The 113157-nt window shown below is 60.9% G+C and carries 112 protein-coding genes, 1 tRNA gene and 1 other RNA gene (1 of these 114 only partly in view); 57 read left to right on the forward strand and 57 right to left on the reverse strand.

Annotation, left to right across the window (positions count from 1 at the left end; genetic code table 11):
* Positions 1-590: 590 nt before the first annotated feature.
* Genes IEX57_RS19070 through IEX57_RS19080 form a run of 3 tightly spaced genes read right to left on the reverse strand, consistent with a single transcriptional unit; the run spans position 591 to position 3930 of the window.
* Positions 591-1469 carry a plasmid partitioning protein RepB C-terminal domain-containing protein gene (locus IEX57_RS19070; protein WP_188706568.1) on the reverse strand — a complete coding sequence of 293 codons (879 nt, stop codon included), beginning with the start codon at positions 1467-1469 and terminating at the stop codon, positions 591-593.
* Complete coding sequence (locus IEX57_RS19075) at positions 1466-2368, reverse strand: plasmid partitioning protein RepB C-terminal domain-containing protein (protein WP_188706571.1); 903 nt, start codon at positions 2366-2368, stop codon at positions 1466-1468. The genes IEX57_RS19070 and IEX57_RS19075 overlap by 4 nt, the downstream gene beginning before the upstream one ends.
* Complete coding sequence (locus tag IEX57_RS19080) at positions 2365-3930, reverse strand: recombinase family protein (protein ID WP_229709122.1); 1566 nt, start codon at positions 3928-3930, stop codon at positions 2365-2367. The genes IEX57_RS19075 and IEX57_RS19080 overlap by 4 nt, the downstream gene beginning before the upstream one ends.
* A 281-nt stretch (positions 3931-4211) precedes the next feature.
* Between IEX57_RS19080 and IEX57_RS19085 the strand changes: the two genes are divergently transcribed.
* Positions 4212-5315 (forward strand): hypothetical protein, encoded by a 1104-nt coding sequence (locus tag IEX57_RS19085; RefSeq protein ID WP_188706573.1) that lies wholly within the window; start codon positions 4212-4214, stop codon positions 5313-5315.
* Positions 5316-5724: 409 nt separating this feature from the next.
* On the opposite strand, the gene IEX57_RS19090 is transcribed toward IEX57_RS19085, so the two are convergent.
* Positions 5725-6291: an XRE family transcriptional regulator gene (locus IEX57_RS19090; protein WP_188706574.1), complete on the reverse strand. Its 567-nt coding sequence runs from the start codon at positions 6289-6291 to the stop codon at positions 5725-5727.
* Positions 6292-6362: 71 nt separating this feature from the next.
* Between IEX57_RS19090 and IEX57_RS19095 the strand changes: the two genes are divergently transcribed.
* From IEX57_RS19095 to IEX57_RS19115, 5 genes are all read left to right on the forward strand, one after another.
* Positions 6363-6884 (forward strand): GNAT family N-acetyltransferase, encoded by a 522-nt coding sequence (locus IEX57_RS19095; RefSeq protein WP_188706577.1) that lies wholly within the window; start codon positions 6363-6365, stop codon positions 6882-6884.
* Positions 6885-7142: 258 nt separating this feature from the next.
* The gene (locus tag IEX57_RS19100) at positions 7143-7907 is read left to right on the forward strand and encodes a hypothetical protein (protein WP_188706579.1); all 765 of its coding nucleotides are present in this window, start codon (positions 7143-7145) and stop codon (positions 7905-7907) included.
* 199 nt (positions 7908-8106) lie between these two features.
* On the forward strand, positions 8107-8916 hold the full coding sequence (locus IEX57_RS19105) for a hypothetical protein (protein ID WP_188706581.1): 810 nt from the start codon (positions 8107-8109) through the stop codon (positions 8914-8916).
* Positions 8917-8979: 63 nt separating this feature from the next.
* On the forward strand, positions 8980-9921 hold the full coding sequence (locus IEX57_RS19110; RefSeq protein ID WP_188706583.1) for a GGDEF domain-containing protein: 942 nt from the start codon (positions 8980-8982) through the stop codon (positions 9919-9921).
* 291 nt (positions 9922-10212) lie between these two features.
* Positions 10213-11751, forward strand: coding sequence for a carbohydrate-binding protein (locus tag IEX57_RS19115; RefSeq protein ID WP_188706585.1), 1539 nt, complete (start codon positions 10213-10215; stop codon positions 11749-11751).
* Positions 11752-11818: 67 nt separating this feature from the next.
* Here the strand turns inward: IEX57_RS19115 and IEX57_RS19120 are convergent, their stop codons facing one another.
* Both IEX57_RS19120 and IEX57_RS19125 read right to left on the reverse strand, forming a co-directional pair.
* Positions 11819-12466: a Vgb family protein gene (locus IEX57_RS19120; RefSeq protein ID WP_188706587.1), complete on the reverse strand. Its 648-nt coding sequence runs from the start codon at positions 12464-12466 to the stop codon at positions 11819-11821.
* A gap of 31 nt (positions 12467-12497) precedes the next feature.
* Positions 12498-13724, reverse strand: coding sequence for a helix-turn-helix domain-containing protein (locus IEX57_RS19125; RefSeq protein WP_188706589.1), 1227 nt, complete (start codon positions 13722-13724; stop codon positions 12498-12500).
* Positions 13725-13931: 207 nt separating this feature from the next.
* On the opposite strand from IEX57_RS19125, the gene IEX57_RS19130 reads away from it, so the two are divergent.
* The 4 genes from IEX57_RS19130 to prfH all read left to right on the forward strand — a co-directional run bounded on the left by IEX57_RS19130 (position 13932) and on the right by prfH (position 17181).
* The gene (locus tag IEX57_RS19130; RefSeq protein ID WP_188706592.1) at positions 13932-14729 is read left to right on the forward strand and encodes a DUF899 domain-containing protein; all 798 of its coding nucleotides are present in this window, start codon (positions 13932-13934) and stop codon (positions 14727-14729) included.
* Positions 14707-15618: a DUF2182 domain-containing protein gene (locus tag IEX57_RS19135; protein ID WP_188706594.1), complete on the forward strand. Its 912-nt coding sequence runs from the start codon at positions 14707-14709 to the stop codon at positions 15616-15618. The genes IEX57_RS19130 and IEX57_RS19135 overlap by 23 nt, the downstream gene beginning before the upstream one ends.
* The gene (locus tag IEX57_RS19140; RefSeq protein WP_229709124.1) at positions 15615-16304 is read left to right on the forward strand and encodes a phytanoyl-CoA dioxygenase family protein; all 690 of its coding nucleotides are present in this window, start codon (positions 15615-15617) and stop codon (positions 16302-16304) included. Before IEX57_RS19135 ends, IEX57_RS19140 begins: the two co-directional genes overlap by 4 nt.
* A 184-nt stretch (positions 16305-16488) precedes the next feature.
* On the forward strand, positions 16489-17181 hold the full coding sequence (gene prfH, locus IEX57_RS19145) for a peptide chain release factor H (RefSeq protein WP_188706598.1): 693 nt from the start codon (positions 16489-16491) through the stop codon (positions 17179-17181).
* Here the strand turns inward: prfH and IEX57_RS19150 are convergent.
* Together IEX57_RS19150 and IEX57_RS19155 are read right to left on the reverse strand one after the other, a co-directional pair.
* The gene (locus IEX57_RS19150) at positions 17122-18729 is read right to left on the reverse strand and encodes an FAD-dependent oxidoreductase (protein ID WP_188706600.1); all 1608 of its coding nucleotides are present in this window, start codon (positions 18727-18729) and stop codon (positions 17122-17124) included. The two genes, prfH and IEX57_RS19150, sit on opposite strands and share 60 nt — an antisense overlap.
* Positions 18726-20261, reverse strand: a complete 1536-nt coding sequence (locus tag IEX57_RS19155; RefSeq protein WP_229709126.1) for a polyamine aminopropyltransferase — start codon at positions 20259-20261, stop codon at positions 18726-18728. The genes IEX57_RS19150 and IEX57_RS19155 overlap by 4 nt, the downstream gene beginning before the upstream one ends.
* Before the next feature lie 141 nt (positions 20262-20402).
* On the opposite strand from IEX57_RS19155, the gene IEX57_RS19160 reads away from it, so the two are divergent.
* The 6 genes from IEX57_RS19160 to IEX57_RS19185 all read left to right on the forward strand — a co-directional run bounded on the left by IEX57_RS19160 (position 20403) and on the right by IEX57_RS19185 (position 24328).
* Positions 20403-20732 carry a DUF350 domain-containing protein gene (locus tag IEX57_RS19160; RefSeq protein WP_229709127.1) on the forward strand — a complete coding sequence of 110 codons (330 nt, stop codon included), beginning with the start codon at positions 20403-20405 and terminating at the stop codon, positions 20730-20732.
* An 83-nt stretch (positions 20733-20815) separates the two neighbouring features.
* A complete protein-coding gene (locus tag IEX57_RS19165; RefSeq protein WP_188706602.1) occupies positions 20816-21856 on the forward strand; it encodes an SPFH domain-containing protein in 1041 nt (346 codons plus the stop codon).
* Between the two features lie 16 nt (positions 21857-21872).
* Entirely contained in the window at positions 21873-23339 is a 1467-nt protein-coding gene (locus tag IEX57_RS19170) for a DUF4178 domain-containing protein (RefSeq protein ID WP_188706604.1), read from the forward strand.
* Between the two features lie 18 nt (positions 23340-23357).
* On the forward strand, positions 23358-23519 hold the full coding sequence (locus IEX57_RS19175) for a hypothetical protein (RefSeq protein ID WP_188706606.1): 162 nt from the start codon (positions 23358-23360) through the stop codon (positions 23517-23519).
* Entirely contained in the window at positions 23516-23872 is a 357-nt protein-coding gene (speD, locus tag IEX57_RS19180) for an adenosylmethionine decarboxylase (protein ID WP_188706607.1), read from the forward strand. Before IEX57_RS19175 ends, speD begins: the two co-directional genes overlap by 4 nt.
* Positions 23873-24124: 252 nt before the next feature.
* Positions 24125-24328 carry a hypothetical protein gene (locus IEX57_RS19185; RefSeq protein ID WP_184101945.1) on the forward strand — a complete coding sequence of 68 codons (204 nt, stop codon included), beginning with the start codon at positions 24125-24127 and terminating at the stop codon, positions 24326-24328.
* A gap of 136 nt (positions 24329-24464) precedes the next feature.
* Here IEX57_RS19185 and IEX57_RS19190 read toward each other — a convergent pair.
* From IEX57_RS19190 to IEX57_RS19220, 7 genes are all read right to left on the reverse strand, one after another.
* Positions 24465-24540 (reverse strand) — tRNA-Met (locus IEX57_RS19190).
* Between the two features lie 75 nt (positions 24541-24615).
* Positions 24616-25650 carry a peptide ABC transporter ATP-binding protein gene (locus IEX57_RS19195; RefSeq protein WP_188706609.1) on the reverse strand — a complete coding sequence of 345 codons (1035 nt, stop codon included), beginning with the start codon at positions 25648-25650 and terminating at the stop codon, positions 24616-24618.
* A complete protein-coding gene (locus IEX57_RS19200; protein WP_188706612.1) occupies positions 25643-26626 on the reverse strand; it encodes an ABC transporter ATP-binding protein in 984 nt (327 codons plus the stop codon). The genes IEX57_RS19195 and IEX57_RS19200 overlap by 8 nt, the downstream gene beginning before the upstream one ends.
* The gene (locus tag IEX57_RS19205; RefSeq protein WP_188706614.1) at positions 26626-27543 is read right to left on the reverse strand and encodes an ABC transporter permease subunit; all 918 of its coding nucleotides are present in this window, start codon (positions 27541-27543) and stop codon (positions 26626-26628) included. Before IEX57_RS19205 ends, IEX57_RS19200 begins: the two co-directional genes overlap by 1 nt.
* Before the next feature lie 6 nt (positions 27544-27549).
* The gene (locus tag IEX57_RS19210; protein ID WP_188706616.1) at positions 27550-28560 is read right to left on the reverse strand and encodes an ABC transporter permease subunit; all 1011 of its coding nucleotides are present in this window, start codon (positions 28558-28560) and stop codon (positions 27550-27552) included.
* Positions 28561-28764: 204 nt separating this feature from the next.
* On the reverse strand, positions 28765-30363 hold the full coding sequence (locus tag IEX57_RS19215) for an ABC transporter substrate-binding protein (protein ID WP_188706618.1): 1599 nt from the start codon (positions 30361-30363) through the stop codon (positions 28765-28767).
* Between the two features lie 267 nt (positions 30364-30630).
* Complete coding sequence (locus IEX57_RS19220; protein ID WP_188706620.1) at positions 30631-31398, reverse strand: DUF2189 domain-containing protein; 768 nt, start codon at positions 31396-31398, stop codon at positions 30631-30633.
* Between the two features lie 384 nt (positions 31399-31782).
* On the opposite strand from IEX57_RS19220, the gene coxB reads away from it, so the two are divergent.
* The 6 genes from coxB (at position 31783) to IEX57_RS19245 (ending at position 36374) form a co-directional block, all read left to right on the forward strand.
* Entirely contained in the window at positions 31783-32886 is a 1104-nt protein-coding gene (coxB, locus tag IEX57_RS19225) for a cytochrome c oxidase subunit II (RefSeq protein WP_188706622.1), read from the forward strand.
* A 28-nt stretch (positions 32887-32914) separates the two neighbouring features.
* A complete protein-coding gene (gene ctaD, locus IEX57_RS19230) occupies positions 32915-34576 on the forward strand; it encodes a cytochrome c oxidase subunit I (protein ID WP_188706624.1) in 1662 nt (553 codons plus the stop codon).
* 1 nt (position 34577) lies between these two features.
* A complete protein-coding gene (locus IEX57_RS21250; protein ID WP_229709128.1) occupies positions 34578-34706 on the forward strand; it encodes a cytochrome oxidase small assembly protein in 129 nt (42 codons plus the stop codon).
* A 21-nt stretch (positions 34707-34727) separates the two neighbouring features.
* Entirely contained in the window at positions 34728-35267 is a 540-nt protein-coding gene (locus tag IEX57_RS19235; protein ID WP_188706626.1) for a cytochrome c oxidase assembly protein, read from the forward strand.
* On the forward strand, positions 35264-35440 hold the full coding sequence (locus IEX57_RS19240) for a DUF2970 domain-containing protein (protein WP_188706628.1): 177 nt from the start codon (positions 35264-35266) through the stop codon (positions 35438-35440). The genes IEX57_RS19235 and IEX57_RS19240 overlap by 4 nt, the downstream gene beginning before the upstream one ends.
* Before the next feature lie 67 nt (positions 35441-35507).
* Complete coding sequence (locus tag IEX57_RS19245; protein WP_188706630.1) at positions 35508-36374, forward strand: cytochrome c oxidase subunit 3; 867 nt, start codon at positions 35508-35510, stop codon at positions 36372-36374.
* 391 nt (positions 36375-36765) lie between these two features.
* Here IEX57_RS19245 and IEX57_RS19250 read toward each other — a convergent pair whose 3' ends face one another.
* Complete coding sequence (locus IEX57_RS19250; RefSeq protein ID WP_188691066.1) at positions 36766-36969, reverse strand: DUF2909 domain-containing protein; 204 nt, start codon at positions 36967-36969, stop codon at positions 36766-36768.
* Between the two features lie 40 nt (positions 36970-37009).
* Between IEX57_RS19250 and IEX57_RS19255 the strand changes: the two genes are divergently transcribed.
* The 5 genes from IEX57_RS19255 (at position 37010) to IEX57_RS19275 (ending at position 41584) form a co-directional block, all read left to right on the forward strand.
* Positions 37010-37756, forward strand: a complete 747-nt coding sequence (locus IEX57_RS19255) for an SURF1 family protein (RefSeq protein WP_188706632.1) — start codon at positions 37010-37012, stop codon at positions 37754-37756.
* Complete coding sequence (locus IEX57_RS19260; RefSeq protein ID WP_188706634.1) at positions 37753-38238, forward strand: redox-active disulfide-containing membrane protein; 486 nt, start codon at positions 37753-37755, stop codon at positions 38236-38238. The genes IEX57_RS19255 and IEX57_RS19260 overlap by 4 nt, the downstream gene beginning before the upstream one ends.
* Before the next feature lie 96 nt (positions 38239-38334).
* Positions 38335-39351 (forward strand): COX15/CtaA family protein, encoded by a 1017-nt coding sequence (locus tag IEX57_RS19265; protein ID WP_188706635.1) that lies wholly within the window; start codon positions 38335-38337, stop codon positions 39349-39351.
* Entirely contained in the window at positions 39311-40213 is a 903-nt protein-coding gene (cyoE, locus tag IEX57_RS19270) for a heme o synthase (RefSeq protein ID WP_188706637.1), read from the forward strand. The genes IEX57_RS19265 and cyoE overlap by 41 nt, the downstream gene beginning before the upstream one ends.
* 162 nt (positions 40214-40375) lie before the next feature.
* Positions 40376-41584: an MFS transporter gene (locus IEX57_RS19275; RefSeq protein ID WP_188706639.1), complete on the forward strand. Its 1209-nt coding sequence runs from the start codon at positions 40376-40378 to the stop codon at positions 41582-41584.
* 228 nt (positions 41585-41812) lie between these two features.
* Here IEX57_RS19275 and IEX57_RS19280 read toward each other — a convergent pair whose 3' ends face one another.
* The 3 genes from IEX57_RS19280 to IEX57_RS19290 all read right to left on the reverse strand — a co-directional run bounded on the left by IEX57_RS19280 (position 41813) and on the right by IEX57_RS19290 (position 44262).
* Positions 41813-42250, reverse strand: coding sequence for a hypothetical protein (locus tag IEX57_RS19280; RefSeq protein WP_188706641.1), 438 nt, complete (start codon positions 42248-42250; stop codon positions 41813-41815).
* Positions 42251-42566: 316 nt separating this feature from the next.
* Positions 42567-43079, reverse strand: coding sequence for a DUF1993 domain-containing protein (locus IEX57_RS19285; RefSeq protein WP_188706643.1), 513 nt, complete (start codon positions 43077-43079; stop codon positions 42567-42569).
* A gap of 157 nt (positions 43080-43236) precedes the next feature.
* A complete protein-coding gene (locus tag IEX57_RS19290) occupies positions 43237-44262 on the reverse strand; it encodes a cupin-like domain-containing protein (RefSeq protein ID WP_188706645.1) in 1026 nt (341 codons plus the stop codon).
* Between the two features lie 367 nt (positions 44263-44629).
* Here IEX57_RS19290 and IEX57_RS19295 point away from each other — a divergent pair, with 367 nt between their 5' ends.
* The 4 genes from IEX57_RS19295 (at position 44630) to IEX57_RS19310 (ending at position 50416) form a co-directional block, all read left to right on the forward strand.
* On the forward strand, positions 44630-45499 hold the full coding sequence (locus IEX57_RS19295) for a trypsin-like peptidase domain-containing protein (RefSeq protein WP_188706647.1): 870 nt from the start codon (positions 44630-44632) through the stop codon (positions 45497-45499).
* Between the two features lie 183 nt (positions 45500-45682).
* The gene (locus tag IEX57_RS19300; RefSeq protein WP_229709130.1) at positions 45683-46633 is read left to right on the forward strand and encodes a glycoside hydrolase family protein; all 951 of its coding nucleotides are present in this window, start codon (positions 45683-45685) and stop codon (positions 46631-46633) included.
* Between the two features lie 223 nt (positions 46634-46856).
* Entirely contained in the window at positions 46857-47828 is a 972-nt protein-coding gene (locus IEX57_RS19305) for a glycosyl hydrolase (protein WP_188706649.1), read from the forward strand.
* 326 nt (positions 47829-48154) lie between these two features.
* Positions 48155-50416 (forward strand): phosphocholine-specific phospholipase C, encoded by a 2262-nt coding sequence (locus tag IEX57_RS19310; RefSeq protein ID WP_188706651.1) that lies wholly within the window; start codon positions 48155-48157, stop codon positions 50414-50416.
* A gap of 71 nt (positions 50417-50487) precedes the next feature.
* Here IEX57_RS19310 and IEX57_RS19315 read toward each other — a convergent pair whose 3' ends face one another.
* Positions 50488-50811, reverse strand: coding sequence for a low molecular weight protein tyrosine phosphatase family protein (locus tag IEX57_RS19315; protein ID WP_188706653.1), 324 nt, complete (start codon positions 50809-50811; stop codon positions 50488-50490).
* 98 nt (positions 50812-50909) lie between these two features.
* On the opposite strand from IEX57_RS19315, the gene IEX57_RS19320 reads away from it, so the two are divergent.
* Positions 50910-51209, forward strand: coding sequence for a Dabb family protein (locus tag IEX57_RS19320; protein ID WP_188706655.1), 300 nt, complete (start codon positions 50910-50912; stop codon positions 51207-51209).
* Positions 51210-51215: 6 nt separating this feature from the next.
* On the opposite strand, the gene IEX57_RS19325 is transcribed toward IEX57_RS19320, so the two are convergent.
* On the reverse strand, positions 51216-52238 hold the full coding sequence (locus IEX57_RS19325) for an alpha/beta fold hydrolase (protein WP_188706657.1): 1023 nt from the start codon (positions 52236-52238) through the stop codon (positions 51216-51218).
* 111 nt (positions 52239-52349) lie between these two features.
* Entirely contained in the window at positions 52350-53033 is a 684-nt protein-coding gene (locus IEX57_RS19330) for a YoaK family protein (RefSeq protein ID WP_188706659.1), read from the reverse strand.
* Between the two features lie 159 nt (positions 53034-53192).
* On the opposite strand from IEX57_RS19330, the gene IEX57_RS19335 reads away from it, so the two are divergent.
* Positions 53193-53606 (forward strand): YrdB family protein, encoded by a 414-nt coding sequence (locus IEX57_RS19335; RefSeq protein ID WP_188706662.1) that lies wholly within the window; start codon positions 53193-53195, stop codon positions 53604-53606.
* Positions 53607-53626: 20 nt separating this feature from the next.
* Here IEX57_RS19335 and IEX57_RS19340 read toward each other — a convergent pair whose 3' ends face one another.
* Positions 53627-53818, reverse strand: a complete 192-nt coding sequence (locus tag IEX57_RS19340; RefSeq protein WP_188706664.1) for a hypothetical protein — start codon at positions 53816-53818, stop codon at positions 53627-53629.
* Between the two features lie 224 nt (positions 53819-54042).
* Here IEX57_RS19340 and IEX57_RS19345 point away from each other — a divergent pair, with 224 nt between their 5' ends.
* From IEX57_RS19345 to fba, 6 genes are all read left to right on the forward strand, one after another.
* On the forward strand, positions 54043-56019 hold the full coding sequence (locus IEX57_RS19345) for a helicase-related protein (protein WP_188706666.1): 1977 nt from the start codon (positions 54043-54045) through the stop codon (positions 56017-56019).
* A gap of 96 nt (positions 56020-56115) precedes the next feature.
* Positions 56116-57612, forward strand: coding sequence for a glycerol kinase GlpK (gene glpK, locus IEX57_RS19350; RefSeq protein WP_188706668.1), 1497 nt, complete (start codon positions 56116-56118; stop codon positions 57610-57612).
* 1111 nt (positions 57613-58723) lie between these two features.
* Complete coding sequence (gene glpD / locus IEX57_RS19355; protein WP_229709131.1) at positions 58724-60268, forward strand: glycerol-3-phosphate dehydrogenase; 1545 nt, start codon at positions 58724-58726, stop codon at positions 60266-60268.
* Entirely contained in the window at positions 60265-61131 is an 867-nt protein-coding gene (tpiA, locus tag IEX57_RS19360; protein ID WP_188706673.1) for a triose-phosphate isomerase, read from the forward strand. Before glpD ends, tpiA begins: the two co-directional genes overlap by 4 nt.
* A gap of 85 nt (positions 61132-61216) precedes the next feature.
* Positions 61217-62230 (forward strand): class 1 fructose-bisphosphatase, encoded by a 1014-nt coding sequence (locus IEX57_RS19365; protein ID WP_188706895.1) that lies wholly within the window; start codon positions 61217-61219, stop codon positions 62228-62230.
* Positions 62231-62242: 12 nt separating this feature from the next.
* On the forward strand, positions 62243-63310 hold the full coding sequence (gene fba, locus IEX57_RS19370) for a class II fructose-bisphosphate aldolase (protein WP_188706675.1): 1068 nt from the start codon (positions 62243-62245) through the stop codon (positions 63308-63310).
* A 63-nt stretch (positions 63311-63373) separates the two neighbouring features.
* Here the strand turns inward: fba and IEX57_RS19375 are convergent, their stop codons facing one another.
* The 18 genes from IEX57_RS19375 to mraZ all read right to left on the reverse strand — a co-directional run bounded on the left by IEX57_RS19375 (position 63374) and on the right by mraZ (position 82237).
* Positions 63374-63721 carry a RidA family protein gene (locus IEX57_RS19375; protein ID WP_188706677.1) on the reverse strand — a complete coding sequence of 116 codons (348 nt, stop codon included), beginning with the start codon at positions 63719-63721 and terminating at the stop codon, positions 63374-63376.
* 101 nt (positions 63722-63822) lie between these two features.
* Complete coding sequence (locus IEX57_RS19380) at positions 63823-64008, reverse strand: hypothetical protein (RefSeq protein ID WP_188706679.1); 186 nt, start codon at positions 64006-64008, stop codon at positions 63823-63825.
* Positions 64009-64020: 12 nt separating this feature from the next.
* Positions 64021-64935, reverse strand: coding sequence for a UDP-3-O-acyl-N-acetylglucosamine deacetylase (gene lpxC / locus IEX57_RS19385; protein ID WP_188706682.1), 915 nt, complete (start codon positions 64933-64935; stop codon positions 64021-64023).
* Between the two features lie 373 nt (positions 64936-65308).
* On the reverse strand, positions 65309-66499 hold the full coding sequence (gene ftsZ, locus IEX57_RS19390) for a cell division protein FtsZ (RefSeq protein ID WP_188706684.1): 1191 nt from the start codon (positions 66497-66499) through the stop codon (positions 65309-65311).
* A 175-nt stretch (positions 66500-66674) separates the two neighbouring features.
* The gene (gene ftsA / locus IEX57_RS19395) at positions 66675-67907 is read right to left on the reverse strand and encodes a cell division protein FtsA (RefSeq protein ID WP_229678814.1); all 1233 of its coding nucleotides are present in this window, start codon (positions 67905-67907) and stop codon (positions 66675-66677) included.
* Positions 67908-68003: 96 nt separating this feature from the next.
* A complete protein-coding gene (locus IEX57_RS19400; protein WP_188706687.1) occupies positions 68004-68753 on the reverse strand; it encodes a cell division protein FtsQ/DivIB in 750 nt (249 codons plus the stop codon).
* Between the two features lie 7 nt (positions 68754-68760).
* Positions 68761-69678, reverse strand: coding sequence for a D-alanine--D-alanine ligase (locus tag IEX57_RS19405; RefSeq protein ID WP_188706689.1), 918 nt, complete (start codon positions 69676-69678; stop codon positions 68761-68763).
* Positions 69679-69689: 11 nt separating this feature from the next.
* Positions 69690-71096 (reverse strand): UDP-N-acetylmuramate--L-alanine ligase, encoded by a 1407-nt coding sequence (gene murC, locus IEX57_RS19410; protein WP_188706691.1) that lies wholly within the window; start codon positions 71094-71096, stop codon positions 69690-69692.
* Positions 71093-72166 carry an undecaprenyldiphospho-muramoylpentapeptide beta-N-acetylglucosaminyltransferase gene (gene murG, locus IEX57_RS19415; protein WP_229709133.1) on the reverse strand — a complete coding sequence of 358 codons (1074 nt, stop codon included), beginning with the start codon at positions 72164-72166 and terminating at the stop codon, positions 71093-71095. Before murG ends, murC begins: the two co-directional genes overlap by 4 nt.
* Entirely contained in the window at positions 72159-73349 is a 1191-nt protein-coding gene (gene ftsW, locus IEX57_RS19420) for a putative lipid II flippase FtsW (RefSeq protein ID WP_229709135.1), read from the reverse strand. Before ftsW ends, murG begins: the two co-directional genes overlap by 8 nt.
* Positions 73346-74770, reverse strand: a complete 1425-nt coding sequence (gene murD, locus IEX57_RS19425) for a UDP-N-acetylmuramoyl-L-alanine--D-glutamate ligase (RefSeq protein ID WP_188706693.1) — start codon at positions 74768-74770, stop codon at positions 73346-73348. The genes ftsW and murD overlap by 4 nt, the downstream gene beginning before the upstream one ends.
* A gap of 18 nt (positions 74771-74788) precedes the next feature.
* On the reverse strand, positions 74789-75874 hold the full coding sequence (gene mraY / locus IEX57_RS19430; protein WP_188706695.1) for a phospho-N-acetylmuramoyl-pentapeptide-transferase: 1086 nt from the start codon (positions 75872-75874) through the stop codon (positions 74789-74791).
* A 3-nt stretch (positions 75875-75877) separates the two neighbouring features.
* Positions 75878-77248 (reverse strand): UDP-N-acetylmuramoyl-tripeptide--D-alanyl-D-alanine ligase, encoded by a 1371-nt coding sequence (locus IEX57_RS19435; RefSeq protein ID WP_188706697.1) that lies wholly within the window; start codon positions 77246-77248, stop codon positions 75878-75880.
* Positions 77248-78729, reverse strand: coding sequence for a UDP-N-acetylmuramoyl-L-alanyl-D-glutamate--2,6-diaminopimelate ligase (locus IEX57_RS19440; RefSeq protein WP_188706699.1), 1482 nt, complete (start codon positions 78727-78729; stop codon positions 77248-77250). Before IEX57_RS19440 ends, IEX57_RS19435 begins: the two co-directional genes overlap by 1 nt.
* A 1-nt stretch (position 78730) precedes the next feature.
* Entirely contained in the window at positions 78731-80572 is a 1842-nt protein-coding gene (locus tag IEX57_RS19445) for a peptidoglycan D,D-transpeptidase FtsI family protein (RefSeq protein ID WP_188706701.1), read from the reverse strand.
* Positions 80569-80877, reverse strand: a complete 309-nt coding sequence (gene ftsL, locus IEX57_RS19450) for a cell division protein FtsL (RefSeq protein ID WP_188706704.1) — start codon at positions 80875-80877, stop codon at positions 80569-80571. The genes IEX57_RS19445 and ftsL overlap by 4 nt, the downstream gene beginning before the upstream one ends.
* Positions 80874-81803: a 16S rRNA (cytosine(1402)-N(4))-methyltransferase RsmH gene (rsmH, locus tag IEX57_RS19455; RefSeq protein ID WP_188706706.1), complete on the reverse strand. Its 930-nt coding sequence runs from the start codon at positions 81801-81803 to the stop codon at positions 80874-80876. Before rsmH ends, ftsL begins: the two co-directional genes overlap by 4 nt.
* Positions 81800-82237, reverse strand: coding sequence for a division/cell wall cluster transcriptional repressor MraZ (gene mraZ / locus IEX57_RS19460; protein WP_188706708.1), 438 nt, complete (start codon positions 82235-82237; stop codon positions 81800-81802). Before mraZ ends, rsmH begins: the two co-directional genes overlap by 4 nt.
* Positions 82238-82525: 288 nt before the next feature.
* On the opposite strand from mraZ, the gene IEX57_RS19465 reads away from it, so the two are divergent.
* The 7 genes from IEX57_RS19465 (at position 82526) to udp (ending at position 89070) form a co-directional block, all read left to right on the forward strand.
* The gene (locus IEX57_RS19465) at positions 82526-82705 is read left to right on the forward strand and encodes a protein MIGRI (RefSeq protein WP_188706710.1); all 180 of its coding nucleotides are present in this window, start codon (positions 82526-82528) and stop codon (positions 82703-82705) included.
* 117 nt (positions 82706-82822) lie between these two features.
* A complete protein-coding gene (gene msrP / locus IEX57_RS19470; protein WP_188706712.1) occupies positions 82823-83767 on the forward strand; it encodes a protein-methionine-sulfoxide reductase catalytic subunit MsrP in 945 nt (314 codons plus the stop codon).
* Between the two features lie 608 nt (positions 83768-84375).
* Entirely contained in the window at positions 84376-85647 is a 1272-nt protein-coding gene (locus IEX57_RS19475) for a NupC/NupG family nucleoside CNT transporter (RefSeq protein ID WP_188706714.1), read from the forward strand.
* Positions 85648-85689: 42 nt separating this feature from the next.
* Positions 85690-86472 carry a deoxyribose-phosphate aldolase gene (deoC, locus tag IEX57_RS19480; RefSeq protein WP_229709137.1) on the forward strand — a complete coding sequence of 261 codons (783 nt, stop codon included), beginning with the start codon at positions 85690-85692 and terminating at the stop codon, positions 86470-86472.
* Between the two features lie 50 nt (positions 86473-86522).
* A complete protein-coding gene (gene deoA / locus IEX57_RS19485) occupies positions 86523-87842 on the forward strand; it encodes a thymidine phosphorylase (protein ID WP_188706716.1) in 1320 nt (439 codons plus the stop codon).
* A gap of 26 nt (positions 87843-87868) precedes the next feature.
* A complete protein-coding gene (locus IEX57_RS19490) occupies positions 87869-88270 on the forward strand; it encodes a cytidine deaminase (protein WP_188706718.1) in 402 nt (133 codons plus the stop codon).
* 26 nt (positions 88271-88296) lie between these two features.
* Positions 88297-89070, forward strand: coding sequence for a uridine phosphorylase (udp, locus tag IEX57_RS19495; RefSeq protein WP_188706720.1), 774 nt, complete (start codon positions 88297-88299; stop codon positions 89068-89070).
* A 147-nt stretch (positions 89071-89217) separates the two neighbouring features.
* Here udp and IEX57_RS19500 read toward each other — a convergent pair whose 3' ends face one another.
* Both IEX57_RS19500 and glnK read right to left on the reverse strand, forming a co-directional pair.
* Complete coding sequence (locus IEX57_RS19500; protein WP_188706722.1) at positions 89218-90678, reverse strand: ammonium transporter; 1461 nt, start codon at positions 90676-90678, stop codon at positions 89218-89220.
* A 35-nt stretch (positions 90679-90713) separates the two neighbouring features.
* Complete coding sequence (glnK, locus tag IEX57_RS19505; protein WP_188691227.1) at positions 90714-91052, reverse strand: P-II family nitrogen regulator; 339 nt, start codon at positions 91050-91052, stop codon at positions 90714-90716.
* Positions 91053-91334: 282 nt separating this feature from the next.
* Between glnK and IEX57_RS19510 the strand changes: the two genes are divergently transcribed.
* Positions 91335-91595, forward strand: coding sequence for an accessory factor UbiK family protein (locus IEX57_RS19510; protein ID WP_188706724.1), 261 nt, complete (start codon positions 91335-91337; stop codon positions 91593-91595).
* 69 nt (positions 91596-91664) lie between these two features.
* Here the strand turns inward: IEX57_RS19510 and rnpB are convergent.
* The 4 genes from rnpB to IEX57_RS19530 form a co-directional block, all read right to left on the reverse strand.
* Positions 91665-92035, reverse strand: an RNA gene (gene rnpB / locus IEX57_RS19515) — RNase P RNA component class A.
* Positions 92036-92110: 75 nt separating this feature from the next.
* A complete protein-coding gene (locus IEX57_RS19520; protein WP_188706726.1) occupies positions 92111-92605 on the reverse strand; it encodes a hypothetical protein in 495 nt (164 codons plus the stop codon).
* The gene (gene pyrC, locus IEX57_RS19525) at positions 92587-93624 is read right to left on the reverse strand and encodes a dihydroorotase (RefSeq protein ID WP_188706728.1); all 1038 of its coding nucleotides are present in this window, start codon (positions 93622-93624) and stop codon (positions 92587-92589) included. Before pyrC ends, IEX57_RS19520 begins: the two co-directional genes overlap by 19 nt.
* Before the next feature lie 25 nt (positions 93625-93649).
* Entirely contained in the window at positions 93650-93880 is a 231-nt protein-coding gene (locus IEX57_RS19530; protein WP_188706730.1) for a sulfurtransferase TusA family protein, read from the reverse strand.
* 207 nt (positions 93881-94087) lie between these two features.
* On the opposite strand from IEX57_RS19530, the gene IEX57_RS19535 reads away from it, so the two are divergent.
* The gene (locus IEX57_RS19535; protein ID WP_188706732.1) at positions 94088-94729 is read left to right on the forward strand and encodes a CNP1-like family protein; all 642 of its coding nucleotides are present in this window, start codon (positions 94088-94090) and stop codon (positions 94727-94729) included.
* 306 nt (positions 94730-95035) lie between these two features.
* Complete coding sequence (locus tag IEX57_RS19540; RefSeq protein ID WP_188706734.1) at positions 95036-95608, forward strand: hypothetical protein; 573 nt, start codon at positions 95036-95038, stop codon at positions 95606-95608.
* 71 nt (positions 95609-95679) lie between these two features.
* Here the strand turns inward: IEX57_RS19540 and proB are convergent, their stop codons facing one another.
* The gene (gene proB, locus IEX57_RS19545; protein ID WP_373285225.1) at positions 95680-96801 is read right to left on the reverse strand and encodes a glutamate 5-kinase; all 1122 of its coding nucleotides are present in this window, start codon (positions 96799-96801) and stop codon (positions 95680-95682) included.
* Between the two features lie 111 nt (positions 96802-96912).
* Between proB and msrQ the strand changes: the two genes are divergently transcribed.
* Both msrQ and IEX57_RS19555 read left to right on the forward strand, forming a co-directional pair.
* Complete coding sequence (gene msrQ / locus IEX57_RS19550; RefSeq protein ID WP_188706738.1) at positions 96913-97518, forward strand: protein-methionine-sulfoxide reductase heme-binding subunit MsrQ; 606 nt, start codon at positions 96913-96915, stop codon at positions 97516-97518.
* 142 nt (positions 97519-97660) lie between these two features.
* Positions 97661-98680, forward strand: coding sequence for an aldose epimerase family protein (locus tag IEX57_RS19555; protein ID WP_188706740.1), 1020 nt, complete (start codon positions 97661-97663; stop codon positions 98678-98680).
* 86 nt (positions 98681-98766) lie between these two features.
* Here the strand turns inward: IEX57_RS19555 and yidC are convergent, their stop codons facing one another.
* The 4 genes from yidC to rpmH all read right to left on the reverse strand — a co-directional run bounded on the left by yidC (position 98767) and on the right by rpmH (position 101272).
* Entirely contained in the window at positions 98767-100425 is a 1659-nt protein-coding gene (yidC, locus tag IEX57_RS19560; protein WP_188706743.1) for a membrane protein insertase YidC, read from the reverse strand.
* A gap of 128 nt (positions 100426-100553) precedes the next feature.
* The gene (gene yidD / locus IEX57_RS19565; protein ID WP_188706745.1) at positions 100554-100763 is read right to left on the reverse strand and encodes a membrane protein insertion efficiency factor YidD; all 210 of its coding nucleotides are present in this window, start codon (positions 100761-100763) and stop codon (positions 100554-100556) included.
* Positions 100751-101116, reverse strand: coding sequence for a ribonuclease P protein component (rnpA, locus tag IEX57_RS19570; RefSeq protein WP_188706747.1), 366 nt, complete (start codon positions 101114-101116; stop codon positions 100751-100753). Before rnpA ends, yidD begins: the two co-directional genes overlap by 13 nt.
* A gap of 21 nt (positions 101117-101137) precedes the next feature.
* Positions 101138-101272, reverse strand: a complete 135-nt coding sequence (gene rpmH / locus IEX57_RS19575; protein WP_184101372.1) for a 50S ribosomal protein L34 — start codon at positions 101270-101272, stop codon at positions 101138-101140.
* 261 nt (positions 101273-101533) lie between these two features.
* On the opposite strand from rpmH, the gene dnaA reads away from it, so the two are divergent.
* Positions 101534-102955 carry a chromosomal replication initiator protein DnaA gene (dnaA, locus tag IEX57_RS19580; RefSeq protein ID WP_188706748.1) on the forward strand — a complete coding sequence of 474 codons (1422 nt, stop codon included), beginning with the start codon at positions 101534-101536 and terminating at the stop codon, positions 102953-102955.
* 66 nt (positions 102956-103021) lie between these two features.
* Here dnaA and IEX57_RS19585 read toward each other — a convergent pair whose 3' ends face one another.
* From IEX57_RS19585 to IEX57_RS19595, 3 genes are read right to left on the reverse strand one after another with little or no spacing between them, the layout of a single operon-like run.
* On the reverse strand, positions 103022-103963 hold the full coding sequence (locus IEX57_RS19585) for a Dyp-type peroxidase (protein ID WP_188706750.1): 942 nt from the start codon (positions 103961-103963) through the stop codon (positions 103022-103024).
* A 2-nt stretch (positions 103964-103965) separates the two neighbouring features.
* Positions 103966-104541: a YqiA/YcfP family alpha/beta fold hydrolase gene (locus IEX57_RS19590; protein ID WP_188706752.1), complete on the reverse strand. Its 576-nt coding sequence runs from the start codon at positions 104539-104541 to the stop codon at positions 103966-103968.
* A gap of 30 nt (positions 104542-104571) precedes the next feature.
* Positions 104572-105549 (reverse strand): quinone oxidoreductase family protein, encoded by a 978-nt coding sequence (locus IEX57_RS19595; RefSeq protein WP_188706754.1) that lies wholly within the window; start codon positions 105547-105549, stop codon positions 104572-104574.
* A 401-nt stretch (positions 105550-105950) separates the two neighbouring features.
* On the opposite strand from IEX57_RS19595, the gene metH reads away from it, so the two are divergent.
* From metH to IEX57_RS19620, 5 genes are all read left to right on the forward strand, one after another.
* Positions 105951-109667: a methionine synthase gene (gene metH / locus IEX57_RS19600; RefSeq protein WP_188706756.1), complete on the forward strand. Its 3717-nt coding sequence runs from the start codon at positions 105951-105953 to the stop codon at positions 109665-109667.
* A 73-nt stretch (positions 109668-109740) separates the two neighbouring features.
* On the forward strand, positions 109741-110127 hold the full coding sequence (locus tag IEX57_RS19605; RefSeq protein WP_188706759.1) for a DUF1801 domain-containing protein: 387 nt from the start codon (positions 109741-109743) through the stop codon (positions 110125-110127).
* A gap of 51 nt (positions 110128-110178) precedes the next feature.
* Positions 110179-110352, forward strand: coding sequence for a YhfG family protein (locus IEX57_RS19610; protein WP_268238366.1), 174 nt, complete (start codon positions 110179-110181; stop codon positions 110350-110352).
* Positions 110352-110945, forward strand: coding sequence for a putative adenosine monophosphate-protein transferase Fic (locus tag IEX57_RS19615; RefSeq protein ID WP_188706763.1), 594 nt, complete (start codon positions 110352-110354; stop codon positions 110943-110945). Before IEX57_RS19610 ends, IEX57_RS19615 begins: the two co-directional genes overlap by 1 nt.
* 3 nt (positions 110946-110948) lie before the next feature.
* Positions 110949-111947, forward strand: coding sequence for an FUSC family protein (locus tag IEX57_RS19620; RefSeq protein WP_188706765.1), 999 nt, complete (start codon positions 110949-110951; stop codon positions 111945-111947).
* 9 nt (positions 111948-111956) lie between these two features.
* Here the strand turns inward: IEX57_RS19620 and IEX57_RS19625 are convergent, their stop codons facing one another.
* Together IEX57_RS19625 and IEX57_RS19630 are read right to left on the reverse strand one after the other, a co-directional pair.
* A complete protein-coding gene (locus IEX57_RS19625; protein WP_188706767.1) occupies positions 111957-112736 on the reverse strand; it encodes a DUF1223 domain-containing protein in 780 nt (259 codons plus the stop codon).
* Positions 112737-112819: 83 nt separating this feature from the next.
* Positions 112820-113157 carry the 3' portion of a YccF domain-containing protein gene (locus IEX57_RS19630; RefSeq protein WP_188706769.1) on the reverse strand. It continues 85 nt past the right edge of the window, so the window shows 338 of its 423 coding nt (coding positions 86-423); its start codon lies beyond the right edge, outside the window — the gene reads right to left on this strand; it ends in the stop codon at positions 112820-112822.

Consider the following 113157-nt stretch of genomic DNA (forward strand, 5'->3'; position numbering starts at 1 on the left):
AGCACGTTTCCACCGGAAAAGGAGAAAAAAGCCCCCAGGCAGCCCCAACCCACCCCCTGAAAAGGGTCCATCAGGTGGGTCAGAATTCGATGCAAAAGGTGGGTCAGGATTCAGTGCAAATCAACAGTCCGTGCTCATGCCGTAATCACTGGAGAGCCACCAGGGCACTCGCAATCGACAATCAAATGGCTCCCATGCCCTGTTATCTGCAGCAACGTGATTGAAGTGCACGTCCACAAACACCCTGTCGCAACATTTTGCGCTACGCGAGACGTTCGTACGGGTCCTCAAGATCGCTCCGCCATGGGTCGATACTGACCTAGTTCACAAGAGCTGCGATCCACGTGCCATGCCGGTTGAACCATTTATCGAAGAGACGATGAAACTCCTCGAGGGAGCAACTACCGAGGTCGTGATGGAAGCTGCTCAGGCTGCTTTTTTTTTGTTCGGACTGACTACAGCCGCCAGCGTCACCGGAACCGATGCTGTAAAGACACCAGTAATGTCCGGAATCAGTCAACAGGTCCACCGGAATCTGCACCCATCCGCGCCGTCCAGTATTTTCCATTTTGTTAAAGAGCAAAGGCGACTTACTGTTCAAGTGATGTGACATCGACCAGGTGTTGCAGTGGTTCAGCGAGCTCGGGCTTTTGTAAGCGGATAAAGCGCGCCACAGCCTCATTTTCCAGCAACTTGGCCACATAACCGCGCGCCAACACCAGATTGAGTACATCCTCCGCATAGCCCTGCTCAATCAGCTTGTACTGCCCCTGCAGATTGGCCATCTCGCGCTCCATTTTCTGAATTTCCCCAGCCGTCAGTCCGGCCAGCTTTTTGGGTTTTTGGCCATCAACGAGTTGACCAACCGGTGTCGCCGCCAGCAACGCTTCCGCATAGGTGACCTTGAGGCTGTTGGCCGACACCATGAGTTCGACGCATTCAACCTGGCGAGTCTCTTTCATTTTGCGCAATACGCGTACTATCTCTGCAGAGAATTGCCGCTCATTCAGCAACTCAGCCGCTTCGGGACAAATGCCATGGAGCAGCCGGACCTTTTTCTCGATTTGTGTGATGTCAACATTCAGGGCCCTGGCCAGCCTTTCTTCAGACACGCCCTGCTGCACCGCATGGAGCAACATCTTGTGTTCCGCTATCGTCGGCAAGCGGTTGATTTTGGTGTTGCAGGTGTAGCTCTCATCATCCGTCGAGACCAGGCATAGTACCTCCGCGTGACCAAGTTCCCGCAATGCTGCCAGTCTGACATGCCCATCAAGTACGACATGCCTGCCATCCGGCTGCGCCGCCGAAATCGACAGGGGCTCAATCAGCCCGACTTCCACTATCGAGCTTCGGATTTGCAGATACTTCACTGAGGTCAACAAGCCTGCCGGCACCGCCTTCGATGGGAGCAAATCATCCAGGCGAACGATATAGGGCTTCGGAATGAACGCCAGCAACGTGCCACTCACGCGGCGCTCCCGGCCGGCCAGACGCGGTCGGCCAGATAGGAAGGCAAGGTGTCCAGGTGCTCCGCCCGCAGCAGGTTGATAAAATTCTCGTCGGCAAACAACTGACGCAACGCACTCACCACGAACAGGAGGCGCTGCTGGGTAAGCTCTGCCTTTCGGACGACCAGCTTCTGCCGAGCCACTTCGCGCTCGTAGGTACGAACAAGACCCGATGCCGATACATCCGTCTTTTTGCGCTGGGTGTTCTTGCCCATGCAGCGCCCCAAAGACTGTCTGCGCTGAATGACCTTGCGGGTTTCCGTCAGTTGCTTGCCCCGCAGCCGACCTGACTCGTAGGCCTCCTGCATCGCGGCCTGCAAGGCGGTGTCATCATCGCCGGCTCCCACGATTTCCAGCGCGGTGTTCAAGGGCACCTTGCCTGTTTCCACGGCGATAAGCAGGCGCTCCTCACCCTGGGTCAGCAAATTCAGAATGCCACCCACGTAAGTTGGGTTCAGTCCGGTCTTGGTGGCGATGTCGTTCGCGCTATAACCCAGTGTATTCAAGCGTTTGATGCCAGACAGAACCTCCAGCGGACGATATTGCCGGCGGGCAATGTTCTCAGCCAGGCTGATGATGAAGGCATCCTCGTTATCCACCTCCACCACCAGGGCGGGTATCTCGGTTTCACCCAATGAGCGGAATGCTTTCAATCGCCCTTCACCGCACAGCAGCAGGTAGCGCTCGCTCCCATCCTCGCCACGTCGAGGTGCCACCGTGACCGGCTTTTTGAGGCCCACCTTCTGGAAATTGCCGACGATGTCGGCGAATACACGCTTGTTGCGGTCCCGTGTGTTGAGCACGTCGATGAGGTCGAGCGGGATATTCCGCAATGTACGCTGTTGCAGTTTGTCCATCATGCAGCCCTCCGCAAGCGTTGCCGTGCTGCCATCCCGTAAAGGTAATCAAGCGTGTCAAACCGATAGCAGTCGAGCTCAGCAGCGTTCAGCTCAGCCAGGCTGAACTTGCTCTCCCCAAAATCGAGTCGGGGTAACAGAAAATAGTCGAGCGCCGATTCGTTGCTGCTTGCCAGCCGGACCGCAACCGTGATGTCGGGGCACAGGCTGGTATCCAGTCTGACTTTCCAGCGGCGAGCACCGGACTCCATAACCAGGCAGCGGCTGAGCACAAGAGACGCCGTGAATTCACCATTCACTTCCAGCAGGTCTGTCGCCGGGTCTCGATACACGGAACCGCCTATGGCACGGATGGCGGCTTCGGTCTCCGCCACGATGGCGGGGTGCATCATCCGCAGGAGGCGGTTGACCTCCAGGAAGCGATAGTCGCGGTCCGGTGTAAATCCCACCTTTTGATAGGCGCGAATCAGGCTACCGAAGCGATGGGCATAAGCCGCCGCCGACGGCATGCCTTCAGTCTCATCAATTATCAAACCGGAAAGTAAACCGCGGCTCTGATACAACTGGCGCAATCGCTCCAGCAGGTCCTCGTCGCTATAGCGCCGCAATCTCGCGCGCATGATGCCCTGGGCGGTGAAAAACAATTCCGGCGATACAACCGGCTCGAAAGCACCCTCTTTGCGCACCCACAATTCGGCCGGATTGATAACACGGGTTTTCTTCAGCTTAAAGGACACGCGGTTGTACACATTATTGCCAATGTACTTTTCGTTGGTCAGCACCTCATTCACGGTTGAGCGCGACCATTCCCGCCCCAGGTCTGTGCCAATACCTTCGGCGTTCAGCCGGCCGGCAATCTGCAACTCGGACAGGTTGTCGTCAATGAACCAATGGTAAATGCGCAAAACGGTCGCCACTTCAGCTTCCGGCCCTGGAACCAGAATGACACGGTCGGTCTGCAGACTTTTGTGTTCGCCACGAGCCAGCATACCTTTCATGAGGCCACGCTGGTCGATGAGGGCACGGCGCAGACCAAAACCCGCCGGACCACCCTGGCGATAACCCAGTTCAATCAGGCGACACTGACCAGCAAATACCTTGGCCGACAGCTCACGGCTGTATTCACCAGCCATCGCTCGCTTGACGCCCTTAACGATAGTGGAGACTGGGGAGCCGTCGTTCTCAAACTGTTCGGCCACGTAGACAACGAGAATGCCTTGGCGGCGACAGATGTACTCGTAGTAGGCGCTCTCATCGGAATCCTGGAAGCGCCCCCAGCGGCTGACGTCGTACACCAGAATCATCTGGAAATCCGCTGTACCCGCCTCCACGTCCCGAATCAATCGCTGTAAGGCTTCCCGCCCGGCAATACGCAGACCACTTTTGCCCTCGTCGGCATAGGTCCGAACAATATGGATGTGATTGCGAAGGGCGTACTCCCGAATCCGGTCGGCCTGATTTTCAGTGGAATACTGCTGGTGCTCAGTCGACATGCGCACATATTCAGCCGCTCGCAGCTGTGGCACTTCGTCTGATTCACCATCGGGTTGTGCTGGGACACGCATGCAAAGCCCCTCCTTACCCTGCAGGCGCCAACCTGAACTCCCTACAGGGCAGCCTGCTAACCGTTTGTCATTCGCGGAACGTTAGCAAGTAACCACGCATCCGAAAATCACGGCTTCATTTTGCAATTCGTCATAAGAAAGCCCTCCGGACCAGACAGGACGCGAATTTCGACTATCCACGCGGCTTCTTTTGCAATTACCCCGCCGTCGACGGGAATCAGCCGGTAGAGCCCACTGGGCAAGGCATTCAGCAAGCACGAGGTATCCTTTGCAATACGCGCATGATTGCGCTCTCGCTGCTGGTGCCGGTTCCGTTCTGTATATTCGAGATGGGCGGCGCGGTACTGTTTCCAGTAGCCAGGGTGCTTGGCAGACCAGTCTTTGAAATACTGCGCATCGACTGTTCGGCTGAGACTGCTGGCAGCGCGCCGAGCCGCCTGAGCGTGGCGGCGGCGTGCACGCTGACACGCTGGGTCCGAGCAATATTGCTGCTGGTTTTTGGATTGTGGACAAGGGGTAAAGGGCTGTCCGCAGGCCCTACAATGCTTTGCCATCATCACGAGCTCCGCAGGAAGGAGCTGGCCATTAAATTCGCATCGAAGATGGCGGTACAATGTGAACTGTCGGAAGAAGAAGGTGGCATGCTGTCAATGAAGGAAATCGCCTCGCTCGAACAGCAGTACGCCGTGCAACGCAAGCTCGGCCGGTGCCTGCTTCGACTTCAGCAATATGAAATGCTCCTGAAGGTGCTGGTTACGCATAGCGAAATTGAAGGGCCCAATGCCCAACTGGAAGCGCTTCGCGACAAGAAAGCGTTCAGCGTCCAGAAAATGACCATGGGTGCCTTGGTGGGCATGCTGACCGAAAGCTATCTGTCCCCCGAACAGGAAACAGAAGGACCCGATAAACCGGTGCCTGGTAGTGGTGGACCTTGGACAAAAATGCGTTTTCAAGCAGGGCTAAGCCCCGAGCAGTCCGAGTCCGCAGGGGAAGCACTCGACGAGTTGGTTAAGCTGCGCAATGAACTGGTCCATCACTTTCTCCAGCTTTTCGACGTATGGAAAGCCGATGGTTGTGTTGCTGCAGAGGCATACCTGGATAACAGCTACGAAACCATTGATGGCCATTTCATCACGCTGCGCGGGTGGGCCCAGTCCATGGAGCAAACTCGGGCCATGCTGGCATCATTCACGGCGACAAGCGCATTCGAAAACATCCTGGTACATGGAATCATGCCGGATGGGTCAGTGATTTGGCCAATGAGTGGCGCCGTGTCGTGTCTGCGTGAAGCAGAAAGCAAATTCGCCATAGACGGCTGGGTCAAACTCAATACCGCCACAGCGTGGATACGCGACGAGTATGCCGAGCAGCAGCCACAAAGATAAGCGAACAGCGTTGACCTCCGCTTCCCCCGTTTCCAGGCGAGGTGGCGGAACCGGACAGGGCTGGAAAAACCGGGCTTAGGAACCGGCAGACCCGAAGGTCTCCCTGCCCGGCCCACCGTAGATACAGGTATGCCGAGCGACCGATGAACACAGAAAAGCCACATCAGCTGTGATTGCGAACCATCGGCCTAAGCGTCGGGGTTTCCAGACCCGATCACGCTCTATCCAGAACGCGACGCCGCCATACTGCCTGGCGCCTTGGTCAGGCCCCATCGGGCACTTCTGATTCAGGGCTTTGTTTGACGCAAACACAGGCGGGTATTGGATCACAGCCGGGCGGGCTTACCCAAAGTAAATATGACGGCCGATTTCAGCGCAGCGGTGCCGGCCCCGCTGACCTGGCGAGCGGCTACCCCTGCTGCTTGTGCAGCACGTTCAACAGATAGCGGCAGCGCCCGATCGGGTTGGCCAGGTAGCTCACTGGTTTATCCAGCGCAAAATCCAGCTGGTCGCCCACCGTGAGTTCAAAGCGTTCTTCGCCGTAGATGACGTCCAGATTGCCTTCCAGCATCCACAGTCTTTGGCGGTGGGGTTTGGTGTGCCAGTGCGGGTAGTCGATGCGGGTGCCGGCGGGCAGGTCGATCTCTACCAGTTCTGTGCCGCTGGCTTCGTCCAGTTGGGCCACCTGGCGGCGCAGGTAGCCGGTGGAGGGGTCTTGCCAGATTTCTTGTTCGTCGCGGCGGCGCAGGGGCGAGCGGTGGTGTGGTTCGTCTTCAGCCAGCAGGCGGGTGAGCGGCACGCCAAGGCCCGACGCCAGCCGCCCCAGTACGGCGGCGGTGGGGCTGCTCTCCATGCGTTCTATTTTAGAGATCATGGCCTTGCTGACGTCTGAACGCTCTGCCAGTTGCGAGAGGCTGAGTTGCTGCGCGGTGCGCAATGAGGCGATGCGTTCAGCGATAAGGCGATCAATGCTCATGAGAAGGCCGCTCTTGCAATATCCACTATATTAGACGTATCGTATCTCATATTGAACGAACGGGAATAGTCATGCAGATAGTAGATTGCACAGAAGAACGCCACGCCGGCGCGATTCTGGATATTTTCAACGAGGCCATCGCCAATTCGACCGCGCTGTATGACTACAAACCGCGTGAGTTGTCGTCGATGGTGACCTGGTTTGAAACCAAGCGCCGCAATGGTTTTCCGGTGATCGGGGTTGAGGACGAGCACGGCACGCTGCTGGGTTTTGCCAGTTACGGCACTTTCCGCGCGTGGGCGGCGTTCAAGTACAGCGTGGAGCACTCGATCTACATTCACCATGAACATCGCGGCAAGGGCCTGGGCGAATTGCTGCTGACCCGCTTGATTGAAGAGGCCACCCGGCGCGATGTGCATATCCTGGTGGGCGGTATTGACCTGAGCAATACCGGCAGCATTGCCCTGCATGAAAAACTGGGTTTCGAGGCATCTGGCGTGATCAAACAGGCCGGATACAAGTTCGGGCGCTGGCTGGATCTGGCGTTCTACCAGAAGATTCTGGTGACGCCGCTGGAGCCGAACGAGGACTGAACGCGCTTGCGGCCGCATGCTCCACCAGCATGGGCCCATTAGCGCGTCATGTTGCGGCCCTGGACCCGGCCGCAATCTAGCCCCTGTCTGTTTTTCTGCAGCGCCCTGGCCAGACCGGGGCCGCTTGCTGCCCCGCCGCCCTTCATAACCTCTTGAAAATCAAATGACTTCTATTTTAATGATAGAGGTCGTCCTGCACCTGGCGCCTTGCGCTCTCTCCTGACGGTCACCCAATGCTTCAGAAGGGGTATGGCAATCATGGAATATCAAAGTGATGAAAATGCGTCGCCCGGTGAGTTGGAAAGACTGGCCAGAGAAGAAAAGCGGCACGAGGAACTTGTTTTCTACAAGCGAAGGTTTTACTTCAGGGTCATCAATTTATTAAGGATGCTTTTTGTTGCCGGTTTTATATTGGCATTGATCCATGAGGGCCTTTATTTCTTTCTGGAAAACAAAAAGATTGAAGTAAACCAATCTTTGGCCGCAAAAGATCAAACTGATGGGCGTCCTCCCGTGGTGATCACCCCTTGGGCACCACCCACCGGGCCGGTTACATCCCAATCACAAGGTTCTGATTTTTCGGGCCCCGACCCGGGGCCTGGGCCAGGTCCGGAACCGGGACGGATCGATTTCGCGGCGTTCTCCGGCATTGTTTCTACCTTGCTCGACACCCTGAAAGTGCCCAAAGAAGAAGCAACCAAGACCATTGATGAACTAAGAAAAGAAGCAATTTCCGGCGGAAGGGAAATTACGGTAGAGGCGGCCAAAAAGATTCTGGACAAGATTTTTGACGACAAGAAAGAAACCCCAGACAAACCAGGCACTGTGCCCGTCTGGTCGGCCGGCAGTACTTCTTTTCAGATTATCCAGAATTGCAGCAAAGCAGACGCATTACCGCCGGTTATTTATCCGCCCAAAACACCAGTCCCCCATCAACACAAGCGCACCTGCACCTGCCAGGTGAACAGCCAGACGGCGCCCCCGAAACCCGTGGCGATACCAGCTTCGCCAGTGGCGCAGTGAACGCTGGCACCTGCACCCGGTGAAACCAGGTCTGAGGGGCGTTTTCCGGGTGTCCAGAGCCTGAGGATGGCCGGTTCTGGATCAGGGCTGTCGCTTTCTACCCACATGCCATCTTGCTTTGCTGCATTCGTAATGATCCTGGCATGCGCTGGGGCTAGAATATCAGTCCATTATCAAATACTTACGATCAGCCCAAGCCATGTCTGAACCCGTGTTCAACACGCCTGTTTTTATCCAGGAAATGAATGAAACGAGCGTGGATATTGTTGATGCGCCGTTCTTTTACAACAACGCCGGCCAGCCTGCGTACATGCGGCGGGATCAGTTGCCGTCCAGCGCGACAATCCTGACCGCGGCCGGGTCTGACCCGGCGTTGGCGCTGGGCAATGAGTATGCGGTGCCTGAGATCATCGGGGTGAAGCAGACGCCGCCGTGGGGGGTGGAGACGCAACTGGGGCTGGCGGGGCAAGAGATTGAGTACCCGCCCATGTGGGCCACGCGTGAGGTTGCGGCGGCGTTTGGCATTACGCTGGTCGAGCCTGGGCAAGCGGTAGAGATCACCAGCCCGGTGAAAATCCTGCAGCAGATCGAGTATGAATACGGCGTGTTTGCCGGGCACTGGTCGCCATACCAGAACACGGGCATGAATCTGTTGAGCGTGGTGTGTACTGATCTGGAACACCATGATTTCCCGCATGTATTTGCCAGTACAGACCCGCAGTTTCCTCTGGTGATCTCGGTGGGGCGTTACTGGCCGGCGCAGAAAAAAATCCGCGTGGCCGATCTGTGGGTGCCGCGCGGCAGTGCGTTGTATATCCCGCCGATGCCGGCACTGCCGGGCGCCGAATGTATTGATCTGCACAACAACCGCAATTCCGCCCGCGCCTGTTGGGGTGATATCCACCAGAACACGCTGGTGACCCACACGCTGTTGCAGAACAAGGGTGGCTTTTTTTACTGGTTCTGGAACGCCAAACCCACCGTGCACAGCCATCTGTCTCACCGTTGATCGCGCTCATTGACCACACCACAAGAACGGCCCAAGCCGCTTATTGCTCAGGGAAAACACCATATGTCAGACCTTCATGATCTTCAAAGCGACAGCGCGGTTTACAAGACCTTGCTGGAATCCACCCAGGCCATCCCCTGGAAAATTGACTGGGCGAGCATGAAGTTTGCCTATATCGGTCCGCAGATCGAGCCCTTGCTGGGCTGGAGCCAGGAAAGCTGGGTATCGGCCGAGGACTGGGCCATGCGCATTCACCCGGATGACCGTGATTACGTGGTCAACTTTTGTATCTCGCAATCCAAGCTGGGGGTCGATCACGAGGCCGACTACCGCGCGCTGACCAAAGACAACGGTTATGTGTGGATTCGCGATGTGGTGCATGTGGTGCGCGGTGAAAACGGCGAGGCAGAGTCTTTGATCGGTTTCATGTTCGATATCAGCGAGCGCAAGAAAACCGAAGAAAAACTGATCAGCCTGCAGCGCGAACTGGAAGCGCTGTCGTTCAAGGATGGCCTGACCGGCATTGCCAACCGCCGCCGGTTTGATGCCAGCCTGGAAGTGGAATGGGGCAATGCCCAGCGCGGCAACCAGCCGCTAAGCCTGATCGTGCTTGATATCGACTTCTTCAAGCAGTTCAACGATGTATACGGCCATATTGTCGGGGATAAATGCCTGACCAACGTGGCGCAAACCCTGGCGCTGGCCATTGCCGGCCCGCGGGACATAGCGGCGCGGTTTGGTGGCGAGGAGTTTGTGATTCTGCTGCCTGAAACCGACGCCCATGGCGCGCGTGAAGTGGCCGAACGTTGTGAGCGGCTGATCGAGAAACTGAAGATCGTGCATGAGAAATCCGGCGGCAGCGGTTTTGTGACGGTCAGCATGGGCGTGGGCACGATCACCCCGGCAGAAGGTCAGTCTGCAACAGACTTTGTGCAGGCCGTCGACAAGCTGCTGTACGCGGCCAAGCAAAACGGCCGTAACCGGATTGAGGCAGCCAGCCTGTAACCCGCCAGCGCGCGCAAGGCGTGGCAGGTGCGTTGCTGGTACCTGCCACGCGTTGACATTGGCATAGTCCGCCATCAGGATATGAAAACGTTTGCATGATCAAGGCCCTGTGTCTGTTCGAGCGGGCCTGAATCAGCGGCAATACACACTGGTTTTTGCCTGGTATTACACATAACAGCGCCAGGCAAATGCGGGGCACAGCAAGATCGGTCGGGTCACGATCAGGCGGGTTTCGCGCGGTGAGGTTGTCGCGCAGACGGTTGAATATTCTTCCAAGGATGGAGACTTGTCATGAGAAACACCCTGTTTCCGCGCCGGCTTGCTGCCAGCGCGGCGCTTGCGCTATTGCCTGCAGCCGTGTTCGCTGCATACCCGGCCTGGCAAGCCGATACGTACTACGCCGCCGGCACGGTGGTGCTGTACAACGGGCATGATTACAAAGCCGTAGTCAGCCAGACCGATTACAGCGGCACCGGCTGGAACCCGACGGTGGCCTCGTTGTGGACCGATCTGGGCGCGGATACCGGCGGCACGCCAACCCCTGCGCCGACACCGGCACCAACGCCGGCACCCACACCGGTACCAACGCCAGCCCCGACGCCCGCACCGACACCTGCACCTACCCCCGCTCCCACACCTGCGCCGACACCGGCCCCGACGCCGTCGTCGGGGTGTTATGCCGCGTGGAGCAGCAGCACGGCGTACTCGACCGGGGCACAGGTCAGCTACAACGGCGTGAACTATCAGGCCGCGTACTGGACGCAGGGCAATAACCCGTCGACCACCAGCGGCGCGGCCGGCAGCGGCCAGCCGTGGATTGTTGTGGGCAATTGCGGTGGCAGCACGCCAACGCCAACGCCAACCCCCACGCCGACACCTACTCCAACGCCGACCCCGACGCCCACGCCCGCCCCCACCCCGTCATCCGGCGGTTATCGCTTTGCACCGTATGTCGATGTCAGCGGCAGTTTTGATCCGATTGGCTGGTCACAAGCCACCAGCCAGAAATACCTGACGCTGGCGTTCTTCAATTCCAGCGGCGGTTGCGCGGGTCAATGGCCGATCGACAGCGCGACGATCCTGTCCAAAACCCAGGGTCTGCAAGCGTTGGGCGGTAATGTGATCCTGTCGTCCGGTGGCTGGAATGCGCTGGATATCGCCCGTCAGTGCAGCACTGCGCAGGCCGTGGCCACGGTCTATCAGACTGAACTGGACCGGCTGGGCACCACGCACCTGGATCTGGATGCAGAAGCGGGCGATCAGCAGAACAATCTGGACACCACGGTGGTGGATCGTCGCAGCGCGGCGGTGAAGATTCTGCAAGACACCTACGCTGCCCGCGGCCAGACGCTGACGGTGTCGTTCACGCTGGCGGTCAACCCGGTCAACGGCATTCCGTCCGACAGTTTCTATGTGCTGCAATCAGCCAGGAACGCGGGCGCGCGCATTGATCTGGTCAACCTGATGATCATGGATTACTACGATGGCGGCGCGTCGTCCGGCCAGATGGGCGCGCGTTCAGACCAGGCGCTGCAACTGGCGTTCAACCAGATCAAATCCCTGCTGCCGGGCAAGACCGACGCGCAGTACTGGGCCATGATCGGCGCCACGGCCATGATTGGTCAGAATGACGACTCGACAGAGGTCTTTACCTTGACCGATGCCCAGACCGTGCGCAACTTTGCCACGCAAAACGGCATGGGCCGGCTGGCGTTCTGGTCGCTGGGCCGCGACAACGGCAACTGCGCCGGTAGCACCACCGCCAACTGGCAATGCAGCGGTATCTCGCAAAGCTTGTGGAGCTTCACCAACATCTTTGGCGGGTTCTGATCACGTCTGAGTGACCAGCAAAAAGGGGCACCGTTGAGGTGCCCCTTTTTTTGCGCCTGCCGCCTGGTCAGGCTGGCGTTTTGGCGGCGGGGTGCTTTACCACGCGGATTTTGCCGCTGGTGCCGCCACCGCAAAAGAACCGGTCAGCGCCGTTGGATTCCAGCCCGGATACGCCAGTACCCGCCGGCATTTCCAGCACTTCCAGCACTTTGCCGGTGTGCGCGTCGATATGGTTCAGCCCGCTCTCCTCGCCCTCCCACGTGCCGTGCCACAACTCGCCCCCCACCCAGGTCACCCCGGTGACAAAGCGGTTGGTTTCCAGCGTCTTCAATATCTTGCCGGTGTCCGGATCAACCTGGTGAATCTTGCGATCCCGATACACGCCCACCCACAAAGAGCCCTCGGCCCACGCCATGCCGGAATCCCCGCCATCACCCGGCGCCGGAATGGTATTGAGTACCTGGCCGGTTTGCGGGTCGATCTTGTGGATGTGCTTTTCTGCAATCTGATAAAGGTGCTGGCCATCAAACGCGGTGCCGGCATCAGCCGGTGTCGGCACCGCCCGCACGGTTTTGCCACTGACCAGATCGAGTGCGTTCACCTGGTTGCCGCTGGCAAACCACACTTGTTCGCCATCCCAGGTGACACCGTGAATGGCCGGGTTGCCCTCAAACGGGCCGTATTCCTGAATGATTTCTGCCTTGGCGTGTTTCATGCGCGCTGCTCCTTGTACTGGATTGACGCCTTCATCCTGGCATGTCGGCAAACGGGGCCGGGAGTAACAAGGTCGTCGCGAATCCGGGCATCGGCGGGTTCAACCAGCGGCGCGCCCGGCCTTGTCCGAAATACTGCACCTTGCCTGCGGCATTGAGCGAATCCAGCGCGCGTTGCACGGTGCGCTGGCTGGTACCCAGCGCCAAGGCCAGGGCAGAACTGGACCAGGACTCGCCATCGGTCAGCAGCGCCAGCACGGCGGCGTTGGCGTCTTCAACCGTGGGGGCCAGCACGGCGACCTCCCGGGTGTAGCGCGGCACCAGCACAAAACCCTGCCGGGTGGCCTGGATATCCGCCGCAGGGTGCAGCAATTTGCGCAGGCGCCCTACTTCAACCCGCAAGCGCGCGCGGTGGGTGTCATCCGGATGGCGAATGCGGAACGCGCCGGCAATCAGCGCATCACGCGGGGCATCGGCCGGCCAGGCTTCGCCCAGCATGCGCGCCAGCACAAACAAAATAGGGCGCGTTGCCAGGTTGATGGTCTGCGTGGCATCGCGCACGCAGTTGCGACATGCGTCGACCAGCAAGACCGGCGTTTTTTGCAGGGCTTCGATCTCATCAAGCCGCAAGGTTTGCATGCGGCCCTGGGTGATCAGACGCGCGGCCGGGGCGTCCAGCAAACGCGCGGCGGCGGCGATTTCTGCCATCAGCGCACCAATGCGCGCATCGGCCGCAGCTTGCGCGGCGTTGGCCAGCGCCACCCGGGCCGCGCTGCTGTGCAAGCGGCGCATGGCAATGCCAGCCTCAATCAACCCGTGCACGGCACGCAGCGCGGGCGGCAGGGTTTGGGCCGCTACCGTCTGCAGGGCGTGTTCGGCTTCTGGCAGGCGGCCCAGCAACAACAAGCGGCGCAAGATGACAAACTGCGCGTGCGCGGCGTTAAAGCGGTCGCCATGCGTGGTCAGGGTGGCCTGCGCCACTTCCAGCGCTTTGGTCGGCCAGGTGAGATCACGCGCGGCTAGGGCGATTTCGGCCTCTGCCACCACACAGCGCGCCCGCGCTACGGCTTCTTTGGGGCCGAAGCCTTGTGCCGCGCGCCGCAATAATTGCCGGGCGCGGGGCAAGTCGCCCAGTTGCGCCATGGCAATGCCGCGCAGCGCCAGCGCCGGCGGGTCTTCCCGCAACGCCACGCGGTTGAGCGCGCCCAGCGCATCGCCCGTGGCCAGCGCCCGCGCCGCCGCAGTGATCAGCGAATCCATGGCTTCAATCCGAATCCCGCCACACTTGTCACTCCTGGCTCCTGGGTGTCTGCGCCTAGTCTAGGGCCTGTTCATCCGCTTTTCATCATCGCCGGCATTGCGGGGCGGAGAAAAGCAGCTGGGCAGGCTCTCAAGCAATACGGCGTTTGCGGCAAACCCGCCGCAACACGGATCGCGTACGGAAGACACACCCAAGGAGAAACGATCATGACCACGCATCACACTGGCACCCGGGAAGAATGGCTGGCGGCACGATTGAAACTGCTGGCGGCAGAGAAAGAACACACCCATCGCAGCGACGAACTGGCGCAGCAACGCCAGGCCCTGCCCTGGGTACGGGTCGACAAAGACTACCGCTTTGCCACCGAAAAAGGCGAAGCCACCTTGTCTGACCTGTTCGACGGCCGCACGCAACTGATGGTGTACCACTTCATGTACGGCCCGGATTACACCGCCGGCTGCCCGTCGTGCTCATCCATTGCCGATGGCTTTAACGGCATTGCCGTGCATCTGGCCAATCACGACATCACCCTGACGGCGATCTCCCGCGCGCCGCTGCTCAAGCTTCTGGCGTATCGCAAGCGCATGGGCTGGACTTTCCCCTGGGCATCGGCCTACGGCGGCGAGTTCAACTATGACTACAACGCGGCGTTTACCGAAGAACAGCAACAACACAAGGGCATCGAGTACAACTATCAGAAAGAAGAACCCACCGGCCAGCCGAAGCTGTCCAGATCCATGCCGAGCTGGGACCAGCCCGACGGCATGAGCCCGGTTGCACAGATTGCCGCCGGCGTGGGCACTGATGTCCCCACCTTCACACGGGAACGCCCGGGCGTGAGTACATTCATCAAGGAAAACGGCGTGATCTATCACACCTATTCCGCCTACGCCCGCGGTCTGGATGGCCTGTGGGGCATGTACCAGTGGCTGGACCGTGCACCGCTGGGCCGCAATGAAAACAGCGTGTGGTGGCGCCGTCATGACGAGTACGCAGCAGCCTGAGCGTGCTGTCACCGCGACGGGCGGGGCCGACCATGCCCTGCCCGCCGACGGCCCGACAGCCCGCATCGCCTTCTATGGCACGATGGCCCTGCTTTGCCTGCTTGCCTGGCTGGCAACGGCCCGCCTTTACACCCCCATGGCGGCCATGAGCGGCATGCCCATGCCCGGCGGCTGGACCATGTCGATGATGTGGATGCGCATGCCCGGCCAGAGCTGGATCAGCGCCGCAGCCGGATTCATGGCCATGTGGCTGTGGATGATGGCGGGCATGATGCTGCCAGTGCTGGCGCCGGCCTTATGGCAACAACGCTGCACACTGGCCAGCCACAGCAGCCTGCGCAAGGCGTGGCTCAACCTTGTCACCGCCTGCGGCTACTTTCTGGTCTGGGCGCTTGCCGGGCTGATCATCTGGCTGGCCGGGCTGTGGCTGGCCGACCAGACCATGCGCTACCCGGCCCTGGCCCGCTGCGTCCCGCTGCTCAACGGCCTGGTGGTTGTGATGGCGGGTCTGGCCCAGTTCACTCGCCACAAAGCCCGGCTGCTACAACGCTGCCACGACGCGCCCTGTCACCCCCACGCCAGCACCACGCGCGCTGCAGTATGGCAAGGCATCCGGCACGGCTGGCACTGCAATCTGTGCTGCGCCAATCTGACGCTGGTGCTGCTGGTCTGCGGCATGATGGATTGGGCCGTCATGCTGGCAGTGACGGCAGCCATTGTGCTGGAGCGCTGGCACAAGCGGCCCTGGGCAGCCAGCGCCATCGGCATCGTGTTGCTGGGCATCGGGCTGTGGTTAACGCTGCAGGCGGGCAGTCAGGCGGCATTGCCAGGCAGCGCGCATTACAGCAGGATGTGGGCGGTTTTATGCTCCAAGGATTGTTTCGTTTGACCGACCACCACCTGTTAGCCGCCATCCAGGTCGCCCAATTCAAGGCAGATGGCTTTGTATGCATGGAAAACGTACTGTCCAGCGCCCAATGCGAGGCGCTGGCCCAGCTGGCCGGCCCGTTGTCTGGCGCGGGTGAGCGCAGCCTGCTGCAAGCCCCCTGGTGCGCCGATGTGGCCCGCTTGCTGCGGGAACACCTGCCGGAATTCATCCCCGCGGATCACGTCGCGGTGCAATGCACCCTCTATGAAAAAACCGGGCAGAAGAACGCGCTGGTCGCCGTACACCAGGACCTGAGCATTCCGGTCGCCAAGCGGTTTGATCACCCCTGGCTGGGCGGCTGGTCTGAAAAAGAAGGCACGATCTTCGTGCAACCACCCACCTCGGTACTGCGGCAGATGGTCGCGGTGCGGCTGCATCTGGACGATTGCCTGGAAACCGACGGCCCCTTGCGCCTCGTGCCCGGCACGCACCTGCTCGGGCGCATTGAACAACCCACCGCCGTGGAACTGCGCCGCTCCCTGGGCGAAACCATCTGCGTCGCCCGCGCCGGCGACGTCCTCATCATGCGGCCACTGGCGCTGCATTCATCGTCCCGCAGCAGCGGCACCAGCCGCCGCCGCGTACTGCATTTCGTCTTCGGACCACCCAAACTCCCGTTCGGGCTGGCCTGGCATGAGGCGGTGTAAAACGTTTCATTAACAATCGTGGCTATGGCCGGAATCGTGGCTGTGCTCATAACCACACTCCCGCTGCGCATAGCTATGCCACGGCCACCAGTGTGGTCGACGATCTGGAAGCAGCCGGTCTTTTGCGAAAACTGGCGCGTCTGGCCCCGGTTCTGACCTACAAAACCCGCGGGGAGTGCTGCTGATGGTGTTACTTCAACTTTCTGCAGGCCAAGGCCCGGCCGAGTGCTGTCGCGCGGTAGCCGGTATTTTGAACCGTTTGCTGGCAGAGGCCACCGCTCACGCGATCCCCGCCGCGGTACTGGAAACCGAGGCCGGCCCACTGGCCAGTACCTTGCGTAGTGCGCTGATTAGTCTGGATGGCCCTGATGCACAGGCTTTCGCACAGGGCTGGGCCGGTTCGGCGCAATGGATCTGCGCCAGCCCGTATCGGCCTCGGCACGCACGCAAAAACTGGTTTATCGGCATTGCGATATGTGAAACACCGGCATCACTGCCCGATACCGGTATCCGTTTCGAAGCGTGTCGCGCATCGGGCCCTGGTGGTCAGCATGTAAACAAAACGGAATCCGCCATTCGCGCCACGCATATTGCCTCCGGCATCAGCGTGCGGGTTGAGACTGAGCGCAGTCAGCATGCCAACAAGCGGCTGGCCATGGCACTCCTCGCGCACAAGCTGGCTGAACATGCCGAACGCGTTCAGGCGGAGCAACGTGCGGCCCGGCGCCAGTTGCATCATGACGTTGCGCGCGGCAACCCGGTGCGGGTGTTTGCCGGCCTGCAATTTGCGCCAATCGAGGGAGGGCGGGCGGACGGATCAACCCAGGATTTTTTCCGCCGCCCGCACGCCCCACCAGGAGGCTTCTTCAAACACTGAAAAGCCGGAGAGGTCGCTATGGGCGAAGAGGATTTTGCCGTCGTGCCCACGAAGGGCTTTGAGGCCGGCGTTGTGCATGAAGCCGGGGGCGGGGCTGGCCATGGCGTGGCCGCGCACGGTGATATCAAGGCCGATGGCGCATTGGCGCAGGCGGCGGCCGTAGACCACGCGAAGATCGCAGGCGGCTTCTTCATACAGTTCTGCCGGTGTGGCGTGTTCCAGCCATTGGCGGGCTTGTTGCGGGGTGCGGTCGCTATAGACCTGATACGCGGTGAAGACGGTCTGGGGTGGCGGTGCCCACGTGATGTCCTGGTGGGTGGAGACCACGTAGCCCAGGCCACGGCCGCCATGGATGACGTTATCCCAGGCCAGCGCGGCGCCCGGTTCTTCTGCCGGAAAACCGTCCAGCAAGAAGCTGGAGATCACCCAGGCGGCGTGTGGCGGCATATGGCTGGCGGCGTCAAAACCGTAGCTGTTGATCTGCGGCACCACGTATTTCGCCACATGCAGGGGCATGGCGCAGATGGCGCGGTCGGCCTCGATGGTAAAGGTGCGCCAACCTTGCGCAGTTTGTTCCGCGCAGAGCACCTGCACGCCGCTGCGGGTTTCATCAACCCGTACTGCCATGCCCTCGCGCCATTGCGCCCGGCTGGACTGCGCCAGATGCCGCGCCAGCGGGTTCAGGCCGCCCGGCCAGGTCAGTACCGCGCCTTCGCTGGCATTGGCGGCCTGGCCTGCACGCGCGGCAAAGTAATGCAGGCCGGCCCAGGCTGAAATCTGACTGGCCACGGCGCCGAAGTCATCGCGGCAACAGTAGTCCAGATAGGTACGCAAGCCGGGCGCGGTGTAGCCAGACTGATCCAGCCAGTGGGCAAAGGTTTGTTGATCCAGCGCCAGCCAGTGTGGGTCGGCCGACGAGAGTTCAACCGGGATACAGAACACGCGTTTGCCGTCGGCGCCGGTGGCTTGTTTGAGTTGGTCGGTGTATCTGAAAAAGCGCGCTTGTTGTTCCCGTTCGCTGGCGGGTTGCCCTTGCAGCGGCAACAGGCCGTCTTCCCAGCGGCCGTTTACAAACACACGCTCGTCCGGCGCGTGCACCAGTACCCGTTCATCAAACCGGGGTTTGAGGGCGTAGGGGTCGGCTTCGATCACGCCGGCGTCAAACAGCATGTCGCGCACGTGGCGCGATTCCATGGAGGGCAAGGGCAGATAATGCGCGCCTTTGGGGTACTGCAACGCGCCAAACGCGCCCCCTGCCGCATTGCCGTAGTGCTCCGGCCCGGCCAGCAGCATGAAGTCTTTGTAACCACCGCGAGCCAGCCGCCAGCCCGCCGCCAGGCCCGCCACGCCGCTGCCCAGAATCACCGTACCGGTTTTGTAACTGGCCGATGGTGCCGGCAGATTGCGATGGTCGCGCAAGGCGTGGCCCATGCTCATGCCGGGCGTGTTGACCACCGGCGTGACCTCGCCCCAGCCCAGGCGGGAGCATCCTGCCAGGCCCAGGGCGGCGCTGCCCAGCAAAAACTGGCGACGCGAAACGCCGCTCACCGGATCACCTGATCCCAGTCTTGTTCGAAGTACCGCACCAGCGACTGGTTGTTCAAGTGGTTGGGCTCAACCGGAATGCGTTTCATGTCGGGCGGGAAGGTAAACATTTCCTGCGTTGTCGCCGCGTTCAGGTACTGCATGGGCAGGCGGTAACTGGTTGGCGGGGTGAAGTCCCGCCGCTTGCTGGCCAGCACAAAACCCCATTCGCCAAACGAGGGCACATACAGGTGATAAGGCCAGGTATTGAAGCCGGCCTCACGCAGGGTGGCGTCAATGCACCAGTAGGCATGCGGTGCAAAGTAAGGCGAGGTCGACTGGATCACCGCGTAGCCGTTCTCTGCCAGGTGATGGGCCAGCAGGCGGTACACCGGCACACTGTACAGCTTGCCAAGGCCAAAGCTGGATGGGTCCGGGAAATCAACAATCACGGCATCGAACACCCCGGTCGATTGCTCCAGCCAGCGGCCGGCATCGGCGTTGATGATGGTCACGCGCGGATCATGAAACGAATTGTGATTGAGCGCGCGCAGGGTGTCCGAGGTGGAGAACAAGTCGGTCATGGCGTGATCCAGATCAACCAGCGTGACGTGCTTGATATTGGGGTAACGCAGCACCTCTCGCAGCGCCAGACCATCGCCCCCGCCCAGGATCAGCACGGATTGCGCCCAGGGCGAGGCCTGCATCAGCGGGTGCACCAGCCCTTCGTGATAACGGTATTCATCGCGCGAGGAAAACTGCAGGTTGCCGTTGATGTACAGGCGCAGATCGTCTTTCCAGCGCGTGACCACCAGCCGCTGGTACGGCGTGGTTCTGGCGTAAATGATCTCATCGCCATACAGGCCTTTTTCGGCGATGTAGGTCAGTTTCTCGCCCACGGCAAAGCCGCCGGCCAGCAGGCACAGCAACATGCTAGCCGCCAGCACGCGCTGCCGGGCGTTTTTGACTTCGTGCCGGAAAATCCAGGTGGTCCAGATCGCCACCGCCAGGTTGGACATGCCAAACAGAAAACCGGTACGGGACAAACCCAGGCGCGGGGCAAGCACCAGCGGGAACAGCAGCGAAACCACCAGCGCGCCCAGATAGTCAAACGTCAGTACGCGGCTCACCAGTTCTTTGAACTCGGTCTGGCGCGCGTTGAATATGCGCATGACCAGCGGGATTTCCATGCCGACAAGAATGCCCAGCACCAGCACAAGGGCATACAGCACGGTGCGGAACGGGGCAGAAAGCCAGGCAAACACCAGGAACAGCGCGGCGGCAGAAACGCCACCGATCACGCCGACCAGCATTTCGATATCGACAAAGCGCGTCAGCGTGTCTTCATCACGCACATAGCGCGACAAATGCGAGCCGATCCCCATGGCAAACAGATAACAGCCGATGATGGAAGAGAACTGGAGGATGGAATCACCCAGCAGATAGCTGGAGAGCGCGCCGGCGATCAACTCGTACGCCAGGCCGCAGGAGGCCACCACAAACACCGACAGGACCAGTGCGCGATCTGGCAAAACTGCGGCCGAAGCTGAACGCATTAACAGGAATTCCTTAAGACTGATTGTCGCTACATACCGACAAAGAGTGGCTACAATTGCACTCTCATGAAAGGAGCGCCGCGCAATGGTACAGCTTTACGCCTACCTGCTTCATCTGATGACCGCTTTTGTGCTGCTGTTGTGTTCACGTTTGTGTACGTGAAGATCACCCCGATTGATGAATTTGCGCTGATCCGCCGCGGCGTCGTGGCTGCCGCGCTGTCGCTGGGTGGCGCGCTGGTGGGCTTCGGGCTGACGCTGGCGTCGGCCATTACCCGCTATGACCAGTACACCGTGGTGTTCGCCTGGGCGATCAGCGCCATGGTGATCCAGTTGCTGACTTACGCGGTGGTTACCCGTTTGCTGCCGCAAATGAATGAAGCGTTGCAAAACAACAACGTCGCCATGGGCGCGCTGATGGGATCCACCTCGCTGACCGTGGGGATTCTCAACGCCGCCTGCCTGAGCTAGGCCGGACCTTTTATACGGCTTTACATGCCAGTGCCCCCACCGGGCACACCCCGCATCCAGGAATCTTCACCGGAGTACACACCATGAGCCTTGGTTCTTTTATCAAGAAGCAGTTCATCGACATCCTGCAATGGAACGAGGAAGGCGATGGCACGCTGGCCTGGCGCTATCCCATGCAGGATTTTGAAATCCAGTACGGTGGCAGCCTGACGGTGCGTGAATCGCAAATGGCCGTGTTTGTGAACGAAGGCAAGATTGCCGATGTGTTCGGGCCAGGCATGTACAAGCTCACCACACAGACCTTGCCGGTGCTGACCTACCTGAAAAACTGGGACAAGCTGTTTGAATCCCCTTTCAAGTCAGACGTGTATTTCTTCAGCACCCGCCTGCAACTGGGCCGCAAGTGGGGCACGCCGCAGCCGGTGACGCTGCGCGACAAAGACTTTGACATGGTGCGGCTGCGCGCCTTTGGCATGTATGCCTACAAGGTGGCCGATCCCAAGACCTTCTTCACCGAAGTCAGCGGCACGCGTGAGCGTTACACCGTGGATGACATGGAGCAGCAACTCAGAAATCTGATTGTGGCCGGCATGGCCCCGGCGCTGGGTAATGCCGGCGTGCCGTTCCTGGATATGGCGGCCAACCAGAGCCTGATGGGCGACAAGCTGCGCGAGGGGCTGACACCGCTGTTTGAGCGCTATGGCCTGGCGCTCGATACCTTTGCGGTCGAGAGCATTTCCTTGCCGGAAGACCTGCAAAAAGCCATCGACACCCGCATCAGCATGGGCATGGTCGGGGATATGGGCCGCTTTACGCAGTACCAGACCGCGCAAGCCATTCCGCTGGCAGCGCAGAATGAGGGCGGCCTGGCCGGCACGGGCGCCAGCCTGGCAGCGGGCGTGGCATTTGGCCAGGTCATGGCCAACAGCATGGGCGCCGCCGTGACCGGCGCCGGCGCGGCACCCGCCGTTGCGGTGGGCGCCCCGATCGCCGCCGCCGCACCGGCCGCCGATGGCCCCGAAGCACGCCTTGCCCAGCTCAAGGGTTTGCTGGACAAAGGGCTGATCTCGGCCGCGGATTATGACTCGGCCAAGGCGGAAATCCTCAAAAAGCTGATCGGCTAAGGTTTTCCAGAGGCTCATGGCGGAACCCATCTACAAAACAGCCTGTCCGGCGTGCGGTGCGCCGGTCAGTTTCCGGTCCAGCGCGTCGGTCATGGCGGTGTGCAGCTATTGCCAGAGCACCCTGCTGCGCGACGCGGACAGCGTGCGCGACATCGGCAAGATGTCCGAAGTGCTGGCCGACTACTCGCCCATCCAGCTGGGCACCTCCGGCCTGTATCAGGGCCAGACCTTCACGGTGGTCGGGCGTATCCAGTTGCAGTACGAAGACGGCTACTGGAACGAGTGGTACTGCAGCTTTGATGATGGCAGCGCCGGCTGGCTGGCCGACGCCTCTGGCCAGTATGTGTTTACCGTGGACGCGCCTGTACCGGCCAACGCCCCCTTGTTTGAAAGCCTGCGACCCGGCATGGGCTTTGCCCATCTGGATACGCTGTGGAACATGGCCGACGCGCGCACTGCCCGCTGTGTGGCAGGGCAAGGCGAACTGCCGTTTGCAGTGGGTGCGGGTTATGAAGTCAAAGCGGCAGATTTCCGCAGCCGCGACCGGTTCTTGACGCTGGACTGGTCCGAGCCGCAACTGCGATGTTATGTCGGCAAATCCGTCACCCTGGATGGCATGAAATGCCAGCTGCTGCGCGAAGGCAGCGCCATTGCCGATACCGCCGGCCGCCTGCGCGGCAAGATCAGCGCCGTGAACTGCCCGCAATGTGGCTCGCCCATTGCTTATGCGCCCGGGCTGACCCGCTTCATGATCTGCCCGGCCTGCCACGCCGAAAGCGCCAACACGCCAGAGCGGCAAGAAGTGCTGGCGACAGAGCAACAGCTGCAATCCGTGCGCACCACGCTCAAGCCCGGCGACAGCGGCAACATTGATGGCGTGTTGTGGGATGTGCTGGGCGTGATGGTGCGCCGGGAAGTAGGCGAGAACGACAAGTGGACTGAATATCTGCTCTTCAATGTCATGAAGGGCTTTTTGTGGCTGGTGGAAACCAGCGACGGCTGGCAACGCGTCAACGTCATGGACATCTGGCCCGTGCCGGTGGGCGACAAGATCAGCTTTGAATCGGCCAGTTTTGATCACCTTTACCAGTACACCGGCGAGGTGACCTGGGCTGCCGGCTCATTCAACTGGCGCGTCAAGGTGGGTGATCGCACCGTCATCAACGACTACCGCCGGGCCAGCATCACGCTCACCAGCGAGGCCACCCCGCAGGAAATGACGTGGTCACGCGCCCAGGCCGTCACCCCGGACGAGCTGGCCAAATGGTTCCCCAACATCAAGACGGTGGCCAAGGGCAACACCAGCGCGGCCCGCAGCGCAACCAAAGAGCTGGAGACCATCGCCAAAATCTTTTCCTGGCTGATGGTGATCATCAACGTGCCGCTTCTGTTCAGCGATGACGACTCCATCATGCCCATCATGATTTGCGCTTTTGCCCTGTTGTTCCTGTGGGTCCCCATCTGGGCGACGCGCGAAACCTGACCGGACCAGCACGCCACAATGCCCAAACATCTTTTCTACCTGCTCTACGCCATCGCCATTGTCGGTGGCGGCACCCTGCTGGATTACAACGTCAGCCGCGCCGGCAGCCGCAGCAGTGGCGGCTATTACGGTGGCTCGCCGGGCGCCGGCGGCTGGGTTTCGGGGGGACACCATAAATGAACGATGCATATACGCCCGGCATGCACGTACTGGCTGACTTTCATGGCGTTGATCCGGCCTTGCTCAGCGATGTCATTCCCTTGCAAACCGCCCTGAAAGACGCCGCCGCTGCGGCCGAGGCATCGGTCATCGCCTCGCACTTTCATCACTTCGGCCCGCAAATGGGGGTGACGGGGGTGCTGCTGTTGCGTGAGTCTCATATCAGCATCCACACCTGGCCCGAAACAGGTCTGGCGGTGATCGACATCTTCATGTGTGGCCACGCCCAGCCCAAACGCGCTCTTGCCGCACTGCAACACAGTTTGCGGCCAACGCGCGTCGTCAGTCAGAGCATCCGCCGCGGCGCACCATAAAAGAGCCGTCCGGCGCGGCTGATATACCACTCATCCGCTTGCGGTTTGACTATTGACAAATTTTGCTCTGCAGCAGAGCATATGCCCACGGGTTATCGCCCTTCCCTGCCGTCTCCTTGGTAAACCATGCCAGGACTTTCTCCAGATCCATATGGTTGCCGGGTAGACGCGTCCTGTTTTTTTATTCCGTGTCTTGTTCCCGGCCTGTGTTTGTGGCGCCTTGCGGCGCATTGAGGATGCTAATGGTCGGTCATGAACGAGAGTCTGTACGTCTTGCAATACAGTCCTGAAACCAGGAATTTCCACGTCGAAAAACTGCATGTGATGCTGGACAAGAACCAGCAAGCCTTCCAGAGCGGAAAGCCCGTTGATTATGTGCCATTGGGTATGTATGAACGGCTCGATGAGCTACTGGAAGAAAAAGCCCGCTTGATCAAAGCACGGGCGCGGCGCTGATGGCCAGATAAGCCATCGCGGTGGAGATAGACAGATCAGCCGGCCAATGCCGGCTTTTTTGTTGGCTGCAAGATGTGCAGCCAGAGGCGGAAAAACAAAAAGCCCAATCTTTCGACTGGGCTTTTTGCTTGAATGCTGGTTGCGGGAACAGGACTCGAACCTGTGACCTTCGGGTTATGAGCCCGACGAGCTGCCAACTGCTCCATCCCGCGACAGAGAAGAAGAGTATGTCATGCAACCCGAGACCTGTCAACACCAATTGCCATTTAATTGAAATATATCGCCGCTCACAGGTTGGGGCTGGCCGTACCGGCGGCGATTTCCTCTACCCGGTGGCAGGCAATCATGCGGCCTGCAACCGGCCGTAGCTGCGGCACTTCGGCCTTGCAGTGCGGCTGGGCGTACGGGCAACGGGTATGAAAACTGCAGCCGGACGGCGGGTTCATGGGAGATGGCAACTCGCCCTGCAATTTCACCCGTGCCTTGCGATCCTCTGCCCGGATGGCCGGCGTGGCCTGCATCAGGGCGCGGGTATACGGGTGCAGCGGGTTGGTCATGATGGCGTCGTTGGGCCCGTATTCCACGGTCGAACCGAAGTACATCACCATGACGTCATCGGCCATATGCTCGACCACAGAGAGGTTGTGGCTAACGAACACATAGGCGGTGCCGAATTCTTCCTGCAGATCCATGAAGAGATTGAGAATCTGCGCCTGGATGGAGACATCCAGTGCGGAGGTCGGCTCGTCGGCCACCAGAATCTGCGGGTTCAGCATCATGGCGCGGGCAACGGCAATACGCTGACGCTGACCGCCAGAGAACATATGCGGGTAGCGATGGTAATGCTCTGGCCGCAGGCCGACGCGCTGCATCATGTCGCGCACCCGGGCTTCACGCTCGGCCGGGCTCAGTTGCGTGTTCAGCAGCAGCGGTTCCGCCAGCTGGGTGCCCACTTTCTTGCGCGGGTTGAGCGAGGCGTACGGGTTCTGGAACACCATCTGTACGCGCGGGCGCAGTTCACGCAGCGCCGTCTTGCTGGCACTGGCGACTTCGATCCCGGCAATACTGAGCGAGCCGGATGTCGGTGTCTCGACCATGGTCAGCTGGCGGGCCAGCGTGGACTTGCCACAGCCAGACTCGCCCACCACCGCCAGCGTGCGGTGCGGCGCGAGTTCAAAACTGACGCTGTTCAATGCTTTGACGGTGGCCTGGCCACGCAGGAAACCGCGCGATACGTGATAGTGGCGCGACAATTCACGCGCAACCAGTACCGGCGCGGTGGCGTCTGCGGCCTCTTGCGGATGGAGGTTCTGATTAACCATAAACGGGTTTTCCTGCGTCATCGAGCGCGAAGAAACAGCGGGCGAGCGCGTCATGCGCGCTTGTCAGCGGCGGGTGTTCCGCGCGGCAACGGTCTTGCACGTACGGGCAGCGGGGCGAGAGCAGACACCCGGTGGGGCGATCAAACTGGCCGGGCACAACGCCTGGCAAGGTATTGAGCCGCGCGGCGCCCTTGCTGTGTTCGGGAATGGAGGACAACAGCGCCTGGGTATACGGGTGGCGCGGTGTCTCAAAAATGGTGGGGATCGGGCTTTGCTCGACCACTTCACCGGCGTACATCACCACCACGCGTTGCGCCACTTCAGAGACCACGGCCAGATCGTGCGTGATCAGCACCAGACCCATGCCCTGGCTCTTTTGCAGGCTGACCAGCAACTCCATGATCTGCGCCTGCACGGTGACATCCAGCGCGGTGGTGGGCTCGTCGGCAATCAGAAAGCGCGGATTACAGGCGATGGCCATGGCGATCATCACACGCTGGCTCATGCCGCCAGACAACTGATGCGGGTAAGCCGCAAGCCGGGATCTGGCATCGGGGATTTCAACCAGTTCCAGCAGTTCCAGCGCGCGCTTTTTCAGCGCATCGCCGCGCAGGCTGGTGTGCTGTTTGAGCGTTTCTGCCAGCTGGAAACCCACGGTATACGCCGGGTTCAGGCTGGTCAGCGCGTCCTGGAAAATCATGCTGATATCGCGCCCGACAATCTTGCGTTTGTCGCGCGCTTTCATGTTCAGCAGGTCTTTGCCGTCAAAGGTCAGCGCATCGGCGGTGACCCGGCCCGGCGCATCAATCAGGCCCATCAGCGCCAGCATGGTCACGCTTTTGCCAGAGCCAGACTCGCCCACAATGCCGACGATCTCGCCGGCATCCACCGTCAGGCTGACATTGGACACCGCGCGGAACGGGTGGGCGCTGCTGCCGAATTCAACCGAGAGGTTTTTGATTTCAAGTAGCGCCATTACGCGAGCCTCTTCAGTTTCGGGTCCAGCGCGTCGCGCAGGCCGTCGCCCATCAGGTTGAGCGCCAGCACGGTAATCAGGATGGTCACACCCGGCATGGTCACCACCCACCAGGCGCGCTCGATATAGTCACGCGCGGCGGCCAGCATGGTGCCCCACTCCGGCAGCGGCGGCTGCACGCCCAGGCCCAGAAAGCCCAGCGCGGCGGTATCCAGAATGGCGGACGAAAAACCCAGCGTGGCCTGCACGATCAGCGGGGCCATGCAGTTGGGCAACACGGTGTTGAACATCAGGCGCAGCTTGCCGGCGCCAGAAAGCTTTGCCGCGATCACGTAGTCTTTGGACAACTCGGCCATGGCCGAGGCGCGCGTTAAACGCACGTAAGACGGCAGCGTCACAATCGACAGCGCCAGCATGGTGTTCACAAGGCCTGGCCCCAGCACCGCCACAATGGCAATGGCCAGCAGCAAAGAAGGCAGCGCCAGCATGATGTCCATCAGGCGCATGATGGCCGTACCCAGCCAGCCCGGGTAAAACGCCGCCAGCAAGCCAAGCACGATGCCCGGAATCAGCGACACCACGACCGACACAATGCCGATCATGAGCGAGAGCCGTGCGCCGTGCATCAGGCGGCTGAGAATGTCGCGGCCCAGTTCATCCGTGCCCAGCAAAAAGCGGGCGTGGCCGTCATGCATCCAGGACGGCGGCGTCAGCATGAAGTCGCGGAACTGTTCAGACGGGCTGTGCGGCGCAATCAGCGGCGCCAGCAAAGCGGCCAGCACCAGGACGACCAGATACGCCAGCGCAATCAGCGCGCCCTTGTTGGCGCGGTAGGCCAGCCAGAATTCGCGCAGCGGTGTCGGGTGCGACAGCACCTCGGCCGAGGCCGGAGCGGTGGTTTGAGCGGTTTGTGCCATGCCGGCTTACCTCGCGTGGCGGATACGCGGGTTGATGATGCCGTAGAGCACATCAACCAGCAGGTTAACGAAAATGATCAGCGTGGCGATCAGCAAGATACCGCCCTGCACCACGGGGTAATCGCGCGCGCCAATGGCGTTGATCAGCCAGGAGCCCACGCCAGGCCAGGAGAAAATGGTCTCGGTCAGCACCGCGCCGGCCAGCAATGTGCCGACCTGCAGGCCAATCACCGTGACGACCGGCATCAGCGCATTGCGCAGGCCATGGACCAGCACGATGCGGGTCATCGACAAACCCTTTGCTCGCGCGGTGCGGATGTAATCCTCACGCAGGACTTCCAGCATGGATGACCGCGTCATGCGGGCAATCACCGCCATCGGGATCGTGCCCAGCACAATGGACGGCAAGATCAGGTGTTCCAGCGCCGACTTGAAGGCGTCGATGTCATGCGCCAGCAGGGTGTCGATCAGCATCAGGCCGGTGACGGGCGTGACGTCGTACAAGAGGTCGATGCGGCCGGACACCGGTGTGATGCCCAGTTGCACCGAGAACACCATGATCAGGATCAGGCCCCACCAGAAAATCGGCATGGAGTAACCCGCCAGCGCCACGCCCATGACGCCGTGATCTGCCACCGAGCCGCGTTTGACGGCGGCGATGATACCGGCAGCCAGGCCCACAATCGTCGCAAAAATCATGGCGCAGATCGACAGTTCGATCGTCGCCGGAAACAGCGTCAGAAACTCTTGCATGACCGGCACTTGCGAGCGCACGGACACGCCCAGATCACCATGCAACGCATGGGTGAGGTAATGCCAGTACTGCAGGTAGAGCGGCTGGTCCAGCCCCAGTTTCTGCATGGACAGCTTGTAGAATTCGGGGTCGATATGGCGCTCGCCCATCATCACCAGGATCGGATCTCCCGGGATCAGATGGATCAGCGAAAACGCCAGCAGGGTGATGCCCAGAAAAGTCGGGATCACCACGCCAATGCGACGCAGCAAAAAACGGATCATGTATGCGTACTCGCGTCAGGGTAAAGAACACGCCGGCAACGGCGCGTTGGCCGGGTCTTGCGGCAGGTGCATCGTGCCAGAAGTGTCAGGCAGCGGCGCAATGCCGGTCCATTCCCGGTTATAGCTGGTACTTTTTGGTTACACCGAAGGACGAAAAAGCCGGCCTGCAGGGCAGACCGGCTTGTCCTTGCCATTGAGTCGGGCTTATTTCAGGCCTACACCGTAGAACGAATTCAGACCAAACGGGCTGATCTTGAAGCCGTCGACCTCTTTGCGCATCGGCTGGTAGACCGTGGAATGCGCCACCGGCGTGAACGGCACGTCACGCTTGAAGATCACCTGGGCTTGTTCATACAGCTTGGTGCGTTCGGCCTGGTTGGGCAGGCTGCGGGCCTTCACGATCAGATCGTTGAAGTCTTTCTGGCACCACTTGGCGTAGTTGTTGCCATCCACGGCTTCGCAACCCAGCAGTGTACCCAGCCAGTTGTCCGGATCGCCATTGTCGCCGTTCCAGCCGATCAGCATGGCGTCGTCTTCACCGGCGCGGGCGCGCTTGAGGTACTCGCCCCATTCGTAAGTGACGATCTTGGCTTTGACGCCGATTTTGGCCCAGTCATTCTGGATCATCTCGGCCATCAGCTTGGCGTTGGGGTTGTACGGGCGCTGTACCGGCATGGCCCACAGAGTGATTTCAAAGCCGTTGGGCAAACCGGCTTTGGCCAGCAGCGCCTTGGCCTTGGCGGCATCGTTCGGTGCGTCTTTCAGGGTCTTGTTGTAGGACCATTGTGTCGGCGGCATCGGGTTGGTGGCCAGCTGGCCGGCGCCCTGGTATACGGCGTCGATAATGGCTTTCTTGTTGATGGCCATATCCAGCGCCTGGCGCACTTCTACCTTGTCCAGCGGCTTGTGGGTTACGTTATAGCTGACATAACCCAGGTTGAAACCGGCCTGGCTGGGCACCTTGAGTGCCGGGTTGGACTGCATGGCCTTCAGATCGGCCGGGCGCGGGTACGACATGATCTGGCACTCGCCCTTTTGCAGCTTCTGGTAGCGCACGGACGGGTCCGTGGTGATCGCAAAAATCAGCTTGTCCAGACGCACATCGCCCTTGCGCCAGTATTCGGTGTTGCCGTTGTAACGGATCACGCTGTCTTTCTGGTAGGCCTGGAAAATGAACGGGCCGGTGCCGATCGGTTGCGTGTTGATCTGGTCGGCCTTGCCGGCCTTGAGCAACTGGTCGGCATATTCAGCCGACATGACCGAGGCAAACGACATGGCAATGTTCTGCAAGAACGCGGCATCGACCTTGTTCAGGCTGACCTTGACCGTGTACGGATCAATTTTCTCGACCTTGGCGATATTGCTGTCCATGCCCATGTCAGAGGCATAGGGATAGGTGGCGTTGGTGGCCTTGTTGAACGGCAGGTTCTTGTCGGTCAGGCGGGCGAAGGTAAAGATCACGTCGTCCGCGTTGAAATCACGGGTGGGCTTGAAATACGGGGTGGTATGAAACTTCACGCCCTTGTGCAGATAGAAGGTGTAGGTGCGGCCATCGGCGCTGACATCCCATTTATCTGCCAGGCCCGGGCGGATCTGGGTAGAGCCGGGGACGAACTCGACGAGGCGGTTGTAAACCGTTTCGGCAGAGGCATCAAAGTCTGTCCCTGCGGTGTAGCGGGCCGGATCAAAGCCGGCCGGGCTGCCTTCAGAGCAATAAATCAGGGTCTTGCCCGCAGCCAGGCTGGCGCCAGTGGCGAATGCGAGAACTGATGCAAGTGCAATGCCTGCCTTCATCTGCTTCATGGTTGCTCCGTTTCCTTTATAAAAAGTTATAAAAAGAAAGCCTCGCCGGGCGAGGTCATAGCTGCGCATGCTAAGGGCGCTGCTTGTTGCGACCATTCGGAATAACCCGTACGTGGCCGCCCAATGTTGATGTCAGACAAAACCAATTCAAAATAGCCGATAAAAAGCAAAAACCGTGACAGCCTCGTCAGCAGGTCACGGTTTGTCGTGTTACGTGGCCACGCAGCGGGCCATCAGCCCGCTCGCAGCCGTTTGTCTTGCACCAGTTCAGTGCACCAGATCGCGGTAAGCACACCAGGTAGCATGCCCCAGAAGCGGGAAAATGATCACAAGGCCCACAAGATAAGTGGCAAAACCGATGGCGGTCAGCACCACAATGATGGTGGCCCAGACCAGCATGGCCGGAATGTTCTCTGCCACCACGCGCACACTGGTGACCAGCGCGGTAATGGTATCGACGTCGCGGTGCGCCAGCATGGGAATCGACACCGCAGAGATCGCGAACACCACACAGGCCAGCACCAGCCCGGCCAGCGACCAGGCAATGGTAAAGCCAATGTATTCAGAGGTCAGCGCATGGGTGAAGAACTGCATGCCCACGGCCTCGCCGCCATAGAACAGCGCAAACAGGATGGCCGAAATGCGCTCCCAGCTCATGGCGATGAACCCCAGGATCACGCCCATGAAGGCGATCTGCGAGAGGTTGTGCACCACGTCACGCAAGGATTGCATGAAGGACGTCTCGCGCCCTTCTTCGCGCTCATGCGTCAGTTCATAAATGCCCGAAGCACCCAGCGGCGCCAGCAACAGAAACCCGGTAATGGCGGTGGATGACAGATAGGTGTAGCTGGAGGCGATTTTCAGCACCGCAAACCCCAAAAGCGCAGTGATGATGCCGTAACAAAGACTGGGTAACGGGTGCCGCGTGAAGTCGGTCCAGCCCATTTTCAGCCAGTAAAACGGCCGCATGGCGTTCACCTTGCCGGTTTCTGGCATGGAGAAGTGGTCATCGAGGCCGTGCAGGTGCAAGTCCATGATTTTATGTCTCCTCTTATGAGCATACTCAGCGGGTAGTTCTTCCCACGCTTATTGCAATCATTACGTCAACCCCGCACAAAAAGAGACACCGGCCTGATGAGCGGTGCAGCAAAAAGGTGCGTTTTGCATCAATGGTTTGCGTCACATTAAAAGTTTGCTACCTTTTGTAAACAAAACCCGGGAAAGCTGGCTGAAAACAAAGCCAGTACCTACAAGAGCCTGTCCGCAGTGAAAAGCAAGCACGAAACTGGTAGTAGTGCTCGTTTTACAGTCTGGTAACAGTGCAATCTGGGCTGTTGCTGTACTGAGACACTCGCCGTCTCCATGTGCTTTGCCATTCATCTGTCCATCAGGTGAGTAACACGCCACTGGAGGTTATCGATGCTGCTCAGGCGACTTTGCGCCGCGCTGTCCTGTATGCCAGCGTTTGCTTTTGCCGATAGTTTGTATACGTTCCAGACCCCGCAATCTTCCATCGCCAACCGCATCAACGATCTGCACACGTGGATCATGCTGATCATCGTGGTGATCTTTGTGGTGGTGTTCGGCTTGATGTTCTACTCGATCTTCAAGCACAGAAAATCCCAGGGTCACGCCGCCCGCAATTTCCATGAAAACACCGTTGTGGAAGTGGCGTGGACCATCATCCCCGCGCTCATCCTGGCCGTCATGGCCTGGCCGGCGGCGCATCTGGTACTCGACCAGAAAGACACGCGTGATCCGGATGTCACCATCAAGGCCACCGGCTACCAGTGGCAATGGGGCTACGAGTATCTGGATTACGGCTTTGGCTACCGCAGCCACCTGGCCACGCCGCGCGCGCAGATCGAGAACTACAAGGGCGACGTCGCCAAAGACAGCCAGTACCTGCTGGAAGTAGATGAACCCGTGGTGGTGCCGGTGGGCAAGCGCGTACGCGTGATGACTACGGCCAACGACGTGATCCACAGCTGGTACATCCCCGCGCTGGGCGTCAAGCAAGACGCCATTCCCGGCTTTATCAGGGATACCTGGTTTACCGCTGATCATGTTGGAACCTATCGCGGCCAGTGCACGGAGCTGTGCGGGCGCGATCATGGCTATATGCCGATCGTGGTGAAAGTGGTGTCCGATGCGGACTTCAAGACCTGGGTGGCCGAGCAGCAGAAGAAAGCCAAGGCCGCGCAGGACGACCCGAACAAGAAGTGGACCAAGGATGAGCTGATCGCCCGCGGCAAGACGGTGTTTGAAGCCAACTGCGCGGCGTGCCACAAGAGTGATGGCAAGGGTGGCGGGCCGTTCCCGGCGCTGGCAGGCAGCAAGATCGCCACCGGGCCCAAGGATGGTCACATTCATATCGTGCTGACCGGCAAGAACGCGATGCCGTCGTGGGCGGGGTTGTCCGACACCGAGATCGCCGCCGTCATCAGCTACGAACGCAACAGCTTTGGCAATCATGACGGCGACTTTGTGCTGCCGGCTGAAGTCAAAGCGGCCCGCAAGTAAACGGCATATCAGGGATACGGAACTCACCATGACCACTGCCACCGAAACACTGCACCCGCACGACGCGGCCCATGACGAACATGCCGGCCACGGCGGCGGCCACCACGGCGCCGCGCATTCTGGCTGGCGCCGCTGGGTGTACGCCACCAATCACAAGGACATCGGCACGATGTACCTGTGGTTTGCGTTCTCCATGTTCTTGCTGGGCGGCACCTTTGCCTTGTGTATCCGCGCCGAACTGTTCCAGCCCGGCCTGCAGTTCTGGCAACCGGAGTTCTTCAACCAGCTGACCACGCTGCACGGCGTGATCATGGTGTTTGGCGCGATCATGCCGGCCTTTACCGGGCTGATGAACTGGCAATTGCCGCTCATGATTGGCGCGCCGGACATGGCTTTTGCGCGCATGAACAACTGGAGCTTCTGGCTGCTGCCGCCCGCCGCGCTCTTGCTGATCATCAGCCTGTTCATGCCTGGCGGCGGCCCGGGTGCAGGCTGGACGTTCTACCCGCCGCTGTCCGTCCAGCTCGGGCCAGGCATGGATTTCGGGATTTTCGCCATCCACCTGATGGGTCTGTCCTCGATCATGGGCTCGATCAATATCGTGACCACCATCCTGAACATGCGCGCACCGGGCATGACGCTCCTGAAAATGCCGCTGTTCGCCTGGACCAGCCTGGTTACGGCCTACCTGCTGATCGCCGTGGCCCCGGTGCTGGCCGGCGCGGTGACCATGCTGCTGACCGATCGCCACTTTGGTACGCACTTTTTCAACGCCGCTGGCGGCGGTGATCCAATCCTGTTCCAGCACGTGTTCTGGTTCTTCGGCCACCCGGAGGTCTACATCATGGCCTTGCCGGCATTTGGCGTGGTCAGCCAGATCCTGCCGACCTTCAGCCGCAAGCCGCTGTTTGGTTATGTGTCCATGGTCTACGCCGTGTGCGCCATCGCCATCCTCAGCTTCATGGTGTGGGGCCATCACATGTTCGCGGTGGGCTTCCCGGCCACGGCGCAGTTGTTCTACATGTTCATGACCATGCTGATTGCGGTGCCGACCGGCGTGAAGGTGTTCAACTGGATCGCCACCATGTGGCAAGGCTCGATGACATTCGAGACGCCCATGCTGTTTGCCATCGGCTTTTTGTGCCTGTTCACGATTGGCGGGTTCTCTGGCCTGGTATTGTCACTGGCACCGGTGGATATCGCATTGCACGGCACGTACTACGTGGTGGCGCATTTCCATTACGTGCTGGTGGCCGGCGCGCTGTTCAGCCTGTTTGGCGCAGCCTATTACTGGCTGCCCAAGTGGACCGGCCATATGTACAGCGAAAAGATGGGCAAGCTGCATTTCTGGTGGTCAATGATCTCGTTCAACGTGACCTTCTTCCCCATGCACTTTCTGGGTCTGGCCGGCATGCCACGGCGGATTCCGGACTACGCCCTGCAGTTCACCACCTTTAACGAGATCGCCTCGATCGGCGCGTTCTTCTTCGGTTTTGCGCAGATCCTGTTCCTTTACAACGTGATCCATACCATTCGTGGCGGCGTCGGCCCGGCCCCGGCCAAACCGTGGGATGGCGCGCATACGCTGGAATGGGAAGTCGATTCGCCCGCCCCGCATCACACCTGGGAAACCCCGCCAGACGAGGCACTGGTACGCCGTGGCCTGATCGCCCAGGGGCTGGAGCACTGACATGGAGAACCTGATGCGTGATGAGCAGCAAGAGCGCCGCCGCAATCTGCGTACCGGTCTGATTCTGGCTGGCGTTGCCGCGGTGTTCTTTGTCGGCATCATGGCGCGGCACTGGCTGTTTGGGCAGTAACAGCAGCGTCAGGACACGGTCATGAACACCACCACCCTTCCCCGCCAGCAAGGCAACCGCAAAACCGCGGTGAAACTGCTTGTGGTGGTACTGGCGATGTTCGGCTTCTGTTTTGCCATGGTGCCCATGTACGACGTGTTCTGCCGCGCGGTGGGTATCCAGCAGGATCGCGTGGTCAATGACACCGATGCGGTGCCGGCGTGGTCGCAACGGCTTGATCTGGACGCCAACACCGCGCCCGGTGTCGCCGGCACGCTGACCGCGCTGGATCACACCGTCAGCGGCAAGGCCGGGCAACTGGTCAAGGCGCGGTTCCGCCTGGCCAACCCGACCGACCAGACGCTGCAGCTGCGGGCCATTCCCAGTTACGCACCGTCCAACGCAGTCCGGTTTGTCGAGAAATTGCAGTGTTTTTGTTTTAACGAAATCACCCTGGCCCCGCATGAAACCCGCGACGCCACGGTGGTGATCGTGCTCAAGAAAGACCTGCCGCAAGACCTGGGCCCGATCACGCTGTCGTACACGCTGTTCAACGCAACCGACGCCAAAGGTGGCTCATGATCGACGCCATCAAGACCGTACTGGCGGCATTTTTTGGCGTACGCGGGCGCAAGGGCGCGGAAGCGTCGCAAAAGGTCAAACCGCAGCAGATTGTCATCACGGCCGTGGTACTGGCGCTGATTCTGGCGCTGCTGGTATTTGGCCTGGTGCGTTTGCTGGTGGCAGAACATTAACGACAAGGGCGGAACCACCGCCGCATGAACGACCTGCAGGCCACCCGGTGGCCGACTGGAGAGAAGCATGAACGTAGAGAACGGCATTCACGACGCGCACTACTTTGTGCCGCAGCCTTCCCGCTGGCCGATCACGGGCTCCATTGCGCTGTTTTGCATGACCTGTGGCACGGCGCTGTGGATCAACAACATGCAGGCCGGCATGTGGATCTTGCTGGCGGGCTTTGTGATCCTGATCCACATGCTCATTGGCTGGTTCCGGGATGTGATCACCGAATCGCAACACGGTGATTACGGCCAGCAGGTGGATCACTCGTTTCGCTGGGGCATGAGCTGGTTCATTTTTTCCGAGGTCATGTTCTTTGCCGCCTTCTTTGGCGCGCTGTTCTACACCCGCACGATCTCCGTGCCGGAGCTAGGCTGGTTCTCTGACACGCACGACGTACTCTGGCCCACCTTCAAGGCCACCTGGCCCGGGGTAAGCGGCCCCAAGGTTGCGCCCTACGCGCCCATGGAGGCCTTCGGCATCCCGGCCATCAACACCGCGTTACTGCTCAGTTCAGGTATTACCGTCACCTGGGCGCACTGGGGTTTTGTGAAGAACAACCGCACGCAAATGGCGCTGGGTCTGGCGCTGACGGTGGGTCTGGGCGCGGTCTTCCTTGTGCTGCAGGCGTTTGAGTATCACCACGCCTACACCGCCATGCATCTGACGCTGGCCTCCGGCGCGTATGGCATGACCTTCTTCATGCTCACCGGTTTTCACGGTATGCACGTGCTGGTGGGCGCGATCATGCTTTCAGTCATGCTGGGCCGCGTACTCAAGGGCCATTTCACGCCGGAACACCACTTTGGCTTCGAGGCCGCCGCCTGGTACTGGCACTTTGTGGACGTGGTCTGGCTGGGGCTGTTCGTGTTTGTGTATTGCTTGTGAGTGGATGCGGGCGGGGTGTGCGTGCTGCTTCAGTTTGCACGCTTCCAATTTGGTCATTCCTGCGCAGGCAGGAATCCAGCAGCACGACTCGCAAGAACATCATGGTCAGCACCGGCGGTGCCGATGTTTTGAACTGGATTCCGGCTCAAGGCCGCAATGACGAGGCAGTGATAGTCGAGAGCAGTAGCCCCGGTTAACACCGCCGCAGGCAAGCACGCGAACGCAGCCAGTACACGTTGTACGGCAAGCGGGCGTCACGATGCATGCGGGGGTTAACCGGCGCCAGCAAGTTGTCGAGGGCGGGAAGTTGCAGGGGCGCATCGGCAAGGGCTGGGGAAAGGCGGTAACGCCTTTCCCCGATACGCCCTGACCGCCACGAAAAACAACAGATTCAGGGCGTCGGCCCATGGGGTTGCAGCAGACCAAAGTACCAGGCCAGCAGCAACAAGATGAACAAGGCAACGGATACCGCAATGCGCAGCGTGAGCGAACGGGCCAGTTTTTCAGAGCGGGACGGCCCGCGAACCAGTTGCAGCAAGGCGCGCCCCAGCGCAAACAGAATGACCAGCAAGAACAGTACGATGACAACTCTCATGGCGTCTCCTCCCGATACCGGAAACGGTAGCACAAGTGTCATGAAACTGCCGGCCGCGCGGCAGCGTCGGGGTGCGCTGGTGGGCCTGGCTGCGCTGGTGTTGCTGACCGTGGCACTGGGCATCTGGCAAGCCGCACGCGCGGTGTACAAACAGCGGCTGGCGGACCACTACGCCGCCAGCATTGCCCTGCCGCCGCTCACCTGGGCCAGCCATGACATGCCGCCCCTGTTCCGGCGTTTGTCCTTGCAGGGGTACTGGCTGTCCGCCCAGACGCTTTATCTGGATCACCGCGATTACAACGGCGAAGTCGGCGTCGAGGTCGTCACGCCGTTCCGGCTGTCTGATGGCAGCATCGTGCTGATCAACCGGGGCTGGCGTGCTGCCGGTGCGGTCGAAAGCGCCGCCATTCCCGCCACGCCGCAAGTGGAAGTCCTGGCCTGGCCCCGTTTTTTTGAACTGGCCCATACCCCGCCGCAAGGCCGCCTGTTCCAGAACATCACCGCTGCGCGTTTTGCCGAGTGGTCGCATCTGCCGCAACCCATGTGGTACGGCCGCTTGCGCTCAGAGGCCAACGACGGCTTGCAGCACGACAGCGCCGTCCCCGATTTCAACCCCGCCCGCCATATCGGCTACATGCTGACCTGGTGGGGCATGAGCATTGCCGGGCTGTTTTTGTGGCGTCATTTCCGGCGCAGCACACGTGCCGCGCCGGCAGAACCGCTTACCGAAGCCCGGATCACCACCACAACAAAACCAGCCACCGCACCTGAAGGAGACAACGCATGAGTCTGAATCGCGGGCAAAAGACCCTGCTTTTGATGTTTGGCATCACCCTTGCCCCCATTCTGGCCGCCCAGGCGTTCTTTCATTTCTGGCGCCCGGCAGAAATCAAAAGTTATGGCGAACTGATCGCCACCCCGGATGCTGCCCCTGCCAACGGTTACTGGCGCCTGGTCGCGGCGGACCCGCAAGGGTGTACCGACAACCAGAAAGCGCTGCTGTTTGCCACACGGCAAATGCGGCTGGCGCAGGGCCAGGAAAGCCACCGTATCCAGCGTGGCTCTACCGTGGCTTGCCCGGCGCTGGATCACGATGTCGCCGTGCTGAACAACGCCAGCGGCCTGCACGCTGGCGGGCTGTATCTGATCGACCCGCACGGCAACCTGGTGATGCGCTACCGGCCCGAGCAGATTGGCGACAACGAGGGCCGGAAAAAGGCCATGGCCGAGATCGGCCGGATTCTGAAAAACAACGAAGCCCTGGGCTGACCCCGGGCGGCGTGGCGGTGGCAGTGCACGACCTGTGACGAAATGCCGCTTTCAGACAAGCTCTGGCAGCGGATTTGATGCGAGGGGAGACATACAGTGCGGCAATCCCGTTTGCGTTATCTGGCCTGGCTGGCAGTGATCTGGACTTTTGGTCTGGTGATGCTGGGCTCGTTTGTGCGTTTGTCTGATGCCGGGCTGGGCTGCCCGGACTGGCCCGGTTGTTATGGCCACCTGACCGTACCGCAGGCCGCGCATGAGATCGCCCATGCCGCCGCCACCTTTGGCGCCAAAGTCGAGCCCGACAAAGGCTGGAAAGAGATGATCCACCGCTATGTCGCCGGCGGGCTGGTGTTGATTGTGCTGGCACTGACCGCCGCACTTTACCGCCAGCGCCAGCGCTTTGAGCTACCGGCATCGCTGGTGTTCGCGCCGCTGCTGGTGATTGTGCTGCAGGCGCTGCTGGGGATGTGGACGGTGACGCTCAAGCTGATGCCCGCTGTGGTCACCGCGCATTTGCTGGGCGGCATGACCATGCTGGCATTGTTGTCGGCCATTGCCCTGCGCGGCACGCTGCCCAGACTGCATGTTGATCACGCCAACCGCACGCTGGCCTGGGTGGTGCTCTGCGCGGTGCTCTGCCAGTTGATCCTGGGCGGGCTGGTGTCCAGCAATTACGCCGGGCTGGCCTGCGATGGCTTCCCCGCCTGCCGCGGCAGTTTTGCCGCGCCTGACGGCCTGATGGATATGTTGCGGGTCGACCGCCAACTGGGCCTGACCAGCGATGGCATGCCGTTGCCGATCAGCCATCTGGCAGCGATTCACTGGCTGCACCGGCTGGGCGCGCTGGTGGTCACGCTCACCACCCTGTGGCTGGTCTTGCGCCTGTGGCCGGCCAACCGCAACAGCGCGCTGTTGCTGCTGGCGGCGCTGGCCGTGCAAGTGGGTCTGGGGATCGCCAACGTGTTGCTCTCTTTGCCCCTGCCGCTGGCCGTGCTGCACAACGGCGGCGCGGCCTTTTTGCTGTTTTGTCTGACGTCCGTGCTGGCCCGCAGCCGCGCACCGAGAACCTTCCATGTCTACACAAACACTCACCACGTCTTCACGGGTCGTTGAGCTTTGGCGGCTGGGCAAGCCCAAAGTCGTCAGCCTGATTGTGTTCTGCGCGACAGCGGGCGCCTTGATGGCCACCCCGCAGTGGTCAGCGTTGCCCCGCGTCTTGTGCTCCTTGCTGGGGATTGCGCTGGTCGCCATGGGTGCGGCAGCGGTCAACTGTCTGGTCGAGCGCGACCGTGACGCGGTCATGCGGCGCACCGAGCGCCGACCGCTGGTCAAAGGCACGCTGACCCCGCTGGAAGCCGGGCTGTACGCCGCGATCATGACGCTGGGCGGTCTGGCGCTGTTGCAAAGTTTCGCCAACCCGCTGGCCATGTGGCTGACGCTGGGCACCTTCTTTGGCTATGCCGTGGTCTACACGCGCTGGCTGAAACCGGCCACGCCGCAAAACATCGTGATTGGCGGCGCCGCCGGGGCCATGCCGCCGGTGCTGGGCTGGGCGGCCGTCACTGGCAGCGTTCCGGCGGAAGCCGCCGTGCTGTTCTTGCTGATCTACACCTGGACGCCGCCGCACTTCTGGGCGCTGGCGCTGTACCGGCAACTGGACTACCAGAAAGCCGGCCTGCCCATGTTGCCCGTCACCCACGGCCCGGCGTTCACCCGCCAGACCATCGTGCTGTACGCCGTCATGCTGTACGCCGTGGCCTTGCTGCCCTTTGTGATCGGGATGAGCGGCTGGGTCTATCTGGCGATTGCCGTGTGGTTCAACAGCGGCTTTTTGTGGCGTTCAATCAAGCTTTACCGCAGCGCCGACGACACCGTCGCCCGTGGCCTGTTCCTGTATTCCATCCGCTATCTGGCCTGGGTGTTTGGCGCACTGTTGCTCGATCGCGTCTGGACCATGCTGATCAACCCATTCTGAGCGCTCCCCCACAAGGCCACCAGACCGGACCACGGCGGGTGGCTTTTTCATATGCGTCGCCCCCGTAGCCAGGCCATTCATCTAATGACATTTGATTAGGAAATGACCATTCCCTATTATCATGCCATCGATGTCCCACTCTGGCAGCGCTCAGGATTTCGCATGAACCAACCCCAAACCACCACCCCGCAACAGGCCGATCATGCCGGCATTTCCAGCGGCCTGATCACCCTGCTGGCCGTGTCCTGCGGCTTGATCGTGGCCAATATTTATTACGCGCAACCGCTCATTGGCCCGATCAGCGCCGCCCTGGGCCTGCCCGTCAGCGCCGCCGGTTTGATCGTCACCATGACGCAGATCGGCTACGGCGCAGGCTTGATCCTGGTGGTGCCATTGGGCGATTTGTTTGAAAACCAGCGGCTCACGCTGGTGATGGTCGGCCTGGCCGCAGTGTCTTTGCTGGCCGCCGCATTCGCGCCCGCACCGCTGCCTTTCCTCACCGCCGCACTGTTTATCGGGATTGGTTCAGTCGCCGTACAGATCCTCGTGCCCTACGCCGCCCACCTCGCCCCGGAAGCCAGCCGCGGTCGTGTCGTCGGCAACGTCATGAGCGGCCTGATGCTGGGTGTCATGCTGGCGCGCCCGGTCTCCAGCTTCATTACCGCCCTGAGTTCATGGCACGTGGTCTTCGTCCTGTCCGCGCTGGCCATGGTGATGCTGGGACTTGTACTTCGCAGCAAACTGCCGCAGCGCCAGCCCGCCCACGCGCTCTCGTACGCCGAATTATTGTCGTCAATGGCCCACCTGGCGCTGAACACCCCCATCCTGCGCCGCCGCGCCCTGTACCAGGCCTGCATGTTCGGCACCTTCAGCGTGTTCTGGACCACCTCGCCCTTGTTGCTGGCGGGCCCTTACCAGCTGACCCAGCGCGGCATTGCCCTGTTTGCCCTGGCCGGCGTCGCCGGCGCCATTGCCGCGCCCATTGCCGGTCGCGTTGCCGACCAAGGCTGGAGCCGCCCCGCCACCGCCATCGCCATGATCCTTGCCGCTGTGGCATGGCTGCTGACCCACCTGGCGCCCCAAGGCTCAGCGCTGGCGCTGGGTTTGCTGGTGGTCGCAGCGATCATGATCGACTTCGGCGTCCAGGCGAACGTCGTGCTGGGCCAGCGCGCCATCTTCGCCCTCGGCGCCCACGCCCGCAGCCGCTTGAACGGCCTGTATATGGCCACCTTCTTCGCCGCAGGCGCCATCACCTCCGCCCTGGGCGGCTGGGCATACGCCCACGGCGGCTGGATCTGGGCCAGCGCACTGGGCCTGGCCCTGCCGGTCGTCGCGCTGGTTTATTTTGCGACGGAGAAAGGCGGGGAATGAGGTAACGACAGGTGTGGTGTTGCAGTGGCGTTGGCAATTCCAGCACGCACCCCACTGACTCGCCATTCCGGCCTTAAGCCGGAATCCAGCTGCAATGCATGAAAGTGCCATGGAATCAGCACAAAACGGCAGTGATATGCCACCGAAGACAGCCAGTTAGGCTGCGGACTGGATTCCGGCAAAGGGGGCCGCCGAGGTCCGGAATGACGAAGTGGTAGGGCGAGTCAATCATTCTTGCAAACCGTCGCGTAGGGTGGATTCGCGAAGCAATCCACCGTTGCTGTGGTGGATTGTCGCTTCGCTCCGAATCCACCCTACAAAACCTGCACCCAGATGACCTGGTTTGGGTTTGGGTTTGGGTTTGGGTTTGGGTTTGGGTTTGGGTTTGGGTTTGGGTTTGGGTTTGGGTTGCAGTTGCAGTTGCAGTTGCAGTTGCAGTTGCAGTTGCAGTTGCAGTTGCAGTTGATTTTCGGGGTTGGGGTTGCTTTTGACGTTGGGCCCCTTTGACCGCGCCGAGCATCGCAGCAAGGCGCGGCGACAAAGGCGAAGCGGTAGGCCGCAGGCCGAACTCGCGAGCCAGCCGCGACTTGCGAGAAGCACAGGGAACCCGAAGGGCGCAGTCGCAGGGGTCGCCTTTTCTTTGGGTACTTTCTTTTGGCGATCCAAAAGAAAGTGCCTTGCCGTCGGGCAACCCCCGACACCCCAAACAACCGCGCCGCAAGGCGCTAACAGCAGTTCAAGACTTTAAAGACAGCAGCAGGCGGATTGTCGCTACCGCTCCGAATCCCCCTACATCATGGCAAGCGCAGACTTTGTTGCTCTAGCCAACAAAGCCCACCTGCGGCGGCCCGACTGGATTCCGGCCAAGGCGGCCGCCGAGGCCCGGAATGACGAAACAGTGATCCAGCGAGCAAAACTTCACTGCCATTGCAGCCACTCGCCTCCAGCGAAATGACAACGCCGGGCAGCAAACAACCTCCCCTCACTCCCCATAAGGCCCCAGATAATCCAGCTTCCCCACATCCAGCCCATGCTGACGCAAAATCGCATGCGCCGTCGCAATGTGGAAATAGAAATTCGGCAGCACAAACGTCATCAAATACTCATCGCCAGTAAACGTGGTTTTGATGGTGGAAAAATCCAGCGTCACTTCACGGGTATGCGTGCCATCCAGCTGCTCTGGCGTGATCGTCGCAAAAAACGCCTGCGTTTTCAGGATCCGGGTTTTCAGCTCACCAAACGTGGTCTCGCAATCCGGGAAACTGGGCACGTCAATGCCCACCAGACGGCCAATGGCGTTTTTGGACGTGTCAGAAGCGCGTTGTATCTGCCCGGCCAGCGGCAGCATGTCGGTGGCAATGCGGGCGTGGACCAGCACTTCGGGCGGCACGCCGGCGGCTTTGGCATGGGCTTCGGCTTTATCCACGTAGCTGGCCAGCACTTGCAGGCCACGCTGGAATACCGGAATGGAAAGGCGATACATCGATACAGCCATGACAGCGTCACTCCTGGGAAGGTGCTGGTACGGTGGCGGCGAGCGGCTGAAAATTCAAGCCATTGTCATCAGTATCGACGATCTGCATCAATCATGAGGCGGATTTTGCGCCCGGGCAGCTCTCGCCCGCACGGGCGCAGCCACGCCGGGCGGCACATCAGAATGCGCGCTCGGCCGGGTAGGAACTGGTGAAGTCGTTCTGCCAGCGGAAATTGATGAACGACATGGTGACCGAGACCTCAAGCCCTTCCACAAAATGCCAGCAACCCACCGGCAAGAACAGGATTTCGCCCGGATTAAGCGTGCATTCCAGCGGGCGCACGCGCCGCATTTCAGGAAAGCGCTGGAAGTCGACATTGCGGGCATCGACATAGGTAAAGCAGTGCTCGTGGTTGTACATGCTGGCGATTTCCGTTGCCGGTACCAGCACAACGCGCTTGCGGCCGATGATCTGCGCCATGAAATTATTGGTCAGATCATGGTGGAACGGGGTGATGGTGCCGGCCGGGCCAAACCACAAAAAGCCGCTATCAACAGACGACGGGTCCAGGTATTCCGGCAGCGGCGGTACGTCGTTCCACAGGTCGGCCAGCGCCGCGCGATTGCGCGAGTCGTTGTAGGCCGTCATGTAAAAGTCGTTGGTCGGGCTTTGCGCGCGCACCAGGTTCACGTACTCGGCAAAGCGCATGGTTTTTTCATGGCGCTTTTTGTCCAGTTCGTAATGCTGGTTGCTGTTGCGGCCAAACTGGACCTGAACCTCGGCATTGCCGCAACGGCTGGCAAAGTAATCAAGGCTCCATTTGTTCATGGCAGGCCAGTGATCCATCATGCCGGTGATGATGACGGGGCGGCCGGCGGTATAGAACTCGTCAAAGAATTCGCGGGTGCTCAGGCGGTGCCGCCGCGGGATTTCCGCCGCGCGCAGGTGCTCCAGCCGGCGCAGGTTGTCCAGCACCCAGTCACGCTTGGCCAGCCGGTTTTTCAGGCGCTGCGCACCGGCCAGATACGGGCTTTGGCGGGCCGCGTTGAGTTCTGCCAGCGCCATGTCCGGCGCAATGCCGCCAGCGACCATCACCTGCAACAGATCATCCGGATTGCTGCCCAGCAGCAGGTTCTCGGCAATCCAGCGCCGCCATTCATTGTCGACCACGACCGTGGCCACGGTCTGATGTCGTGTATCCATCCATCCTCCTCGTCCGGTCGTTGCCGGTTTTACCCAACGCTTCAAGTGCTTGGGCGATGTTGTCATGACACGTTCAAGCGTACTTGCTGCACCCGGGCATGGGTAGCCCTGGCCCGCCGGACGTTTGTTAAACGAGACATTCGGCAGGCCGGTGCGGATGGCCGGGACAAGTCGGCGCCAACCCTGGTCACCAGAACCCTTCGTACCCGAGGACACAGGCAGTTACGCCCGTCGCGGCGGTCAAATCAGTCTGGCCTGACCATTGATGTATCAGCGTGTATGGAAAACAACGCCGCAACCGGCCAAAATTGACGCAAAACTTACCGCTTGCGAAGATGCCGCAGCCATGACTTGCCCAACAAAAAAAATGATCCTGCGCGCATCCGCACTTGCCTTTCTGCTCTGTTTTGCCACGCCCGCACAGGCAGAGATTTATAAAACCAAAGATGCCAATGGCAATGTCACATTTACGGATGTGGATCCAAACGCGCCCAATCAGGTTTCGGAGAGCAAAGGCGCGCAAAGCACGACTGTAAGGACTACGCGCCCCGTCACCACTTTCAGCCGCTATGGCACCTGGCGAACTTTCCAGTCCAGCACCGTGACCATCCAGACCCGCGCTCCGGCTTCTGCCTCAGGCAGCGGCTTTCGGGTGGCCTCAAACATCATCGTGACCAGCAAGCATCTGGTGCACGATTGCAACCGGATCATGATCGACAATGTCCGCATGGCGCAGCAGGTAGCCCTGAGTGGCGAGAGCGATCTGGCGCTGGTCAGGGACTATGGCAGCAGTGGTTCCATGATCAAGTTTCGCGAAGATGAAGTCCGCCAGGGTGAAAGCGTGCTTGTGGGCGGCTTCCTTTCCCCGACGCAGCAGGGCGAGCGGGCGGTGCTCAACACTGGCAAGGCGCAGATTAAAAGTGGCAGTACGGAACCGCACATTTTCAGCGTCGCCGGGAATATCCTGGCGGGTGCCAAAGGCGGGCCGATCCTGGATCAGGCCGGCCATCTCGTCGGGCTGGTTTCGTTCAATACCAATATGGAGACGGCCTCGCACGTGATCGAGGTGACGCCCAATGCGCAAAGCAGCCCGGCCATCAAGGGTTCAGAAATCGCCCACTTTCTCAAGGCCTATAGCGTTGAGCCCATGATTGCCCAATCCAGTCAGGCGGTCGAGCAAACGGTCATTGCCAACAATCTTGAGCATGCCATGGTGACCATTACCTGTTACCGCTAAGCATACGGCCTTGTATGTTTTTGTAGCAGCACAGTCCTGAACGACCGCCTGTCATGCAAGACCCGCAGCACGTTGGCTGAGGGTTGCGACTGGCCAGGCTGCGCCTTTAGCATCCCCGCAGTTTGCAAACGTTTTCAAAAACGCCAGCAATGGCACAAACGCTTGAATGCGCGGGGATTTGTCATGATGCTTTTGCCTCACCGTCCGGCCCGGTCTTTTTTGCGGCTTGCTGTGTTGTGTGCCGGTTTGACGCTGGCGGCCTGCGGCGGTGGCGGTGGCGGCGGTAGCGACAATCAGGTCAGCGCGCCGTCTGCGACCACATCAACCACCGCAACCCCCACCCCCACGCCTGCTGCAGCAAGCAAAAGCTTCAAGCGTGGCATTGCTTATGACGTTGCCAACAGCCAGGATCTGGCCGCGCTCTCGCCGGGGGTCAGCTGGTGGTACAACTGGAGTCTCAAGCCCAACACGGGTTTGCCAGCCAATGCGCAGACCACGGCGAACATGGATTTCGTCCCCATGCTGTGGAACGACAATTTTGTCGATGCAGATGTCATCACCTATCTGAAAGCCAACCCGGCCATCAAATATCTGCTGGTGCTCAACGAGCCCAATCTTGTCGATCAGGCCGACATGACGCCAGCGCAGGCGGCGACGCTGTGGCCACGTTATGAGGCGATCTCTGCCGCCACCGGCGTAAAACTGGTGGGGCCAGCCATGAACTGGGGCACGTTGCCCGGATACAGCGACCCGGTGGTCTGGCTGGATGCCTTCTATGCCGCCTATCACGCCGCCAACAACAACCGTGATCCGCAGATCGATTACCTGGTGTTCCACTGGTATGACTATGGTTTGTCTGGCCAGCTTGATCGCCTGACCAAGTACGGCAAGCCGTTCTGGGTGACCGAGTTTGCCAACTGGCACACGTCCAGCGATGCCGCGCAGATCGACACCCTGGCCAAGCAAGAAGCCCAGATGGCCGATATGGTCAAAACCTGCGAAACCCGCAGCGATGTATTCCGCTACGCCTGGTTCACCGGTCGTATCAACCCTGACCCGCACTTTGACAGCTTGCTGGCCGGCACTGGCGTGCTCACCACGCTGGGCAGCCAGTACCTGGCCCAGCCCTGGTAGCTCTGACAGGCGCAAAAACATGGCGCTGCACCACCCCGGTGCCACACTGACGTCTGTCACCAGGAATGGACCTGCGGCGGGAACTCGCAGAACGCGTGTTCCCGCGGGCTGGTCTATTTTTGTGGCGCCTTGAGAAAGGCTCAGCCCACTCTGCACTGGCCCCTGGTCTGCCCTGTGTTCTGTCACATCCTGCCCGCCGGGTCAGTGCATTACAGGAGAACCCATGATGCACCGTCTCCCACCGTTAGAAGACCCCCACCGATTACGCTGGCTGATACTTTTGATCGTCACCACTGGCCTTTATGCCTGCGGCGGTGACGACAACAGCAGTACCCCTTCCTCCTCCAGCATGTCCAGTAGTCTCACCGCCTCCTCCAAAGCCACCTCCAGCGTCACTCCCGTTCCCACCGGCACCAGCAAAAGCACCAAACGCGGCATTGCCGGCAATCTGGGTATCTACCCGGCTGATCTGACCGTGGTCTCCAGCGGGGTCAGCTGGTGGTACAACTGGACGCTTAAACCCAGCAGCAATGTGCCCGCTGATTACCTCTCGGCGTACCAGATGGAATTCATCCCGATGATCAGGACCGGCGATTTCGTCGATCAGGATGTGATCAACTGGTTGCTGGCCAACCCGAGCGTGAAGTATCTGCTGGTGCTCAATGAGCCCAACAAGACCAAACAGGCCAACATGAACCCATGGTCGGCGGTCGTGGTCTGGCCGCGCTTTGAAGCCATTGCCCGGCAAACCGGAGTCAAGCTGGTCGGGCCAGCCATGACCATGGGCGACATGCTGCATTACAACGATCCGGTCGCCTGGCTCGATAGCTTTATCGCGGATTACAACGCGGTGTATCACCGCGACCCGCAAATGGATTTCCTGGCGTTTCACTGGTACGACTACGGCCTGGCAGCGGCGCTTGATCGGCTGGACAAATACGGCAAGCAAATCTGGGTGACCGAGTTCGACAACTTCCACTACACCGTCGACGGCACACAGATCGATACCGAAGCCAAGCAACTGGCGCAGCAGGCCGATATGGTCAAGACACTGGAAACCCGCAGCGATGTGTTCCGCTATGCCTGGTATACCGACCGGGTCAGCGGCAACCCGCACTTTATCAACCTGCTGGCCGATCCAGGACAGCTGACCAATGTGGGCAGCCAGTACGTGAGCCTGCCCTGGGTGTATTAAGGGTTCATCGCCGATCCTTAGCCAGAAACGGCAGGTTCACTGCCGTTTCTGTTTGCGCTGACCCGCCATACCTGAGGCTGCCTTCCAGCGCCCCGCGCCACCATCTGTCGACGACAATCGGCCAGACCAGGCGGCTTGTCATTCATCTATACGTCTAGCAAAAAATGGCGTCAGTCCGCTTGCCCGGGGCAAGTGGTCCGTATTGGCAACGGGCGCTATGTGTCGGTTTTCAAGGGGTTTTCCAGTCACAAAACTGCAAATCAGTCTCCATACCGTGGCGGCACGCCGCGTGCCGGCCACTCAAAAAACAGTATGGAGACGAGACAATGGATCAGCAATTTGACGGGTTTAATCGCCGCCGCTTCATGAAAGGTGCCGCCGCCGCGCTGGCCGGCACCGTGTTGCCGGGCGGGTTGCAACGGGTGCTGGCCGCCCCGGCCGCTACCGGGACCCTGGGTTCGATCGCGCATGTGGTGATTTTCTCGCAGGAAAACCGTTCGTTTGACCACTATTTTGGCTCGCTCAACGGCGTATCCGGTTTTGGTGACAACCACCCGCTGCTGCAAAACGCCGCCAATGGTGTGGCCAATGTGTTCTATCAGAAAAACGGCAGCGTCATTCAGTGCCCGTTTCATCACAACCTGAAAACCACCGCGGCTGAATGCGCGGCGGATGTGGCCCATGATTGGTCCAGCGGCCACACCGGCTGGGACAACGGCAAGCTGGACAAGTGGTATGCCGCCAAAGGCGGCTTGTCGATGGGGTATTTCAACCGCCAGGATATCCCATGGCATTACGCGCTGGCCGACAACTTCACGGTCTGTGACCATTACTTTCACTCGGTCATGGGCCCGACCAACCCGAACCGGCTGTATCTGATGTCGGGCATGATTGATCCGCAAGGCAAGAACGGCGGCCCGGTGACCGACAACAGCGAAAAAGGCTACACCTGGACCACCTATGCCGAGCGCCTGCAAGCGGCCGGCATCAGCTGGCGCGTCTACCAGGAACAGGACAATTTCGACGATAACGCGCTGGCCTGGTTCAACAATTTCAAGAACGCCGGGACCACCTCGCCGCTGTATATCAACGGCATGCAGCGCCGCACGCCGGCCCAGTTTGCGGCAGATGTCGCCAACGACCAGTTGCCCGCCGTGTCATGGGTGATCGCCCCGGCCTCTTTGTCTGAACACCCGGATTACGGCCCCAACCCGGGCGCCAACTATGTGAACCAGTACCTGACCGCGCTGGTGAGCAACCCGGCGGTGTGGCAAAAGACCGTGTTCTTCCTGGTGTATGACGAAAACGGCGGCTTCTTTGATCATGCCATCGCCCCGGTTGCGCCTGCCGGCACGACCGACGAGTTTGTCTCCGGCGTGCCGATTGGTCTGGGCGGGCGGATTCCGGCGCTGGTTATCTCGCCGTGGTCCAAGGGCGGTTATGTGGCCAGCGAGGTGTTCGACCATACTTCCACCCTGCGCTTTCTGGAAGCATGGACCGGCGTGCAGGAGCCCAATATCAGCGCATGGCGGCGCAAGATTTGTGGCGACCTGACCAGTGCGTTCAACTTCACCGCCAGCGATTACGCCTTCCCTACCTTGCCCGATACCGCCGCGCTGGCCGCCAATGCCGCCACCGAGTGCAAGAACCTGCCGGCCGCGACCCCCATCGCCACCACCACGCCGCCCACGCAAGAAACCGGCCCCCGTTCGGCCCGCGTACAGCCGTACCAGCTCAATGCCTGGGGCGGCGCCGACCGTAGCGCCGGCCGGTACTGGATCTACATGACCAACCAGGGCCCGCAGGATGTGATGATGTCGGCCTACGTCAACGCGTACCGTACTGACGGCCCGTGGCGTTACCAGGTGGCGGGCACCGGCGTGCAGTCGTCCGATTACTTCAGCGTGAATACCTATGGCGGCGGCAAGTACGACATCAGCGTCTACGGCCCCAACCGCTTCTACCGTCGCTTTGCCGGCAATATCGCCGCCACCGCGTGGCAAAACCAGCCGGAGCCGGAAGTCACCATCACCACCGGTTCCGCCGGCACGCCGATCACGCTGACGTTCAGCAACACCGCCAACATTGCCGCAACGTTCACCGTGACCCGCCGCAACGCGCCTGTGGGTGGCGCAGGTGGCCAGGTCTGGACAGTCACCGTGCCCGCCGGCAAAACCAGTGGCCAGAGCTTTCCGACCCATACGGACTGGTATGACTACCTGGTCACCTTGAGTGGCGACACGCTGTTTGCGCGCGAATTTGCCGGCCATATCGAAGGCGCAAGCGGGACGACCGAGCAGCCATTTACCGCCATCGTGGCGACACCCACGCCCACGCCAACGCCAACGCCGACACCCGCCCCGACGCCCTCGCCGGCCGCGGCCCAGGCATCCACACCCACGCCCGCACCGGCTCCGTCTGCCGGCGTTTGCGCCACACCGTGGAACAGCAGCACGGTGTACGCCAATGCGGGCCAGACCGTCAGCTACCAGGGCCACAACTACCAGAACAAATGGTGGACGCAGGGCGACAACCCCAGCCTGAGCGGCCAGTCCGGGCCGTGGCAGGATCTGGGTGCATGCAGCTAGATTGCGGGATGCCACAACAAAAAAGCCACCATCACGGTGGCTTTTTTTACGGGCGGTTATCTGCGGTGGCGTCAGGGCAACCAGGGCGTCACTGCGCTGTGCAGGATATCGACCAGTTCAGGGTCCATATAGCGATACTCATCCGGGATATCGAGCACATGCACGGTCTTGCCGGCCAGTTCTGCAGCAAAGTCGGCCTTGAGGCGGGCTTTGTGGCTGTGCTCCATCACAAACACCAGATCAGCCCAGCGCAGGTCATCGGCGCTGACACGGCGGCGGGCGCTGGCGCTGGTGCCGGCAGAGCGCACCTGCAAGCCCGGCGTGTTGCGCCAGATCTGTTCTGCGGTGGGGCTGCGCCACTGATTGCGGCTGCAGATAAACAGCACGTTGTACATAACCGGTGCCCGTGGGTTGATTTGTGCCAATGCGGGCCGATTTTACAGACACACCCGGCATTTGCCGATCTTGTCCTGCCTGATCAAGGAAACACGCCATGGCCCTGCGTCACCTGGTTTTACTGCGCTTCAAGGATGATATCCCCGCCGATACACGCGCTGCGCTGGAGCAGGAATTTGCCTCGCTGGCGACAAAGATTGACGGCATCAGCGCGTTTGAGTGGGGGCTGGATGAAAGCCCGGAGCCGCTCGCCAAAGGGCTGACCCACATTTTCAACATGACCTTTGTCGATGCCGCCGCCCGCGACGCCTATCTGCCACATCCGGTCCATCAGGCATTTGTGGCCAGACTGAAGCCGACGCTGGCCGATATCCTGGTCCTCGACTACCCGGTGTAACGGCGTTCAGCCCACGCCCAGCGTGTGCAGAAAGTCACCGATGGCGGTGGTTTCTTCGTTATCAGCCCCGACATCGGCATTGATCTGCATATGCGAGCGCGCCAGCGGTTTGACGGTGACCTTGCCGCCCAGTTGCGCAATCTTTGCTGCCATGTGCTCAGCGCTGTCGCAGGACGTTGCCCGCTCGGTGGAGCAGATCAACAGCATGGGCACCGGTCTGGTCTTGAGTTGCTGATAGGGCGATGCCGTCGCCCAGGCCGCCGGGTCTTTGCCAAACGCCCGGTCATACAAGGGCAAATGGCGTGCTTGCATCAGGGTCGGGACATCCAGCGCGGCGCTATCAAGCGACACCGTGCCCAGCCAGGGCTGCACGCCCGCCGCGCTGACAATGCCGGGGTCAACCGTAATCAGCGAGACCAGGTGCGCGCCGGCCGAATGCCCCATCAGCACCACCCGGGCCGGATCGCCGCCCCAGGCTTGCGCGTGGGCCTGCACGTAAGCCACGGCGCGCGCCAGATCAGCCGCCTGATCCAGCGGCGCAGCTTGCGGCAGCATGCGGTAGTTGGCCGAGACAAAAATCACCTGCCGGGCCCGCCAGTACGCTGCCTTGGGCTCCACCACCGTCCGCGCGGCCTTGTCGCCGAACTCCCAGCCGCCGCCATGGGCCATAAATACAATCGCGGCGTGGTCCGGGTGATCCGGGATATAGACATCGATCTTCTGGGCGGGATCGGCCCCGTAGCTCACATCACGCAGGGTGGAACCAGGCGCAGCGGGGATCAGGGTGCTGACGGCTGGCGCATCGCCACCGGCCGGGCCGATATCGCGCAGGGTGTCGCGGCAGCTGTTGGTCAGCTCTGCCAGATGCTTGCGCAGGCAGGCCACCACGCGGCCGCCACCCGGTTTGACGTCCTGGCAAAATGATTGATAGTCGGCACTGCATGCCTGCACCAGACCCGAACCATCGCTGGCGGCGTACAGCAGCACCGATAAACCCCAGACAGTAAGCCCTGCAACAACCGACCGCATGATGGCGCCCCGCTGATAGGTAGGCCGGCCCCGCCGGCAAGTGTCCCTGACTGCCAGAACGCCAGCCGCGCCGTCGGCGTTGACGGCACTGTGAGGCTTGTCACAAACAATTCATCGCGCGCCATCCGCCGGCAGACGCGCCAGCCGCGTCGCGGCCAGAGAGAGCAACGGCGGCAGCAACAGGCAGATGCGCCCCCAACCGTAAAACAGCAGCGCCGCCGCCGCGCAGCCCAGCGCAAAGGCCACCACGGCCGTGCCCATTTTCCTGAGCCGGGTGCGCGCCTGGTTGGCCAGATCCTCTGGCAGACCGCGCCATAAATCGACCGCATCAATCACGATCTGGGTGGTACTGCCGGTCATCAGTGTGGTGGGGGGCGCACTGGGCAAGTGAATGCGATGCACGCCGTTCTGGATCGCCATGGCCGCCACCAGCGTCAGGCCGGTCAGCATGGCACTCCAGTGATCGCCGTTGGTGAACGGCCCCAGCGCGAGGGCAAATGCGCCACCCAGCGCCAGCAACAGCGTCTGGGTCAGCAGCAGCACGGTCACGCCGCCGTCTGGCCGGGTGTTGAGCGCGGTGGATGCCAGCCGCACCAGCGCCACCACCAGGCAGAACACCGGCAAGGCCAGCAACTTGGTGATCACGCCGGACGAGCCAAATGCCAGCGCCGCGCCCAGGGTCACAAAGTTGCCGGTGACATGCGCGGTAAACAGACCTTGCAGGGCCAGAAAACCCGCAGTGTCGACATAGCCCCCAAGGGCACTGAGCAATCCGGGCAGATGGTCGCGTTTCACGGTGATACTTGATCCTGGCGGGTTTTATGCAAAATGTATAACCGCTGCGACCACCGGCCGCAATCACCTCATCCGGTTTTTACCCCGTCAGGTAGAGGCGGCCTCTGCCACAAGCCAGAGCGCAAGGCCGGTTTGCCCTGGCGCGCCGGCCGAGCCACTATGATAGGAGCATGCATTGCCGAGGCCAGCGGCCGTGAGGGAGCGATGGGCTATCACCCGATCAACCTGTTTGTGCGTTTTTTGCTGGAACTTGCCGCATTGGCCGGGCTGGCCTGGTGGGGCTGGCAGACGCATTCCGGCGCGGCGCAACTGGCTTTTTGCGTGCTGACTCCTGCGCTGGTGGCCACCATCTGGGGCATGTTTGCGGTGCCCGGTGACCGCAGCCGCCATGGCAGCGCCCCGGTGCCGGTGCCCGGCGCCATCCGCTTGATGCTGGAGCTGGCCGTCTTTGCCGCCGCAGTGATCGCCCTGGCACTGACCGGCGCCCTGTTGCTGGCACTGTTACTGGCGGCGGCGGTGTGCGTGCACTATCTGTGCTCGGCCGACCGCATCAACTGGCTGGTCCATCATTAACCCGCTGGCAGCGGTCCGCCTCAGCCAATGGCGTAACCGATGACGGCCGCGTCCTCGCCCATGACTTCTTCCCGCCGTACCTCAACCCCGCTTTGGCAGTTGCCGGTAATCACCCAGCGACCCTGGCCGACCGGGGTCAGGGTGCGGGTCTGGTCACAGTCCAGCACCGTGCTGCCGGCCTGGTTCAAACATTGAAAGCAGTAGTTACTCATGGCCGCTCCCGAAATCTCTGCGATATATTGATAGAGGCCGGATTTTCTATATTCATCAATGACATAAACATCAGACACTTCTGAAACTGCGTGGCCAGCCCGCCCGCTGCATGGCCACGTACCGCAGCGGCTGCAACGCACATATCGCCCGTTCACGGTGATGGTTACCGCAGCGCAGCAGCCAGGCTTTACAATCACGTTCGTACTCTTTTTCTCTTTTGCCCATGACCGATACCCTGCTTGATACCGACGACACCTCCGCCCTGGATGACTACCTGAGCGCCAGCCAGGCCAGCCTGATTACGGTGGAGGGCAGCTACGCGGTATCCGTGCATGGCGAGATCATCATCAACAAGCGCGTGGTGCCGTATCACCTGGTGCCCGACGCCGGGTTTCTGGGCAAGGTGGCCAAATGGCGCAAGCTGGACGCCGATGGCCGCCTCTCGCTGCTGCAAGAGCGCTGGAACGCCGCCAGCCGCGCCGAACTGGAAAGCGAACTGCGGCAATGCGCGCTGAAGATTGCCCGCATTGCCACCGAGCACGAACTCGACCCCGGCAGCGCTTTCAACGCGTTTCAGGCCCGGCATGAACTGGCCCGGCTGCGTTGCAAGGTGGCGCTGGAGCGGATCGAGGCCCTGCGCGACAACCGCACGCAAGCGCATGAGGCCAGCAAAACCCACGACGCGGTCAACCTCTCGCTGTATCCGGAGTCGTTCACGCTGGCGCAGAAAATGCCGCGCCATTTCATTGCGATCCTGGGCCCGACCAACTCGGGCAAAACCCACGCCGCCATGGAGCATCTGATCCGCGCCCACAGCGGCGTGTATCTGGCGCCGCTGCGCTTGCTGGCGCTGGAAAACTACAACCGCATGCTCGATGCCGGCGTCGCGGTCAGCCTGGTCACCGGCGAGCAGCGCAAGCTGCATCCGGATGCCACGCACGTCGCCAGTACCGTGGAAATGCTCAACCCCAACCGCGCGGTGGATGTCGCGGTGATTGATGAAATCCAGCTGCTGGAAGACGCCGACCGCGGCGCGGCCTGGACCGCCGCCGTCTGTGGCGTACCGGCCATGACGGTGTACCTCTTGGGCGCGCTGGAAGCTGAACAGGCGATCGAAGCGCTGGTAGAACGCGTGGGCGGCACGCTGGAAGTGCGCAAGCTGGAACGCAAATCGCCGCTGGAAATGGAACGCCAGCCGCTGGGCTCCTTGCGCAACCTGCAGGCCGGTGACGTGCTGATTGCGTTCTCGCGCCGCGATGTGCTGAGCTGGCGCGATCAGGTGATTGAACAGGGTTTCCCGGTCTCGGCCATTTACGGCAACCTCTCGCCGGAGGTACGCGCGGCCCAGGCCGAGCGCTTTGTTGAGGGCGAAACCAAGATTGTGGTGGGCACCGACGCCATCGGCATGGGCCTGAACACCCCGGCGCGGCGGGTGATTTTCACCACGTCCAACAAATTTGATGGCGTCTCTGAAGGCACCATCAGCGCCGCCCTGGCCAAACAGATTGCCGGCCGCGCCGGCCGTTTTGGCGCACATGAAACCGGTTTTGTGGCCGGGCTGGATGCATCGACCCACAAGATCATCGCCACCTTGCTGCGCCAGAAGATTGAACCGCTGCCGGCCACCGGGTTCTTTGTCGCACCCAATCTGGACTACCTGCAGCAGATTTCCGCCGCCAGCGGCCAGCTCAAGCTGTTTACCTTGCTGGAGCTCTTCACCCGCCACATCAACGTGCACGATGAATTCTTCCTGCCCGCCAACCTGACGGACCAGATGGAAAAAGCCAAATGGCTAGATGTGTTGCCGCTGTCACTGGAAGACCGCTACACCTTCAGCCTGTGCCCGGTATCCACCCGGATTCCCATGCTGGAGCGCGCCCTGAAAGACTGGGCCGGCCTGCGCAGCCAGAAAAAGCCCGCGCCGCTGTTGCGCATGGAAGGCATGATGGGCCGCAACGAACTGCAGTACCTGGAAGACACCTGCAAGCTCTACGCCGCCTACGCCTGGCTGGGTTACCGCATGCCGGACACCTTCCCGCATGAAGACATGGCCCAGTCGCTGATGCAATCGACGTCGGAAAAGATCGACCAGATGCTGCAAGCGCAGAACACGAAGCACCGGCACGGCCACGGCGCGCGCAAAGGCCACAAGCCGGCGGGCCGGCGGCAACCGGCAGCAAAGAAAGGATTCCGCCGCTAGCGCGGCCATCTGCTGGCCGAACCCGCCCGCAAACCTCTATAGTGCTCCAGACCCGCGCGCCGCCCCCGCTGACGGCGCGTGCAACAGGAGAACAACATGTCATCCCGGTACATCCTCGCGCTGGATCAAGGCACCACCAGCTCACGCGCGATCGTGTTTGATCGCGCCGGCAATATCGTGTCGCTGGCGCAAAAGGAATTCCGCCAGATCTACCCGCAACCGGGCTGGGTAGAACACGATCCGCGCGAGATCTGGGGCACGCAAGCCGGCGTCGCTACCGAGGCCGTCGCCTCTGCCGGGCTGAGCGGCAAAGACATCGCCGCCATCGGCATTACCAACCAGCGCGAAACCACCGTGGTGTGGGACCGCGAAACCGGCCAGCCCGTCTGCAACGCCATTGTCTGGCAAGACCGCCGCACCGCGCCCTTTTGCGATGAACTCAAGCACGCCGGCCATGAAGCGCTGATCCGCGAGAAAACCGGCCTGCCGATCGACGCGTATTTTTCTGCCAGCAAAATCCGCTGGATTCTGCAAAACATCCCCGGCGCACGAGAAAAAGCCCAGGCCGGCAAGCTGGCCTTTGGCACCGTGGATAGCTGGCTGGTCTGGCACTTCACCCAGGGCGCCGTGCATGTCACCGACGTGTCCAACGCATCGCGCACCATGCTGTTCAATATCAACACGCTGCGCTGGGACGAAGACCTACTGCGGCTGTTTGAAATCCCCGCCAGCCTGCTGCCACGCGTGGGTTCATCCAGCGAAATCTACGGCCATACCGCCGACAACCTGTTTGGCGGCGCCATCCCGGTGGCCGGTATTGCCGGTGACCAGCAATCGGCCCTGTTTGGCCAGCAATGCACGCAACCGGGCATGGTCAAAAACACCTACGGCACCGGCTGTTTTCTGATGATGAACACGGGCGATGCGCCCATTGCCTCACGCAACAACCTCTTGAGCACCGTCGCCTGGCAAGTCAAAGGCAAGGTGCAATACGCGCTGGAAGGCAGCATTTTCACCGGCGGCGCCGTGGTGAAATGGCTGCGCGACGGCCTGCGCCTGATCCGCAGCTCGTCCGAAATCGACAGCCTGGCCCGGAGCGTGCCCGATACCGACGGCCTGTACCTGGTCCCTGCCTTTGCCGGGCTGGGCGCCCCCCACTGGAACCAGGACGCCCGCGGCGCCCTGTTCGGCGCCACCCTGGGCACCAGCGCCGGCCACATCGCCCGCGCCGCCCTGGAAAGCATTGCCTGGCAAACCATGGACGTCGTACGCGCCATGGAAGCCGACGCCGGTGTCCCCATGCCCGAACTGCGGGTCGACGGCGGCGCCACGGTGAACAACCTGTTGCTGCAATTCCAGGCCGACATCCTGGGCATCGACGTCGTCCGCCCGCGCATTACCGAAACCACCGCCCTCGGCGCCGCCTACCTGGCCGGTCTGGCCGTCGGCTACTGGCATGACCTGAGCGACGTAGAAGGCCAGTGGCAACTGGAACACCGGTTTACGCCACAACTGGCCAGCGACGACGTAGCCCGCCGCGTAGCCGGCTGGCAACGGGCAGTGCGGGCGAGCATTGCCTGGGCGAATGACTGAATACGCAACCGCTGGCAGGCGGGCTGCTTGCGGGAATTGCAGCTGACATCCCGCCAAGGGGCCGACGAAGTGGTAAAGCAAACACATCATTCTTGCGAGCAGACGATTTGCGGGGTTGGGGTTGCTTTTGACTTGCCCTCCCCTTGACTGCGCCGAGCATCGCAGCAAGGCGCGGCGACAAAGGCGAAGCGTTAGGCCGCAGGCCGAACTCGCGAGCCAGCCGCGACTTGCGAGAAGCACAGGGAACCCCGAAGGGGCGCCGTCGCCGGGGTCGCCTTTTCTTTGATTACTTTCTTTTGGCGAAGCAAAAGAAAGTAACGTGCTCCGGCCACCGCCGGTATCAAAACCACCGCGCCGTCAGGCGCTAACAAAAGATCCAGGGTTCAGCAGCCCTGGCACGTATCGCAGCTGGATTCCGGCTCAAGGCCGGAATGACGAAGTGGTAAAACAAACACATCATTCTTGCGAACAAGTGGTTTGCGGAGTTGGGGCTGCTTTTGAAGTTGCTTTTGAAGTTGCTTTTGACTTGCCCTCCCCTTGACTGCGCCGAGCATCGCAGCAAGGCGCGGCGATCAAGGCGAAGCGGTAGGCCGCAGGCCGAACTCGCGAGCCAGCCGCGACTTGCGAGAAGCACAGGGAACCCGCGTAGCGGGCGCAGTCGCCGGGGTCGCCTTTCTTTGGTTACTTTCTTTGGCGAAGCAAAGAAAGTAACGTGCTCCGGCCACCGCCGGTATCAAAACCACCGCGCCGTCAGGCGCTAACAAAAGATCCAGGATTCAGCAGCCCTGGCACCCATCGCAGCTGGATTCCGGCTCAAGGCCGGAATGACGAGCCCGTAGCACGCAGCCAAACCCCACAACGACAGCCACAACACCCAGCTTCAACAAACCAACAACGCAAACCAAAGCCCTGTGAATTCAACCCGTTGCACCCACCCCACACCCCCGCCACCACTCGCACCATCAAATATTGTTCACGGCAGCTTTTATGCCTAGCCTGAACTCATAGAACAAAGAACGTGAGCGGCTGGCCAGATCGCACACAGCACCACCGGCAAGGCATCTGACACGCCAGTCGCCCAGGTCTCATGAACCCGCAACAAGGTGCAACCTTGGACAAGCTGATTTATGACTTGCTGGTTATTGGCGGCGGCATCAACGGCGCCGGCATTGCGCGCGACGCCGCCGGGCGTGGCATGTCCGTGCTCTTGTGCGAGCAGGACGATCTTGCCGCACATACCTCTTCAGCCAGCACCAAACTGATTCACGGCGGCCTGCGGTATCTGGAGCATCACCAGTTCGGGCTGGTGCGCAAGGCCCTGCAAGAACGTGAAGTGCTGCTGCGCTCTGCCCCCCACATCATTTCGCCACTGCGGTTTGTCATGCCGCATGCGCCAGAACTGCGCCCGGTGTGGATGATCCGCATCGGGCTGTTTTTGTACGATCATCTGGCCCGCCGCCAGGTCTTGCAAAGTGCGGAGGCCATCGACCTGACCAGCCACATCTGCGGTGCGCCGTTGCGGGCCGGTTTCCAGCGCGGTTTTGTGTATTCAGATGGCTGGGTGCAGGATGCGCGCCTGGTGGTGCTCAATGCGCTGGATGCCGCAGAACGGGGCGCCACCATCCTGACCCGTACCGCCGTGGTTGCGGCCGCGCGGGAAAACGGCTCCTGGCGGGTGACTTTGCGCACGCCGGATGGCCAGCACCAGCTGGTGTTTGCCCGTGGGGTGATCAACGCGGCCGGACCGTGGGTCAACCGCCTGCTGGGCGATGTGCTGGAGGTGACGCCGCGCCATTCCGTGCGGCTGGTCAAGGGCAGCCACATTATTGTGCCGCGCTTGTTTGATCATCCGTATGCGTATCTTTTCCAGAACCCGGATAACCGCATCATCTTTGCCATTCCGTTTGAGGATGACTACACGCTGATCGGCACCACCGATGTGGATTTTCGCGGCGATCCGGGCCAGGTGAAGATCGACGCGGCCGAGACCGAGTACCTGTGCCGCATGGTCAATCGCTATTTCGCCCGGGAAATCACCCCGGCAGACGTGGTGGCGACCATGTCGGGCGTGCGGCCACTGGTCAAGGATCAGGCCACCAACGCCTCTGCCGTGACGCGTGACTACACGCTGGAGCTGGATGACAAAGGCCCGCCGCTGGTGTCGATCTTCGGCGGCAAGATCACCACCTATCGCAAGCTCTCGGAACAGGTGATCGACCTGATCGGCCCGCGTCTGGGCAACCACCGCCCGACCTGGACCGCCAGCGCCCCGCTGCCGGGTGGCGATATCCCCAAGGCCGATTTCCCGGCGTTTGCCGGCCGGCTGGCCCGGCAATACCCGTGGCTGCCGGCGCCGTTGCTGCAACGCTATGCCCGCGCCTATGGCACGCGCATTCATGTTTTGCTCAAAGACGCCCGCGCCATACCCGATCTGGGCGAGTGCATTGTGCCGGGCCTGTATGAGCGTGAAGCTCGTTATCTGATCGAGGTGGAATGGGCGCGCACGGCGGAGGACATCCTCTGGCGGCGCAGCAAGCTCCGGCTGCATATCAAGCCCGCTGACGAGGCCGCGCTGGAACGCTGGCTGTTGTCCTGTCAGGCCCGGACAAACCCGCCGGCGGCCTTGTTGCGCGCCGTGCAGGAGCCCGCGCCATGAGCCTCTTTGCCCGCGCCGAACCCGCCTTGAGTGCCGCGCCCGGAACGGGCCGCGTGCCAACGCGTGAACGCATGGTGGTGGGCAACTGGAAAATGCACGGCAGCCTGGCACTCTGCCGCGAGATGGTGCCGGCCATGGCCAGCGTGGCCCAGCCCGACGCCGCGCTGGTGCTGTGCCCGCCCGCGCCGTATCTGGGCGAGGTCGCCCGGCTGGCCGCCAATACCGATGTGCAATGCTGCGCGCAAAATGTCGCAGATGCCCACAGCGGCGCGCTGACGGGTGAGTGGTCCGCCGGCATGCTGGCAGATCTGGGCTGCCGTTACGCCATTGTCGGCCACTCTGAACGGCGGCGGCACTATCATGAAACCGACCACCTGATTGCGGCCAAAGCGCAGGCCTGCCTTGAAGCGGGCATCACGCCGATTGTCTGTGTGGGTGAAAGCTGGGTGCATCACCAGACCGGGCAGACCGAAGTCGTTTTGCAACACCAGCTGGGCACACTGCTGGCATTGCCGGAATGGCACCGGCTGATCATTGCCTACGAGCCTGTCTGGGCAATCGGCACCGGTGTGGCGGCGCGGCCCGACACCGTGGAAGCGGCCCATCGCTATATCCGCAGCCGCTTTGCCACGCGTGACCCGGTGGTGGGCAACAACATGACCGTGCTGTATGGCGGCAGCGTCAACGCGGATAACGCCACGCAGTTGTTTGCGCTGCCGGATGTGGATGGCGCGCTGGTGGGCAGTGCGTCGCTGCAAAGCGATGCGCTGATGCAGATTTACACCGCCGCCCTGCGCCCTGGCGCAGCGACGGCGACCTCGGGCGCAGCACACGGTGCGCGCGGCGATCAGGCAACGGAGTAAACGCATGGCACACCGTACCGTACTGGCCGAACAAGCCCCCGCCCAGACCGGCCCCGCCGCCGGCACCCCGCCTGGCAAAGCGCATATGGGCACCAGTTTTTCCGAGTTCAACACCGGCGAGTTTGCCGAGTCGCCGCAAACCGATCTGGGCGTGTTGCTCGGCCAGGTCGCGACGGCCTGCAAGGTCATCAGCGCAGCCGTCGCTCGGGGTCCTTTGTCTGACACGCTGGGCTATACCGGCACGGACAATATCCAGGGCGAGAACCAGCAAAAGCTTGATCTGATCGCCAACGAGTTGATGATCCGCTGGACCGAATGGGGCGGCCAGGTGGCGGCCATGGCGTCGGAAGAAATGGCGGATATCTACCGCATTCCCACGCAATACCGGCAAGGCCGCTATCTGTTGGTGTTTGATCCGCTTGATGGCTCGTCCAACCTGGATGTGAATGTCTCGGTCGGCAGTATTTTCTCGATCCTGGCGCGCCCGGCCGGTGAGGGCGAGGTAGAGGACAGTGACTTCTTGCAGCCCGGGGTGATGCAAGTCGCCGCCGGGTATGCGCTATACGGCCCGGCCACCATGCTGGTGGTCACCACCGGGCACGGCGTCAACGGCTTTACGCTGGATGAAGAAACCGGCGAATTCATCCTGACTCATCCGCACCTGACCATCAGCCCGGATACGCGCGAATTTGCCATCAATGCCTCTAACGCGCGCATGTGGGAAGCGCCCGTCATCCGTTACATCGACGAATGTCTGGCCGGCGTGAACGGCCCGCGTGGCGAGGCGTTCAACATGCGCTGGGTGGCGTCGATGGTGGCAGAAATCCACCGCATCCTGATCCGTGGTGGCGTGTTCCTGTACCCCAAAGACAACCGCGACCCGACGCGCCCGGGCAAGCTGCGCCTGATGTACGAAGCCAACCCGATGTCGTTCATTGTCGAACAAGCGGGCGGCGCGGCCAGCACCGGGCGCGAACCCATCATGCAAGTGCAGCCGCAAGCGCTGCATCAGCGCGTGGCGGTGATTCTTGGCTCCCGTAACGAAGTGGAGCGACTGGTGCAATATCATCTGGACGCACCCGCCGCACCGGCCCCCTGAGGCGGAGGACACATGGCCCTGGTTTCGCTACGCCAGTTACTGGATCACGCCGCCGAGCACGGTTACGGCCTGCCCGCGTTCAATGTCAACAACATGGAGCAGATGCGCGCCATCATGGAGGCCGCCGACCGCACCGGCAGCCCGGTGATCGTGCAAGCCTCTGCCGGCGCCCGCGCGTATGCCGGCGCGCCGTTTCTACGGCACCTGATGCTGGCTGCGCTGGAAGAATTTCCACACTTGCCCCTGGTCATGCATCAGGACCATGGCACCAGCACCGGCGTGTGCCTGCGCGCCATCCAGCTGGGGTTTTCCTCAGTCATGATGGATGGCTCGCTGGGTGAAGACGGCAAAACGCCCACCGGTTACGACTACAACGTCGGCATTACGCGCAATGTGGTGGCGTTTGCCCATACCTGCGGCGTCTCGGTAGAAGGTGAACTGGGCGTGCTGGGCAGCCTGGAAACCGGCATGGCCGGCGAGGAAGACGGCATCGGCGCGGTCGGCAAGCTTGATCACCAGCAGATGCTGACCGACCCGGAAGAAGCCGCCGCCTTTGTCGAAGCCACCGAGGTCGACGCGCTGGCCATTGCCATTGGCACCAGCCACGGCGCCTACAAGTTCTCGCACCCGCCGACCGGCGACACCCTAGCCATCGCCCGGATCCGGCAAATCCACGCGCGCCTGCCCAATACCCATCTGGTGATGCACGGCAGTTCATCCGTGCCGCAGGAATGGCTCAAGCTGATCAACGAATACGGCGGTGAAATCCCCGAAACCTGGGGCGTGCCGGTGGACGAGATTGTCGAAGGCATCCGCCATGGCGTGCGCAAGGTCAATATTGATACCGACCTGCGCCTGGCCGCCACCGGCGCCATCCGCCGCGCCTTTGGCCAGAATCCGTCAGAGATCGACCCGCGCAAGTACCTCAAGCAATCGGTCGATGCCATGCGCAATGTCTGCATCGCCCGCTTTGAGGCCTTTGGCGCAGCGGGTCAGGCCGAGCGGATCAAACCGTTGAGCCTGGAGAAAATGGCGCACCGGTATGCCATCGGGGAATTGCATGCGCGGGTGAAGCGGTAGCGTTGGGGGTGCCGGGGTTTGTGGCACAGGCCCGCGCGGGTGGCCGTCACCACCCGCTTTCAATCAAGCCCGCGCTGCGGTAAACACAATTTCCAGCAAGTCATCCGGCGAAGCCAGTTCTGCCTTCACGCACGCCCGCGACGGCGCGCAACCTGCCGGCAGCCAGGCCTGCCAGATCTGGTTGAATTCGGCCCGGTTGGCCAGATCAGGCATATAAATCATCGCCATCAAGAGACGACTTTTGTCCGAGTTCATCGCGGCCAGGGTGCGCTCGGCTTGCGCCAGCAAGGCGTGCGTCTGCTCTGCCATGGTCTTGCCGCTTTCCGGCACTTCCACAAAGTGGATGATGCCGTTGAAACAGGTGGCGTCAGACCATTGGGCGGTCGGGTTCAGGCGCTGGATATCGGACATTTCATCATCTCAAAGAGAAAGGGATACGCCATGATAATGGCGCCCCGCGCGGCATGCCAGACACAGCGCACGCGCAAAATGACGATACCGCAAATGCAGAGCTAGCCGACAGACAGGCGTTCAAACGCCAGGCCAAAGAAGAAGATCAGCAACAGGCCCAGGACGCAGAACAGCACCCAGGTGATCATGCGCAGCCAGAAGCGCTCACGCGTGCGCAGGTATTTGAACGCGCCAAAGCCGGTCAAGAGCACGGCCAGCACAAACAGGATGCGCAAGATGCCGAACATGGGCTGGCCAGATCAGATGGTCAGCGGCGGCAAGGCGTGGAACGAGGACGGCACGGCCGCGTCGTTTTCAAAGGTGACGATCTCGTAGCTTTCCTGATCATCCAGCAGCGCGCGCAAGAGCTTGTTGTTCATGGCGTGGCCAGACTTGTAGCCAGAGAACGCGGCGATCAGCGGATGGCCCAGGATATACAGATCGCCAATGGCATCAAGCAGCTTGTGACGGACGAACTCGTCTTCAAAGCGCAGGCCGCCATCGTTAAGCACGCGGTATTCGTCGATCACCACGGCGTTATCCATGCTGCCGCCACGTGCCAGACCGTTCATGCGCATGTATTCGACTTCGTGGATGAAGCCAAAGGTGCGGGCGCGGGCGATCTCGCTGATGTAGTTGGTGTTGGCAAAATCAATGGAAATGGACTGCTGGGACTTCTTGAATGCCGGGTGTTTGAAGTCGATGGTCAGCGTGGTCTTGTAGCCGTCGTACGGCTCCAGCTTCACCCATTTGTCGCCTTCCACCACTTCGACCGGCTTTTTGACGCGCACAAAACGCTTGGCCGCGTTCTGCATGACCACGCCAGCCGATTGCAGCAGGTAAATGAACGGGGCGGAGGAGCCATCCATGATCGGCATTTCCGGGGCATCCACTTCAACCAGCACGTTATCGATCCCGAAGCCGGCAAACGCCGACATCAGGTGCTCGATAGTGCCTACGCGCACGCCATCTTTGATCAGCGTGGAGGAGAGTCGCGTATCGTTGACGAGGTCCGGCCCCACCTTGAACGCGTCCGAATCGGGCAGATCGGAGCGCTTGAACACGATGCCGTGATCCACCGGCGCGGGCTTCATCACGAGCGTGACACGCTCGCCAGAATGCAGACCGACGCCAACGGCACGTACCGTGGATTTCAAGGTGCGTTGCTGAAACATGAAAGGTTACTCCGCCTGTTCCGGTTATCCCGGTCTATCAACACAAGACGCCAGTTTACCAGCCCCGGGTCATGGGCTGGATTGATCGTCACAATAAAAGTGATAGCCGGAATCAATCTATTACCGCACCACTACATATCCCGTAGCGCAAAGACACCTGTGCCGGCCCCGATCTGTCAAAGACGGGAAGCCGGTGCGGCACGCCACAAGGCGCGCCGCACGCTACGCGATCGGGTCAGAGAGGCGCAGCAAACCTGATAGGCCCAGCAGTTTCCACAGCCCAGCGAAGCGGTGCTGGCAAGGCGTGCGAGCGCAGACAGTACGTAAGTACGGCAAGCGAGCACAACGCAGCCAGCAGGGCTGTGGGGACTGCTTAGTCGGCCTGGCGACGCAGGAAGGCCGGAATATCCATATCGATGTTGTTCAGCGCCGGACGAGCCGCCGATTGCGTGGCCTCACCAGCCCCCAGGCTGCCACCACGGCGCGTACGCCAGATGGCCGGCTTTTCGTAATCTTCAGCGTTAAAGCCAAGATTATCGGTGCCGGTGCGGGCTTGTTGCGCCTGACCTTGTACGACGGACAGCTGCGGCTTGGACGTTTCCTTGGCGCCCAGACCGGTGGCGATCAGCGTAATGCGGATCTGGTCGCCCAGCGATTCGTCATACACCACGCCATGCTTGACCTGTGCGTCTTCGGACACGTGCGCGTTGATGATTTCCAGCGACTGGCGGATTTCGCTCTTCTTGAGCGTGGCACGGCTGGCAGAGAAGTTCACCAGCACGCCGCGGGCACCCTTGAAGCTGATGTTGTCCAGCAGCGGGCAACGGATGGCTTCTTCGGTCGCCAGCACGGCGCGGTCTGCGCCTTCAGCCACGGCCGTACCCATCATGGCCATGCCCATTTCACGCATCACGGTCTTCACGTCGGCAAAGTCGACGTTGATCAGGCCCGGGTAGTTGATGATTTCAACAATCGAACCCACCGCGTTACGCAGCACATCGTCGGCAGCACGGAAGGCTTCGTCGATGGTCACGTCTTCGCCCAGCACTTCTTCCAGCTTCTGGTTGGACACAACGATCAGCGAATCCACGTACTTGGCCAGTTCGTCGATGCCGACTTGCGCCACTTTCTGGCGGCTGCCTTCATCGATACCCGGCTTGGTCACGACGCCAACCGTCAGAATGCCTTTCTCACGCGCCACCTGGGCGATCACCGGTGCCGCACCCGTACCCGTGCCACCACCCATACCTGCGGTGATGAACAAGAGGTCGGCGCCAGAGATCAGATCAGCAATGTGATCACGATCTTCTTCTGCTGCCTGGCGGCCGATTTCCGGATTGCAACCGGCACCAAAACCACGGGTGAGATCAGCACCCAGTTGCACCACGTTGCTGGCGCGTGCCAGTTTGAGCACTTGCGCGTCCGTATTGGCGGCAATGAACTCGACGCCCTGCATGGCGTTTTCAATCATGTTGTTGATGGCGTTGCAACCTGCACCGCCAACACCGATCACCTTGATATTCACAAGGTGCGCTACTTCCTGAAACTCAAAAGTAAGTGCCATGTGTATCTCCTCTGACCCTGACTAACTGCTTGACCCGAAAAATTGATAAAAGAAACGCCCGTTGTTTCGCTCTGAAACCGACTGCTGCTGACTTGTTGTTGCTTGTTCTGCCGTGTTGCCTGTACTGCCTGGCACCAGCCAGGATCACCGCCTGGCGCCATGTCTTTCAAAACCGTTAGAAATTGTTCTGGAACCAGGACTTCATCCGGCCCAGGATGTCGCCAAACGAGCCGTCCTTCACACGGCTCACCGGGTTACGCATGTATTGCTCGCGCGCAATCAGCAACAGGCCGACTGCGGTTGAAAAACGCGGGTTCTTGACCACTTCGGCCAGACCGCCGACGTACTTTGGCGTGCCCAGACGCACCGGCATGTGGAAAATTTCTTCACCCAGTTCCACCATGCCCGGCATCAGCGCAGCGCCACCGGTAATCACGATGCCGCTGGAGAGACGGTCTTCAAACCCGGCGCGGCGCAGTTCGGCCTGCACCAGGCTGTAGAGTTCTTCCACCCGCGGTTCGATCACTTCGGCCAGGGTGTGGCGGCTCATCTGGCGCAAGCCGCGTTCGCCCACGCCTGGCACTTCGATCATTTGCTGCGGATCGGTCATGTGGCGCAGTGCCACGCCGTATTGCAGCTTGATGGTTTCGGCCTCGCCAGTCGGGGTACGCAGCGCCATGGCGATGTCGTTGGTCACCTGATCGCCCGCAATGGGGATGACCGCGGTGTGACGGATTGCGCCGTTTACAAACACCGACAGGTCAGTGGTGCCGCCGCCGATATCCACGAGGCACACGCCCAGTTCTTTCTCGTCTTCGGTCAGCACGGCGTGGGCCGAAGCCAGCGGTTGCAGAATGACTTCGGCAATCTCCAGGCCACAGCGGCGCACGCACTTGGTGATGTTCTGCACCGCAGAGACCGCACCGGACACAATGTGCACGCGCACTTCCATGCGCACGCCGCTCATGCCCAGCGGTTCTTTCACGTCTTCCTGGCCGTCGATGATGTATTCCTGGGCCAGGATGTGCAGAACCTGATGGTCCGTCGGGATGTTCACCGCGCTGGCGGTTTCAATCACGCGGTCCATGTCGGCCTGGGTGACTTCCTTGTCCTTGATGGCGACCATGCCGTGCGAATTCAGCCCGCGGATATGGCTGCCCGCGATGCCGGTGTAGACCTCGCGGATCTTGCAGTCGGCCATCAGTTCGGCTTCGCCCAGGGCAGACTGGATGGCACTGACGGTCTTTTCGATATCGACCACCACGCCACGCTTGAGCCCGCGCGATGCGGCCGAGCCCAGCCCGACCACGTTCAGCGAACCGTCTTCCTGTACTTCGGCCACAACCGCCACCACCTTGCTGGTGCCGATATCCAGACCCACGATGAGGTTTTTGGTATCCCGTGTCACAGACAACCTCTACTCAATTTCCTGATTACTTTTAATCGTTTCCGGCGCTCACCCGCTCAGAAGCGGGGATGCATGCCGGGCCTGTATTGCCAACGGTCAGGCCGGGGCCGCTTTGGCACCCTTGGCCGGCACCGCGGGCTTGAAACCCGGCAGCCGTACCGCAAAACCGTTTGGATAACGCAAATCCACGTACGAAAACGCCTGGTTATCACCCGAGAGCTTCGCCAGGGAACCGCCCCAGGCACCGGCAAAACGCCGTACCCGGTCCAGGACGTCGTTGCGTCCTGCTTCAACAATCACTTGCCGGTCCAGCTCAAAGCGCCAGGCCCGACGATCCGACAACCAGATGTGCGTTGGCTGCTTGCCCATGGGCGCCAGGGCGCTCTTGAGGTCAGTCAAACCATCTACCAGCAGTTTTTCAGTGCCGTCCGGGCCTTCCAGGATTGGCAACTGGTCGTTAGAGGCGGCGTCGAAACGCTCGCCATAGTTATTGAGCAATGCAATCGAACCCCAGCGCGCAATCGCGTGGTGTTCTTCAATCGTCACTTCCAGCCGGTCCGGCCAGCGGCGCCGCACACTGACCTGGCGCACCCACGGCAGTTTCTCGAAGGCCGAACGGGTACGGTCCAGATCCAGCGTGAAGAACGTGCCTTTGAGGTCGTTCTTGATCACGTACTGCAACTGTTCACGCGTGACGTGGGCCAGATCGCCATCGACCGAAATCTTGCGCACCGGAAACAGCGGCGAATGCACGGCCAGAAACAGCAATGAATAAAACAGCAGCAGCACGGCCAGAGCCGTGAGCAGATTGGCAAACCACATCAAAAGTTGGGGCTTGTCCCACATCGCCGTGTTATTCCTGACCTGCCAGCGTTGTATCCAGAATCCGCACCACCAGATCCTCATAGCTCATGCCCATGGCGCGTGCGGCCATCGGAAAGAGGCTATGACTGGTCATGCCCGGTGCCGTATTCACTTCCAGCAAGAAGTGATTGCCGGCGTCATCCATCAAAAAGTCCACTCGCGCCCAGCTCTTGCCGCCAATGCCCCAGAACGCCTTTTTCACATCTGCGGCGATCTGCGCTTCTTTTTCGGCCGGCAAACCGCACGGACACAGGTATTTGGTGTCGTCGCGGAAATACTTGGCTTCGTAATCGTAAAACTCGGTCGCCGGCTCGATCTTTACCGCGGGCAAAACTTCATCACCCAGGACGGAGGTGGTGTACTCGCCACCACCCATGAAGGTTTCGGCCAGCACCAGCGGGTCGTACTTCACCGCTTCTTCAAACGCCGCCTTCAGACCGCCGGCTTCCTTGACCTTGACCACGCCAACGCTGGAGCCCTCGGTCGCCGGTTTTACAAACAGCGGCAGGCCCAGCTTCTTTTCAATGGCGGCGAAGTCGCTGTTGGCGTTCACCAGTTCAAAAGCCGGAATCGGCAGACCCAGCGCTTGCCAGATCAGCTTGGTGCGCAGCTTGTCCATGCCGATGGCCGAGGCCATCACGCCACAGCCGGTATACGGGATGCCCAGCACTTCCAGCGCGCCCTGGACGGTGCCGTCTTCGCCAAACGGGCCATGCAAAATGATGAATACGCGATCAAAGCCTTCGTCTTTGAGCGCCAGCAGCGGTTTTTCGGCCGGATCAAACTTGTGCGCGTCAATGCCACGGCTTTGCAGGGCCGCCAGCACGCCGGCGCCACTCATCAGCGAGACTTCGCGCTCGCTGGAGGTTCCGCCCATCAACACCGCCACTTTTCCGTATTGCTTCATGTTCATCGTTCTCAAATCTGCGTGAGCTTTGCCGGGACACCACCGATGGTGCCGGCGCCCATGGTGATCACCACATCGCCGTCTTGTGCCGCGGCCACAATGGCGGCGGGCATATCGGCGATCTGTTCAACAAATACGGGCTCTACCTTGCCGGCCACGCGAATGGCGCGGGACAGGCTGCGGCCATCTGCCGCGACAATCGGGGCTTCGCCGGCGGCATACACATCGGCCAGCAACAGGCCATCCACCGTGGACAGCACTTTGACGAAGTCTTCAAAACAGTCACGCGTGCGGGTGTAGCGGTGCGGCTGGAAGGCCAGCAGCAAGCGGCGCCCCGGGAACGCGCCACGGGCAGCGGCCAGTGTGGCGGCCATTTCTACCGGGTGGTGGCCGTAGTCATCGACCAGCGTGAAACTGCCGCGCGCGCTGCCATCTGCAGCGGCAGGCAGGGCGATTTCGCCGTAGCGCTGGAAGCGACGGCCCACGCCGGTGAACTCGGCCAGAGCTTTCTGGATGGCGGCTTCGCTGGCACCCACTTCAAGGCCAATGGCAATGGCGGCCAGGGCGTTGAGCACGTTGTGGTTGCCGGGCATGTTCACGGTGATCGGGATACGGCGGGTTTCGCCGTTTTCCCATACCGCGTCGAACTTCATCTGGCCGCCAACGGCTTGTACGTTCTCGGCGCGCAGCAAGGCGTCTTCGCTGAAACCGTAGGTCGTCACCGGGCTGGTCACCTGGGGCAGGATGGAGCGCACGTGCGGGTCATCAATGCACAGCACCGCGCGGCCGTAGAACGGCAGGTGACGCAGGAAATCGACAAACGCGCCCTTGACCTTGTTGAAGTCGTGGTCGTAGGTGTCCATGTGATCCTGGTCGATGTTGGTCACCACCGAGATCACCGGATTCAGATACAGGAAAGAGGCGTCCGATTCATCGGCCTCTGCCACCAGGAAATCGCCACGGCCCAGTCGGGCATTGGTGCCCGCAGCCTGCAGCTTGCCGCCGATCACGAAAGTCGGATCAAGGCCGGCAGCTTCCAGCACGCTGGCGGTCAGGCTGGTGGTGGTGGTCTTGCCATGGGTGCCGGCAATGGCGATGCCCTGCTTCAGGCGCATCAGTTCAGCCAGCATCAGGGCACGCGGGATCACCGGCGTTTTGGCTTCATGCGCGGCTTGTACTTCCGGGTTCTCATTGCCGACCGCGGTGGAGGTCACGACGACGTCCACGCCTTTGGCGTATTCAGCCGAGTGCCCTTGATGCACCGTGGCACCAGCCTTGATCAGGCGCTGGGTGGTCGCGTTGCTACCCAGGTCAGAGCCGCTGACCTCAAAGCCCAGGTTGACCAGAACCTCGGCAATGCCGCTCATGCCGACGCCGCCGATCCCTACAAAATGAATGCGTTTGACTTTGTGTTTCATGCTGCCAGTTCCTCCAGCACCTTGACCACAGCTGCCGTGGCCTCAGGGTGGGCGAGCGCTCTGGCTTTGGTGGCCATGGCCAGACACTGCTCGCGTTGTGTTTGTTGCAGCAGCGTGAGCAACCACGCTGCAGTAAATGCGTTTTGTTGCACCAGCACGCCCGCACCGGCATCAGCCAGATAACGGGCATTGCCGGTCTGGTGATCGTCCACGGCGTGCGGATACGGCACCAGCACGCTGGCTGCGCCCACGCAGGCCAGCTCCGAAACCGTCAAGGCGCCGGCACGGCACACCACGAGATCGGCGTCGGCATAAGCCGTGGCCATATCGCTGATGAAAGCCACGCAGTCGGCGCTTACCCCTGCGGCGTCGTAATTGGCGCGCAGGGCTTCAATATTCTTTTCGCCCGCCTGATGAATCACTTGCGGACGTTGCTCCACCGGCAGTTGTGCCAGCGCCTTGGGTACTTCTTCGTTGAACACCTTGGCGCCCAGACTGCCGCCAACCACCAGTACCTTGAGCGGCCCGGTGCGACCGGCAAAACGGGCGGCGGGTTGGGCTGCATCCAGAATCGCGCCGCGCACCGGATTGCCGATGCAGGCGCGGTTACGGCCCGCCTTGAACGCGCCAGGGAACGCAAACAGCACGCGGTTGGCAATGTGCGACAGTGCCTTGTTGGTCAGGCCGGCGACCGAGTTTTGTTCGTGGATCACCAGCGGCAGCCACAGCAAACGCGTGGCCAGGCCGCCAGGAAAGCCGGTAAAGCCGCCAAAGCCGATCGCCACATCCGGGCGGTAGCGGAAAATCACGCTTACCGACTTGGCCAGCGCCCGCAGTTGCACCCACGGTTGCACCAGTTTCTTGAGCAGGCCCTTGCCGCGCACGCCGGTAATGGGCAGCGTTTCCAGCGTGATGTCGTACTGCGGCACGATGCGTGTCTCCATCGCGCCGGCAGCACCCAGCCACACTACGTTCCAGCCCTTCTGGCGGACAGCATCGGCCACGGCCAGGGCCGGGAAGATATGCCCGCCGGTGCCGCCAGCCATGACCATCAAGGTGCGCTTACTCATGGCGCACCCCGCGGATCATCTGGCGGTTTTCGAAGTCGATGCGCATCAGCACGCCCAGCGCCAGCAGGTTGGCCACAATGCCCGACCCACCAAACGACAGCAGCGGCAGGGTCAGGCCCTTGGTCGGCATCAGGCCCATGTTCACGCCGATATTGATGACCGACTGCACGCCAAACCAGATGCCAATGCCCTGTGCGACCAGCGCTTGATATGCGCGGTCCAGCTTGGCCGCCTGCACGCCGATCAGGAACGCGCGCAACACCAGGAATGCAAACAGCGCCACCACAAAGGCGACGCCCACAAAACCCAGTTCTTCCGCGATGATCGCCATCAAGAAGTCGGTATGCGCTTCTGGCAGGTAAGAGAGTTTCTCTACGCTGGCGCCCAGGCCCACGCCGGTCCACTCGCCCCGGCCAAAGGCAATCAGCGAGTGACTCAGCTGATAACCCTTGCCGAACGGGTCTTTCCACGGATCAAGGAAACCCAGCACCCGCTGCATACGGTACGGCGAGCTGACCACCAGACCGACAAAGCCCACGGCCAGCATCACGATCAGGCCGGCAAACAAGCGCCAGTTAAAGCCGCCCAGGAACAACAGGCCCATGGCGATGGCGGTAATCACGGCGAAGGCGCCGAAGTCAGGCTCCAGCAGCAACAGACCGCCAACCACCAGCATCACGATCATCATGGGCAAAAGGCCCTTGGTGATGCTTTCAACCAGGTTGCCACCCATGAACGCTGCTTTGCGCACGGTGTAGTCAGCGGCGTACAGCGGCACCACAAACTTCATGATTTCGGACGGCTGCAGGTTGATGACCACCAGGGAGAGCCAGCGGCGGCTGCCGTTCACTTCACGGCCAATGCCCGGTACCAGCACCACCAATAGCAGCAAGGTGCCCAGAATGAACAGGATTGGCGCGTATTGCTGCCAGGTTTTGGTCGAGATATTGAATGCGACGAAACCGGCAATCAGTCCGACCACGAGGAAAATCGAGTGGCGGATCAGATAGTAATTGGCGCGGAAACCTACATCCTTGTCGACTTCTGCCTGAGCGATCGAAGCCGAATACACCATCACCAGGCCGAACGCGAGCAGGATCAGGATCGTCCAGAGGAGGATCTGATCGTACGCGGCCATAGTCGGCCGGACGCGTTTGAGGGCCTGGTAGAACAACTGTTTCACGCCGCACCTCCGGCCAGCGCGTTCACCGCCGCGATGAAGACCTCTGCGCGGTGGTGATAGTTGCGGAACATATCCAGGCTGGCGCAAGCCGGGGACAACAGCACGGCGTCGCCCGGTTGTGCCATGTTGGCGGCAATGCTCACGGCCATTTCCAGCGTCGGCACTTGCAGCACCGGCAAGAAGGATTCGTCGTCGTCATCCTCGTCGTCGTCCTCGCCAATGAACGCAGAGGTGGCGTCGTTAAGGACTTCGGCAATCTGCGGGCCATCACGGCCGATCAGGATCACGGCGCGGCAGATGCGCTCACACGCGGGCACCAGCGGGCGGAAGTCCTGGCCCTTGCCGTCACCACCCGCAATCAACACCACCGGCTGGGTCATGCCTTTGAGCGCGGCTTCGGTCGCGCCCACATTGGTGCCTTTGGAGTCATCGTAATAACGCACACCGTCGATCTCGGCCACGAACTCGACGCGGTGCGGCAAGCCCTTGAACGCTTTGAGCGCGGCCACCAGCGGGCTGGTGGCGATACCGATCGCCTTGCACAGCGCCAGCGCAGCCAGCGCGTTGACCGCGTTATGCAGCCCTGCCAGCGGCAGTTCGCAGGCTTTCATCAACTCAAAATCGCCCAGACGCAGGCTGAAGTCGTCGCTCTGTTCGACCAGACCGTATTCCGCGCCATTACGCGGGGCATCGGCACCAAACCAGACCAGGTCACGGCCAGCCTGGGTCATGCCACGGCACCAGCCGTCTTCACGGTTCAGCACCATGACGCCCATACCGTTGAACACGCGCGCCTTGGTGGCCGCGTAATCGGCCATGCCGGTGTAGCGGTCCAGATGGTCTTCCGTCACGTTCAGCACGGTGGCGGCATCGGCCTGCAGCGAGTACGTGGTTTCCAGCTGGAAGCTGGAGAGTTCCAGTACGAAGACATCCGGCAATGTGCCTTTGGCTTGCCACTCCAGCAGCGCTTCAAGCACCGGCAGGCCGATATTGCCCGCCACGACGGTGGCCAGACCGGCGGCTTCGCACATCTTGCCGACCATGGTGGTCACGGTGGATTTGCCGTTAGACCCGGTAATGGCAACGACTTTGGCCTTGCTGCCTGCCACGACTTGCGCAAACAGTTCCACATCGCCCAGGGCCGGCACGCCGCGCGCGACGGCAGCGGCCAAGGCCGGGGTGGCCAGCGCCACGCCGGGGCTCATGATCAGGGCGTCGGCATCGGCAAAGGTGGCATCGGTGAATTTGCCCAGGCGCACGTCAGCGTCTGGCAGCGCAGCTTTGAGCGCGGCCAGATTGCGTGGCGCGTCGCTGGTATCGGCCACGCTGACGCGCGCGCCCTGGTCTTTCAACCAGCGCGCGGCGGCCAGCCCGGAATCTCCGAGCCCGACGACGATGCAGTGTTTTCCTTGCCAGGCCATGATCTTGTCCTGTCCCTTTTACCGAAGCTTCAGAGTTGCCAGGCCAGCCATCACCAGCAGCATGGTGATGATCCAGAAGCGCACGACGACCTGCGTCTCTTTCCAGCCCTTGAGTTCATAGTGGTGATGCAGCGGCGCCATACGGAACACGCGCTTGCCGGTCAGCTTGAAGCTGGCCACCTGGATCATCACCGAGAGTGCTTCCACCACGAACACGCCGCCCATGATCAGCAGCACGATTTCCTGGCGCACGATCACGGCCACGGTGCCAAGGCCCGCGCCCAGCGCCAGCGCGCCGACGTCGCCCATGAACACTTCTGCCGGATAGGCGTTAAACCACAAGAACCCGAGACCCGCGCCAGCCATGGCGGCACAGAAAATCACCAGTTCGCCCGCGCCCGGTACATGCGGAATGCCCAGGTATTTGCTGAACACCGCGTTACCGGCCACATAGGCAAAAATGCAGAACGCGCCAGAGACAAACACGGTCGGCATGATCGCCAGGCCATCAAGGCCATCCGTGAGGTTCACCGCGTTGGATGTCCCGACAATCACGAAATACGTGAGAATGCAGAAACCGATCGCCCCGAACGGGTAGAGGATTTCCTTGTAGAACGGGATGATGAAACCGGTGTGCGACGGCAACTGGCCGGCGTTCACAAGGAACAACCCGGCGCCGATGGCGATCACCGACTGGCCAATCATCTTGGCGCGCGCCGACAAACCCTTGGGGTTCTTCAGCGCCACTTTCTTGTAGTCATCAATAAAGCCGATCACGCCGGTGGCCAGCGTCACGATCAGCGTCAGCCAGACATACTTGTTGTTCAGCTCGCCCCACAGCAGCGTAGTGATACCGATCGACAGCAGAATCAGGGTGCCGCCCATGGTCGGCGTGCCGGCCTTGACGAGGTGCGTCTGCGGGCCGTCATTACGCACGGCCTGGCCGACCTTCATTTCGGTCAGCTTGCGGATGACCCACGGGCCGAGCATCCAGGAAATGCCCAGCGAGGTAATCATGGCCAGCACCGCGCGCAACGTGATGTAGTTGAACACGTTGAAAGCGCGGATCGATTCGCCCAGCCATTGAGTCAGCAGCAGCAACATGGGTCAGGCATCCTTTTTATTGTTGTTATCGCCTTGCAGCGCTTTGACCACGCGCTCCATCTGCATAAAGCGCGAGCCTTTCACCAGCACAATGCTGTCTGGCGTGACGGCTTTATTCAGTGCGGCCAGCAGGTCTTCCAGGCTGGCGTAATGCGTGCTGCCATAGGTCGCAGCGGCGTGGGCCATATCGGTACCCAGCGTGAACAGCTGTTGTACGCCCTTGTCTTTGGCGTACTGGCCGATCTCGATGTGGCGTTCAACTTTCTCCGTACCCACTTCACCCATATCGCCCAGCACCAGTACAGAGGGCTTGCCGCTGGCGGCAGCCATGCCGGTCAGTACGTCGATGGCGGCGCGCATGGAATCCGGGTTGGCGTTGTAGGTGTCGTCGATCAGCACCGCACCATTGGCGGCGGTTTTGCGCTCCAGCCGGCCTTTCACACCTTTGTAGCTAGCCAGGCCCGCAGCGATCTCTTCCACCGTCAGGCCGACGGCCGAGGTGGCAGCGGCAGCGGCCAGCGCGTTGCGGACGTTGTGCAGGCCCGGCACCGGCAGCAGTACGTGCGTTTCATCAATGCCGGCGCCCAGGATGAACTGGCTGCCTTCGTCGGTTTCGCGCACTTCGCGGGCGTGGACTTCGGCCGACTTCAGACCAAAGCTGATCTGGCGCTTGCCCATGGCCAGTTGACTCCACAACTCGGCATGCGGGTCATCGGCGTTGATCACGGCAGTGCCGCCATCCTTGAGGCCACCAAAGATTTCGCCCTTGGCACGCGCCACGCCTTCCACCGAGCCCAGCGCTTCCAGGTGGGCGCGCAGCGCGTTGTTCACCAGCGCCACATCCGGGCTGGCCAGATGGGTCAGATAGTCGATCTCGCCAAAATGGTTCATGCCCATTTCAACCACGGCGTAGCGGTGTTCCGGCTTCAGGCCGAACAGCGTCAGCGGCACACCAATGTGGTTGTTCAGGTTGCCGCGCGTGGCCAGCACGGCATCGGCACCGGCGTAATGCGCCAGTACGGTGGCGATCATCTCTTTGACCGTGGTCTTGCCATTGCTCCCGGTCACGGCGATCACTTTCAGATCGGTCATGCGGTTGCGCCAGAACGCGGCCAGCTGGCCCAGTGCGGTCAGGGTATCGGGCACGACAATGGTCGTGCCGGGCAGGTCACGCTCAACCAGCACGGCCACTGCGCCTTGTTCCAGCGCGGCGGCAGCGTGGTCGTGGCCATCAAAGCGCTCGCCTTTGAGCGCTACAAACAGATCGCCCGGCTTGATATCACGGCTGTCGGTACTGACGCGCGTGAACACCAGGTCCGCATCGCCCGTGAGCGTTGCGTTGAGGGCCAGCGCAGCTTCGCGCAGGGTGAGCATTATTGCGACTTCCTTTGCAGTGCAGCGCGCGCCTCTTCGACATCGTCGAAGTGATGGCGTACGCCGTTGATTTCCTGATACGTCTCGTGGCCTTTGCCGGCAATCAGCACCACGTCGTCCGGCCCGGCCAGATCAATGGTGTCTTCGATGGCATGGCGGCGGTCCACGCTGATGGCGTAGTTGTGATCGCCCAGGCCATAAACGCCTTCCACGCCCTTGACGATGTCTTCAATGATCTTTTGCGGGCTTTCCGAACGCGGGTTGTCGCTGGTGATGATGACGTTGTCCGCCAGATCACAGGCGATCTTGCCCATGATGGGGCGCTTGCCCGGATCACGGTCGCCGCCACAGCCAAACACGCAATAGAGGCGCTTGCCTTCCGGCATGGCGTCACGCAGGGTGGAGAGCGCTTTTTCCAGCGCATCCGGCGTGTGGGCGTAATCAACCACCACCAGCGGCTGCTTGCCACCGCCAAGGCGCTGCATGCGGCCACCGGCGGGCTTGATCTGGCCCAGCACGCGGGCAGCATCGGCCAGCGGTACACCGGCGGACAACAACACGCCCAGCGTCGCCAGCAGGTTGTAGACGTTGAACCGGCCGATCAGCTCGCTCACCACGCTGCAACGGCCTTGCGGAGTGTCGATTTCCAGAGCCAGCCCGGCCAGCGAGGCATGCACTGCCACGGCGCGGATATCGCCCTGGTCGATGCCATAGGTGATGACGTTTTTCGCCGTGGTTTCGTCGGCCAGCTTGCGACCGAACTCGTCATCAACATTGATGACGGCGTGCTTGAGGCCTTCCCACGCAAACAGGCGCGCTTTCTCGGCGCCGTAGGCGTCCATCGAACCGTGGTAATCCAGGTGATCGCGGGTCAGATTGGTGAAGACGGCGGTGTCAAAGGCCACGCCATGCACCCGCGCCTGGGCCAGCCCGTGTGACGAGACTTCCATGGCGACATGGCTGGCGCCTTCATCACGGAAACGGGTCAGCCATTGCTGCACGGCAACCGGGTCCAGCGTGGTGTGGGTCGACGGTTCCAGCGCGCCCCACAGGCCGTTGCCCATGGTGCCCAGCACAGCCGTCTTGTGGCCCAGCAGGCTGAACGCCTGGCCCAGCCAGTGCGCGATAGAGGTCTTGCCATTGGTGCCGGTGACGCCGGCCACAAACAGCGTATGCGACGGATCGCCCAGCAGGTGCGAGGCCACAATGCCCGCCTGCGCACGCAATTGCGGGATCGCCAGGTTGGGCACGGTCCATTCGGCTTGCCAGGTAAAACCTTCTGCTTCCCACAACACGGCGGCGGCGGCGGCGGCGATCGCCTTATCTATATAGGTGCGGCCATCGGCGTATTCGCCCTGGAACGCCAGGAACACATCACCCGCCCCGACAAGGCGGCTGTCGGCGCGCACAGGCCGACCGGCTGCGATGGCATCAATGGCAGCCAGGTCCAGCGGTGGAAGAGTCCAGGTTTGCGGCTTCATGTTATTCCCTTGCGTCCGACTCATCGGGCGCGGGCAGAAGGATGTTGTCGGTCGGCGCATCGGGCGGTACGCCCAGCAAGCGCAGACTGCCGGCCATGACGTTACTGAACACGGGGCCCGCAACGGAGCCACCAAAATGTTTGCCGCCCTGCGGATCATCGATCATCACGGCAATAATCAAACGGGGGTCAGATGCTGGGGCCATACCGATAAACGACGCAATGTACTTGTTTACATACACGCCGTTTTCCAGCTTGTGCGATGTCCCGGTCTTGCCCGCCACGCGATAACCCACGACTCGCGCAGCCACACCGGTACCGCCAGGCTGCACCACGCTTTCCATCATGTCGCGCATCTGCTGGGCGCTTTGCGGGCTGATCACCTGCTTGCCCGGCATGGGCGCAACCAGCTTGGTAAAAGTGATCGGATGAATCTGGCCGTTATCGGCAAACATCTGATAGGCACGCGCCATCTGCATCAGGCTAACGGAAATACCGTTGCCGAACGCCATGGTGGCCTGCTCGATGGGGCGCCAGTTTTTCCAGTTGCGCAAAATACCGCCGGCTTCACCCGGGAAACCACTGTGCGGCACTTCGCCAAAACCGGCGTTGTGATAGGCGTTCCACATGTATTCACGCGGCATCATCAGCGAGATGCGGGCCGCACCGACGTTGGACGATTGCTGGATCACCTGCGCAATCGACAACACACCGCCATGGTGGGTGTCGTGAATGGTGGCCGGGCCGATCGACATGGTGCCGTTAAAGGTATCGACCTTGCTGGTCGGCGTGATCTTGCCCGAATCCATCACGGCAGAAATCGTGATCGGCTTCATGACCGAACCGGGTTCATAGATATCGGTCAGCGCGCGGTTACGGCGGGCGGCCGGATCAATACGGGCACGGCTGTTGGGGTTGTACGACGGCGCATTGGCCAGCGCCAGCACTTCGCCGGTGTGGGCGTCCAGCACCACAATGCCGCCACCGACGGCCTTGTTGGCTTCGACTGCTGCTTTCAGTTCGCGGTAGGCCAGATACTGGATGCGCTTGTCGATCGACAATGTCAGCGTTTCGCCATCACGCGGTGGCACGATGGTGGAGATGTCTTCCACAATGTAACCACGACGGTCGCGGATCACGGTACGGCTACCCGGCTTGCCGGCCAGCATGCCATCACGGGTCAGCTCGAAACCTTCCTGGCCTTTACCATCAATATTGGTAAAGCCAATGATATGCGCCATCACTTCCCCGGCGGGGTAGTAACGGCGGTATTCGGTTTGCGCATAAACGCCCGGCACGTTCAGCGCCAGCACCGTCTTGGCATCCGCCGGCGCCATGCCGCGCTTGAGCCAGACAAAGTCAGGGCGGATATCATCGCCGTTTGCGTTTTTCTTGCTGGCGGCGGTGATCTTGCTGAGGATATCGGCCGGGCTCATCCCCAGGGCCTTGGCCAGCGAGGCGACTTCATCGCGCGAGACCGGCACCGGGTCTTTTTCGTTGGCCGGCTCCCAGTCGTCATCGCGCTTCTGGCCTGGCGGCAGCAGTGTCATGCCGCGCGGGCTGCACCAGATCGACTGTACCGGGGTGGAGATCGCCAGCGGATCGCCGTTGCGGTCGGTGATCATGCCGCGGTTGGCTTCCAGCTTGAGCGTACGGGTATAGCGTGCGTCGCCCTGGCTTTGCAGGAAGGACTCGTTGAACGCTTGCAGCCACAGGCCCCGGGCCAGCAAGGTCAGGAACAACAGCATCAACACGGTGACAATGGCCCAGACCCGCCAGCGCTCAAGCTTGAGCACGTGGACGTAGCGCTGGTGCGGACGCACTGAAGAAATACGCGCGTTCATTGTTTCAGGTCCGCTTTGGTGGCCACGCGGCCGACGGCAACGCCGTCCGGGCCGACGACCTGGGTGCGGGCCGAGCCAGGCATCTGCATGCCAAGACGCTGGGTGGCCTCAGACTCGATCCGCGAATGCATGGCCCAGGTGCTTTCTTCCAGCTGCAACTGACCCCATTCCACGTCGAGCTGACGTGCAACCTCTTGTTCTTTCTGCAGTTCTCCGTACGCTTTACGCGCGCGGTGCTGGCTGGTGACGACGGACAATGCACACACAATGGCGAGGGCCAATAAAAACAGATTGAGGCGGATCACAGCGCCGCCTCCGTTCTTTCTGCCACCCGCAGGATCGCACTTCTGGCCCTGGGGTTTTCCGCCACCTCTGTCTCACTGGCGCGGACGGGTTTGCCAATGATCTTGAGTGGTGGCACCGGCATCTCTGACGCCCTGAGCGGCAGTCTGTCCGGCATGTGTGATTTTGACGCATGCTGCATGAATTGTTTGACGATCCGGTCTTCCAGCGAATGAAAGGCAATGATCGACAAACGCCCGCCCGGTTTCAGGCGCGAAAGCGCCTGCGGCAGGATCAGCGAGAGCTCTTCAAGCTCCCGATTAATGAAAATCCGTACAGCCTGGAAGGTACGCGTCGCCGGGTCCTGGCCCGGCTCACGGGTACGGACGGCTTTTGCCACGAGCGCGGCAAGTTGCCGTGTACTCGTGAGGGGCTGCTCGCCCCGACCCGCAACAATCGCTGCTGCAACCTGTTTAGCAAACCGCTCTTCGCCATAGTCACGTATCACCTCGGCAATGTCTTTTACATCTGCAGTGTTCAGCCACTCGGCAGCAGTCATGCCGCGGGTGGTGTCCATGCGCATATCCAATGGCGCGTCGAAGCGGAAACTGAAGCCGCGACTGCCATCGTCCAGTTGGGGGGAAGAAACACCCAGATCCAGCAGCACACCATCGACTTTTTCCACGCCCAGCTTGTCCAGCGACTGCGCCAGTTGCGCAAAGCCGTCATGAACAATGGTGAAACGCGGATCGGTGATGGTGGCGGCCTCGGCAATGGCCTGCGGGTCTTTGTCGAACGCGATCAGGCGTCCGCCCGCACCCAGTTGCGAGAGAATGTGGCGGCTGTGACCGCCGCGGCCAAAGGTGCCGTCGACATAGATGCCGTCGGCTTGCAGATGGAGACCCTGGACCGCTTCGTCGAGCAAGACCGTGCGATGGATAAAACTCACAGCACGATACCCTGCATTTGCTGGGCCAGTTCTGCCGGGTCAATGGCCAGTACGGACGCAGTTTGTGCGCCCCACTTGACGTCATCCCACAGCTCGAACTTGTTGCCCATGCCCACCAGTGCGACTTCCTTGTCCAGGCCGGCGATCTGACGCAGGCGTGGAGGGATCAGCACGCGACCGGCGCTATCCATTTCGATTTCTTCAGCGTGCCCGACAATCACGCGGCGAATGGCCACCTGCGCGCCGGACAGCTGGTTGAGCTTGTCACGCACGGGAATCCAGTCGGGTTCGGGATACACCAGCAGACAGCCCGCCGGTTCAACGGTAATGACCAGTTTGCCGGCGCAATGGGCGGACAGCAGCTCGCGATGTCTGGCCGGAATCGCCAAACGCCCTTTGCTGTCGAGATTAAGAGTTGCTACGCCGCCGAACATTGCCCGAGTTTTCCTGGTGAATTCTGGGTAAAAAGGACACTTTCACCCACTTTCTCCCACTTCGCCCCACTATAGAGCAAAAAAAAACGCGCCACAAGGGGCGCCTGGCTATTTTTCCGTTTCTATACAATCACTTATAATGGAGTTCACACAAAAATTCCCGTCAAATAAAGTCATTAAGTATCAGGATATAAACCACGGTACTTAAAGTAGAACATTAAGTGTGGTCAGATCTCGCCTACACTTTCGGCGGCGATAATCGTCCCTTACTGGCACAGACAAAAAATCATGCTCTCGGCATCCGTTCAGGTGATCCGCGTTCTGGCCCTGCTGCTGGCGGCCTGGTGGCTCTGGAGCCGGCTTTTCCCCAAAGCACGCAAAGAAGTCGATCGCACCATGAATATCGCGGCCTGCGTACTGGTTGCGGCTGCTTTTGTGGTTTTCGCTGCGCACTTTTTACCACACTGACGGTCACACGCCTCACATCACGGCGAACCGGGCGCCGTGCATCTGAAAACAATTCAACCGCGTAAGAAATCCGGACATAAACCGACTCATAGCCTGTGCCACTGTGGGAGAACCTTCATGTCTCGTTTCACCTTTGACGCGGGCATTACGCCTGGCGAGATCACACCGGAAGCGGTCTATCGCGATCGCCGCCGCTTTATGACTGCGGCCGGAACGCTGGTCGGTGCCAGCCTGATTCCTGATCTGGCGCTGGCCGCCGCCGCACCTGCCAACGTGTTTGCCGGTAAACCGTCCAGATACAACACGACGGAGCCGCAAAACACCTTCGACCAGATCACGCATTACAACAATTACTACGAGTTCGGGACCGACAAGACCGACCCTGGACAAAACGCCGGTTCGCTGAAAACGCGGCCGTGGGCGGTGCGGGTGGAAGGCGAATGCCTGAAACCACAGACCTTTGATATCGACAGCCTGATCAAACTGGCGCCGATGGAGGAACGTATCTATCGCCTGCGCTGTGTGGAAGCGTGGTCCATGGTCATTCCGTGGGACGGGTTTCCGTTGTCCGAGCTGATCAAACAGGTACAACCCACCGGCAACGCCAAATATGTGGAATTTACCTCGCTGGCCGACCCGCGCCAGATGCCGGGCCTGGCCGAACGCGTGCTGGACTGGCCTTATACCGAGGGTCTGCGCATGGACGAAGCCATGAACCCGCTGACGCTGTTGACCTTTGGCCTGTATGGCAAGGCACTGCCCAACCAGAACGGCGCACCGGTACGGGTGGTGGTGCCGTGGAAATACGGTTTCAAGAGCGCCAAGTCCATCGTGAAAATCCGCCTGGTCAGCAGCCAGCCCGGTACCGCGTGGAACAAGTCCGTGCCCAGCGAATACGGGTTCTATTCCAACGTGAATCCGGAAGTGGATCACCCGCGCTGGAGCCAGGCCACCGAGCGTCGTATCGGCGAATTCTTCCGCCGCAAGACGCTGATGTTCAATGGCTACGGCGATTACGTGGCTGGTATGTATAAAGGCATGGATCTGAAGAAGTATTACTGAGTGAGGTGTGAGGTGTGAGGTGTGAGGTGTGAGGTGTGAGGTGTGAGGTGTGAGGTGTGAGGTGTGAGGTGTGAGGTGTGAGGTGTGAGGTGTGCAGAGTGTAAGTGCCGGTCTGCCAGATGCAACTACCCTTTCACCCAAACCACAGCCTCGTCATTCCTGACCTCGGCGGCCCCTTGGCCGGAATCCAGGCACAAACAGGTGTGCCGAAGGCACTGAAACTGGTTTGCCAGGCAAAGCCCACCTGCGGTGGGCCTACTGGATTCCTGCCTGCGCAGGAATGACGAGCCAGGGGTATGCACGCCTCCCCCTCCTCACTCCTCACTCCTCACTCCTCACTCCTCACTCCTCACTCCTCACTCCTCACTCCTCACTCCTCACTCCTCACTCCTCACTCCTCACTCCCTTCCCCGAACATTCCGGAAACCCTGGTTGGCATATCCCGTGTTTTTCTGCCAAAAACAGGATACGCATCAACGCAGCGGCGCCCTGCCGCCTTTATGTTGATGGGTCCGCTCTTTTCCAGGCCCGGCCTTGATCGCTGCCACAAGCAATGACCCAGGGCGCAAAACAATCTCAACAAGCCGTTTCGGGGAGTACCTTTCAAGATGGATATCATCCGCAGCCTTATTGGCATGCTGGTTCTGTTGTTGATCGCCTTTGCCGTTTCCAATAATCGTCGCCTGATCAAGCCGCGCGTGGTGATTGCCGCGCTGCTCACCCAGATCGCGATCGGCGCGTTCATCCTGTTTGTGCCGATCGGCAAGATCATCCTGGAAGGTGCGGCCAATGCGGTGAATCACGTGCTGGAATTCGGCAACCATGGCATCGCCTTCATGTTTGGCGGGCTGGTCGACAAAAAAATGTTCGAGCTCTTTGGCGATGGCGGTTTTGTATTCGCCTTTCGCGTATTGCCGGCCATCATCTTTGTGACGGCGCTGATCTCGGTGCTGTATTACATCGGCGTCATGCGCTGGATCGTGCTGATCCTGGGTACGATTTTCCAGAAAATCATTGGTGTTTCCAGAATCGAGTCTTTCTCTGCCGCGACCACCATCTTCCTCGGCCAGAGCGAGATGCCGGCTGTGGTCAAACCCTTCGTCAAGCAAATGAACGGACCCGAGATGTTTGCCGTCATGTCCAGCGGCATGGCTGCGGTGGCGGGCTCTGTGCTGGCCGGTTATGCCGGGTTGGGCGTCAAGATGGAATACCTGCTGGCGGCCTCGTTCATGGCCATTCCTGGCGGCTTGCTGTTTGCCAAGATCATTTGTCCTTCCACCGGCCCCAGCACGGTCGAGTTCGAAAACGTGGGTTTTGACGAGCACCGCCCGGCCAACGTGATCGAAGCGGCGGCTTCCGGCGTGCAGGTGGGTTTGCAGATCGCCTTCAATGTCGGGGCCATGCTGATCGCTTTTATCGGGCTGATTGCGCTGCTTGACGGCATTGTTGGTGGCTTCTTTGGCTGGTTCGGCCACCCGGACCTGACGCTGGAAGCCATACTGGGCTATATCTTCTCGCCGCTTGCCTGGCTGATTGGCGTGCCGTGGAATCATGCGCAGATTGCCGGCAATTTCCTTGGGCAGAAGATGATCCTCAATGAGTTTGTCGCCTATGTCGGGCTGGCTCCCTATCTGAAAGATGCCGCCAGCGTGACTGCGGCAGGCCTGACTGTGCTGGACCCCAAAACCCTGGCCATTGTGTCCTTTGCCTTGTGTGGCTTTGCCAACTTTTCTTCCATCGCCATTCTGGCCGGTGGTTTTTCCGCCGTCGCACCGGAGCGGCGATCCGAAGTGGCCCGTTATGGTTTGCGCGTGGTCGCCGCCGGGACGCTTTCCAACCTGATGAGTGCAACCATCGCCGGTATTTTCCTGTCTTTGTAATCACGGCTTTGTCCGGATTCTTCTTTTCAGCCGGAGGCAATCATGACCGACCTGACCCGCAATCATTTGACCGAAGCAGCCCTGCGCGCGCTGCATCTGATGGACCTGACCGCCCTGAACGACACCGACACGCACGATTCCATCCGCGCGCTGGCCGCTGCCGCCAACACGCCGCTGGGCACGCCGGCTGCGCTGTGTGTCTATGTGCAGTTCGTACGCACCGCCAAAGAAGCCCTGGCTGCGCAGGGGCTCAATATCCCGGTCGCCACCGTCACCAACTTTCCGATCGGTGAGGCCAACCCGCAAGCCGCCGCAGGCGAGACCGCCGAGGCCGTGTTGCTGGGGGCCGACGAAGTCGACGTGGTTTTCCCCTATCGCGCGTTGATGGCAGGCGATGAAGACGTCGGCCACAAGCTGGTGTCGATGTGCCGCACCGCCGTTGGCGACAAGGTGCTCAAGGTGATTATTGAATCGGGCGAGCTGACCGCGCCGCAATTGATCAAGCGCGCCAGCGAGATTTCCATTCAGGCCGGCGCGCATTTCATCAAGACCTCTACCGGCAAAGTGCCGGTGAACGCCACCTTGCAAGCGGCGGAAATCATGCTTGAAGCCATCCGCAAATCCGGCAAACAAGTGGGTTTCAAGGCCGCTGGCGGTGTGCGTACGGCCACCGAAGCCGCCGCTTATCTGGCGCTGGCGGACCGCATCATGGGGCCGGACTGGGCAAAGCCGGAGACATTCCGTTTTGGTGCATCCAGTTTGCTGGGCAATCTGTTGACCACGCTGGGGCAGGATGCCGGCGCCACGCGCAACACCGCCTACTGATCCCCGATTGCGGGCGCGACGTGCGCCCGCTTTGCGTGTTGAGGTTCATCATGTTTCTTCCCCAGGAAATCATCCGCAAAAAGCGTGACCAGATTGCACTGAGCACCGAGGAAATCAGCTTTTTTGTGCGGGGCGTGGTTGATCGGTCGGTCTCTGACGGCCAGGTGGCCGCGCTGGCCATGGCCATTTATTTCAATGGCATGAGCACGCCAGAACGCGTGGCACTGACACTGGCCATGCGTGATTCTGGCCGCATTCTGGACTGGGCCAATTCGCGCCTGCCCGGGCCGGTGCTGGATAAACACTCCACCGGCGGCGTGGGCGATCTGACCTCCCTGCTGCTCGGGCCCATGGTCGCGGCGTGCGGCGGCTTTGTGCCCATGATCTCTGGCCGTGGTCTGGGCCATACCGGCGGCACGCTGGACAAACTCGAAGCCATTCCCGGTTACGATGTCTCGCCCGATTTGCCGCGCCTGCAGCGCATCGTCAGCGAAACCGGCCTTGCCATTGTTGGCCAGACCGCAGACCTGGCGCCGGCAGACAAACGTATTTACGCGGTGCGTGATGTGACGGCGACGGTGGAATCGGTGGCCATGATTACGGCCTCCATCCTGTCCAAGAAACTTTGTGCCGGCTTGCAGGCGCTGGTTATGGATGTCAAAACCGGCAGCGGCGCCTTCATGCCCACCATGGATAAAGCCCGCACGCTGGCGCGCAGCATTGTTGATGTCGGCAACGGCGCGGGGCTGAAGACCTCTGCCTTGATCACGGACATGAGCCAGGCGCTGGCGCCCGCCGCCGGCAATGCGGTGGAAATCCGCTGTGCCATTGATTACCTGACCGGCAAAGCCAGGCCCGCGCGGCTGCACGAGGTCACCATGGCGCTGGCCACGCGCATGCTGGTGCTAGGCGGGCTTGCCGGCAGCGATGATGAGGCGCGGGCGGCGCTGCAGCGCAGTCTGGATACCGGTGCCGCCGCCGAGCGCTTCGCCAGAATGGTGTCCGCCCAGGGCGGCCCGACCGATTTGCTGGAAGCGCCCGACCAGTATCTGGCCTCGTCACGTACCCAGGTTCCTGTCGTCGCCACGCAATCCGGTTATATCAGCACCATTGACTGTCGCGCGCTGGGGCTGACTGTGGTGAATCTGGGGGGCGGCCGGCGCCTGCCAGCAGATCGCATTGACTACGCGGTGGGGCTGACCGGGCTGGCGGAACTGGGCGCACGCGTGGAGCCCGGCCAGCTCCTGGGCGTCGTCCACGCACATAACGAAAACAGTGCCCGCAACGCCATTGCAGAAGTGACGGCGGCCTATACCATCACGGACGCGCCGCCGCGCCTGCCACCCGTGATACACGAACATATTCATTGATACCGGCGTTTTGACAAGGAGCCGCCATGGACCAGCAGCAACTCATGCAGGAAGCAAAAACCGCACGCCAGAAAGCGTATGCGCCGTACTCCCGTTTTCAGGTCGGTGCCGCGCTGCTGACGCGTGATGGCAAGGTGTTTCATGGCTGCAATGTAGAAAACGCCTCTTATGGCCTGTGCAACTGTGCCGAACGCACGGCGCTGTTCGCCGCCATTGCCGCTGGCTATAAACCGGGCGACTTCGCCACGCTGGCCGTGGTGGGCGATACCGACGGCCCCATTGCACCGTGTGGCGCGTGCCGGCAAGTGATCATTGAACTGGGCTCGCCCACGCTGGAGGTGGTGCTGACCAACCTGAAGGGCGATGTCGAGGTCACCAGCGCCAGCGCCCTGCTGCCTGGCGCGTTTTACCTGGACCCCAACGCCTGACCGACCGTACTGACGAGGACAAGCTTATGTCGCAAGCCGATCACAAATCCGAGGTGTTCCACCTTGGGTTGACCAAAGCCATGCTCAAGGGCGCTACCGTTGCCATCGTGCCGGGTGACCCTGGCCGTAGCCAGCGCATTGCCGAACTGATGCAGAACCCGCAACCGCTGGCCAGCCATCGCGAGTTCAACTCCTGGCTGGGTGAATTGAATGGCCAGAGCGTGGTGGTGTGTTCTACCGGCATTGGCGGGCCGTCGACCTCTATTGCGGTGGAAGAACTGGCACAACTGGGCGTGCGAACCTTTTTGCGGGTCGGGACGACGGGCGCGATCCAGCCCCATATCAATGTGGGCGATGTGCTGATTACCACGGGCTCGGTCCGGCTGGATGGCGCCAGCTACCACTTCGCCCCCGCGCCATACCCGGCCGTGGCCGATTTCGAGTGCACCACCGCGCTCGTCGCCGCCGCCAGGGCCAAGGGCGCCACAGCGCATGTGGGGATCACCGCTTCCTCAGACACCTTCTACCCGGGGCAAGAGCGCTACGACACCTATTCCGGCCGCGTGAACAAGGAATGGGAAGGCAGCATGAAACAGTGGCAAGCGCTGCACGTGATGAACTACGAGATGGAATCGGCCACGCTCTTGACCATGTGTGCCGCAATGGGCCTGCGCGCCGGCATGATCGCTGGCGTGATCGTGAACCGTACCCAGCAGGAAACCCCCAGCGCCGAGACCATGAAAAAAACCGAGAACGATTCGGTCAGCATTGTGATTGAGGCCGCACGCCATTTGCTCTGAACGATCTGGTTCGCCACACAAACCGGGCCTGAGGCCCGGTTTTGTTTTATGCGACCCCACAAAAAAAGAACCCGCCTTGCGGCGGGTTGAAGGTACGACTCTGCTCTTTACGATCAAGAGGATGTGTTTTGTCTTGTTCTGGTTCTATTACTCCACACGTTCGCCGTGCAGGGTCACATCCAGACCTTCGCGTTCTTCTTCTTCAGTCACGCGCAGGCCGATCACAACATCAATAATCTTCAGCAGTACGAAGGTCAGCACGCCGCTGTAGACCAGCGTGGTCAGCACGCCCTTGATCTGCAGAACCACGTTGCCATCAACACCACCGATATCTTTCACTGCGAACACACCAGTCAGCACCGCACCCAGGATACCGCCCACACCGTGCACGCCGAAGGCATCCAGGGAGTCGTCGTAACCGAGCTTGTGCTTGAGCCATGTAGCGGACCAGAAGCACACCACGCCAGCCAGCAGACCAATGATCAGGGCGCCGCCGACACCCACGAAGCCAGAGGCCGGGGTGATGGCAACCAGACCTGCCACAGCGCCAGAGATGATGCCCAGTACCGAAGGTTTGCCCTTGGCAACCCACTCGGCAAACATCCAGCCCAGTGCAGCCATGGCGGTTGCAACTTGCGTGGTCATCATGGCGAAACCGGCACGGCCATCAGCAGCCACAGCGGAGCCGGCGTTGAAGCCGAACCAGCCCACCCACAGCATCGAAGCACCGATCAGCGACAGCACCAGGTTGTGCGGTGCCATGGCTTCCTTGCCATAACCCACGCGCTTGCCCAGCACCAGGGCGCAAACCAGACCGGCAACACCGGCGTTGATGTGCACAACCGTACCGCCAGCAAAGTCCAGGATACCAGCGCCAGCCAGCCAGCCTGTCGGTTCCCACACCATGTGAGCGATCGGCGCGTAGACGATGATCGACCACAGGGCCATGAACACCAGCATGGCAGAGAACTTCATACGGTCAGCAAACGCGCCGGTGATCAGGGCCGGAGTAATGATGGCGAAGGTCATTTGATAGACCATGTACACCGATTCCGGGATCGTCGAGGCCAGATGGCTGACGGTCAGCGTGGTTGCATTGGCGCCCTTGATGTAGTTCATGCCGGACAGCAGGACACGAGAGAAGCCACCAATGAAGCTGTTACCCGGCGTGAAGGCCAGCGAGTAACCAATCACCACCCAGATGATCGTGATCAGGCAGGTGATGGCAAAGCTTTGCATCACGGTAGCCAGCACGTTCTTCTTGCGCACCATGCCGGCATAGAACAGTGCCAGGCCCGGGATGGTCATGAACAGCACCAGCGCGGTGGAAGTCAGCATCCAGGCGGTGTCGCCGCCGCTGATCTTGGAAGAGTCAACACTGAACGGTGCAGTCGGTGCCGGGGCAGCAGCCGGTGCGGAAGCAGCACCAGCGGCAGAAGCGTCAGAGCTTGCTGCAGCAGCCGGAGCCGGTGCGGCAGCAGACGCATCAGATGCCACTACGGCGGCAGCATCAGATGCAGGCGCCGCGGCGGAAGCATCGTCGGCAAAGCTGGGGGCTGCCATACACATCGCGCCCAGCATTGCGAACATCGCAAGTAATTTCTTCATCGGGTCATCTCCTTCCCGTATTGTTCTTGGATTACTTAAATCGCAGACTCACCGGTTTCGCCGGTGCGGATACGGACAACGTGCTCAAGCTGGAACACGAAGATCTTGCCGTCACCGATCTTGCCGGTATTCGCGGCCTTTTCGATGGCTTCAAGGGTCTGGTCCAGCAGATCGTCCGCAATGGCGACTTCCAGTTTGACCTTGGGCAGAAAATCAACAACGTATTCGGCGCCGCGATAGAGTTCGGTGTGGCCCTTCTGACGGCCAAAGCCTTTTACTTCGGTCACGGTCAAGCCAGCCACGCCAATGGCCGACAAGGCTTCACGAACCTCATCGAGCTTGAACGGCTTGATGATGGCGGTAACAAATTTCATGGGTTTGCTCCTCATGTCCCGGTAACGACGTTTCCCTCTCAGCAGAAACCGTGCCAGCCCCGAAAATGACGCAAGAATGTGGCGGACAAACGGTAAATGCGCCGCTTTGCACCCAGGTCCGCACCAATTACGAGCGCGTGAACCAAGTTGAAAATAGTGCATGCACCGTGCAAGTGCATGGATTTTCAGGAAATATTCGCGTAAGCAATCGCCACGAGGAGTAGGCTTTTGTGCTTGCTCTGCTAAACTGGTCGGGTACGAAACAAAATCAGGAGAAGCATCATGATCAAGGAAAAGCTGTTCGACGAAATCGCCAACAAGATTTCTGACGCCATTGCCAGCAGCCCGGCCAAGGATGTCGAAAAGAATGTGCGCGCCATGATGAGCACGGCCTTTACCAAGCTCGATCTGGTGACCCGTGAAGAATTCGAGATCCAGCAAGAAGTGCTGGCCCGCAGCCGTGAAAAACTGGCTGAGCTGGAAGCGCGCGTACTGGATCTGGAACAGCGTCTGCACGGTGCCAATCCGCAAGACAGCATCTAAGGGCGACGCCTCAGGCTGCGCAAGAAAAAAGCCCCATGGCATGCCATGGGGCTTTTTGTCTGAATGAGGTTGCGAAGCGAGCCGGTAAGCCGGGTTTTGTACAGATGCTCGCGCATCCTGACAGTCATTCCTCTAGGCCCATCATTACTGATGGACTCCTGCAACCTACCCGCAGGCTCGACGGGCCGTTTCAACGCCTGCTGCTTGGTCTTGCTCCGGATGGGGTTTACCGAGCCGCCCGGTTGCCCGGGACGCTGGTGCGCTCTTACCGCACCGTTTCACCCTTGCCTGTTCCAGTTTGACCTGGTCATCGGCGGTCTACTCTCTGTTGCACTTTCCGTCGCCTCACGGCGCCCGGCCGTTAGCCGGCATCCTGCCCTGCGGAGCCCGGACTTTCCTCCCCCCGTTTTGCAACGGGCAGCGACTGTCTGGCTTGCTTCGCGGACCCGATTATACACACATTCGCCAGCGCCCTTTCCCCACGGGTCGGTTTGCCGGCTTCGCGCGCGGGCAAATCAGGCGTCGGTCTGGGCGGTTTGTTCGACAAACGGCAGGCTGGCCTGGGCAGCCAGGCGGTGCGCTTCTTGCACCGCTTTGGCCACGCCGCTGCGGGTTGCGCGGTAGTGCGAGAACACAAAACGCGCGTCGCCGTTGTCAGCCAGGCATACCCAGACGCTGTCCGGACCGATGATATTGGGTTCCTGATCCAGCACCACCCGGGTAAATGCGCTCAGCGGAATATGCCGGGTGCGCACCGGAATGAGGCCCAGCAAGCAGATCCGCCGTTCCAGCACGCCATCATGCACACGCTGCTCGGCGGGAAAGGCCCAGAAGCCGGCCGCCAGCAGCAGCATGGAGTACCAGAACAAACCGAAGAAGTGGTTTTCAAAGCGCGGCGAGTCAATCAGCGGCCAGCCCCAGAACGCGGCGGCGATCAACACCACGCCGAACACCAGCCACGCCGGCTTGCTGGCATTGCGATGCGTCAGCATCAAGCGGCCAGCGTCCATTGCACTTCTTCACCGGCGCGCAACGGCACGACAGTGTGTTCGCCAAATGGATACTCGGCCGGCACCGTCCAGGCGCTACGGTTAAGCGTGACCTTGTCCGTGTTGCGCGGCAGGCGGTAGAAGTCCGGGCCGTTAAAGCTGGCAAAGGCTTCCAGTTTGTCCAGCGCACCGGCGCGGTCAAACACCTCGGCATACAGCGGCAAGGCGGCGTGGGCGGTGTACATGCCAGCGCAACCACACGAGGCTTCTTTGGTATGACGGGCGTGCGGGGCACTGTCGGTGCCCAGGAAGAACTTGGCCGAGCCGCTGGTCACGGCCTGCACCAGCGCCTGACGATGCTGTTCACGCTTGAGCACCGGCAAACAATAGTGGTGCGGGCGGATGCCGCCGGTGAACATGGCATTGCGGTTCATCAACAGGTGATGCGCCGTCACCGTGGCGGCGACGTTCTCTGGCGCGGCAGCGACAAACGCGGCGGCCTGGCGGGTGGTGATGTGTTCCAGCACCACGCGCAGGCTGGGCAAACGCTGCAGCAGCGGGGCCAACAGCGTGTCGATGAACACGGCCTCCCGGTCGAACACGTCAATGTCGCCATCGGTGACTTCGCCGTGCACCAGCAGCGGCAGGCCGATCTCTGCCATTTTTTCCAGCGCCGGCATGACCTTGTCCAGGCTGGTGACGCCGCTGTCCGAGTTGGTGGTAGCACCAGCCGGGTACAGCTTGATACCGTGCACGAAACCGGAGGCCTTGGCGCGCTCGACTTCGGCCGGGTCAGTCCGGTCTGTCAGATACAGCGTCATCAGCGGTTCAAACGACATACCGGCCGGCAAGGCGGCCAGGATGCGGTCGCGGTAGGCCGCAGCCAGATCCACCGTGGTAACCGGCGGCTTGAGGTTGGGCATGACAATGGCGCGGGCAAACTCACGCGCGGTATGCGGCAGCACCGCCGCCATCAGGGCGCCGTCGCGCAGGTGCAGGTGCCAGTCGTCAGGGCGGGTCAGGGTAAGGGTCTGGGTCATGATGAGGTCGGTCTCTCGCGCGCTTTCAGCGCTTCTGGATCACAAAAACAAACTTGCCTGCTTCTTCAGCGCTATCAAGCAGCGGATTACCCGTCTGCTTGCAGAAGGCTGCAAAATCTTTGGGCGTGGCCGGGTCCGTGCAGGTCACATGGACGGTCTGGCCGCTTTGCAGGTTGGCCAGCGCTTTCTTGGTACGCAAAATGGGCAAGGGGCAATTCAGGCCAGACAAGTCGATGACGAGATCGGCGGCATCCATGGGCGGTGGTTCTCTTGTTTAAATGCTTGATACAAGGCAAACCCCGGATTTTACGCTTCAAATGCGCGCTTTGCCGATCAAGATGTATCCCGCCCCGCGCAGAGAATTTACACACGCGCGCCGCGAATGCCTCAGGAACGGCGTATCATTAGAAGGTTGTGGCCGGCCAGCCCGAGCGTTGCGCCACCCCGCTTGAGGAGCAAGAACTTGAAATGCCTGATCCCTGCCGCGTGCCTGTTGTTGTGCGTGGCTAGCCATGTGTACGCCGCTGAAAGCGGGGAAAACACCGATGCGCGCAACGCTGCCAACAAGTCTCTGGACGATGGCGATGCAAAGCATGAGTACAGCATCACCAATTTCTTCAAGGACAAGCTGCCCGTACCGGCCGAACAAAGCTTCACCGCGCCTGACCTGGCCACGCTGGGTAACTGGGCGCCGATCCGCAACAACTACGCCTGGGGCAATGTTCATTTCATCGTCTCCAAAGACAGCCTGTCGGTAGGCGACAAAGACAAACTGGTTCGCTACGCCGTCGGTATCCCGCTGCGCAATGGCAAATACAACTACGTCTATGAAGGCATGGATTGCGACACCGGCCAGTCTCGTTCGTATTACTACGGCAACAGTGACAACCCGGTCTGGGCGCCGTTGAATCGCCCGTGGGAGCGCATCCAGGAAAAGGGTTACAACACCTATCAGGCACCGCTCTACGATGCGCTGTGCAGCATGCGTGACCCGTTGTCGATCAAGGACATGAAGTCCGCACTGGGTTCAAGCACCACCTCGCAAAACACTGCCAAATGTCCGGCCTGCCACACTGGTGGTGAAGGCGCATCGTCCGGCAAGTAAGGCGAACCGGGCATCAGACAAAAAGGGCGGCGCGACCGCCCTTTTTTTCCGCCCGTCATTTGTGGCCCCTTTTTCTGCAGCCCGCGCCTATGCTTCGCGCAGGCTTTCGCCCCTTTGCCATTGATCAATGGCCACACCCTTTGCTGCCGCATCCTGGCGCCTTGCGCCGCGCGGCAGGATGGATTAATCCCCAGACCCATAAAGACACATTCGCTCCAGACCCCGGGGCCTGTTTCAGGCCACCCGGACCGGTATTTCACAGGGTGATCCAACTGGCAGATCTTGAATTTGAATCTGGAGGTAGATATGCGTATTTCTTTGTGGCACCAACCCGTACGGCGCTGGCTCGCCATGGGGCTCAGCGGATTGGCGGGGCTGGGATTGCTGACCCTGTCTGCCAGCGCCTGGGCAGACCCGCTGGTCATGACCTGCACCGGTGCAGCCAGCTTTACCTATAACCCCGGCCTGACCAATACCACGCAGAGCATCCAGTTCACCTCAAACCAGACCGACGCGTGCGTGCCGGTACTGGGGGCGCCCACCGGGCTGACTGGCGGCACCCACTCGTTCTCTTCCACCTTGCCCTTGTCTTGTGACGAGTTGCTGGGCAACGATGCCGTCTCTGTGGTCCGCACCTATTACTGGAACGATCCGGCGCATAGCCAAAGCCAGGTAACCTACCCCAGCGTGCGGACAGAAAAAGTGCAGGGGAACTCGGTCATCACGTTTACCGGCACGGTGACGGGCGGATTGGGGCTGGGCAGCGCGGTGACGCAGGTGATTGTCCTCGTCAACACGGCCTTGCTACAGGATAGCTGCGCGTCTGCCCAGGGCATACAGAGCGTGTCTGGCGCCGTCTCACTGACCTTTGGTCTGTAACGGCGGTCGCGGCAAGCGGATCAAGACCGGGGGCTGCGGGCAACCTGCCGGCAGCCCCCGGTTGGTCTGGCTCAGAGCAATACCAGGTTATCGCGGTGGATCAGCTCGGGTTCTTCCAGATAACCCAGCAAGGATTCAATCTGGCTGGTGGGCTGACGCATGATGCGGCGGGCGTCGCCAGCCGGGTAATTGACGAGGCCGCGCGCCAGTTCCATGCCTTCGGCCGTCACGCAGCTCACCATATCACCGCGCGAGAACTCGCCCTCCACCGCCACCACGCCGATCGGCAGCAGGCTGGAACCCTTTTCCGCCAGCGCACGACGCGCGCCTTCATCGACCACCAGCCGGCCTTTGACCTGCAAGTGCGCGGCGATCCATTGCTTGCGCGCCGCCAGCGGGGTTTGTTCCGCGATCAGTTGCGTACCAATGGCCTCGCCCCCGGCCAGCCGTGTCAGCACATCCGGCTCCCGGCCACTGGCGATGATGGTCGCCGCACCACTGCGGGCAGCGCGCTTGGCTGCGATCACCTTGGTATACATGCCACCGGTGCCCACGGTAGAGCCCGCGCCGCCGGCCATGGCTTCCAGCGCCACATCACCCGCGCGCGCTTCCTGGATCAGCGTGGCAGAGGGATCTTTACGCGGATCGGCAGTGTACAAGCCTTGCTGGTCGGTCAGAATAACCAGCGCTTCGCCTTCGACCAGGTTGGTCACCAGCGCGCCCAGCGTGTCGTTGTCGCCAAACTTGATTTCGGCGGTGACCACAGTGTCGTTCTCGTTGATGATGGGGATCACGCCCAGCGCCAGCAGCGTCAGCAGCGTGGTGCGGGCATTGAGATAACGCGTGCGGTCGGCCATGTCTTCATGCGTCAGCAAGACCTGGGCGGTTTTCAGGCCATGCGCACGAAAGGCACTTTCGTAGGCCTGGCACAGTCCCATCTGGCCGACAGCGGCGGCGGCCTGTTTTTCGTGGATGGCAGTGGGTTTTTCTTTCCAGCCCAGCCGGGCCACGCCTTCAGCCACCGCACCGGATGACACCAGCACCACCTGTTTGCCCAGCGCGGCCAGTTGGGCGATCTCTGCCGCCCAGCGGGCCAGCGCGGTGTGATCAAGGCCGCGACCTTCGTTGGTGACAAGGCTCGAACCCACCTTCACCACGATGCGGTGCGCAGGCAAGAGGGCGCTGACAGGCATGTTGTTCATCCGGAAGATTAGAAAACGCGTAATTATACCGGTCTGGCCCTGTCATAGACGAAGCGGTTGTACGACCAACACTTATTCGCCGGATTTTTTACGGAATCAACCATGTCTGCCCTTGCCATCAAGCGCCTGAAAATCGTGCTTTTCCTTGTTTGCCTGATCCCGCTGGCCCGTACGGCCTGGCTGGCGATCAGCGCAGTCAACCCGATTGAATTCATCACACACCAGACCGGCACCTGGACGCTGATTTTCCTGCTGCTGACGCTGACCATCACCCCGTTGCGACAAATCACCGGCCGCAATGAATTGATCCGCTTTCGGCGCATGCTGGGCCTGTATGCGTTTTTCTACGTGTGCCTGCACTTTCTGACCTGGCTGGTGCTGGATCACTTTTTTGATTTTCACGCCATCATCAAAGACATCATCAAGCGCCCGTTCATTACCGTGGGCTTCCTGGCGTTTGTGTTGCTGATCCCGCTGGCCGTGACCTCGACCGACAAGATGATGCGGCGTCTGAAGCGCAACTGGGGCCGCTTGCACAAGCTCATCTACGTGATCGCGCCACTGGGTGTGCTGCACTACTGGTGGCTGGTCAAACGCGACATCACCCAGCCGCTGATCTTTGCCGTGTTGCTGGGCATCTTGCTGGCCTGGCGCGTGGTACGCCGGCAGCGTGCCGTGGCGGCGGCAACCTCCGGCGCGCGGGCGTAAAGCCGGCAGATTGGCCGATCTATCCAGCAATCGGGCAGGCGACTCCATATCAGCGGCTTTGCCCGGCTAAATGGTTCCAGCATAATTTGCGCTTTTCCGGCTCCGCGCCGGGCCTTTGCGACCGTTTCTGGCTGGAGCCTTCATGTCGATTCAATCTGCGCCGTGGGATCACGACGCGACCCTGTACACCCTGGAAAACGCCCACGGCATGCGCATGCTGATTACCGACGTCGGCGCATCGCTGGTTTCCTGGTTTGCCCCGGACCGCGACGGCAACATGAGCGATATCGTGCTGGGGCACGACAACGCAGCCGGTTATTTGTCCGGTGCCGGTTTTTTCGGTTGCATTGCCGGGCGTTGGGCCAACCGCATCAAGGGCGCACGCTGCACCATTGATGGCCAGCAGTACATTTTCACCGCCAATGAAGGCGCCAACCTGCTGCATGGTGGCGATGCCGGCTTTCACACCCAGCGCTGGCAAGGCCACATCCTGGGCAATAGCTTGCAGCTGACGCTGACCTCGCCCGCTGGCGCGGCCGGGTTCCCGGGCAATCTGCAGGTCTGGGTGGAGTACGAACTGGCGGACGACGGCACGCTGACGCTGACCTACGGCGCCCGCACCGATGCCCCCACGCCCGTCAATCTGACCAATCACGTCTACTTCAACCTGGCCGGCGGCGCAGCCGATATCCGCGCGCAGCAACTGCAGGTGAATGCAGGGCGTTATCTGGCCATTGATCACGAATCCATTCCGGTGGACATGGCGCGCGTTGATGGCACGCCGCTGGATTTGCGCCAGCCGGTAGCGCTGGGCGAGGTGCTGGCCATGAGCCACCCGCAACTGGGCATCGCGCGCGGTCTGGACCACTGCTACGTGCCTGAAGGCGAGCCCGGTACGCTGCGCCAGGTTGCCACGCTGTTTGATCCGGCCAGCGGGCGCGAACTGATTACCGCCACCACCGAACGCGGCATTCAGGTATATACCGGCAACTTCCTGGAAGGCACCACCGGCCGCCGCGCTTATCACGCGCACGATGGAGTTTGCCTGGAAACGCAGGCGTTCCCGGATCAGGTCAACATGCCCTCGGCACACGAGGTCATCCTGCGCCCCGGGCAGACTTACCGGCAGATCACCACGTACCGCGCGACCGTACGCAGCTGACCAGCCAGGCGACCCTGACTCGGGGCGGCCCACAAAACAAAACAGCCACCGCAAAGGGTGGCTGTTTTTTTGTCTCACACGGCCTGTCAGGCGGTCTGGACAGGGTCTTGCTTGTTGATCGACCGGGTGATGTACCACTGTTGTGCGATCGACAGGCAGTTGTTCACTACCCAGTAAATCACCAGACCGGCCGGGAAGAAGAAGAAGAACACACTGAAAATCAGCGGCATGATCTTCATCATCTTGGCTTGCATCGGGTCCGGCGGCGGCGGCGACAGCAGCGTCTGCACGTACATCGAGACCGTCATCAGCACCGGCAGCACGTAGTACGGGTCTTTCACCGACAGATCGTGAATCCACAGAATCCACGGGGCCTGGCGCAGTTCAACCGCAGCCAGCAGGGCCCAGTACAGCGAGATGAAGATCGGGATCTGCACCAGCATCGGCAGACAACCACCCAGCGGGTTGACCTTCTCGTTCTTGTACAGCTCCATGGTGGCTTGCTGGAACTTCATGCGGTCATCGCCATGACGTTCTTTCAGCGCTTCCAGGCGCGGTGCCAGCTTGCGCATCTTGGCCATGGAGCGATAGCTCTTGGAGGCCAGCGGATAGAACAGCGCCTTGATCAGCATGGTCAGGATGATGATGGACCAGCCCCAGTTGCCGACGATCTTGTGGATATGATCCAGCAGCCAGAAGATCGGCTTGGAGAACACGGTGAAAATGCCGTAGTCCTTGATCAGGTCAAAGCCTGGCGCCACGTGATCGATGATGGCGGTTTCCTGCGGACCAGCATACAGCTGCACCGTCAGGTCTTTCTTGCCACCCGCCGGAATGGCCGGCAGATCAACAATGGCACCGGCAGAGTACAAACCGTCCGGCAGTTTTTTCAGCTCGTAACGGCAGGCGGTTGCGCCACATGCCGACGGCTGGTCAAACGGCGACAGAATCCACGCGCTGGCAAAGTAATGCTGGATCATGGCAATCCAGCCATCCTTGGCACTTTGCACGTAGTTGGCTTCGCCCTTGTCGATCTTGGAGAACTCAACCTTCTGGAACTTGCCTTCGTCCGTGTACACGGCCGGGCCAGTGAAGGTATGCGCGCCACCAAACATGCTCGGGCCAGTGCTCTGGTCGGCCGGCTTGCCGTCACGCAGCAGGCGGAAGTACGCCGACGTCGTCACCGGCGCAGTGCCGCCGTTGGTGATTTCGTAAGTGACATTGATGATGTAGCTGCCACGGGTGAACGTGTAGATCTTGGCGACCTTCACACCATCCGGGCCGGTGCTTTCCAGACGCACATCCACCTTGTTCTGGCCATCAGCCAGGGTGTAGGCCGCCTGGCTGGCAGTAAACATGCTCTTGTGGTTCGGCATGCCAGTGCCGATCAGACCGGTTTGCGCCACGTAAGTGTGCGCGCCGCTGTCTTGCAGCAGCGTGAACGGCTGCGAGGCATCGCCCTGGGCACCATGCTTGAGCAGTTGCAGCTGGCGCAGGTCGGCACCGTCGGTGTCGATCTCGGCTGCAAACAGGTCAGTCGTGACCTTGACGCGCTGACCCTTGGCCAGTGCGGCGGCGTCTTGTGGCGCAGCGCCCGGCGCAGCGGGTGCAGCGGCGGAGCCGGAAGCGGTCGCGGTTTGCTCGGCGGTCTGGGCGTGCGGATAGCGCTTGTCCACCCACTTCTGCCAGAAGAAGAGAATGCCAAACGAAATCGCGATGAACAGAATCAGTCTGCGGGTATCCATCGTGTACTCGAATCACGGTCCGGCGCAGCGGGTTAGGCTGCTGATCCGGCACCTGGTGCCTGTTTCGGTGTAGTCAGGCCAGCTCACGGCATGTGACTGGAACGACTGCGTTTTTGCTGCAAACCCGTTCAGGGAACGGGGTCGTGCCCATGCCCACCCCACGGATGGCAGCGGGCAAGACGGCGCATTGTAAGCCACCCACCTTTCACCGCGCCATATCTGGTCACGGCTTCGATCGCATATTGTGAACAACTGGGGGTGAAACGACAGCGCGCGCCCAGCAAAGGGCTGAGCGTGTAGCGGTAGATTTGCAGCAGTAGAATGATCAGACGGGACATCTGCGGCGGATCCGTGCGAACAGATCTTGCAATTCTTCCCGCACGGCAACGCGTTCCTTGCGGCCAAAGGCCTGGCGCGAACGCACCACCAGATCAAGCCCTGCCAGAGACTGGGCGTTGAGGCGGAAAGTTTCCCGGATTGTGCGCTTGATGTAATTGCGCACCACGGCCCGGTTGTCGGTCCGTTTGCCTACCACGAGGCCGAGTCTGGCCCTTGGCAGCGCGTTGGGACGGGCTAAAACCTGAAAATGCACATTGCTGACCGCATTACGCAAACTAAAAACGGATGAAAATTCATCCGTTTTCAGTAAACGCTGTGCCCGCGTAAAGCGGTATCGTGCAGCGCCCGACATACCGGACGCACCCGCCCAGAATCAGGCGGACAGCTTGGCGCGGCCTTGAGCGCGACGAGCGCGCAGAACTGCGCGGCCACCGCGGGTTGCCATGCGTGCGCGAAAGCCGTGGTTGCGTTTGCGCTTGATAACGGAAGGCTGGAAAGTACGCTTCATGATGGTGTCTCTGCAAAAAAACTGGAGTAAACCATCAATTACACAGTTAAGCTCTTAAATTGTCAACACAAAAAGACAAACGCTATCCACCGCGCCTGTGGATAAGTCCGCTTGTTGAGCGTAGAATCCGGTCGATCCACAAAAATCAGTCCGAACCAGGCTTTACCCAGGCTGGCTTATCCGCCAGCCGCTGCGGCCTGCGCCTTGCGCGCGCCAGAGGCGGGGTAAACCAGACATTAGGGCATATCAAAACAGGTCGTCATGTCTGCACTGGAAAACTGCTGGTCCCACTGCCTTACTGAACTGGAGTCCCGCCTTGGGGCCGACCAGTTCCGTATCTGGATCAAGCCGCTGGTGGCCGAGGTCAACGGCGACAGCCTGAACCTGATCGTCCCCAACCAGATTTTTCTGCAGTTCATCCGCGACCGTTACCTGGGCGTGATTGAAGAATCCGCCAGTTCCTTCTTTGAAGGTGGTGTGCCCGCGATTTCGCTCAAGGTCGGTTCTGCCGCGCGCAAAGTGCCGGCGCCGTCGGCCACCCCGCCGCGCCCTGCGGCCGCCCCGACCAGCTACAACCAGCCCGCCAGTGTCGCCACCATTCCGGCGCCTGCGCCCAGCGTGCGCCCGGCACCGGCCATTCAGGGCGGTTCCACGCACCACGAAACCACGCGTCTGAATCCCGGCTTCACCTTTGAAACGCTGGTGACCGGTAAGGCCAACCAGCTGGCGCGCGCCGCGGCCCAGCAAGTGGCCGAGAACCCGGGCGTGAGCTACAACCCGTTGTTTGTGTACGGCGGTGTCGGTCTGGGCAAGACCCACTTGATCCAGGCGATTGGCAACGCGGTGCATCAGCGCAACCCGGCGGCCAAGATCCGCTATATCCACGCCGAAAAGTACGTGGCCGACGTGGTGCGGGCTTATCAGCACAAGTCGTTTGACGAGTTCAAGCGCTACTACCATTCGCTGGATCTGTTGCTGATCGACGATATCCAGTTCTTTGTCGGCAAGGACAAAACGCAGGAAGAATTCTTCTACGCCTTCAACGCGCTGGTGGAAGGCCACAAGCAGATCATCATCACCTCGGATCGCTACCCCAAAGAGATCGACGGCCTGCAAGACCGGCTGGTGTCGCGGTTCTCCTGGGGCCTGACGGTTGCCATTGAGCCGCCGGAACTGGAAATGCGCGTGGCCATCCTGATGATGAAAGCCGAGCGCGAGAACTTCAAACTCGATTCGACCGTGGCGTTTTTTATCGCCAAGCACATCCGCTCCAACGTGCGTGAACTGGAAGGCGCGCTCAAGCGCGTGCTGGCCTATGCCCGCTTCACCAACCAGGCACTGACGCTGGAAGCCGCCAAAGAAGCGCTGCGCGACATTCTGGCCTCTGGCAACCGCCAGATCACGGTGGAGAACATCCAGAAAACCGTGGCGGACTTCTACAAGATCAAGGTTGCGGACATGCACTCCAAAAAGCGCACGCGTGATATCGCCCGCCCGCGCCAGATTGCCATGTCGCTGACCAAGGAACTCACGCCGATGTCATTGCCGGCCATTGGCGATGCCTTTGGCGGCCGCGATCACACCACGGTGCTGCACGCCTGCCGCACCATTGAAACCCAGCGCAGCAGCGACAGCGAACTCTCGCACCAGTACAACGTGCTGCTGCAGATGCTGCGCAGCTGATCCGCGCGGTCCTGATCAACAAAAAGCCCGACAACATGTCGGGCTTTTTGTTGGTTGGCGACGCAATCAGCCTTGCCTGGCACCGGCCAGGCTGGCCAGTTTCTCCCGGCTGGGCGCAAAGAACGCCACACCGCTCACCGCGCGGGTGTAGTTGAGCATATGGTCAACACGGCCATCAAAAGTGGGGGCGACCATGCGCGTCAGCATCTTTTCAAAGATATCCGGCGTGCGGGCATAAGAGGCAAAGTACAGACCGCGATCACCGGCGGGCGAACCATACGGCAACGAGTGCCGCAGCATTTCCAGTTCTTCGCCGTTTTCTTCAATCACCACGCGGGCAATGTGTGCGGTGCGCGGCTTGTGTTCGTCGTCCATCTCTTCGTTGTGCGCCTTGGTGCGGCCCATGATGGCTTCTTGCTGCTTTACGGGCAGCTTGGTCCATTGCTCCAGCCGGTGCACATAGCGCTGCACGTGCAGATAGCTGCCACCGGCCCACTCGGCGTCTTCCTCGCCCACGACGGCGGCGGCGGTGCGGTCTTCATCGCCTTCCGGGTTTTCGGTGCCGTCCACAAAGCCGGTCAGATCACGTTTGTCGCGATAGCGGAACCCGTTTACGGATTCGACCACTTCAAACCAGTCGCCCAGCTGCACTGCCAGATGGTCGGCAAATTCAAAAATCAGGTCATAGCGCTCGCCGCGGATATGCAGCAGCAAGTCGCCATCTGTGGCCGGGGCCGGGTGGATGGCGCCGGCAATGCGCGGAAACGGCCGCAACAAGGCCGGACGGCCGGATTCAAAAATCTCGGCCCAGCAATCACTGCCGATGGCCAGCACGGCACTGATGCCCGCTTCTTTGTTGCCGGCGGCCAGGGTTTCTATCCGCTCGGGAATCTGCCCCAGCAAGCTGCGCAAGGCCGGGTCGCCGCGACGGCCCAGACGGCGGCGCAAGGTCAGGAAAATTGCGTGGGTGGACGCAACAGGCAAAATGCCGCGCTGTGGCGTAGGCATGTCTAGCTTTCTCCTTGAGCGAAGTCCCAGATTTGCGGCAGGTAATCACCATACCGCTGGAACGAATGATCGCCGCCTTCAATGACGGTTTGTGCACTGCCCGCGTATTTGGCCACCGCTTCGCGATAGTCCAGCGTTTCGTCGCCGGTCTGCACCATGAGCCAGTAGCGCGCAGGGTCGCTGATCTTACGCTCGAAGTGTTTCAGGTGCTCGCCGAATACCGCGTCAATCTGATGAATCTCACCAGTCTGGTAATTACGTTGCAGCCCGACATACTGGTTGATCAGCACATAGGGGTGAACGGCCGGGTTGACCAGCACCGCGCTGCCTCCGAACTCTTCTACCGCCCAGGTGGCAAAGTAGCCCCCCAGCGAGCTGCCGATAAAGCACACCGGCTCGCCGTGCAGTTTGTCGATGGCAAGGCGGATTTCCGTGGCGGCCTCAAACGGCTCCATCGGCAATTGCGGGCAGTGAAAAAAATCCGAATAACCGTGTTCAGCCATCCAGACCGCTGTTTCATTGGCCTTGTGCGAAAACGGACTCGACAAAAACCCGTGCAGATACATGAGATGAACCATGGTGGCGCTCGCAGTACGGGTGAAGTGGGTTCAAGGCAGCAATACGATGGAGCCCGTGGTCTGGCGGCCTTCCAGATCCCGGTGCGCCTTGGCCGCGTCGGCCAGCGCATAACGCTGGTGGACCTCGGCTTTGACGGCGCCATTGGCAACAACCGAGAAATAATCAGCGGCTGTCGCCAGCAATTCCTCACGCGTTGCGGTGTAATGCCCCAGCGTCGGGCGCGTCAGAAAGAGCGAGCCTTTTTGCGACAGAATGCCCGGCGAGAACGGCGGCACCGCGCCAGAGGCATTACCAAAACTGACCAACATGCCGCGCGGCGCCAGGCTATCGAGCGAGCCTTCAAATGTCGCCTTGCCCACGCCGTCATACACCACCGGCACGCCTTTGCCGTCAGTCAGCGCGCGCACTTGTTCGGCAAAGCTGCCCTGGGTGTAGTCGATGACATGATCGCAGAACGGGGCCACCAGTCTGGCCTTGGCCGCAGAACCCACCGTGCCGATCACGCGCGCGCCCAGCGTGCGTGCCCACTGGGTGGCGATCTGGCCCACGCCGCCGGCTGCGGCATGAATCAGCACCGTCATGCCCGGTTCAACCTTGAACGTACGCTTGAGCAGGTATTGCGCGGTCATGCCGCGCAGCAACGTCCCGGCGGCGACTTCATCCGGTACTGCGTCCGGCACCGGTACAAGGCGGGCCGCCGCGATATTGCGGTGAGACGAATACGAGCCGATCGGGCCGCCGGCATACGCTACGCGATCTCCCACCTTGAATTCGGTCACGCCCTCGCCCAGCGCTTCCACGACCCCGGCGGCTTCCTGGCCAATGCCGGACGGCAGCGGCACGGCGTACAAACCGCTGCGGTGATAGGTATCAATGAAATTCACACCCACCGCCACATGGCGCAAACGCACTTCGCCGGGGCCGGGCTGGTCGGGGATATCGGTATCGCCATAACGCAGCACCGACGCATCGCCAGTCTGCTCAAAACGGATGGCCTGTACTTTCATGATTTCGCTTCTCCTGTGCGATGTGTTCGCGTGTTCTTTTTGTGGTGACGGGCCGGGGCTGATACCGCGGCTCCTGTGTGCAAGACCAAGTATCGCCTGATTATGTTCCAGCCGTTGCGCCGGTTTCAGCGCAAGACCGGGTTGTTCTCAAAGTGGGTTTTTCTGGCCGGTTTTACAAGCACCGGGCCGCAAGCCGGCAAACGCGGCAAACAACACCCGGGCGCGTGACAATTGCACGGGTAATTTTCTGTTATGCGCCGCGCCAGCGCTTGCCGCAAGCCTAAATCTTCAGGTCAGGCTATCCGCCAATGGAATGAGCGGCCCACCGGCTTTGGCTTTTGCCACCCGCCCTCATGTTAAAATTGCAGATTCGCCCTGTGAAACCCTTGAGAATCAAGCCCATGACTCGTCGCGCCGACCTGCAACACCAGCTCAACCAACGCATCCTGATCCTGGATGGCGGTATGGGCACGATGATCCAGCGCTATGAGTTGCAAGAAGCCGACTACCGCGGCGAGCGTTTTGCCAACTGGCCGAGCGACCTCAAGGGCAACAACGATTTGCTGGTGCTTAGCAAGCCGCAGGTGATCCGTGAAATCCACCAGGCGTATCTGGACGCTGGTGCCGACATCATCGAGACCAACAGTTTTAACGGCACGCGCATTGCCATGGCGGACTACGGCATGGAAGAGCTGGTGTGGGAAATGAACCACGCCGCCGCCAAACTGGTGAAAGAACTGTGCGTGGCGCAAACCGCCAGAACACCGCACAAGCCGCGTTATTGCGCCGGCGTGCTGGGCCCGACCAACCGCACCGCCACCATCAGCCCGGACGTGAACGATCCTGGCTACCGCAACGTGACTTTTGATGAACTGGTGGAAAGCTACACCGAAGCCATCGACGGCCTGGTGAAGGGTGGCGCGGACTTGCTGCTGGTCGAAACCGTGTTCGACACACTGAACGCCAAGGCCGCCGTGTTCGCCATCCACAAATACTTTGACGAGCACCCCGAGGCCGAGCGCCTGCCGGTGATGATCTCCGGCACGATTACCGATCAATCCGGCCGCACGCTGACCGGCCAGACCACTGAAGCTTTCTACAACAGCCTGCGCCACGCCGAACCGCTGACCTTTGGTCTGAACTGCGCGCTGGGCCCGGATTTGCTGCGCCAGTACGTGGAAGAAATGGCGCGGATCTCTGAGACCTTTGTCTCAGTCCACCCCAACGCCGGCCTGCCCAACGCCTTTGGCGGCTACGATCTGGACCCGGCCACCATGGCCGGTCAGGTCAAGGAATGGGCCGAGCATGGCCTGGTGAACATCATTGGTGGTTGCTGCGGCACCACGCCGGATCACATCGCCGCCATTTACGAGGCCGTTAAAGACATTGCGCCGCGCGCGCTGCCGGATATCGAAAAGAAATGCCGCCTCTCCGGCCTTGAGCCGTTCAACATTGGCGACAAAGACCTGTTTGTGAACGTGGGCGAACGCACCAACGTCACCGGCTCCAAAGCCTTTGCTCGCCTGATCCTGAACGGCGATTACCCCGCCGCGCTGGAAGTGGCCCGCCAGCAGGTGGAAGCCGGCGCGCAGGTGATCGACATCAACATGGACGAGGGCATGCTGGACGCCCACAAAGCCATGGTCACCTTTTTGAACCTGGTCGCCGCCGAGCCCGACATCAGCCGCGTACCGATCATGGTCGATAGCTCCAAGTGGGACGTCATCGAAGCCGGCCTGAAGTGCATTCAGGGCAAGCCGATCGTTAACTCGATCAGCATGAAGGAAGGCAAAGAGAAGTTTGTCGAACAGGCCCGCCTGCTGCGTCGCTACGGCGCGGCGGTGATCGTCATGGCGTTTGACGAAGTCGGCCAGGCCGACACCTTTGCCCGCAAGATCGAGATCTGCGAGAAGAGCTACCGCATCCTCGTGGACGAAGTGGGCTACCCGCCCGAAGACATCATCTTCGACCCGAATATTTTTGCCATTGCCACCGGCATTGAAGAACACGCCCGCTATGGCCTGGACTTCATCGAAGCCACCGGCTGGATCAAACAGCACCTGCCGTACGCCAAGATTTCCGGCGGCGTCTCTAACGTGTCTTTCAGCTTCCGCGGCAACAACAAGGTGCGCGAGGCGATCCACGCCGTGTTCCTGTACCACGCCATCAGCCAGGGCATGACGATGGGTATCGTCAACGCCGGCGCGCTGGAAGTGTACGAAGAAGTGCCGCAAGAACTGCGCGACCGCATCGAAGACGTGGTGTTGATGCGCGACACCGGCAACCCGGACCCGCTGGCCGCCACCGAGGCGCTGATCGCCCTGGCCGAAAGCTTCAAGGGCGACGCCAACGCCGCCAAGGGCGAAGACCTGAGCTGGCGCCAACTGCCGCTGCAAGAGCGCATTACCCACGCGCTGGTCAAAGGCATCACCACCTTTATCGTGGAAGACACCGAAGAAGCCCGTCAGGCCGCCGAGCGCCCGATCCACGTGATCGAAGGCCCGCTCATGAACGGCATGAACCACGTGGGCGACTTGTTCGGCGCCGGCAAGATGTTTTTGCCGCAGGTGGTGAAATCCGCCCGCGTCATGAAAGCCGCCGTGGCCCACCTGGAACCGTTTATCGAAGAAGAAAAAATCGCCATGGGTCTGGCAGACGCGCCGGCCAAGGGCAAGATCGTGATGGCCACCGTGAAGGGTGACGTCCATGACATCGGCAAGAACATCGTCGGCGTGGTGCTGCGTTGTAACAACTATCAGGTGACCGACCTGGGCGTGATGGTGCCCGCGCAAAAGATTCTGGATACCGCCAAAGAGATCGGCGCGGACATCATTGGCCTGTCTGGCCTGATCACGCCTAGCCTGGAAGAAATGGCGCACGTGGCCAAGGAAATGGAACGCCAGGCATTCGACGTACCGCTGCTGATTGGCGGCGCGACCACCTCCAAGGTGCACACCGCGGTCAAGATCGAGCCCAACTACCCCAGCGGCAACGTGATCTACGTCCCCGACGCCAGCCGCGCCGTGGGCGTGTGTTCCAGCCTCTTGAGCGACGAACTCAAGCCCGATTACGTCGGCAAGGTGCGTGACGAGTACCAGAACATCCGCACCATTCACGCCAACAAGGGCGCCAGCAAGCTGCTGCCGCTGGCCACCGCGCGCGCCAACGCCTTCAGGCCCGTCATCGACTGGCCGCACTACAACCCGCCCAAACCCAAACAATTGGGCGTGATGAAGTTTGAAAACGTGCCGCTGGAAGAGATCGCCCCGATCATCGACTGGAGCCCGTTCTTCAACGCCTGGGAGCTGTTTGGCAAATACCCGCGCATTCTGGAAGACGCCGTCGTCGGCGAATCCGCCCGCGCGCTGTTTGCCGACGCGCAAGCCATGCTGCAAAAGATGGTCGCAGAAAAATGGGTGACCGCATCGGGCGTGATCGGCCTGTGGCCCGCCAACAGCGTGGGCGACGATATTGAAATCTACGACCCGCAAACCGGCGAAAAACTGATGGCCTGGCACACCCTGCGCCAGCAGAACGCCAAAGCCGAAGGCAAACCCAACTGGGCGCTCTCTGACTTCATCGCCCCCAAAACCAGCGGCAAGACCGATTACATCGGCGCCTTTGCCGTCACCGGCGGCCTGAACATTGACCCGCACGTAAAACGCTTTGAAGACGCCAACGACGACTACAGCGCCATCATGGTGAAAGCATTGGCCGACCGTTTTGCCGAAGGCTTTGCCGAATACATGCACCGCAAGGTCCGCAAGGAAATCTGGGGCTACGTACCGGAAGAACAACTGACGGTGGATGAACTGACCGACGAGAAATACACCGGCATCCGCCCCGCCCCCGGCTACCCCGCCTGCCCGGACCACACCACCAAAACCGACCTATTCCGCGTACTGGACGCAAACAGCATCGGCATGACCCTGACCGAAGGCTACGCCATGCTGCCCACGGCGGCGGTCAGCGGCTTCTACTTCAGCCACCCGCAGGCGCAGTACTTTGCGGTGGGCAAACTGGCCAAGGATCAGGTAGAGGATTACGCGGCACGGCGTGGGGTTTCTGTGGAGCAGGCGGAACGGGATTTGGCGCCGAATTTGGGGTACAACGCCTGAGGATCAGCCTGTTCAGATTTCAAAAATGCGATGCGCCTGCCAGGATATGTCGATCAATCCCTGAGGAAATGCCATGCACAAAACCAGCGGCGATCCCAACCGCCCCGCACCCATCCTGATTGACGAGCGCATTGCCGAGCTGAACGACTGGCGCGGCGAGACTTTGGCCAGGCTGCGGGCGCTGATGCATGAAGCCATCCCGGAGGTGGTCGAGACCTGGAAATGGGCCGTGCCGGTGTGGGAACACAACGGCATTATCTGCACCGGGGAGTCTTACAAGGCAGCGGTGAAGCTGACTTTCCCCAAGGGCGCGGCGGTGGCAGACCCCAACAAACTGTTCAATTCCAGCCTGGAAGGCAATGCGCGGCGGGCGATTGATTTCAAGGAAGGCGCCACGCTGGATGAAGCGGGGTTGAAGGCTTTGTTTGTGGCCGCTGCAGCGCTGAACAAGCCCCGCTGAGCAGCGGCAACACCGGCTATAATTGCGCCACGGCTCACACAGAGATTCTTTATGGCAAGCCAGAAAGTCAAAACTGAGTACGTCATGAAAACGCGCCTGGCCAACTATAACGCCAGCTTGCGGCTGGAGGGCTATGCCCCGTCTTCGGCCAGGATCATGACGGTCACGGAACTGGAACAAACCAAGGCGACCCTGATCGCCAAGTACACGCACAAGAGCAAGTAATGCGTGACAAGTATGGCGCGGGGCAAGACAGCTATTGCTACCCAGGTAGCGCCGTACTGAAAAATCAGCTGGGCATCACCGACAACAGCCTCCTGGATGAAGCAGAGCAGGAAATCACCGCCATCAACGCTCAGCTGATCGACCCCACCAACCCGCCTTACACGCTACACGATCTGCAAAATATTCACCGGCAACTCTTTGCAGATATTTACGCCTGGGCCGGGGAAATTCGTAGTGTCGATATTTCCAAAGATGAAACGCGGTTTTGTACTGCCAGCCGGATAGTCTCCGAAGCTACACGCTTGTTTACCAGGATGGAACAAGCCCGATTCTTTGACGGGCTGGCCAAACCGGAACTGGTAAGTGGTATTGCAGACTTCTACGTGGAGCTGAATGTGATCCACCCGTTCCGGGAGGGTAACGGCCGGGCCCAGCGTATTCTGTTTGAACATCTGATTGTGGCTTGTGGTTATGAAATCGACTGGTCTCCCATCACGCAAGAGGAGTGGATTCAAGCCAACATTGCCGGCTACATGGGCGACACCGCGCCCATGATTGTTCTGTTTGGCCGTTGCATCGGCAATCCTTTGTAGATCATGAACTCATCCCCGCTCAAATCCCGCCTGGCCGATTTTTCCCTGACCGATAACGCGCGTTATCTGAAGTTTGCGCTGGCGATGTGGCTGGGGTATTTCCCGGCGTACTGGTACGGCAATAACGAGGTGGCGATTGGTATGGCGACCTCGGCCATGCTGACTTTGGCACTCGGTAACTCTGTGAACGCGGCGCAGAGTTATTTTTATCAGCGCGTGCTGACCAATGTGATTGCAGTGCCGGTGGGGTGTCTGGTGTTGTGGCTGACGCATCCGCATTTTGTGCTGGGTGTGGTGCTGGTGCCGATTGTGATTCTGGGGCTGGTGAAACTGCGGCCGCAGTTTTTCCGGCTGACCAGCCTGACGGTGGCGATGACGCTGATTTTGTATTCCGGCACGTATATGGAGTTGATCGAGCAGCGGCTGTTCAGCGTCATTGTCGGCATGTTTCTGGGCTTTGCCATACACAAGCTGATCTTGCCGCCCGATCACGGCCACGAGGCGCACAAGCTGCTGCTGCAGGCGACCGGGGCGGCCACGGCGTGCGTGCGGGCCAGCCTGGCGGGCGATCAGGCTGCGTTGCCGGCGCTGGAAAAATCCGCCAATGCATTCCGGGCGTCGGTGCAGATGCTGGCGGTGGATCTGAACTCGCTCATGCCGTGGCATCTGGAACGATATCGCGCAGATCTGGGCTTGCTCAAAACCCATCAGCAGGTGCTGGATTTTCTGGTGGATTTTGGCAAGTTGATGAAGACGTTTGCGGCGGAATACACCAGTGCATCGCCCACGTTCAAGGCCGCGCTGCAAGAGGTGATGTTGCAGATGGCCGCCACGCATGACGCGCTGCTTGCAGGCCCGGTGCCTGCGGTGCAGGTGTCGGCGTTGCAGCCGCTCACCCAGATGAACCTGGCGGGCAATGTGCATGAGTCGCTGTTCCGCGGCAAGGCGGTGGAATATGCCTTGTTGCTGGAAAAACTCGGCAAGCAGCAGCTCAGCGCGTGATGCGGGCGGTCAACGCGCGCAATCGGCCGTGCTGACCGCCTGTACTACCTCTGCCGTTTGCGGGTTTTGCAGCCACGCCACCACGCGCACTTTTTTGCCGGTCGCGGCGGGGATGGCCAGCGTGGTTTGCACGGGGTTGTCGTTGTGGATGGACAGCGCCGGGCTCAGGGCACGGACAACGTGCGCATGGGTCAGCGTGGCGCCGCTGTTTTCCCCGGCGACCACATGAGAGACAAGGCCGCCTTCCACCACCGCCACACGTAGTTGCGCATCCGTTTTCAGCCCGGATGCCTTGGCCGAAACCGTCAGCTTGTTGCCCTCTTGCGGGGTGGCGTCCACATACACGCCGGCCGGGGCGTTCTGGCGGGTAGCGTTGTTCATCAGGTCATCCAGCCGGCTGCGCCAGTCCAGCAGCGGGGTGCCGTTGATGAAAAAGTGCGGTGTGTACACCACGCGCCCGCCAGTGGCGTGAACCATCCATTCCTGAACATCGCCATAGGCCGGGTCGGCAAACGGGTCGCGCCAGCCTTGGTCGTCCCAGTAATTCACGTGCAGGGCAATGGGGATAATGGCGCCGGTCTGGGCAGACGCGGCGTTGCCCAGTGTGTCCAGGCGGGCGTCGGCGGGCGGGCAGTCTGAACAGCCTTCAGAGGTAAACAGTTGCACCAGCGCGGCGCGGTGCGTGCCGCTTTGGGCCTGGCATGCGGCGGCAACGGCCTGGGTTGCGGGGAGCAGCGCCAGCGCAGCGCTGGCAACCAAGTGGGGGAGCTGAAACAACAACGGGCGCATGGCAGACCTCTGGTGGCATTTGATATACCCATAGAGTCGTGCAAGACGCCCGTTCATGACACCGCCTGGCGGCAGAGCCCGCCCTAGCCGCGCATGGAGAACATGCGGTCTTTCTCGACCACGGTCTGGCCAATGGGGGCCAGCGCTATCAGCGCCAGTTTCAGGTGCTGAATGCCAAACGGAATACCAATGATGGTGATGAAGTTGGCAGCCGCGCACAGCACGTGGCCAATGGCCAGCCACCAGCCGCCAAACACAAACCAGATCACGTTACCCAGAAAACCCAGCGCGCCAGTGCCAATGTCATGCTTGCCGTTGATATCGCGCCGGTTCACGGCTTCCCGCCCGAACGGCCACAGGGCAAAACCGCCGATGACAAAGCAGGCCTTTGCCCAGGGAATACCCACAATCGTGATCAGCA

This window comes from Silvimonas iriomotensis, assembly GCF_014645535.1.
GTDB lineage: Bacteria > Pseudomonadota > Gammaproteobacteria > Burkholderiales > Chitinibacteraceae > Silvimonas > Silvimonas iriomotensis.

Bases quoted from the DNA above. Each gene is read 5' to 3' on its own strand.
- IEX57_RS19235 (WP_188706626.1), top strand. From the start codon at position 34,728: ATGAACACCACCACCCTTCCCCGCCAGCAAGGCAACCGCAAAACCGCG.
- IEX57_RS19510 (WP_188706724.1), top strand. From the start codon at position 91,335: ATGATCAAGGAAAAGCTGTTCGACGAAATCGCCAACAAGATTTCTGAC.
- IEX57_RS19075 (WP_188706571.1), bottom strand. From the start codon at position 2,368: ATGATGGACAAACTGCAACAGCGTACATTGCGGAATATCCCGCTCGAC.
- IEX57_RS19615 (WP_188706763.1), top strand. From the start codon at position 110,352: ATGCGTGACAAGTATGGCGCGGGGCAAGACAGCTATTGCTACCCAGGT.
- IEX57_RS19445 (WP_188706701.1), bottom strand. From the start codon at position 80,572: ATGAACGCGCGTATTTCTTCAGTGCGTCCGCACCAGCGCTACGTCCAC.
- IEX57_RS19165 (WP_188706602.1), top strand. From the start codon at position 20,816: ATGAGCCTTGGTTCTTTTATCAAGAAGCAGTTCATCGACATCCTGCAA.
- IEX57_RS19100 (WP_188706579.1), top strand. From the start codon at position 7,143: ATGGAATATCAAAGTGATGAAAATGCGTCGCCCGGTGAGTTGGAAAGA.
- IEX57_RS19085 (WP_188706573.1), top strand. From the start codon at position 4,212: ATGATTGCGCTCTCGCTGCTGGTGCCGGTTCCGTTCTGTATATTCGAG.
- IEX57_RS21250 (WP_229709128.1), top strand. From the start codon at position 34,578: ATGGAGAACCTGATGCGTGATGAGCAGCAAGAGCGCCGCCGCAATCTG.
- IEX57_RS19300 (WP_229709130.1), top strand. From the start codon at position 45,683: ATGATGCTTTTGCCTCACCGTCCGGCCCGGTCTTTTTTGCGGCTTGCT.
- IEX57_RS19475 (WP_188706714.1), top strand. From the start codon at position 84,376: ATGGATATCATCCGCAGCCTTATTGGCATGCTGGTTCTGTTGTTGATC.
- IEX57_RS19585 (WP_188706750.1), bottom strand. From the start codon at position 103,963: ATGCCTACGCCACAGCGCGGCATTTTGCCTGTTGCGTCCACCCACGCA.
- IEX57_RS19405 (WP_188706689.1), bottom strand. From the start codon at position 69,678: ATGAAGCAATACGGAAAAGTGGCGGTGTTGATGGGCGGAACCTCCAGC.
- IEX57_RS19295 (WP_188706647.1), top strand. From the start codon at position 44,630: ATGATCCTGCGCGCATCCGCACTTGCCTTTCTGCTCTGTTTTGCCACG.
- IEX57_RS19260 (WP_188706634.1), top strand. From the start codon at position 37,753: ATGAGTCTGAATCGCGGGCAAAAGACCCTGCTTTTGATGTTTGGCATC.
- IEX57_RS19095 (WP_188706577.1), top strand. From the start codon at position 6,363: ATGCAGATAGTAGATTGCACAGAAGAACGCCACGCCGGCGCGATTCTG.
- IEX57_RS19590 (WP_188706752.1), bottom strand. From the start codon at position 104,541: ATGGTTCATCTCATGTATCTGCACGGGTTTTTGTCGAGTCCGTTTTCG.
- IEX57_RS19435 (WP_188706697.1), bottom strand. From the start codon at position 77,248: ATGCTCACCCTGCGCGAAGCTGCGCTGGCCCTCAACGCAACGCTCACG.
- cyoE (WP_188706637.1), top strand. From the start codon at position 39,311: ATGTCTACACAAACACTCACCACGTCTTCACGGGTCGTTGAGCTTTGG.
- lpxC (WP_188706682.1), bottom strand. From the start codon at position 64,935: ATGTTTCAGCAACGCACCTTGAAATCCACGGTACGTGCCGTTGGCGTC.
- metH (WP_188706756.1), top strand. From the start codon at position 105,951: ATGACTCGTCGCGCCGACCTGCAACACCAGCTCAACCAACGCATCCTG.
- IEX57_RS19120 (WP_188706587.1), bottom strand. From the start codon at position 12,466: ATGAAACACGCCAAGGCAGAAATCATTCAGGAATACGGCCCGTTTGAG.
- IEX57_RS19380 (WP_188706679.1), bottom strand. From the start codon at position 64,008: ATGTTCGGCATCTTGCGCATCCTGTTTGTGCTGGCCGTGCTCTTGACC.
- IEX57_RS19400 (WP_188706687.1), bottom strand. From the start codon at position 68,753: ATGTGGGACAAGCCCCAACTTTTGATGTGGTTTGCCAATCTGCTCACG.
- IEX57_RS19610 (WP_268238366.1), top strand. From the start codon at position 110,179: ATGGCAAGCCAGAAAGTCAAAACTGAGTACGTCATGAAAACGCGCCTG.
- IEX57_RS19240 (WP_188706628.1), top strand. From the start codon at position 35,264: ATGATCGACGCCATCAAGACCGTACTGGCGGCATTTTTTGGCGTACGC.
- murC (WP_188706691.1), bottom strand. From the start codon at position 71,096: ATGAAACACAAAGTCAAACGCATTCATTTTGTAGGGATCGGCGGCGTC.
- mraY (WP_188706695.1), bottom strand. From the start codon at position 75,874: ATGTTGCTGCTGCTGACTCAATGGCTGGGCGAATCGATCCGCGCTTTC.
- IEX57_RS19305 (WP_188706649.1), top strand. From the start codon at position 46,857: ATGATGCACCGTCTCCCACCGTTAGAAGACCCCCACCGATTACGCTGG.
- IEX57_RS19335 (WP_188706662.1), top strand. From the start codon at position 53,193: ATGATAGGAGCATGCATTGCCGAGGCCAGCGGCCGTGAGGGAGCGATG.
- IEX57_RS19325 (WP_188706657.1), bottom strand. From the start codon at position 52,238: ATGCGGTCGGTTGTTGCAGGGCTTACTGTCTGGGGTTTATCGGTGCTG.
- IEX57_RS19310 (WP_188706651.1), top strand. From the start codon at position 48,155: ATGGATCAGCAATTTGACGGGTTTAATCGCCGCCGCTTCATGAAAGGT.
- IEX57_RS19625 (WP_188706767.1), bottom strand. From the start codon at position 112,736: ATGCGCCCGTTGTTGTTTCAGCTCCCCCACTTGGTTGCCAGCGCTGCG.
- IEX57_RS19250 (WP_188691066.1), bottom strand. From the start codon at position 36,969: ATGAGAGTTGTCATCGTACTGTTCTTGCTGGTCATTCTGTTTGCGCTG.
- IEX57_RS19210 (WP_188706616.1), bottom strand. From the start codon at position 28,560: ATGATCCGTTTTTTGCTGCGTCGCATTGGCGTGGTGATCCCGACTTTT.
- proB (WP_373285225.1), bottom strand. From the start codon at position 96,801: ATGCCTGTCAGCGCCCTCTTGCCTGCGCACCGCATCGTGGTGAAGGTG.
- IEX57_RS19530 (WP_188706730.1), bottom strand. From the start codon at position 93,880: ATGGATGCCGCCGATCTCGTCATCGACTTGTCTGGCCTGAATTGCCCC.
- IEX57_RS19620 (WP_188706765.1), top strand. From the start codon at position 110,949: ATGAACTCATCCCCGCTCAAATCCCGCCTGGCCGATTTTTCCCTGACC.
- IEX57_RS19090 (WP_188706574.1), bottom strand. From the start codon at position 6,291: ATGAGCATTGATCGCCTTATCGCTGAACGCATCGCCTCATTGCGCACC.
- rnpA (WP_188706747.1), bottom strand. From the start codon at position 101,116: ATGTCGGGCGCTGCACGATACCGCTTTACGCGGGCACAGCGTTTACTG.
- IEX57_RS19255 (WP_188706632.1), top strand. From the start codon at position 37,010: ATGAAACTGCCGGCCGCGCGGCAGCGTCGGGGTGCGCTGGTGGGCCTG.
- ftsZ (WP_188706684.1), bottom strand. From the start codon at position 66,499: ATGGCACTTACTTTTGAGTTTCAGGAAGTAGCGCACCTTGTGAATATC.
- coxB (WP_188706622.1), top strand. From the start codon at position 31,783: ATGCTGCTCAGGCGACTTTGCGCCGCGCTGTCCTGTATGCCAGCGTTT.
- fba (WP_188706675.1), top strand. From the start codon at position 62,243: ATGGCCCTGGTTTCGCTACGCCAGTTACTGGATCACGCCGCCGAGCAC.
- udp (WP_188706720.1), top strand. From the start codon at position 88,297: ATGTCGCAAGCCGATCACAAATCCGAGGTGTTCCACCTTGGGTTGACC.
- IEX57_RS19375 (WP_188706677.1), bottom strand. From the start codon at position 63,721: ATGTCCGATATCCAGCGCCTGAACCCGACCGCCCAATGGTCTGACGCC.
- IEX57_RS19275 (WP_188706639.1), top strand. From the start codon at position 40,376: ATGAACCAACCCCAAACCACCACCCCGCAACAGGCCGATCATGCCGGC.
- IEX57_RS19080 (WP_229709122.1), bottom strand. From the start codon at position 3,930: ATGCGTGTCCCAGCACAACCCGATGGTGAATCAGACGAAGTGCCACAG.
- IEX57_RS19105 (WP_188706581.1), top strand. From the start codon at position 8,107: ATGTCTGAACCCGTGTTCAACACGCCTGTTTTTATCCAGGAAATGAAT.
- IEX57_RS19155 (WP_229709126.1), bottom strand. From the start codon at position 20,261: ATGCGTTCAGCTTCGGCCGCAGTTTTGCCAGATCGCGCACTGGTCCTG.
- IEX57_RS19130 (WP_188706592.1), top strand. From the start codon at position 13,932: ATGACCACGCATCACACTGGCACCCGGGAAGAATGGCTGGCGGCACGA.
- pyrC (WP_188706728.1), bottom strand. From the start codon at position 93,624: ATGACCCAGACCCTTACCCTGACCCGCCCTGACGACTGGCACCTGCAC.
- ctaD (WP_188706624.1), top strand. From the start codon at position 32,915: ATGACCACTGCCACCGAAACACTGCACCCGCACGACGCGGCCCATGAC.
- dnaA (WP_188706748.1), top strand. From the start codon at position 101,534: ATGTCTGCACTGGAAAACTGCTGGTCCCACTGCCTTACTGAACTGGAG.
- IEX57_RS19500 (WP_188706722.1), bottom strand. From the start codon at position 90,678: ATGAAGAAATTACTTGCGATGTTCGCAATGCTGGGCGCGATGTGTATG.
- IEX57_RS19220 (WP_188706620.1), bottom strand. From the start codon at position 31,398: ATGGACTTGCACCTGCACGGCCTCGATGACCACTTCTCCATGCCAGAA.
- prfH (WP_188706598.1), top strand. From the start codon at position 16,489: ATGGTGTTACTTCAACTTTCTGCAGGCCAAGGCCCGGCCGAGTGCTGT.
- IEX57_RS19290 (WP_188706645.1), bottom strand. From the start codon at position 44,262: ATGGATACACGACATCAGACCGTGGCCACGGTCGTGGTCGACAATGAA.
- IEX57_RS19320 (WP_188706655.1), top strand. From the start codon at position 50,910: ATGGCCCTGCGTCACCTGGTTTTACTGCGCTTCAAGGATGATATCCCC.
- msrQ (WP_188706738.1), top strand. From the start codon at position 96,913: ATGTCTGCCCTTGCCATCAAGCGCCTGAAAATCGTGCTTTTCCTTGTT.
- IEX57_RS19520 (WP_188706726.1), bottom strand. From the start codon at position 92,605: ATGGACGCTGGCCGCTTGATGCTGACGCATCGCAATGCCAGCAAGCCG.
- IEX57_RS19125 (WP_188706589.1), bottom strand. From the start codon at position 13,724: ATGGATTCGCTGATCACTGCGGCGGCGCGGGCGCTGGCCACGGGCGAT.
- IEX57_RS19365 (WP_188706895.1), top strand. From the start codon at position 61,217: ATGGGCACCAGTTTTTCCGAGTTCAACACCGGCGAGTTTGCCGAGTCG.
- glnK (WP_188691227.1), bottom strand. From the start codon at position 91,052: ATGAAATTTGTTACCGCCATCATCAAGCCGTTCAAGCTCGATGAGGTT.
- murG (WP_229709133.1), bottom strand. From the start codon at position 72,166: ATGAGTAAGCGCACCTTGATGGTCATGGCTGGCGGCACCGGCGGGCAT.
- IEX57_RS19285 (WP_188706643.1), bottom strand. From the start codon at position 43,079: ATGGCTGTATCGATGTATCGCCTTTCCATTCCGGTATTCCAGCGTGGC.
- deoA (WP_188706716.1), top strand. From the start codon at position 86,523: ATGTTTCTTCCCCAGGAAATCATCCGCAAAAAGCGTGACCAGATTGCA.
- IEX57_RS19595 (WP_188706754.1), bottom strand. From the start codon at position 105,549: ATGAAAGTACAGGCCATCCGTTTTGAGCAGACTGGCGATGCGTCGGTG.
- IEX57_RS19195 (WP_188706609.1), bottom strand. From the start codon at position 25,650: ATGGTTAATCAGAACCTCCATCCGCAAGAGGCCGCAGACGCCACCGCG.
- speD (WP_188706607.1), top strand. From the start codon at position 23,516: ATGAACGATGCATATACGCCCGGCATGCACGTACTGGCTGACTTTCAT.
- mraZ (WP_188706708.1), bottom strand. From the start codon at position 82,237: ATGTTCGGCGGCGTAGCAACTCTTAATCTCGACAGCAAAGGGCGTTTG.
- IEX57_RS19245 (WP_188706630.1), top strand. From the start codon at position 35,508: ATGAACGTAGAGAACGGCATTCACGACGCGCACTACTTTGTGCCGCAG.
- IEX57_RS19170 (WP_188706604.1), top strand. From the start codon at position 21,873: ATGGCGGAACCCATCTACAAAACAGCCTGTCCGGCGTGCGGTGCGCCG.
- IEX57_RS19605 (WP_188706759.1), top strand. From the start codon at position 109,741: ATGCACAAAACCAGCGGCGATCCCAACCGCCCCGCACCCATCCTGATT.
- IEX57_RS19345 (WP_188706666.1), top strand. From the start codon at position 54,043: ATGACCGATACCCTGCTTGATACCGACGACACCTCCGCCCTGGATGAC.
- IEX57_RS19200 (WP_188706612.1), bottom strand. From the start codon at position 26,626: ATGGCGCTACTTGAAATCAAAAACCTCTCGGTTGAATTCGGCAGCAGC.
- IEX57_RS19135 (WP_188706594.1), top strand. From the start codon at position 14,707: ATGACGAGTACGCAGCAGCCTGAGCGTGCTGTCACCGCGACGGGCGGG.
- IEX57_RS19175 (WP_188706606.1), top strand. From the start codon at position 23,358: ATGCCCAAACATCTTTTCTACCTGCTCTACGCCATCGCCATTGTCGGT.
- IEX57_RS19490 (WP_188706718.1), top strand. From the start codon at position 87,869: ATGGACCAGCAGCAACTCATGCAGGAAGCAAAAACCGCACGCCAGAAA.
- IEX57_RS19540 (WP_188706734.1), top strand. From the start codon at position 95,036: ATGCGTATTTCTTTGTGGCACCAACCCGTACGGCGCTGGCTCGCCATG.
- rpmH (WP_184101372.1), bottom strand. From the start codon at position 101,272: ATGAAGCGTACTTTCCAGCCTTCCGTTATCAAGCGCAAACGCAACCAC.
- yidC (WP_188706743.1), bottom strand. From the start codon at position 100,425: ATGGATACCCGCAGACTGATTCTGTTCATCGCGATTTCGTTTGGCATT.
- deoC (WP_229709137.1), top strand. From the start codon at position 85,690: ATGACCGACCTGACCCGCAATCATTTGACCGAAGCAGCCCTGCGCGCG.
- IEX57_RS19185 (WP_184101945.1), top strand. From the start codon at position 24,125: ATGAACGAGAGTCTGTACGTCTTGCAATACAGTCCTGAAACCAGGAAT.
- IEX57_RS19115 (WP_188706585.1), top strand. From the start codon at position 10,213: ATGAGAAACACCCTGTTTCCGCGCCGGCTTGCTGCCAGCGCGGCGCTT.
- IEX57_RS19555 (WP_188706740.1), top strand. From the start codon at position 97,661: ATGTCGATTCAATCTGCGCCGTGGGATCACGACGCGACCCTGTACACC.
- IEX57_RS19340 (WP_188706664.1), bottom strand. From the start codon at position 53,818: ATGAGTAACTACTGCTTTCAATGTTTGAACCAGGCCGGCAGCACGGTG.
- msrP (WP_188706712.1), top strand. From the start codon at position 82,823: ATGTCTCGTTTCACCTTTGACGCGGGCATTACGCCTGGCGAGATCACA.
- yidD (WP_188706745.1), bottom strand. From the start codon at position 100,763: ATGTCCCGTCTGATCATTCTACTGCTGCAAATCTACCGCTACACGCTC.
- glpK (WP_188706668.1), top strand. From the start codon at position 56,116: ATGTCATCCCGGTACATCCTCGCGCTGGATCAAGGCACCACCAGCTCA.
- IEX57_RS19110 (WP_188706583.1), top strand. From the start codon at position 8,980: ATGTCAGACCTTCATGATCTTCAAAGCGACAGCGCGGTTTACAAGACC.
- murD (WP_188706693.1), bottom strand. From the start codon at position 74,770: ATGGCCTGGCAAGGAAAACACTGCATCGTCGTCGGGCTCGGAGATTCC.
- IEX57_RS19465 (WP_188706710.1), top strand. From the start codon at position 82,526: ATGCTCTCGGCATCCGTTCAGGTGATCCGCGTTCTGGCCCTGCTGCTG.
- IEX57_RS19440 (WP_188706699.1), bottom strand. From the start codon at position 78,729: ATGAAGCCGCAAACCTGGACTCTTCCACCGCTGGACCTGGCTGCCATT.
- IEX57_RS19315 (WP_188706653.1), bottom strand. From the start codon at position 50,811: ATGTACAACGTGCTGTTTATCTGCAGCCGCAATCAGTGGCGCAGCCCC.
- IEX57_RS19215 (WP_188706618.1), bottom strand. From the start codon at position 30,363: ATGAAGCAGATGAAGGCAGGCATTGCACTTGCATCAGTTCTCGCATTC.
- tpiA (WP_188706673.1), top strand. From the start codon at position 60,265: ATGAGCCTCTTTGCCCGCGCCGAACCCGCCTTGAGTGCCGCGCCCGGA.
- IEX57_RS19205 (WP_188706614.1), bottom strand. From the start codon at position 27,543: ATGGCACAAACCGCTCAAACCACCGCTCCGGCCTCGGCCGAGGTGCTG.